Below are 115,343 nucleotides of genomic sequence, written 5' to 3' on the forward strand. Positions count from 1 at the left end.
GCTCCCCGACGACGCGCCGGTCGGGCTCGACGAGATCAGGGAGACCACGCGGCGTGCCCTCGGCCGTGACTTCGGCATGCACGACCCCCGCTGGATGTCCCGCTTCCACAGCGACGAGCGGCAGGCGCCCGCCTACCGGGCCGGCCGCGTCTTCCTCGCCGGTGACGCCGCGCACGTCCACACCCCGGCCGGCGCCCAGGGTATGAACACCGGCCTCCAGGACGCGGCCAATCTGAGCTGGAAGCTGGCCGCCGCCGTCAATGGGCACGCGGCCGACGCGCTCCTCGACACCTACCAGGCCGAACGGCACCCCATCGGCAGGGCGGTGCTGCGCAGCAGCGGCGGCATCGTGCGCGCCGCGATGGCCCGGCGGCCCTGGACGATCGCCCTGCGCACCGCCTTCGCCGCCTTCCTCGGCACCGTCGGCCCGGCCCGCCGCAAGGCGCTCGGCCAGGTCACCGGCATCGGCTACCGCTACCCCGCCCCCCGCGGCTCCCACCGCTTCACCGGCATGCGCGTCCCGGACGTCGACCTGGCCGGAGGCGGTCGCCTCCACGAGGCGATGCGGGGCGGCCGGTTCGTGCTGATCACCCCGGAGCCGTACAAGGCCGGGGCCGGCCGTGAGGACCGGCTGGCCGTGGGGCGCTGGGCGAGCGACCGCCGTACGACCGTGCTGGTGCGGCCCGACGGGTACGCGGCGTGGGCGGCCGACTCGGCGGACGCCCGGGCGATCGAGGCGGCCGTCGCGGCCCACGTGGGGTAGCGCCTCCGCGGGCCGGTACCGGCCTCGGTACCGGCCCGTCAAGTCACCGGCGAACGCGTCGGGCGCCGGTTCAGTCCTGCCGGTCCTCCGTCGTGCGGAGCAACTCCCTGAGCAGCTCCGCCAGCTGTCCGGCCTGATCGGCGCCGAGGCCGGACAGCGCCTCCGTCTGGACGGCGAGTCCGGCACCGACCGCCTCGTCGATCAGCTCCAGGCCCTTGTCGGTGAGTGTGACCTTCAGACCCCGGCGGTCGTGCGGGTCGGGGGAGCGGCGCAGCAGGCCGGCGCGCTCCAGCTTGTCGAGGCGGCCCGTCATGCCTCCCGTCGTGAGCATCAGCGTGGCCGAGAGCTGCCGGGGGGAGAGCGTGTAGGGCTCGCCGGCGCGGCGCAGGGTCGCCAGGACGTCGAACTCCCCGCGGCCGATCCCGAACCGCGCGTACGCCTTCTCCGTCCGTTCGCCCATCGCGCGGGAGAGCCGGTAGATGCGGCCGAAGACCTCCATGGCGGCGGTGTCGAGGTCGGGCCGCACCGTCGCCCACTGGTCGATGATCGCGTCGACGGGGTCCTTGCGCTGCTCGGGGCGTTCGCTCATGGCACGAGTATCCGGTGGCTCCGGGTCGCCCGCAAGAAAGTGGCTTGACGGCAAGTGGCTTAGCGCTAAGCTACTTGGCATTGACCTATCCAGAAGGGTGCGACTCATGCGTCCCCAGACCGCGCACCGCGCCACGCTCACCACGCTCACCGCCCTCGCCCCCGTCTCCTGGGGCACCACCTACGCCGTCACCACGGAGTTCCTCCCGCCCGACCGCCCCCTGTTCACCGGGCTCCTGCGCGCCCTGCCCGCCGGGCTGCTCCTGCTGGCTCTCGCACGCGTGCTGCCGCGCGGCGCCTGGTGGTGGAAGTCGGTGGTGCTGGGCGCGCTGAACATCGGCGCCTTCTTCCCGCTGCTGTTCCTCTCCGCGTACCGGCTGCCCGGCGGCATGGCGGCGGTCGTCGGCTCGGTCGGCCCGCTGTTCGTGGTCGGCCTCTCGGCCCTGCTGCTGGGGCAGCGGCCGTCGACGCGCACGCTGCTCACCGGGATCGCGGCCGCGTTCGGCGTCAGCCTGGTCGTGCTCCAGGCGGCCGGGGCGCTGGACGCGCTGGGCGTGCTGGCGGCCTTCGCCTCCACCGCGTCCATGTCCACCGGCACCGTGCTCACCAAGCGGTGGGGGCGCCCCGAGGGCGTCGGCCCGCTGGCCCTCACCGGCTGGCAGCTGACCGCGGGCGGCCTGCTCATCGCGCCCCTGGCCGTCCTCGTCGAGGGCGCGCCGCCCGCGCTGGACGGCCGGGCGGTCGGCGGCTACCTCTACCTCGCCCTGGCGAACACGGCGGTCGCGTACTGGCTGTGGTTCCGCGGCATCGGCCGCCTCACCGCCACCCAGGTCACCTTCCTCGGCCCGCTCTCCCCGCTGACCGCGGCCGTCGTCGGCTGGGCGGCGCTCGGCCAGGCGCTGACACCGGTGCAACTGGCGGGCATGGCGCTGGCGTTCGGGGCGACGGTGGCGGGGCAGATCGGGCCGCGGCGGAAGCCGTCGGGCCCGGAGGTGGTCAGGGGAACCTCCGGCGGGACGGTCCTCGGGTCTCCTGGAAGGAAGGTCCCGAAGGGCTCGACGGAGGTGACAGGTCAGGGCGTGACGGGTCAGGAAGTGGCAGGTCCGGCGCTGCGGCGGTAGGTCCCGCTCCCGCTCATTCCGCCGCCACGATTCGCTCGACCGCGGCCGCCACCAGCTGTTCCCGCTCGGCCTCCGTGAAGACGTCCGGCAGGGTGAGCTGCTCGACGATCAGCCAGTTCAGGGTCAGGATGAGCAGTTTGACGGCCATGGCGTCGCCGGGGAGGCCGGAGGCCTCGTGGTAGGCGACGTTGGCGTCGACGTCGGCCCGGACCCGTTCGGTGAGCACCTTGCGCAGCTCGGGGCGGCGGGTGGCCTCCAGCCGCAGTTCGAGCAGTGCGAGGTAGCCGGTGCGGAAGGAGGCGACGCGGCCGACGAGTTCGCGCATCAGCTCCACGTAGGTTTCCCGGTCGCGGCCGGCCGCGCGCTGGCGGGCGATGGTGGCCTCGTCGGGCTGGAGCCGCTCGTAGACACGGGCGCCGGCCTGGGTGAGCAGGTCGTCGCGGTTGGCGAAGTAGTTGGACGCGGTGCCGGTGGGTACGGCGGCCTCGGTGTCCACCGCCCGGAACGTCAGACCCCGTGCGCCTTCCCTGGCCAGCACCTCGATCGCCGCGTCGACGAGTGCGGCGCGCCGCTGTTCGTTCCGCCTGACCATTGACACCACTCCATCCGTAGTACTACGTTCAAACCACTTCAAGCAGAGTACTACATGTGGAGTTAACTGATATGCGAAAGCTCGTGTACTACGTCGCTGTCACGCTCGACGGCCGCATCGCCGGGCCGGACGGCGAGTACGACTTCTTCCCCGCCGGTGACGCACGGCAGACCGCCGCCTACAGCGCCTGGGCCAACAGCCTGTACCCCGAGACCGTCCCGACCGCCTACCGCGCCGCCGCCGGCCTCGCCGACGCACCCAACCGGCGCTTCGACACCGTCGTCATGGGCCTCGGCGCCTACCGCCCCGCCCTCGACGGCGGAATCTCCAGTCCGTACGCCCATCTGCGCCAGTACGTGGTCTCCAGCACGCTCAAGCCCGACATCGACCCGGCCGTCACCGTCGTACCGGGGGATCCGTCGGCCCTCGTCCGCGAGCTCAAACGGGAGGAGGGCACCGGCCTGGACGTCTGGCTCTGCGGCGGCGGCAAGCTCGCGGGCACGCTGCTGCCCGAGATCGACGAACTGGTGATCAAGAACTACCCGGTGGTCGCGGGCGCCGGCATCCCGGCCTTCGACGGCGCCTTCGACCCCACGGTCTTCGACGTCGCCGAACGCACCGCCTTCCCCAACGGCGTCACCCTCACCCGCCTCACCCGCCGCTGATCCGGAATCGGCGGGAGGAAATGCGTTCGCTCTCCGGGCGACCGCCCCTACCGGCGGCCCGTCCGGTTCGTCGTCAGCGCCCCGGACGGGCGGGAGATCGATCTTCATCCGCTGGTCTTCGCCGACGACGGTTCGGGGGAGCAGGCATCCCTCGAACCGGAGCGCCCGATCCGCTACCCCGCCTCGTGCTTCGTGACCGGAGCCATCGGGGGAACGCCTGTGCCGTGTCTGTCCGCCGAGCAGCAGGTCCACTTCCACCAGGGTTACCAGCCGACGGATCGCGATCGGCACGACATGGCGCGACTGCGCCGGGTGTTCGGATCGCCACACACTTCTGATCCAGGGCCGGCCCCGGCACGGACGAGGGGCTCCCGGCGCTGCGCCGGGAGCCCCTCATCGCCGTACGGTCGGCTACTGCGCCGCCGCGTCCGCCGCCTGCGCCCGCAGCGCACGCTCCACGCCCGCGCGAGACTCCGACACCAGCCGCCGCAGGGCCGCGTTCGGCTCGGCGGAGGTCAGCCAGGCGTCCGTCCTGTCCAGGGTCTCCCGGGAGACCTGGACCGTCGGGTAGAGGCCGACGGCGATCTGCTGGGCCATCTCGTGGGAGCGGGACTCCCAGATGTCCTTGACCACCTCGAAGTAGCGGTCCGCGTACGGGGCGAGCAGGTCGCGCTGGTCGGTCTGGACGAAGCCGGCGATGACCGCCTCCTGCACGGCGTTCGGCAGCTTGTCGGAGTCGACGACCGACGCCCACGCCTCCGCCTTGGCCTCCGGGGTCGGCCGGGCCGCGCGGGCCGTGGCGGCGTGGCGCTCACCGGCGGCCGTACGGTCACGGTCGTACTCGCCCGCGATCTCCGTCTCGTCGAACCGGCCCACCGCCGCGAGCCGCTCCACGAACGCCCAGCGCAGCTCCGTGTCGACGACCAGGCCCTCGATCGTCTGCGAGCCGTCCAGCAGGGCGTCCAGCAGGTCCAGCTGCTCGGGCGTGCGGGCCGTCGCGGCGAACGCGCGCGCCCACGCCAGCTGGTGGTCGCTGCCCGGCGCCGCCGCCCGCAGGTGCGCCAGCGTCGCGTCGGTCCAGCGGGCCAGCAGCGCCTCGCGGGCCGCCGGGTCGGCGTACAGGTCGACCGCCAGCTTCACCTGGCGGTGCAGCGACTGCACGACGCCGATGTCGGACTCCTTGCCGATGCCGGACAGCACCAGCGAGAGGTAGTCGCGGGCGGGCAGCTCGGCGTCACGGGTCATGTCCCAAGCCGACGCCCAGCACAGGGCGCGGGGGAGGGAGGACTCGAAGTCGCCGAGGTGTTCCGTGACGACGGCCAGGGACTGCTCGTCCAGGCGGACCTTCGCGTAGGACAGGTCGTCGTCGTTGAGCAGGATCACGGCCGGGCGGCGCTTGCCCACCACCTGCGGTACGGGCGTCAGCTCACCGTCGACGTCCAGCTCGATCCGCTCGTCCCGGACCAGCTTGCCGCTGTCCTCGTCGAGTTCGTACAGGCCGACGGCGATCCGGTGCGGGCGCAGCATCGGCTCGCCCTTGGCGCCGGCGGGCAGCGCCGGGGCCTCCTGGCGGATGGCGAAGGAGGTGACGACACCGTCCGCGTCCGTCTCGATCTCCGGGCGCAGGATGTTGATCCCGGCCGCCTGGAGCCACTTCTCCGACCACGTCTTCAGGTCGCGGCCGGAGGTCTCCTCCAGGGCGCCCAGCAGGTCGGACAGGCGCGTGTTGCCGTAGGCGTGGCGCTTGAAGTAGGCCTGCACGCCCCGGAAGAACTCGTCCATGCCGACGTAGGCGACGAGCTGCTTCAGGACGCTGGCGCCCTTGGCGTACGTGATGCCGTCGAAGTTGACCAGGACGTCGTCCAGGTCCCGGATGTCGGCCATGATCGGGTGGGTGGACGGCAGCTGGTCCTGCCGGTAGGCCCAGGTCTTCATGGAGTTGGCGAAGGTGGTCCAGGCGTGCGGCCACCGGCTCCCGGGCGCGTGCGCCTGGCAGGCGATGGAGGTGTACGTGGCGAACGACTCGTTCAGCCACAGGTCGTTCCACCACTCCATGGTCACGAGGTCGCCGAACCACATGTGGGCCAGCTCGTGCAGGATGGTCTCCGCGCGCACCTCGTACGCCGCGTCCGTCACCTTCGACCGGAACACGTACTGGTCGCGGATGGTGACCGCGCCCGCGTTCTCCATCGCGCCCGCGTTGAACTCCGGCACGAACAGCTGGTCGTACTTCTTGAACGGGTACGCGTAGTCGAACTTCTCCTGGAACCACTCGAAGCCCTGCCGGGTCACCTCGAAGATGGCGTCCGAGTCGAGGTACTCGGCGAGCGAGGGACGGCAGTAGATGCCGAGCGGGACGGACTGGCCGTCCTTCTCGTAGACGCTGTGCACCGAGTGGTACGGGCCGACGATGAGCGCCGTGATGTACGTCGAGATGCGCGGCGTCGGCTCGAAGACCCAGACGCTGTCCTGCGGTTCGGGCGTGGGCGAGTTGGAGATGACGGTCCAGCCCTCCGGCGCCCTCACGGTGAACTGGAAGGTCGCCTTGAGGTCCGGCTGCTCGAAGCTCGCGAACACCCGGCGGGCGTCCGGCACCTCGAACTGGGTGTAGAGGTAGGCCTGGTCGTCGACCGGGTCGACGAAGCGGTGCAGGCCCTCACCGGTGTTGGTGTACGCGCAGTCGGCGACCACCCGGAGGATGTTGCGGCCCTCCAGCAGGCCGCGCAGGGCGATCCGGGAGTCCGCGAAGACCTCGGCGGGGTCGAGGGAGTCCCCGTTGAGGGCCACCTCGTGCACGACCGGGGCCACCAGGTCGATGAACGAGTCCGCCCCGTTCTCCGAGACGTCGAAGCGCACCGTGGTCACGGACCGGTAGGTGCCGCCCTCCTGCGCGCCGGAGAGGTCGAGTTCGATCTCGTACGAGTCAACGGCGAGCAGCTTCGCCCGCTGCTGCGCCTCTTCGCGGGTCAGGTTTGTGCCAGGCACGCGGTCATCTCCTCGGTATGGGTGGGTTGCGCCATCTTTCCACGGCAGCTTCGCATCAGGCGACGACCTGGGCGTCGCCTAGGGTTACCCCTCGCCCAGTGAGGGCCCGGGCGAACTCCCACGCCTGGGCGCCGTAACGATCAGCACCCTGCCGGCCGTCGCGGCGGGGCTGGGCACGGTCGTGCCGCTGGTCTCGGCGGTGGTGCTCCGCGTGCGCGGCGGCCTGCCGCTCCCGGCCCTGCCTGCGGCCGTCGTACGGGCCGGGCGGCGGCCCGAGGCTGAGGCAACACGACGTCCGGATCCCGCCGGTCCGCAGGACGCGGGCGAGCAATCCTGATGAGCATGACGACGACGTACGCCGCACAGCCCATCGCCCCGCGCGTCCTGAAGGAACTGCGCACGACGGACGACGCGGGCCGCCCCGCGGTCCCCTTCACCGACACCGAGGGCGGCGCGGCCCTGCGTTGCTGCCTGCGCCGCGGCGAGCCGGGCGAACGCATCACCCTGGTGTCCTACGCCCCACTACGCCGCTGGGCGGCCGACAGGGGCGTCCATCCCGGCGCCTACGACGAACAGGGCCCCGTCTTCATCCACGCCGAGGAGTGCGCGGGCCCGGACGCCGACGCCGCCCTGCCCTTCACCAACGCCCACCGCACGGTCCGCCGCTACTCGGCCGAGGGGCACATCCTCGGCGGCCGGCTGGTCGAGGAGTCTGGCGACTTCGACGAGGCCCTCACGGAAGCGTTCGACGACCCGGCCGTGGCGCTCGTCCACGTCCGGGCCGTCGAGTACGGCTGTTTCCTCTACGAGGTGCGCAGGGGCTAGCCCTTCAGCTCGGCCGCCACCAGTTCCGCGATCTGGACCGCGTTCAGCGCGGCGCCCTTGCGGAGGTTGTCGTTGGAGACGAAGAGGGCCAGGCCGTTGTCCACCGTCTCGTCGCGGCGGATGCGGCCGACGTAGGACGGGTCGTTGCCGGCGGCCTGGAGGGGGGTGGGGATGTCGGAGAGCTCGACGCCCGGGGCGTCCTTCAGCAGCTCCGTCGCGCGCTCCGGGGAGATCGGGCGGGCGAAGCGGGCGTTGATCTGCAGCGAGTGTCCGGAGAAGACCGGGACGCGCACGCAGGTGCCGGAGACCTTCAGCTCGGGGATCTCCAGGATCTTGCGGGACTCGTTGCGGAGCTTCTGCTCCTCGTCGGTCTCGTTCAGACCGTCGTCGACGATGTTGCCCGCGAGCGGCAGCACGTTGAAGGCGATGGGGCGCTTGTAGACGCCCGGCTCGGGGAAGTCGACCGCCGCGCCGTCGTGCGTCAGCTTGTCCGCTTCGGCGACGACCTTCTGCGTCTGGCCGTGCAGCTCGGCGACACCCGCGAGGCCGGAGCCGGAGACCGCCTGGTAGGTGGCCACGACCAGCGCTTCCAGGCCGGCCTCCGCGTGCAGCGGGCGGAGGACCGGCATCGCGGCCATCGTCGTGCAGTTCGGGTTGGCGATGATGCCCTTGGGGCGGTTCGCGATCGCGTGCGGGTTCACCTCGGAGACGACCAGCGGGACCTCCGGGTGCTTGCGCCACGCGGAGGAGTTGTCGATCACGACGGCGCCCTGGGAGGCGACCTTTTCGGCCAGCGCCTTGGACGTGGCACCGCCCGCGGAGAACAGCACGATGTCCAGGCCGGTGTAGTCGGCGGTCGAGGCGTCCTCCACCGTCACGCCGTCCAGCTGCGTGCCCGCCGAGCGGGCCGAGGCGAACAGACGCAGCTCCGTGACCGGGAAGTTCCGTTCCGTGAGGATCCTGCGCATGACCGTGCCCACCTGTCCGGTGGCTCCGACGATTCCGACCCTCACGGTGACTCCCTCTCCTGCGTCTCTTCACGTGCTCGTTGCTTGGCCGAGGCTTTTCCATCATGCGGCCGACCAAGGCCCACCTGTCCACTTCTTTCCCCGGTCTGCCCGGAGAGTGGGACGACGTGCCCCGTTCCATGGTTGCGGACGTCCGGCGCCCGCCCCCGCTGAGCTGGAGAAATTCATCTGCCGGGGGGCATACGCCGCAAGGTCGCCTGCCCCTGTTGCTCCCGGCCACACGGGAGTGTGACGTACGCCTCTGTCCTCCTGTCACGCCCTTCCGGAAAAAAGACCGAACGTTCCGGGCCGTGCCGGCGTCATAGGAGAAACACGGCGAGGGGGGTGGCTTGTGCTGCTGCGCGGGAGGGCCCGGCGGGGCCGGGAGGCGCACGCCGGGACCGGTGACGATCCGCTGGACGCGGCACAGGAGCGCCGGGTGCGGGCGGTGCTCGCGCTCGGCGGAGTGCCGCAGGCGGACCTGCCGGACGGGGTGCAGCAGGTCCGCCTGCGGTTGCTGGAGCGGGCCGCGAGCGGCCAGGAGGCGCCGCGGGACGTCTCGGCGTGGGCGGCGGTCGTCGCCTCGAACCTCGCCATGGACTGGCACCGGGCCAGGCGCCGCCAGGAGCGGCTCGGGGAGCGGCTGGCCGCCCTGCGGCAACTGGAGCATCCCTCCGGCGAGGACACCAGCGTGCTGTCCGTCGCCGTCGCCCAGGGCCTGGACGAGTTGCCCGACGCCCAGCGGCAGGTCGTCGTGCTGCGTTTCTACGCCGACCTGCCGGTCCGCTCCATCGCCGAGCAGCTCGGCGTCCCGGAGGGCACGGTCAAGAGCAGGCTGCACACGGCGGTACGGGCTCTGCGCGCCCGCCTGCACGAGGACGAGGTGGTGTGACGTGACCGCCCGGAACGACGACGACCGGCGCGACGCCGAGTACGACGGCGTGGACGCGCTGATGGCAGCGCTCACCGACGACCCGCTGCCGGAGGGGGCCCGGCAGGACGCCTCCTTCATGGCAGCCCACCGAGCGGCGACCGCGGACGTGGCACTGCTGCGGGAACAGCTGCTGCTGATGGGAGACACCCTGGCGCACGAGACCGCGGCGGACGTGGCCGGACCCGAGGCCGGGCCACGGACTCGTCCGGAAGCGGCGGATCCGGCGGGACGAGCCCCGGCGACCGGGCCGGCGGACGGCCCCCGTGACGCGCACGCCGACGTGCCGGGCGCGGGCGGTGACCCGTCCGTGACGGTGCTGCCCGTGGGGTCCCGGGCGCATGGGGGGCTGTCCGGGCGGCGTAGTCGGCCCCGGGCCCTGCGTGTGGCCCTGCGCGGGCTCGTCGCTGCCGCGGCCGCCGGTGTCGTCGTAGGCATGGGCTGGCTTGTCGTGCAGGGCGATCACGAGTCGGCGGACGACACGGCGGGTAGCTCGGCCGCCGACAGCGCGGCAGGTCCGGCACGGAGCGAGGCCAGCGCCGAGCTCGGTCACGCCCGCTACCTCGCCTGCGCCCGGCTCGTGGCCGAGGGCACCGTCGCCGAGGTCGAACCCGTCCCCGGCACCGGCCAGGACCGCGTCACCCTGGACGTGGACCGCTACTACAAGCCCGCCAAGGGCCAGGACCGGATCGTCTTCCCCATGGACGAGGACGCCGAACCCCAGCCGCGCCCGGGCGACCGCGTGCTCGTCGGGATCACGCGCGGGCAGGCCCAGCCCGACCTGTGGAGCGTCGGGGAGAAGGCGATCGCCCCCGAAAGGGCCTGGATCACCGCCGCCCCGGCCAAGTCGGGGACGCGTCCCTGCGAGTGAGCACCGGGCGGAAACGCCGAGGGCGGGCGCCCGTACGGACGCCCGCCCTCTTGATGCCGTCGAACCGCTACGGCAGGACCTTCTCGATCTTCACACTGCCCACGCCCGCGGCCGTCCCGCGCGCGTTGACCAGCTGGACCTCGCCGAAGAACACACGCCCCTCGGGCGCGGCCGCCGCGGCGGTGACGCTGCCCGAGACCGTCGCCGAGTCGCCCGTGCCGAGCTTCACCGGCGCCGAACCGTCGACGGTGACGCTGCCGAGGGAGGGAGCGAAGAACACGTCCCGGTAGTCGTACTCGGTCGTGCCGGTCGGCACCGAGTAGCCGTCGACCTTGATGGTGTACTTGCCGGCGGCCGGGGAGGGGACGGAGACCGACTCCTCCGAGTCGCCGTCCGCGGAGCTGCCGACCTGCTTGCCGGCGGCGTCGTAGACCGCGAGGTCCAGGTCCGCGGCCGCGTCCGAGACACCGCCGATGGCGACGTCCAGCGACTTCGCGCCCGCGGGCACCTCGACCGTGGTGGTCTGCGTCTCGCCGTTCTTGATCGACGGCCGGGTCGTCTTCGAGGAGCCGAGCGAACCGCCCACCAGCTTGCCGTCGATCGCGGCGAAGCCGTTCGTCACCTTCCAGGAGGCGGCGGCCGGGGCGCCGACCTTCGCCTCGGGCACGGTCACGGTCTCCGGCTCGAAGGCCGCGCCGAGCACGGCGACGTCGAGCTTGTACGGGTTGTCGAGCAGCGGCGACGTACGGCGCGACTCGACCTCGATCTCCCACACGCCGGACTTCGGGTCCGCGTAGGAACGCAGGTCCGGGCGGCAGGTGTTGGCCGGGTTCGCGTAGTTCGGGTAGCAGTTGATCGTCGACGTCGGGTCGGACGGGACGCCGTACGGGTGGATGGAGATGAACCGGGTCTGGCTCTTGTCCTTCAGCCCGCTCATCGCGACCTCGAGCGTCTTCGCGCCCTCGGGCACGGTGACGTAGTAGTGCCGCGAGCTGTTGCGCTGTACCGAACCGGACGCCGAGAACGTGTACTTCAGCGGCGCGGCGACCACGACCGTGTTCAGGACCTGCCGGTCGATGCCCTCGGTCTTCGGGTCGTCGACCTCCAGGATCGCGCTCTTGATGCCCGCGGACTTCGGCGCGGCCTGGACCTTGACGGTGACCGGCTTGTTCAGCGGCAGCTTCACCTCGTCGGAGCCGACGATCCGGAACGTGCCGCCCGCGTTGTTCTCGAAGTGCAGCTCGTGCCGGACCGCCTTGGCGGCGCCGGACGTACGCGTGACGGTGATCTCGTACGTCTTCTTCTTGCCGGCCTTCAGGCCGCCCTCACGGTCGTACAGGCCCGTGCCGTAGCCGGGCGTCTTGAGCTTGTCGTCCATCGCGGTGTCGACCGGCGCCTTCACCGTGTACGCGTGGGAGGTCGCACCGTCGCGGATCGAGTCCCAGGCGTCCTCGATGTTCATCAGGCCCGCGCCCTCCTCGTACGCCTGCACACCCTTGATGTGGTCGGCGGTCGAGGTGAGGGCCGTGCGCAGCGTCGCAGGCGTGAGCTCGATCTTCTTCTGCTCGGCGGCCGACAGCAGCAGCGCGGCGGCGCCGGCGGCCTGCGGGGAGGCCATCGAGGTGCCCTGGAGCATGCCGTAGCCGGCCGGCAGGGAGTAGCCCGCCTCGGCGACCGGCTGGCCCGGCATCCAGGTCTGGATGGTGTTGATCGCCGCGCCCGGGGCGACCAGGGTCGGGGTGAAACCGCCGTCCTCACGCGGGCCGCGCGAGGAGAACGGCATCAGCGCGTACTTCTTCTCCACGACCGAGCCGTAGTTGGCGGCCCAGGTCTGCTTGGAGACGGACGCGCCGACCGAGATGACCTTGTCGGCCAGGGACGGGTCGCCGATGGTGTTGGTGCCGGGGCCGGAGTTGCCCGCGGAGATCACCAGCTGGACGCCGTAGGTGTCGATGAGGCGCGTGTACAGCTCGGCGCGCGCGTTGTTGCCGTCGTTCAGCGCGGGCAGGCCGCCGATCGACATGTTGACGATGTCGACACCGCGCTTGGTGACGAGGTCGATCATGCCCTCGGTGAGGGCGACGTTGGTGCAGCCGCCGGACCAGGTGCAGGCGCGCGAGGAGACCAGCTTGGCGCCCGGGGCGGCGCCGTCCATCTTGCCGCCGAACAGGCCGTTCGCGGCGGTGATGCCCGCGACGTGCGTGCCGTGCTCGGACTCGATGACACCGATGTTGACGAAGTCGGCCTTCGCGCCGGCGCCGTTGTAGACGACGTCCTTGCGGATCTCGACGACGAACGGCTGCCGCTCGGCGATGTCGGTCTTCGGGTCGTCGGTGCCGAAGTACCCGATCTGGAAGCCGTCCTTGTAGGGCTTCATCGCGGTGTCGTCGGCGAAGTCGAAGTTGTTGTTCAGGTCGACGCGGACCGTACCGGCGGCCGGGTCGTACAGCACGCCCCAGGAGTCCGTGGTGTCGCCGTCGCGGTTGGCGTCACCCGCGGCGTCACCGCCGGTGGTGTACGACTCCTTGAAGGTGCTCACCTGGTACGAGCCCGACGGCGCCTTCCAGGTCCTGCCGTCGTGCGTGAACGTGGGGCCCGAGACCGAAGTGTCCATCCGGCGCCAGGTGTTGTCGTTGTCGACGACCGGGTCCGTCGCCGTCACCCAGTCGACGATCTTCCGCTCGCCGGTCGTGGTCTTCTGGAGCGCCGGGTGGCCCAGGTCGACGCCGGAGTCCAGGATGCCGATGGTGATGCCGCGGCCGTCCGCCTTCGGGTGGTCCTCGACGAAGTCGACCGCGCCCGTCTCGAAGGACGGGTTGTACGGGTTCTCCGCCGGGGTCTTCTTCCCCGGTGCCGGGTAGGTCCCCGCGGCGGCCTTGGCGCCCTTGGCGGTGTCCGCGGCCGGCGTCGGGTCGTCCAGCGGGATCTCCTCGCGCAGGTCGATGCCGTGCACGGAGGAGAGCTTGGCGGCGGCGGCGATGGCCGAGTCCGCCCGGGACGTCGGGACGGTGGCGCGGACGTAGCCCAGCTTGTCGTCGGACCGGCCCACCGAGCCGCCCTTGACCGCGTCCAGCTGCCCGGCGACCTGCTCGGTCTGCCCGGGCGCGGTGGCGATCATCATCGTGACGGTCTTGTCGCCGTCCGCCTTCGCCTCGGCGAGCAGGTCCGCGTCGCCCGAACCGAGCTTGTGGTGCGCGGACTTGACCTCGGCGTCGGCCGGGGCGGACGCGCCCGGCTCGTCGGCGGCGAAGGCCAGGGGGACCGGCCCGGCCGCGGAGAGCGCGGCGACGAGACCGGCGGCCACGGCGACGCGCGCCACGCGTCTGCGGGCCGATATCAGGTCACGCTGGGGGGTGTTGGTCATCGGCATCCCTTGTAGGTAAAGGAACGAGCGGGAGCGACCGGGGGCCTGATCGGTCCTGGTCGCGACCGTCCGGAACGCAGGCCCGGACGATCGCACAGCTTTACGCAAGGTGAGGTTCTTTGGGGAGGGTTGACCGAAACGAAATGGATGTATGGGGAAAACCCGCGATGCGTTTTGCGGGCATGAGTCCCGAAGGCGGCGAAATCGGTTAACGTCCCGGAGTGAGACAGAAGTTGAGGGTGGCGGCCTACGCCGTATGCGTCCGTGACGGACAGATCCTGCTCGCCCGTTCCCCCGCCGCCGACGGCACCCCCGAGTGGGTCATGCCCGGCGGCGGCATGGAGCACGGCGAGGACCCCTACGACACCGTGCGCAGGGAGGTCGAGGAGGAGACCGGGTACCGCATCGAGGTCACCGGACTGCTCGGCGTGGACTCCTCCCACCGTGTCTTCCGCGAAGGCATCGGACGGGCCGTCGACCATCACGCCGTCCGCTTCGTCTACGAGGGCCGGATCATCGGCGGCGAACTGCGCAACGAGGTGAACGGCTCCACCGACCTCGCCGCCTGGCAGGACCTGGACGCGGTGCCCGGACTGGTCCGGGTGGGGATGGTCGACATAGCACTGCGCCTGTGGCGGGAGCGGCCGGTCACCGGGCGGCTCGCCGGCGTCATGGAGGACGCCGAATAGGTTCAGTACCCCGGAAGATGAACACCGCGTGACCGACTCCCGGCCGTTCCCGGAGCGGCCGACGACGCGCAGGGTAGTCCAAGATCCACGTACGGTGATCGGCGCTGCGCGTTGCCATCCCGTTTACGCGCAGGTCATTCCCAGTGCCAACGATCCAGTACGAGCGGGATGTTCGCGTGCCGGACATCCCGCGACCACTGCCGACGCGTTCGCACTCGGGGAGAGAAGCGCATGTCGCGCACACGCTCAGTTGCCGGCTCCGGCCAGGGCATCCACCGTCGTTCCGTCCTCGCCGCCACCGGAGCGGTCGCCCTGTCCGCGGGCGTCGGCTACGCCCTGCGGCCCAGCGACAGCCAGGCCGCCACGGGCACCAGGGAAACCACCGAGGCCGTCGCCGCCTCCTCCCGCCGGGCACCGGCCGCGCCGCTGGCCCCCTACACCAAGGGCACGACCGTGGCGTCCGTGTCCACCCCGCGCGGCTCCGGCTACCGGCGTCTGGGCGACGGACCCGGCTGGCGGCGGGTCGTGCGCTCCGAGCTGGCCGCACCCAAGTCCGGCCGCGCCGGGCGCCGTACCGCGCTCGCGGCGTTCGTCCAGCTCACCGACCTGCACATCATCGACGCCCAGCACCCGCTGCGCCTGGAGTACCTGCGCGCCGCCGACGTGCACGCCTGGAGGCCGCACGAGGCGCTGACCGTGCAGGGCGCGATCGCGCTGGTGGAGCGGATCAACGCGCTGCGCGGCGCGCCCGTCACCGGAAGCCCGCTGCACTTCGCCATGACCACCGGCGACAACACGGACAACAACGCCAAGTCCGAGCTGGAGTGGTTCCTGAAGGTCATGAGCGGCGGGCGCATCACCCCCAACACCGGGGACCCGCGCCGGTACGAGGGCGTCCAGAACAGCGGCCTCAAGCAGTACTGGCAGCCGGACGCCGCGGTCCGCGACACCGACAAGCAGGCCGGTTTCCCGCACCTCGACGGCTTCCTCAAGGCCGCCATCCGCGAGGTCCGCAGCCCCGGCCTCAACCTGCCCTGGTACTCCACCGTCGGCAACCACGACACCATGCCGATGGGCTGCTACGCCTCGCACGGCGACTCCTTCCTCACCGAACTCGCCGTCGGCGGCAAGAAGCTGATGAACGTGTCCGCCGCCGAGGCGCAGCGGCTCCAGACCCTCATCAAGAAGGCCCGGGACCCCGAGGGCGTCCGCTACCACGACTTCCTCAAGACCCACGCCCGGGCCACGCGCTCGGTCACCCCGGACGAGAGCCGCGCCCCCTTCACCCCCACCGAGTACATCCGGGCCCACCTGGACCCGGCCTACCGCGGCATCGGCCCGGCCGGCCACGGCTACTCCTCCGCCAACCTCGACACGGGCACCCAGTACTACGCCTTCCGCGTCTCCGACGACGTCATCGGCATCAGCCTGGACACCACCGACGCGGGCGGCCACTACGAGGGCTCTCTCGGCACGGCACAGCTGAAGTGGCTCGACCGGACACTGCGGGAGAACAAGGACTCCTACGCGGTGATCTTCAGCCATCACACCAGCAAGACGATGACGAACACCCGCACCGACCCGGCCCGCCCCCACGAGCGCCGGCACAACGGCCAGGAGGTCCTCGCCCTGCTCGGCGGCCACCGCAACGTGCTCGCCTGGGTGAACGGCCACATCCACAAGAACGTCATCACCCCGCACGCGATGTCCGGCGGCGGCTCCTTCTGGGAGGTCTCCACGGCCTCCCACGTCGACTACCCCCAGCTCGCCCGCATCATCGAGCTGACCGACAACAAGGACGGCACGGTCTCCCTGTTCACCACGCTGGTGGAGTCCTCGGCCCCGCACCGCACGGACTTCTCCGACCTCTCCCAGACCGGCCTCGCGGCCCTCTACCGCGAGCTGTCCCTCAACGCCCCCGGCGCGAGCACGACCCTCGGCGGCGACCCGGAGGACCGCAACACCGAGCTGGTGCTCAAGAAGGGCTGAATCCCGCCCAACCCGCCCGGGCCGGTCAACTCCGGCCCGCCGACTCGCGGTCCCACCCCCTGACACCGCTCGGCATGACGGGGGTACGGGACATGAACAGACGCGCACGCAGGTTCCTGATGGCGGCGACGGCCGTGGCACTGTCGGCGGCCCTGGCGGGCCCCGCGGTCGCGGCCCCGCCCGCAGACGGCCACGACGCCACCCGGCAGGCGATGCGGGCCGCGGTCGCCGACGGGGTCCCGGGCGTGACCGTGAGAGTGCAGCGAGGGCACGGCGCCTGGGCGGCCACGGCCGGAGTGGGCGACCTCAGGACGGGCAAGCCGCGTTCGACACGCGACCACTACCGCGTCGCCAGCATCTCCAAGACGTTCGTCGCCACCGTCGTCCTGCAACTGGAGGCGGAGGGGCGGCTGTCGCTGGACGACACGGTGGACAAGTGGCTGCCGGGCGTGGTCCGGGGCAACGGCCACGACGGCCGCGAGATCACCCTCCGCCAGCTCCTGAACCACACCAGCGGCATCTTCGACTACCTGGGGGACGCCGGTTTCCAGCGGACGTACATGACCGCGGACGGTTTCATGAAGCACCGGTTCGACGAGGCGGAGCCCGAGGAACTGCTCGCCTTCGCCCTGGCGAACGAGCCGTACTTCGCGCCCGGCAGTTCGTTCGAGTACTCCAACACGAACTACCTCCTGGCCGCGCGGGTGATCGAGAAGGCCACGGGCAACGACTACGGCGACGAGATCGACCGGCGCATCATCGCCCCGCTGCACCTGACCTCCACGTCCGTCCCCACCACCCGGGTCACCCTGCCCCGGCCCAGCAGCCGCGCCTACTCCAAGCTGGCCGAGACGGACACGGGCCCGACGTACGACGTCACGGAACTGAACGCGCGTCTGGCCTACGGCTCGGGCCAGATGGTCTCCGGCTCGGCCGATCTGAACCGCTTCTACTCGGCCCTGCTCCGCGGCAGGCTGCTGCCGCCCGAGCAGCTGAAGAAGATGAAGACCACGGTTCCCTCCAGCCGGGAGACCAGCCGCTACGGCCTGGGGCTCGTCGACCGCAAGCTCAGCTGCGGCGTCCACGTCTGGGGCCACGACGGCGGCATCAGCGGCTCCAACTCCGACGCCGTGACGACCGAGGACGGCCGCCACACGCTCGCCGTCAACTTCAACAGCGACTGGTCGGGCAGCACCGAAGCGATCATCGAGGCGGAGTTCTGCGGCACCTAGGACGGCGCCCGGCTGTCCGCTTGGTGAGAGGCCCGCTCATCATGCGAGAAGAACAGCCGGACCCTCCATCCCTCGGCTGCCCGGCTCCGAATCCCCAGCGAGGAAGGGCAGGCGACAGTCGCAGCCGAGAGGGTCCTCCTCATGAAGGGACAGCAACTTCAGGAGGCGGCCAGGGGCGTCATGGAGGGAGCCCGGCCCCGCGAAGCGCCGCCACATCCCGCGGTATCGGCCGCGGCAGAGCGGCTCGCCGCGCTGCTGGCGGAGGTCGCCCATCTGGACGAGGTACCGCTCGACAGCAACTTCTTCGCGACAGCTGATCGACTTCCCGACGGCAGGGGCCGCACACGGCCAGGTGCTTCTCGAAGACCGCTTCCTCACCGGCCGGCGTACAGCTCGGCGAAGGCCTGTTCGTCGCCGTCGGCGGCGCGGACGAGCAACTGATCCAGCCCGGGGTCGTCCGCGGACCCTCCTCGCCGCCCTTGCGTGTCACCCTCCCTCCGGGCTCCGGCTCCTCGGTCCATCGCGCCTCCTCGCCTCAGCTCGACACTGGCCCTCTTCCGCGGCGGCGGGCCTCACGCCGGGCGGGGCGGGGCGGGGCGTTTCCCCTCACCCTTTGTTCGAAGCTGCCGCCGCGACAGATCATGATCGGTCGCCGCCGGAGTGAGAGGAGGGGCCGCCGGCGACTCCGGCGGCCCCTCCTCTCTCCTCCCGGCCCTGCCCGGTCGGTCATTACCGGGGCAGTACCGCGACATACGCGGCCGGATCGCGGTCGGCCGAGGCCATCAGGGCCGTGCGGACCACCGTCGCCTGCTGCTCCGGACTGTCGCGGAGCTTCCTGGGCGTGATGTGGACGACCGTGATGCCGAGGCGCTCCAGGTGCTCGCGTTTGCGGGCGTACTCGGACCACAGGGCGTCGCCGTCCTGCCGGGGCGCCCGCGTGTCCAGCTCCAGCGCCACCGCCTGGTCGGGCCAGTACGCGTCCAGGCCCCCGAGGTAGGGGCCGCCGGGCAGGCGCAGGTCCACGTTCCAGACCGGGTCGGGCAGACCGTACTCGCGCACCATCCGGTACAGGCGGTCCTCCGCGATCACCCGGCCCTCGGCCAGCAGGGAATCCACCGCGTCCACCACGTGCGGACGGCTCAGCAGCCGCGCCTGGTTCAGCTCCCGCACCACCGCCGCCGGTTCGCAGTGGGCGCCGCGTACCGCCTCCGTCATCAGCCGGCGCACGGTGCCGGCGTCCCCGAGGCCGGCCACCGCGTCGGCCAGCGCGCGGGCGACCGGGGCCACCGGCAGGCCCGTGACCTGCTCGGGGGAGGGCAGGGTGGCGCTGCGGACGATGCGCGCACAGCCCGTCGAGCGCAGCCGGCGCAACCGCGGGACCAGGACGTCGATCGCGTCCAGGGACGGCAGCGGGGGAGTGGAGGAGAAGCCGTGCAGCGTCAGGGCGGCCAGGCCGGTGATCATCACGTCCGGGTAGGCGGGGGCGCGCCCCCCGTTCGCGCCGGGCTGGGCGGGGACGCCCGTGCCGCGCTCCCGCGCCGCGTACATCAGCACCGCGTGCAGCCGCTCCTCGCTGGTCGGCGGGCCCGGGTGGAGCAGGACGACGCCCGGGAGCAGCTGCTGCCAGGGTCCGCCCGGGCGGCACTGCTCGTTCGTCTCGGACGTCGTCACGCCGTGCGAGCGGAGCTGCGCGACCGTCATCACGCGGAGCCGGCGGCGGCCGGACAGGTCGTGCAGGGGGCGGGGGGAGAGCGGGGTGTTGTGGGTCATGACCCGCAATTTCCCGTGCTTCGACCGTCCTTGAACCGCTGTTACAGGTCCGTCGACAAATGCGGATAACCCAGCCCTAAAGGACGGGTGTTCGGATGCCGAAAGCCCCTGGTCCGTTCGGGTGCGGACCAGGGGTTACGGCTTGCGGGGCACGTATCTCGTAACGATGGCGGAACGCCCTGATCTCAGGCCAAAGCTACTGGTCGGAGGCCGCGTCGCAGTCCTGCCCCCGCAGTGCCCGCGCCAGGTCGTCCCGGGCCTCCAGCACCAGCCGGCGCAGGGCCGGAGCCGCCTCCCGGTGGGCCTCCAGCCACGCGTCCGTGGCGTCGAGGGTCTCCCGGGACTGCTGGAGCGAGGGGAACATGCCCTGCACCACGTGCATCCCGATCTGGATCGACCGCTCGGCCCACACCCGCTCGATCGCCGCGAAGTACTTCTGCGCGTACGGTGCGAGCAACTCCCGCTGCGAGCCCTGCGAGAAGCCCGCGATGGTCGCCTCGACCATGGCGTTGGACAGCGCGTCCGACTCCACGACCTGCGCCCACGCCTGCGCCTTGACCGCCTCCGACGGCCGGGCGGCCAGACAGCGCACCTGGTGGCGCTTGCCGGACGCCGTGTCGTCCCGGGCCAGCTCCTCGGCCAGCGTCTTCTCGTCCACCACCCCGTGCGCGGCCAGCGGCTCCAGGAACACCCACCGCAGCTCCTGGTCCAGGTCGAGGCCCTCGACCGACCCCGTGCCCGCCAGCAGATCGCCCAGCAGCTCGAAGTCGGCCTCGGCGGTGGCCGTCCGGGCGAAGAAACGCGCCCACGCCAGCTGGTGCTCGCTGCCGGCCTCGGCCGCGTACAGCTCGCGCCGGGCGCCCTCGGCGAGGAGGCGGGCGGTCGTCTCCCGCCGGGCGGGCGCCGCGTAGTGCGTGACCGCCGACTCGGCCCACGCGTGCAGCATCTGCACCACGCCGATCTCGGACTCGCCCCCCGCGAACCGCAGCACCAGGTCCACGAAGTCCCTCGCCGGGAGCAGCGCGTCCCGCGTCATGTTCCACAGCGCCGACCAGCACAGGGCGCGCGCCAGCGGATCGGTCACCGACCCCAGGTGCTCGCGCAGCGTCGCCAGCGAGGTCTCGTCGAAGCGGATCTTGCAGTACGTCAGATCGTCGTCGTTGACCAGGACCAGGTCGGGCGCCTCGGCGCCGGACAGTTCCGTCACGACCGTGCGGGGGCCGCCGACGTCCACCTCGGCGCGCGCGTACCGCTCGACGGCCCCGCCGTCCGTCGCCCGGTACAGGCCCACCGCCACCCGGTGCGGGCGCAGTTCGGGATGCGACTCGGCCGCCTCCTGCACCACCGCCAGCTCCTGGACGCGGCCCTGCGGGTCCAGCAGCAGCTGCGGGGTCAGCGAGTTCACCCCGGCCGTCTGGAGCCAGGACCGCGACCAGGCGCTCATGTCCCGGCCGCTGGTCTCCTCCAGCACCGACAGCAGGTCACCGAGGCGCGTGTTGCCGTACGCGTGCCGCTTGAAGTAGCGCCGGGCGCCCTCCAGGAACGCGTCCTGGCCGACGTACGCCACCAGTTGCTTCAGCACCGACGCGCCCTTGGCGTACGTGATGCCGTCGAAGTTCAGCTTGGCGTCCTGGAGGTCGCGGATGTCCGCCGTGATCGGGTGCGTGGAGGGCAGCTGGTCGGCCCGGTAGGCCCAGGACTTGCGGCGGTTGGCGAAGGTGACCCAGCCGTTGACGAAGCGGGTCGCGCCGACCAGCGAGAACTCGCCCATGAAGTCCGCGAACGACTCCTTCAGCCACAGGTCGTCCCACCACTCCATGGTGACCAGGTCGCCGAACCACATGTGCGCCATCTCGTGCAGGACGACGTTGGCCCGGCCCTCGTAGGAGGCCTGCGTCACCTTGCCCCGGAAGATGAACTCCTCCCGGAACGTCACCAGACCCGGGTTCTCCATCGCGCCCAGGTTGTACTCGGGCACGAACGCCTGGTCGTACTTGCCGAACGGGTACGGATAGTCGAAGTGGTCGTGGAAGAAGTCCAGGCCCTGCTTGGTGACCAGGAAGACGTCCTCGGCGTCGAAGTAGGGCGCCAGACCTTTGCGGCACAGGGCGCCGAGGGGGATCTCCAGCGTCGTGCCGTCGGCGAACGTACGGGAGTAGGAGTCCGTCACGTAGTGGTACGGGCCCGCCACCACACACGTGATGTACGTCGAGATCGGCTTGGTCTCGGCGAACCGCCACCCGCCGTCGGCCTGTTCGCCCACGCCGTTGCTCCACACCGTCCAGCCCTCCGGCGCCCGCACCTCGAAGCGGAACGGGGCCTTGAGGTCGGGCTGCTCGAAGTTCGCGAAGACGCGGCGCGAGTCGGCCGGCTCGTACTGCGTGTACAGGTACACCTCGCCGTCCTCGGGGTCGACGAAGCGGTGCAGGCCCTCGCCCGTGCGGGAGTAGGCGCACTGCGCGTCGACCACCAGCTCGTTGTCGGCGGCCAGGTCCTCCAGCGTGATCCGCGAGCCGTCGAAGATCTCCCCGGGGTCCAGATCGCGGCCGTTGAGTGAGACGGCCGTCACACTCGGGGCGATCAGATCGGCGAAGCTGCTCGCGCCGGGCTCGTTGCAGCGGAACCGGACGGTCGTGACGGACCGGAACGTGCGGGGCCCGTCGGTGTCGTCCGCGCCGACCGCGGACCGCAGGTCGAGGGACACCTCGTACCCGTCGACGCCGATCAGGGCGGCCCGCTCCCGGGCCTCGTCGCGGGACAGATTCTCACCGGGCACGGGCGGAACTCCTCAAGCGTCGTCGGATACGGCTGAACAGCGACGATCCTGCCACGTACCCCTGACCCGAGGCAGCCGGGAATGACGGGGGCGAGCAGTGGCGTTCCCGGAGAAACGGTTTCCTCATGAGGAGAGACATGTCGGACAAGACCCCCGTCGACTTCTGGTTCGACCCGCTGTGCCCCTGGGCGTGGATGACCTCCCGCTGGGTTCTCGAGGTGGAGAAGGTCAGGGACATCCAGGTCCGCTGGCATGTCATGAGCCTCGCCGTGCTCAACGAGGACAAGCTCGACGAGCTGCCCGAGGAGTACCGCGAGCTGCTCGAGACCAAGGCGTGGGGTCCGGTCCGGATCGTCATAGCGGCGCAGCAGGAGCACGGCGCCGAGGTGCTGGGCGACCTCTACACCGCGCTCGGCACCCGCATCCACAACCAGGGCGAGGGTCCCGGCAAGGAGACGGTCGCCGCCGCCCTGAAGGACGTCGGCCTGCCCGAGTCCCTCATGGAGCACTGGGACGGCACCCGGTACGAGCCCGAGCTGCGCGCCTCCCACAAGGAGGGCATCGACAAGGTCGGCCAGGAGGTCGGCACCCCGGTCATCGCCGTGCCCGGCGCGGACGGCGAGCAGATCGCCTTCTTCGGCCCGGTCGTCACCCCGGCCCCCAAGGGCGAGGAGGCCGCCCGCCTGTGGGACGGCACCCTCGCCGTGGCCTCGGTGCCGGGCTTCTACGAGATCAAGCGCACCCGCACCAAGGGCCCGGACTTCTCCAACCTCTAAGCATCACACCGAGGCGTCGGCTCCCGGGTTCTGCAGTTCCTCCGGGAGCCGGCCCCCGCCGGCCTGATGGCCCCAGGGCTGGTACCACCGGCAGCCCGCGGCGGTGCAGCGCCACAGGTCCGTGCGGTGCGTGCCGAGCGCCTTTCTCTCCTCGGGCTTGAGCGGCGTGAACACCTGCGTTCGGCTGCCGCCACAGGTCGGGCAGTGCTTGTCCTTGAAGAACATCAGCCCCTCCTCGCCATCACCGCCAGGTCGGGGAAGTCGGTCACCACCGCGTCGACCCCCCAGCGGTAGTACAGCGCGTACTCGGCGAACGCGTCCCCGAAATCGGTGCTTCCGGTGCCGCGCCGGAATTCCGCCGGCAGGAACTGGTTCTCCGTCCGGAAGGTGTACGGCCCCACGCGCAGCCCCGCCGCGTGGGCGTCCGCGAGGAGTGACGTGCCGACGAGCGACGACTTGTCAGCCGGTTGCGGCGGATCGCGGCCGCCAGCTTCGGCTCCAGGGGCAGGCCGATGGACCGGAAGTACGTCGGGTGCTTGGTCTCCGGGAAGACGGCGATCGTCCGGCCGTGCGCCTTCGACAGCTTCCGCGCCAGGTCCACGACCTCCTGGAAGGTCATGACCTCCTCGCGCCCGTCGAAGACCGTGTTGCGGTTGCGGACCTGCGGCAGCCGCTCCACCGCCCGCAGCGTCTTCAGCTCGGCGAGGGTGAAGTCCTCCGTGAACCATCCGGTCACGGACCGGCCGTCGACCGTCTTCGTCGTGCGGCGGTCCGCGAACTCCGGGCGCCGGGCCACGTCGGTGGTCTGGGAGATCTCGTTCTCGTGCCGGACCACCAGCACGTGGTCCTCAGGGCCTGTTCCGAGTTCCCCGCCTGCGCCCCGACGCCCGGTGCTTCGCGCGGACGACGGGGAACTCGGAACAGGCCCTGGTCGGCACCAGGTCCGGTTCGGTCCAGTCGGCGCCCGTCCGCACGGCGTACGTGTACGAGGTGGCCGTGTGCTCGGGGCGCCAGCCGGCGGCGCCGCGGTGGCCGATGACCAGCGGCCGCCCGCCGGCAGCGGCCGCGTCCGCGGGAGCCGCGAGCGCGGGTACGGTCGCGGCCGCCGGGGTGGCGGCGGCCGCGAGCAGGAGAGATCGGCGTCTCAGGTGCATCCAGTTCCCTTTCGCCATCCGGATGTTCAGCTCCTTGCCCGGGCCCGCGCCCCGGCAAGCCGGACCAAGTGCTCTTCGTACCCGTTCGTGTAGTACGCGGCCCGGCCCCGGTCCGGCTCGACGACCTGCGTCGGCCGCGTCCACACCCGCGCGTCCAGCGGCACCCCGTACCGCTCGGCCGCCGCGAGGACCGCGCCGCGCGCGCCCACCTCGCCCTCGACGACCCGCAGCGGCCGGCCGAGCACATCGGCGAGCAGCCGCATCCAGGCGGGGCTGCGGGTGCCGCCGCCGCAGACGGCCAGATTCCCGTCGAGGCCCGCCGCCTCCAGGCAGTGCCGGGCCGCGTACCCGATGCCCTCGCAGGTGGCGCGGACCAGGTCGCCCCGGGTCGACTCCAGGGAGACACCCGTGAGTTCGGCGCGCAGCCGTGGCTCGACGAAGGGGGCGCGTTCGCCGGAGGGCGCGAAGTACGGCAGCACGCGCACGCCGTTCGCGCCCGGCGGGGTCTCGGCCAGCAGGCCGTCCACCTCGTCGTGCCGCACACCGGTCGTCGACAGCACCCAGTCCAGGGCCGCCGTGCCGACCATCGCGGGCATGGCGCGCAGCCAGTACCCGGGCCGGTCGGTGGAGATGTACAGGCCGGCCGGTTCGCCCGTGAGGTCCAGCTCGGTCGTGGCGACCAGGCTGGCCAGACAGGTCCCGACGATCAGCAGACCGTCCCCCGGGGCCGTCACCCCGGCGCCCAGCGCACACGCCGGCAGATCGTACGGCCCGTTCGCGATCCGGGTGCCCGGCGGCAGGCCCTGACCGCGCGCCTCGGCCGTCGCGACCGGGTCGCTCACCGGGGCGAGCAACCCGCGCCGGTGCGTGAGCCCCAGCAGCTCCACGACCCGGTTGTCGTACGTCCGGGTGCGCGGGTCCAGGAAGGGCATCGAGGCGTCCGACACATCCGTCGCCGGACCCGCCCCCGTCAGCCGCTGGAACACCATGTCCTTGCAGTACAGGGCCGCCTTCGCGGCATCCAGCGCCTTGGGGTCGTTGCTGTCAAGCCAGGCCAGCAGCGGCCCCGGGCAGCCCGGGAACATCGCGCTGCCCGTCCGCCGGAACACCGTCTCGAACGTGCCGTCGGCCAGCCACCGGTCGACCAGTTCGTGCGCCCGCCCGTCCATCCAGGAGGCCGCCGCCCGCACGGGCCGGCCCTCCCCGTCGACCAGCCACACCCCGTCGCCCTGCCCGGTGAGCCCGGCCAGCTCGACCGGCCCCGGTACCCGTTCGGTGAGCTCGTCCAGCACGGCGACGACCGCCCCGTACACCTCCTCCATGTCCTGCTCGACGAACCCGCCGTGCAGTTTCAGGTCGACCGGGCGGGACGACACGGCCAGTTCCCGGCCGGTGTCGTCGAAGGCCGCCGCCTTGACCATGGACGTGCCCACATCGATTCCGACGTACATGCGGCTCTCCTCCGGGTCTCAGGTCAGGCAGTGGGCGAGGGGCTCTCCACGGACCCAGCGGCCCACTTCCCCGGCGGCGATCCGCGCGGCCTTCTCCGCGACGGCGCGCGAAGCGCCGCCCAGATGCGGGGTGAGCACGACACGGTCGCCCAGCCCGAGAAGCCGCGACTGAGCCGGCAGCGGCTCCCGCTCGTACGTGTCGAGCGCCGCCGCCGACACCTGCCCGCCCTCCAGCGCGTCGCACAGCGCGCCCTCGTCCAGCAGCGGGCCCCGGGCCACGTTCACCACCACCGCGCCGGACGGCAGCAGCCCCAGCTCCCGGGCGCCGATCAGACCCCGGGTCTCGGGGGTGAGCCGGGCGTGCAGGGTGATCACCTGGGAGCGGCGCAGCAGTTCGTCCAGCGAGGTCACGCGCAGTCCGTGGATCTCGCCGTGCACATACGGGTCGTACACCATCACCCGCGCCCCGAACGCGCACAACACCCGCGCGACCCGGCTGCCGACGGCCCCGTACCCGACCAGCCCGACGGCCAGGTCCTCCAGCTCCAGACCGCTCCGCTCGTACGTGTAGTACGTCGCGCCCTCCCAACTGCCCTGCCGGGCCAGCGGGTCGTGGGCCTGGGGAATGCGGCGCAGGGCGGCCAGCATCATGCCGACGGTGAACTCGGCGGTGGCGGCGGCGTTGCGGCCCGGCGCGAAGCACACCCGCACGTCACGCCGCTTGGCCGCGTCCAGGTTGACGTTGACCGGCCCGCCCCGGCAGACCACGACCAGCCTCAGATCCGGGCAGGCCGCGAGAACTCGTTCGGTGACCGGCCCCATCTGCGTGACCAGCACCTGTGCCCCGGCCAGCGCCTCGATCATCTCGTCCTCGGCGTCACTGGCCTCCTGCACCTCGGCGACCGGCCCGAACGGCTCCAGCGGCCAGCCGAGCCTCAGTTCCGTCACCTGGGCCAGCTCCACCTCGTGCTCCACCGCCCGCGTGATCAGCGACGGCAGGACGAAGTGGTCACCGGCGGCCACGACACGCACGCTGTTTCCGTCAGTCATCGCAAAGCTTCTCCTGTCTCGGCGTCGAAGACATGGATGTACTGGAGGTCGGCGGCGACCCGGACCCGCTCGTCGTGGGCGAGCCGCACCTCGGGATCGGTGAGGACGACCAGATGCCGTTCGACACCGTCGAGAGCGAGGGTCGCGATGCCCGACTCCAGCAACGGCTCATGGGCGACGACCCGGGCGGGCAGGCCGTCTCCGGCGGTGAGCCGGACGTCCTCCGGGCGGATCCCGACCACCACCTCCCGCCCCGGGTCCACCGGCACGGGCAGCGCGATCCGCACCGAGTCGGAGAGGCGGGCGTAGCCGTCGCGGTCGGCGATGCCGGGCAGCAGCGTGATCGCGGGCTCGCCGACGAAGTCCGCGACGAACACGTTGGCCGGGCTGTCGTAGATCTCGTACGGGGTGCCGAGCTGCTGGATGACGCCGTCCTTCATCACGGCGATCCGGTCGGCGAGGGAGAGGGCCTCCTCCTGGTCGTGGGTGACCAGGATGGTGGTGTGGCCCAGGTCCTTCTGGATGCGCTTGAGTTCGCGGCGGGTGGTGTCACGCTGGGCGGCGTCCAGGTGGGAGAGGGGTTCGTCGAGCAGCAGCACGTCCGGTTCGCGGATCAGGGCCCGGGCCAGGGAGACCCGCTGCTTCTGGCCGCTGGACAGGCCCGCCGGGCGGGCGTCGAGGAGGTCGGTCAGGCCGACCCGTTCGGCGATCTCCTTCACCTTGCGGTCGACGTCCCCACGAGCCTTACGGCCCCGGGCCTTCAGCCCGAACGCCAGGTTCTCCGCCACCGACAGCGGCGGATACAGCGCGTAGTTCTCGAACGCGACCCCGATGTTCCGCTGCTGCGCGGGCCGTTCGACCACCGACGCCCCGCCGACCAGGATGTCCCCGCCGGTCACCGGCTCGAGACCGGCGATCATGCGCAGGGTCGTCGACTTGCCGCAGCCCGATGGGCCCAGCAGTCCGAGCAGCTCCCCGGAACGCAGCGCGAGGTCGAGGCCGCGCACCGCGTCCACGCCCGGACGACCCCGGGCCTGGTAGGTCTTGCGCAGATCACGTAGCTCCAGCTCGGTCATCGCTGCCCTTCGTCGCACAGACCTCGTAACGGACCTTGTGCTCGTCCAGGTCCCGCAGCGCCTCCGCCGACGCCCCGTCGTCCACCAGGAGCAGATCGAAGCGGGACAGCGGGACGACCCGGTGCAGGGCGACCCGGCCGAGCTTGGTGTGGTCGATCAGCAGGACGTTCCGCGCGGCCGCGTCCAGCATCGCCCGCTTCACGGACACGATGTGCTGCTCCTGGTGGTAGGCGTAACCCCCGTGCACCGCCGACGTCGACGCGAAGCACACGTCCACCCGCAGCTGCTCGACCGCCTCCACGCAGGACACCCCCAGGAAGGAGGAGTGCAGCGGGTCGTAGTCGCCGCCGAGCGCCATCAGGTGGATGCCCCGCTGGTCGGCCAGCAGGTTGATCGCCTCCAGGAAGTTGGTGACGACCGTCAGCGGCGTGACCTCGCCCGTGCGCAGGCGCCGGGCTATCTCCAGGGCGGACGTGGAGTCGTCCAGCAGGATCGCCATGCCGGGCTCCACCATCCGCAGCGCGTGCTCGGCGACGGCGGCCTTCTCGGCCCGCATGGTCTTCAGCCGGTACTGCACGTTCGACTCGAAGACCCCCGACGGCTGCGCGGTCACCCCGCCCCGGAACTTCCGTACGATCCCCTGCCGTTCGAGCTCGTCGAGGTCCCGGTGGATGGTCATCAGGCTCACCCCGAACCGCTCGGCGAGCTCCGCCGCCGTCGCCGAGCCGTCGGCCAGCACCTGCTCGGCCATGGCGGCCTGCCGCGCCGCCGGCCCCTGCTGTCCACCACTGCTGCTGCTCATAGCTGTGTCTCTATCCGTCGTCCCGGTCGCTCCGGCCGGTCGGCCTCGAACAGCAGCAGGTTCTCAGGCCGGACGACGAGCCGTACCGGATCGTCCGGACGAAGGCGTGCCGCGTCCGCCCGGGGGGCCACCAGCGACACCCGCTGCTCCCCGGTCCCGAGCCGGACGGTGACCTCGACGGACCGGCCGAGCACCTCGGTGACGTACACGGTCCCGGTGAGCTCGTGCCCCTCGCCGTGCAGGGCGATGTCCCGGGGGCGGATGCCGACGAGGACGTCCGTGCCCGGCGCGGCCTGTGCCCGGACCGGCAGCTCCACACCGCCGTCCGACCGCACGCCGCTCTCCGTCACCACCCCCGGCAGCAGGTTGATCCGGGGCCGCCCGAAGGCCCGCGCGACCTCCGTGTCGTGGGGCCGGTACCAGATCTCCTCCCGGGTGCCCGTCTGCACGATCCGCCCCTGCCGGATGACCCCGATCCGGTCGCCGAGCGCCAGCGCCTCGACGGAGTCGTGGGTGACGTACAGCGTGGTGGTGTGCTGCACGGCCCCGATCGCCTTCAGCTCGGCCCGCATCTGCTGGCGGAGTTTGGCGTCGAGGTGGGAGAGCGGCTCGTCGAGGAGGAAGGCCCGGGCGGGGCGGACCAGCACCCGGCCGAGGGCGACGCGCTGTCGCTGTCCGTTGGACAACTGGCCCACGGGCCGGTCCAGCAGCGCCGAGATGCCCAGCAGTTCGGCGATCGCGCCGATCCGCTGCCGGGCCTCGGCGGCGGGCAGCCGGTGCCGGGGCGAGCGCAGGGGTGAGGCGAGGTTGTCGTAGGCCGAGCGGTGCGGGTAGAGGGCGTAGCTCTCGAAGCACATCGCCACGCCCCGGTCGTACGGCTCGACGCACCGCATGTCCTCGCCGTCGAGCACGACCGTGCCGGAGTCGGGTTGTTCGAGCCCGGCGACGGTCTTGAGTGTCGTGGTCTTGCCCGCGCCGGACGGGCCCAGCAGGCAGAAGAACTCGCCCTCCCGAACGTCCAGTTCCAACCCGTCGAGCGCGAGAGTCTTTCCGTACGCCTTCCGTATCCCGCTCAGCGTGATCATGACTTCACCGCCCCGAACGACAGCCCCCGCACCAGATACCGCTGGATCGTCAGCGCCAGCAGCAGCGGCGGTACGACAGACACCAGCGCGGCGGCGGCCGTCAGGTTGTACTTGGGCCGGTCCCCGCCGAGGAAGGACAGCGCGCCCACGGTCACCGTCTGGGCCTCGTTGGAGGTGAGGATCAGCGGGAAGACGAAGTTGTTCCAGGCGAAGATGAAGGCGAGCAGCGACACGGCCGCGACACCGGGTTTGACCAGGGGCAGGGCGACCTTGAAGAACGCCTGCTTGCGGGTGTAGCCGTCCAGCAGCGCCGCCTGCTCCAGCTCCGGCGTCAGATCGGCGAAGTACGACCGCATGATCCACACGATCAGCGGCAGGGTGACGAGTTGCAGCACCCACACCATGCCGACGTACGTGTCGAACAGCCCGAGCTTCTGGTACAGCACGAACAGCGGGATGATGACGGTCAGTTCGGGCGCGAAGCGGAACGACAGCAGCGTGAACATCAGGTTCTCCGAGCCCTTGAACCGCCACCGAGCCGAGGCGTACGCCGCCGGCAGCCCGACCACCAGCGACAGCACCACCGCGCCGACCGACACCACCAGGCTGTTGACGAAGAACCTCACGAACGGGATGCCCTCGCTGTCACCGAGGACCGTCCGGTAGCCGTCGAGGGTGGGGGAGAAGGAGAAGTAGGTGGAGAAGAGCTGGTCCGCCGGTTTCAGCGACAGGATCACCATCCAGGCGATCGGGAACAGCGCGAAGACGAAGTAGAGGACGAGGGCGGCGTCCGCGAGCCACCCCAGCACACGCTTCTTCACTCAGGTCACCTCCGCGGCCCGCCGCTGGATCTTCCCCAGGTGCTTCACCAGCACCATCGCGGCCAGGTACACCACGGCCCACAGCACGATCGTGTAGCTGATGCCGAAGGAGTAGCGCTGGAAGCGGATCGCCTCCAGGTACGCCCGGATCTGGAGGACGACGGTGGAGTCACCGGGCCCGCCCTCGGTGAGGGCGTAGATGATGTCGAACACCTTCAGCGAGTCCATGAACCGGAAGATCACCGCGACCAGCACGTACGGCCACAGCATCGGCAGGGTCAGCCGGCGGAAGGTGTACCACCACCCCGCGCCGTCCACGGCCGCCGCCTCGAACGGGGAGGTGGGCAGCGACCGCAGACCGGCGAGGGCGAGGATCGCCACGAACGGCGTGTACACCCACACGTCCACGGCGATCGACGACAGGAGGGCACCCGTCGGGGTGTCGGTCCACTGCACCCCGCCCAGACCGAAGGGCCTCAGCAGGTAGTTGACCACTCCCACCGAGGGCTGGAGCATCAGCTTCCAGATGATCGCCGCGATCACCGGGGCGATCATCAGCGGCAGGATCAGGATCTTCTCCAGAACCCGGCCGAGGAGACTCGACCGGTGCAGCAGCAGGGCGACGGCCACCCCGAGCACGGTCTCGGCGAGGGCCGCCCCGACCGCGTACAGCACCGTCACCCAGGCGGAGTTCCAGAAGGCCTCCTGCGTGAAGACCGTCGAATAGTTCTCGAACCGCACCATGTCCGGCTGCGGTTTGCTCGCCGAGAAGTCGAACAGCGTGTAGTACAGGCCGAGCCCGAACGGGTAGAGGATCCCGCAGGTCAGCAGCAGTGCGGGCACGATCAGGACGTACGGGCGCAGGGTGAGCCGCCACCCCATCGGCTAGCCCACCTTGCCGGCGAGGTCGTCCGCCAGCCCGTCGAGGACCGACCGCGCGCCCTTGCCGCCGTAGATCTCCTGGAGGGCCGCGGCCCAGCTGGTGGTCGCGTCGAAGAACTGCGCCTGCGGGGTGAACTGGATCTTCGTCTGGTCGACGACCGTCTCGAAGGTCTCCAGGAAGCCCGGCAGGTGCCGCATCTTGTCCTTGTACGCGGCGTCGTCGGCGACCGACTTGCGCACCGGGTCGATGTGGTTGTGCGTGATCGCGCCCTTGCGCAGGTGCTCCTTGCCGGTGGCCCACTGGAGGAAGAGCCAACTGGCGCTCTTCTTCTCGCTCTTGGCGTTCATGCCGAGCGACCAGATCCACATGTTGGTGGCGAGCGACCCGTCCGGGCCCTTCGGCCCCGGGTGGAAGGCGATCTTCCCGGAGGCCGGGCTCGCGCCCTTCACCGCCTGGAAGTAGGCGGCCGTGTCGGCGTCGAACAGCATCCCGGCCTTCTTCGCACCCAGGTCGCTGGAGCACTGGTACCAGGTGTACGACGTCCAGGACGGCGGCCCGCCCCGTTTGACCATCCGCGCCCAGTCCTCGGTGAACGCGACGGCCTCGCGGCTGTTCATGGCGGGTGTGAGCTTCCCGCCGTCGACCGTGAAGTCCTTCAGCCCGTTGCGTGCGTACATCGTCATGAAGCCGGGGTGGATGGTGGCCCAGCTCCTGGAGCCGCGTACGGCGATCCCGTACATCCCGTCGAAGCCGGCGCCCGGCGCCTTCCGCTTGATGGTCCCGGCGAGTTCGGCCAGCTCGTCGAAGGTCTCGGCCGGCTTCAGCCCCAGTTTCCCGAACACCTCGGTGTTGTAGGCGACGACGTTCGTCTCCCAGCCCCACGGCAGCGCGTACTGCCCGCCCTGGCCGAGCGGCGCGCCCGCCTTCAGCGACCACTGGTCGGCCTGGAGCAGGTTCGGGAAGAAGTCCGCCTGGTCCCACTCGGCGCCCGTCGCCGAGGAGTTGCGCATCCAGGGCCCGAGGTCCTCCAGCCAGCCCGGCGGACCGTACTGCCACACCATGTACGCGCCGAGCATGAAGACGTCGTAGGAGGCACGGCCGCTGGACAGGTCCACCGTGAGCTTGTCGAAGTAGTTGTCCTCCGGGAAGACGTCGTACTCGACCTTGATCCCGGTCTTCGCGGTGAAGGGCTTCAGGTCGGCGATGAGCGCGTCCGTGTACGGGTGCTTGTTGAGCAGCGCCTTGACGGTGGTGCCCTTCTCCCGCTTCCAGTCGAAGGAGCCGGTGACGTCGTCGGCGGCGGACCCGTCGCTCTTGCTGTCGTCCCCGCCGAAGCCGGCGCCGCAGGCCGTGAGCAGCGGGGCCGCGGCAGCCCCGGCGGCGAGTGCGAGGAAGCGCCGCCGGTCGTGCACGTGCGTGTTCATCCGTACCTCCACGTGGGGGCTGGTTAACACGTCGAGTCGACTCGTCAACAGAGGGTGGAACGGCTGAAGTTGGGCGTCAATCCCTCGCGCACGGGAAAATATCGGGGCACAGTGAGAAGTTCACACTTCCGGCTGCGACGTCGTGGGAGGTTCCGGATGGCGGACGAGGATGCTGGCTGGCTGGGGATCGACCTGGGCACACAGAGCGTCCGCGTGCTGCTCGTCACCGCCGACGGCAGGGTCCTCGGCAGCGGCTCGGCCCCGCTGACCGGGCGGCGGGAGGGGATGCGGCACGAGCAGGACCCGGAGCGGTGGTGGTCGGCGCTGTGCACGGCGTCCCGCGCGGCACTCGGCTCCGCGCCAGGCGTACCGGTCGGCGGCCTCGCGGTGTGCGGCACGTCGGGCACGGTCCTGCTGACGGACGGCTCGGGCCGCCCGGTGAGCCCCGCGCTGATGTACGACGACGGCCGCGCGGCGGCGGAGGCCGCGCGGGCCAGGGAGGCGGGGCTCGCGGTCCAGGACACCTGGGCGCTGCCGAAGGCGCTGTGGCTGGTGGGGGAGTACGGCCCCGGCCTCCGGCTCGCCCACCAGCCCGACCTGGTCGTCACCCGCCTCACCGGCGAACCGCCCCCGGCGGACTCCAGCCACGCCCTCAAGACCGGCTACGACCTGCACGCGGAGGCCTGGCCGGAGGCCGCTCTGGCCCAACTCGGCGTACCGGACCGCCTGCTGCCCGGCGTCGTACGCCCGGGCACGCGCCTGGGCGAGGTCCGCGCGGACGCCGCCGACGCCACCGGCATCCCCGCCGGCACGCCCGTGCTCGCCGGGATGACGGACGGCTGCGCGGCCCAGATCGCCTCGGGCGCGCTGCGCCCCGGCTCCTGGAACTCGGTGCTCGGCACCACGCTCGTGCTGAAGGGAGCCGCCCGCGTCCCCGTCCGGGACCCCACCGGCGTCGTCTACAACCACCGCGCCCCCGACGGCACCTGGCTGCCCGGCGGGGCGTCGAGCGTGGGAGCGGGGGCCCTCACCGCGCACTTCCCGGACGCCGACCCCGCCACGATGGACGAGTCGGCGGCGGCGTTCGAGCCGTCCCGCGCGGTCGCGTACCCGCTGGTGTCGCCGGGGGAGCGGTTCCCGTTCCGGGCGCCGGAGGCGGTCCCCCTCGTCCTGGGCGAACCCGAGGGCGACGCCGGCCTGTGGGCCGCGCTGCTCCAGGGCGTCGGCTTCGCGGAACGCCTGTGCCTGGACTATCTGCACCACCTGGGCGCCCCCCTCGACGGTCCGCTCACCTTCACCGGCGGCGGTGCGCGCAGCCCGTACTGGAACCAGCTCCGCGCCGACATCCTCGGCCGCCCGGCCCGCGTCCCGGAACAGACACAACCGGCCCTGGGAATGGCGGCCTTGGCCGCGTACGGGGCGTACGAGGTTCACGGGGCTCCCGGAGCCGGATCCCTCGCCGGCGTCGCCGAGCGCATGGTCCGCGTCCGCACCGTCCTCGAACCCCGCGCCGACCGCACCGCCCGCTTCACCGAGCCGTACGCTCGCCTCGTCGACGCACTGGAGACCCGCGGCTGGCTCCCCGCCCCCGTCGCGGCACACGCCCGAACCCGCCTGCACCTGGACACCGGGAAGTCATGACCATCACGACCACGACCCTCCTCCTGGCCCGGCACGGGCAGACCGTCTGGCACGCCGAGAACCGGTACGCCGGGGTCAGCGACATCGACCTCACCGACACCGGCCGCGCCCAGGCCGAGGCCCTCGGCCGCTGGGCCGCCGCCCACCCCGTCGACGCGATCTGGACGTCGCCGCTCTCCCGGGCCATCGCCACCGCCGAGCCCGCCTGCCGTGCCCTGGGCCTCGTCCCGCGGCGCGAACCCGGCCTCGGCGAATGCGACTTCGGAGTCTTGGAGGGCCGTACGCTCGCCGAGTTCGAGGCCGAGGACCCCGGCCGGGCCGCGGCCTTCCGCGCCGACCCCGTCGCCCACCCCTTCCCCGGCGCCGAGGACCCGACGGCGGCAGCGGCCCGCGGGGCCGGCGCCCTGCGGCGTATCGCCACCGCCCACCCCGGCGGACGCGTCCTCGTGGTCGCCCACAACACCCTGCTGCGCCTGGTGCTGTGCACACTGCTGTCGATCCCGGCCGGGGAGTACCGCAGAGTGTTCCCGCGGTTGCGGAACGCGGCGATCAGCGAACTGCGCATGAACCCTGACGGTTCCGCCGCACTCCTCTCACTCAATGTGCCGTGCGAGGCGGACGTGCCGTAGCACCATGAGCCCATGACGCAGATCGACACCTCGGTGCCGCACTCGGCCCGGATCTGGAACTACTGGCTGGGCGGCAAGGACAACTACCCGGTGGACGAGGCGGCCGGTGACGCCTACACCGCCGTGTTCCCGGGCATCGTCACCATCGCCCGCGGCAGCCGCGCCTTCCTCGGCCGCAGCATCCGCCACCTCGTCCAGGAGGCCGGCGTACGCCAGTTCCTCGACGTCGGCACCGGCCTGCCGACCGTCGACAACACCCACGAGGTGGCCCAGAGTCTCGCCCCCGAGTCGCGGATCGTCTACGTCGACAACGACCCGCTGGTCCTCGCCCACGCCCGCGCCCTGCTCACCTCCACCCCCGAGGGTGCGACGGCGTACGAGCCCATCAGCCTCTTCGAGCCGGAGCGCATCATCGAGGCGGCGGGCAAGACCCTCGACCTCACCCGCCCCACGGCCCTGATCCTCAGCGGCATCCTGGGCCACGTGGCCGACTACGACGAGGCCCGCGACCTCGTCCGCCGCCTCCTGGCCGGCCTGCCCTCCGGCAGCTACCTCTCCCTCAACGAGGGATCGCGCGGTACCGACCCGGCCTACGAGCAGGCCCAGGACTCCTACAACGAGACCGGCGCGGTCCCGTACTACCTGCGTCCGGTCGAGCAGATCGAGGCCTTCTTCGAGGGACTGGAGCTGGTGGAACCGGGCGTGGTCTCGGTACCGCTGTGGCATCCCGAGCCGGGCGCTCCCACCGAGCCGATCGGCCAGCACGGCGGCCTGGGCCGCAAGCCGTAGCGCGGAAAGCCCCCGTGAGTCACGTCCTCACGGGGGCTTCCTTCATTCCGCCTGCCGTTCGTGAAGGGTGAGAAGACGATCACGAGGCAGGACGACTCGGCAGCGCGTGGCGGTCAGGGCGTCAGCAGCAGCACGTCCGCCCGCGACTTGGCGGCCTCGTAACGCCGGGCGACGTCCTGCCAGTTGACGACCTGCCACATCGCCTCGATGAAGTCGACCTTCTGGTTCCGGTACTGGAGGTAGAAGGCGTGCTCCCAGGCGTCGAAGACGAGGATCGGGGTCGAGCCCTGGCCGACGTTGCCCTGGTGGTCGTAGACCTGCTCGACGATCAGCCGCCCGCTCAGCGGCTCGTACGCCAGCACGCCCCAGCCCGAACCCTGGGTCGTGGCCGACGCCTTGGACAACTGGGCCTTGAAGCCCGCGAACGACCCGAACGACTCGGCGATCGCGTCCGCGAGCTCACCCACGCCGTCGGCGGCCAGCGGCTCACCACCACCGTCCTTCGGGCCGGTCATGTTCTGCCAGTAGATGCTGTGCAGGATGTGCCCGGACAGGTGGAAGGCCAGGTTCTTCTCCAGCCCGTTGACCGCCCCCCACGTCTCCTTGTCCCGCGCCTCCGCAAGCTGCTCCAGCGTGTCGTTGGCGCCTTTCACATAGGCCGCGTGGTGCTTGTCGTGGTGCAGCTCGATGATCTCGGGGCTGATCACGGGGGCGAGCGCGGAGTAGTCGTACGGGAGCTCGGGCAGCGTGTAGACGGGCATGGGCGGGATCCCTTCCGGACCTCTTATTGCAATACTCTTGCAACTGCACGCTAACAGCAAGAGGGTGCAAGTGGGTGCTCAGGACACACAAAAAGACCCCCACGTGTGTCGCAGGGGCCTTTCTGTGCCGGAATTCCTACTGCCTGGCGCGCGCCTTCTGCCACGCGAACCCGACGGCCGCCAGGGCCAGCGTCATCCCGCCCGTCGAGTAGAGCTGGACCCGTGTGTCGGGCTGGCGGGCCATCAGCACGAAGACGGCGGCCATGCCGGCCAGCGCGATCCACGTCAGCCACGGGAACAACCACATCCGCACGACCAGCTTCTCCGGCGTCTCCCGCTCCAGGCGTCGGCGCAGGCGCAGTTGCGAGACGGCGATGAAGATCCAGACGACCAGAATCACCGCGCCGATCATGTTCAGCAGCCAGGAGAAGACGTCGTTCGGCCGCCAGTAGCTCAGCAGCACGCACAGGAACCCGAAGACGGAGGAGGCGAGCACGGCGATCCGCGGGACCCCGCCCGAGACCCGGCCCAGCGCCTTCGGGCCCTGGCCGCGCTCCACCAGCGAGTACGCGATGCGCGAGGCGCCGTAGATGTTGGCGTTCATGGCGGACAGCAGCGCCACCAGGACGACCACGTTCATCAGCTGCCCGGCACCCGGGATGCCGAGTTCGTCGAGGGCGGCGACGTACGGGCCCTTCTCGACGACCTCCTTCGAGTCCCACGGCACCAGCGTGACGATGACCGCCATCGAACCGACGTAGAACAGCGCGATGCGCCACATCGCCGTACGGACCGCGCTCGCCACGCCCTTGACGGGGTTCTCCGACTCGGCCGCCGCGATGGTGACCGTCTCCAGCCCGCCGTAGGCGAAGACCGAGGCGAGCAGGCCGATGACCAGGCCCTCACCGCCGTTGGGGAGGAAGTCGGTGAGGTGCGAGGCGCCGGGGGAGTCCGTGCCGGGCAGGATCCCGAGGATCGCCAGGACGCCGAGCGCAAGGAACAGCGTGATCGCGCCGACCTTCAGGGCCGCGAACCAGAACTCGAACTCACCGAAGTTCTTCACGGCCGCGAGGTTCGTGCCGCAGAAGACCACCATGAACAGCGCGACCCACGCCCACTCCGGCGTGCCCGGCAGCCAGCCGCTGACGATCTTCGCGGCACCGATGCCCTCCAGACCGACGGCCGTGCACAGCAGCACCCAGAACGCCCAGCCGGCGGTGAATCCGGCCCAGGGGCCGATCGCCCGCTCCGCGTGCGCCGAGAAAGAACCCGACGACGGATACGCGGCCGACATCTCGCCGAGCATCCGCATCACCAGCATCACGAGGAGACCGGAGAGGGCGTAGGCGACGACGATCGACGGGCCGGCGGCGGCGATACCCGCGCCGGAGCCGACGAAGAGACCGGCGCCGATCACCCCGCCGAGGGCGATCATCGACAGGTGGCGCTGCTTCAGGCCATGGGAGAGGGAGACGTCGTCCGTGCTGGGCGGCGTCCCGGTGGTGGTGCTGGGCATGGGCGCGGCTCGTCCAATGCGTGAGAGGCGGGAGCGGGCAAAAACGCCCCCAGTCTGGGCGGTCCCTCCGGCCCGCGGGGAGGGCGGTCCAGTATGCGGACGCATGGAACGCGTGCTGTGAGTGACCGTAAACGGAGGGTTGACATGCGCCCGGAGGGTGTTTTGGTGAAACCCTACAGTCGCCTTCCCGCCCGCCAGGTGACCGAACCCTCGCCACCTCCGTGACCGGCATCACTCCGCACCCCGTGTGCCCCCGCCCTTTGTCCGAAGTCAACCAACCGCGCGATCTCCCCTTTGTCGAGCGCTGACGGTGAACCGGGCGAGTGCGCTGGGATAGCGTCACCGTGTCCCGAACGGCCCTCACTCCCGCGGAGTCCCCATGAGCACCGCTGCCGCCACACCCGCCCGCACCGGGCAGGTCCTCGCCGACCTGCTGCCTGCCTCCCGTGTCCGGGACGCGGCCCTCGTGCTCGGCGGAGCCGCGCTCACTGGCCTCGCCGCGCAGATCGCCCTGCCCGTGCCCGGTTCCCCGGTGCCGGTGACCGGCCAGACCTTCGCCGCGCTGCTCGTCGGCACGGCCCTCGGCGCCGGCCGCGGTTTCCTCTCGCTGGCGCTGTACGCCGTGGCGGGCCTCGCCGGTATGCCGTGGTTCGCGCAGGGCACCTCCGGAGTCGCCCCCTCCTTCGGCTACATCCTCGGCATGATCCTCGCCTCCACGGTGGTGGGCGCCCTGGCCCGCCGCGGCGCCGACCGCTCGATGCTGCGCATGGCGGGCACGATGCTGCTGGGCGAGGCGATCATCTACGCCGTCGGCGTTCCCTACCTGGCCCTCGCCACCGGCATGTCCGCGGCCGCCGCGATCGCGGCCGGCCTCACGCCGTTCCTGATCGGCGACGCGCTGAAGGCGGCGCTGGCGATGGGGGCGCTGCCGACGGCATGGAAGTTCGCCGACAAGCGCTGAAGCAGCGGTACTCGACGAGAGGCTCGCCGGGGGAGGTTTCCCTCAGCCCGGCGAGCCTCTCGTGTGTTGCGGTGCCGTGCGGCCGGTTCAGACCTCCTGCCGTGCCGGCCGCCGCTGCGACCACCACATCCCGGCCACGCCCGCCGCGAGCAGCGACGCACCGGCCGCGCCCAGCGGCAGCAGATCACGCGCCGGGCCGGTCTTCGGCAGCTCCTTGCCGCCCGGGGAATCCGGCTTGCCGGGGGAGACCGGCTCGTTGTCGGTGCCGAGCAGCAGCGGCGTCGCCGGTGCGTCCGGCGACGGATTGGTCGTGCCGAAGGGCACCGGGCCCTGCTGCCAGAACGTCTTCTTCCCGTCGCCGGTCTGGACGGGCAGACAGATCTTCCCGGTCTTGCCCAGGTCGTACGTCGCGTCGACGGCGTACGACTTCGACTTACCGGCCGCGAGATTGTCGATGGGGCAGCTGAAACCGCTGTTCGAACCCTCCGGAAGATTGTTCTCGGCTATCGGGGAACAGCCCTGGACGTTCTTGACGGTGAGCCCGTCGAAACCGACGACCAAAAGCCGGATCTTCCCGCTGTCCTTGTTTCCCTCGTTCTTCACTGTGGCGGTGAGCGCTGTCTTTTCGGAGCTGTTGTCGACCGAGATCTTCTCGGGCAGCAGCGTCGTCAGCTTCACCCCCGCCGGTGCCTCGTCGACGACCTTTCCTCCCTTGCTGCTTGCGGGCCCTTCGTCTTCCGCGCCGGCCGTTCCGGAAAGGATCACCACCGCCGAGAAAGATGCCGCTACCAGCGATCCCGTGACCGCCGCCGTGCGACGAGAACTCATGTTCGCCCCCCTTGCGTCCCCCTGGGACTGCCTCCGGACTGCCCTCGGACTGTCCCGGACTGCGCCTGAATTCGCAGTACTCAAAGAGCTACCACAAGATTTCCCGGCACTATCCTGATGAGGCACGAAGTGTGACCGTTGTGTTTCACTGGAGTCGGTCGCGGCGTCGCGGAGGGGGTGCAGCGGATTGCCGGGGAATGCGAACATCGGCGGTGTTCCAGGGGTATTGGTGACGGGGCGCTATCGGCTGGTCGAAAGTATCGGTCAGGGGGGAATGGGGCGGGTGTGGCGAGCCGCCGACGAAATACTCGACCGGCAGGTCGCCGTCAAGGAAATGCGCATCGACGGCCTCGACGCGGAGGACAGCGGGACGCGCCGCGAACGCACCCTGCGCGAGGCCAGGGCCACGGCCCGGATCGACCACCCCAACGTCGTGCGGGTGTACGACGTGGTCGACGAAGGCGAACGCCTGTGGATCGTCATGGAGTTGGTCGCGGGCCGCTCCCTCGAACGGATCCTCGCCGAGGAGGGCCCCCTGGGGCCGTGCGATACGGCCCGGATCGGGCTCGGCCTGGTCGCGGCGCTACGGCAGGTCCACGCACGGGGAGTACTGCACCGGGACATCAAGCCGGGCAACGTGCTCGTGGAGAACGGGAGCGGCCCGGCCGGCCCGGGACGCGAACGACGCGTGGTCCTCACGGACTTCGGTATCGCCGCGATCCAGGACGCCAAGGCGCTCACCATGGTCGGCATGCTGGTCGGCTCGCCCGACTACATGGCCCCCGAGCGCATATCCGGCCGCCCGCAGGGCCCGCCGTCCGACGTCTGGTCCCTCGGCGCGACCCTCTGCGCGGCCCTGGGCGGCCGTTCCCCCTTCGCTCGCGACACCACGCTGGCGACCTTGCACGCGGTCCTGTACGAGGAGCCCGAACTCCCCGCCGGGTGCGGCCCGTTGCGCGGCATCCTGACGTCCCTGCTGGAAAAGGACCCGTCGGCCCGTCCGGGGCTCGAGGAACTGGAAGCGGCCTTGGAGCCGGTCGCGTTCCCGCCGCCGACGCCTACGGTGCCGGTGGGGGCGGGCCGGGAGCGACGGGAGTGCGCGACGAACTTCCCGGAGCCGGTGTCGGATTCGCCGCCCGCGCGGGAACCAGTGGCGGTTCCGGGCTGCCGGCCCGAACACGTACCTGACCTGGACCCCGAGCGGGACGGACAACCGGCCCCGGAACCGGAACGGGAGCCGCGGACATCGGCCCCCATGCCACCACCCCGGCCACCCACGCCGCCACCCACTCCGAAGGACCCTCGCCAACCCGCCCCCACCCCCGCCCCGCAGACGGCACCACCGAACACGGCCGGTTCGCCGACCCCCGCCGTCAGCAGCACCACCGCCACTCCCGCCACCACCACGACCACCCAGGGCCCGAGCCGCGTCTCCCTCACCCGAGCGCAGGCGGCGACGGAGTGCCGCCCCCACCCCGCCCCGGCCCCCACCACGATGCCGCCGGGCGAACTCCCCGGCCCCGCCACACCGGCCGCCGCCCGCCCCCGCTCCGGCCACCGCCGCACCACGCTCGCCGCCGCGGCGGCCACGGTCGCGACGGTCGGCGCCGTCGTGGGGATCGTGCTGGCGACGACATCCGGCTCACCGGGCGACGACGACCCCCGCGCGGGCTCCTCGGCCTCCGCACCACTCACCACAGCCCCCGCCACGGACTCCGCCACCGAACCCACCCCGGACTCCACACCCTCAGCCACGGTCGGAGGCACATCCAGGCCGCAGAGCCTGCCGCCGGGCGCGCACCGGGAGGCCGGTGGATTCGCCTGGGCGACACCCGAGGACTGGCGGCGGGACGTGAAGACGGGCGCGGAAGTGCACTACACCTCCCCGGACGGCACACAGGAACTCGTCGGCAAGTCGTCCCTGGCCCGCGGCGACCTGCTGGAGACCTGGCAGACCTCGGAGCGCAACGCCCAGCAGGGGAAGGACTACCGCAAGATCCGCCTGGAGGAGACGACGTACCGCGGCCACCCGGCGGTGATCTGGGAGTACACGTTCACGTTGCGGGGCGTCCACTGGCACGCCCGCCTGCTCGGCTTCAACGTGGACGGCAAGTCGTACCAGATCAACACCTGGTACGACTCCGGCATCGAACCGGAAGCCCTCCGCACGTACGAGAAGGTCAAGGACAGCTTCACGGTGCTGTAGGGGGCAACGCAAAGGCCTGCGGTGCGTGTTCCGGCGGAACACGCACCGCAGGCCCCGGTTCACCGCGAAGGGCGAGCGCCGGAGGGGTCAGCCGGCCGAGACCTCGTCCCGGCTGTCGTCCTGGGGCTGCGTCTGCGCCTGGGCGGCGTCAGCGGCGGCGGCCCGCTGCCCCCCGCGCACCTTCTCCTTCACGAAGGCGACGACGAGGACGAGCGCGGCGACGAGCAGCGACAGCACGATGGTCTGGCGCCCGTCGTGCTCGGTGTCGGTGAGCATGTAACCGAGGATGAACACGATCAGCGCGGCCGTCGCCCAGGTCAGGTACGGGTACAGCCACATCTTCACGACGAGCTTCTCGGGCGCCTCGGCCTGGATGATCTTCCGCATCCGCAGCTGGGAGAAGCAGATCACCAGCCACACGAACAGGGCGACCGCGCCACTGGAGTTCACCAGGAAGAGGAAGACGGAGTCCGGGAACTTGTAGTTGAAGAAGACGGCGACGAATCCGAACGCCACGGAAGCGAGGATCGCCGTCCGCGGCACGCCGTTGCCGGTCGTGCGGGCGAAGGACTTCGGGGCGTCGCCGCGGCGGCCGAGCGAGAAGGCCATGCGGGAGGCGGTGTAGAGGCCGGAGTTGAGGCAGGACAGCACCGAGGTCAGCACGATGAAGTTCATGATCTGACCGGCGTGCGGAATGCCGAGGGAGTCGAGCGCGGCGACGTAGGAGCCGTCGTCGGTGATGGACTTGCTGTCCCACGGCAGCAGGGACACCACGACGAAGATCGAGCCGAGGTAGAAGACGGCGACTCGCCAGATGATGCTGTTGGTGGCCTTGGTGACGGCCTGCTGCGGGTTCTCGGACTCACCGGCGGCCAGGGTGGCGATCTCGCTGCCCATGAAGGAGAAGACGACGAGCAGCACACCGGTGAGGATCGCCCCGGGACCGTGGGGCAGGAAGCCCCCGTGCTCGGTGAGGTTGCTCAGCCCGGCCTGTTCGCTGTCGACACCGGGCAGCACCCCGAACACGGCGAGCCCGCCGATGACGATGAACGCGGCGATCGCGACCACCTTGATCCCGGCGAACCAGAACTCGAACTCGCCGTACGACCCGACGGAGACGAGGTTCGTGGCGGTGAGCACCACCATCACGATCAGGGCCCAGGCCCACTGCGGCACGGCCGGTATCCACCCCTCCAGGATCACGGCCCCGGCGGTCGCCTCGACCGCCAGCACGACCACCCAGAAGAACCAGTACAGCCAGCCGATGGAGAAACCGGCCCAGGGGCCGAGCGCCCGGTCGGCGTGCGCGGAGAAGGAACCCGAGGTCGGGTTGGCGGCCGACATCTCACCGAGCATCCGCATCACCAGCACGACGAGCGTGCCGACGAGGGCGTACGACAGCAGGATGCCGGGCCCCGCGGTGGCGATACCCGAGCTGGACCCGACGAACAGGCCCGCCCCGATGACACCGCCGATGGCGATCATCGACAGATGCCGGTTCTTGAGCCCTGCCTGGAGCCCGGGTTCGCCGCCGGGTTCTCCGGGGCCGCCGGGTTCGTTTCCTGTCGTCTTGAGAGTCGGCTGCGAGGTCATGGAACGGTTTTCCTTTGCGCCGGGGAGCTGTTTTCCGTACGTCCGCCTGAGCCGTACGAACGGGTGTGTCGCGGCAAGACGGTGTACAGGGGCTCATACGAGCGTGGTGCAGCGGTGTACGAGCGGGTCCAGTGAATCGGAGGCGAACGACATGGAGAACCTTTGAATCCAGATTGTTACTTGAGGTTTTCCTGAGCTTCTATAACGCGGCTCACATTCGCCTCACGTTTTCGTGAGCGCCACCCCGCGCGCCTGCCCCGAAACACCCGTGTCACACTCGTCCCATGCGCGTGTACCTCGGCTCGGACCATGCGGGCTACGAACTCAAGAACCACCTCGTCGAGTGGCTGAAGGCGGCGGGTCACGACCCCGTCGACTGCGGCCCGCACATCTACGACGCCCAGGACGACTACCCGCCCTTCTGTCTCCGCGCCGCGGAGCGGACGGCCGCGGACCCCGAGGCCCTCGGCATCGTCATCGGCGGCTCCGGCAACGGCGAGCAGATCGCCGCGAACAAGGTCAAGGGCGTCCGTGCGGCCCTCGCCTGGAGCGAGGAGACGGCGGCACTCGGCCGCCAGCACAACAACGCCAACGTCGTCGCCGTGGGCGCGCGCATGCACTCGCAGGACGAGGCGACGGCGTTCGTCGAGACGTTCCTCGGCACGCCGTTCTCCGGTGACGAACGTCACATCCGTCGAATCGACATGCTCGAGACGTACGAATCGACAGGCGACCTCCCGCCCATCCCGCCCCACCACCCCCAGCAGTAAGCCCCGGCCGGTCCCGAGGCGTACGCCTGAACGACCGGCGCAGGCGCTCGCGCCCCGAGCGGGCGAAAGCCCCCGCCCCGAGGCGCGAGGCCGCCGGCCTCCACCCACCGCCGCCTCGCCCCCGAGCCCGGCGCACAGCTCCATGTCCGAAGCCGACGTGGTGCTCGGCGTTCGGGCCTCATGGGGGTGTCGCAGCCCAACGGGGGCGGTGTCGAGTGGGGCCCGGGGCGGAGCCATGAGGTCTTTCGACCTCGGCCTCCTGAGTAACCGCGGGCGGGTGGGCAAAGGCGACGATCACAGGAGAAACGCGTGCCGGAAGGCCACACCATCCACCGGCTGGCCCTCGACTACGCCAGGGCCTTCCTCGGCACGACCCCCCGGGTGACCAGTCCCCAGGGCAAGTTCTCCGACGCCGCCTCCCTCCTCACCGGCTCGGAACTCACCCACACGGAAGCCCACGGCAAACACCTCTTCCTCGGCTTCCGCGCCACCGACTGGATCCACATCCACCTCGGCCTCTTCGGCAAGGTCACCTTCGGCCCCGCCCCCGTACCCCCGCCCACCGACACCGTCCGCCTCCGCCTCGCGAACGGCACCACCTACGTGGACCTCCGCGGCCCCACCACCTGCGCCCTCATCACACCCCCGGAGAAGCAGGCGATACACGACCGCCTCGGCCCCGACCCCCTCCGCGACGACGCCGACCCGGACACCGCGTACCGCCGCGTCTCCCGCAGCCGTACGACCATCGCCGCCCTGCTCATGGACCAGAAGGTCATCGCCGGTGTGGGAAACGTCTACCGCGCGGAGGTCCTCTTCCGGCACCGCATCGACCCGTACCGCCCCGGCAAGGACATCACCCCCGCCGAGTGGCACGCGATCTGGACCGACCTGGTCGAGCTCATGCGCGAGGGCGTCCGCAACAACCGCATCGACACGGTCCGCCCGGAACACACCCCGGAGGCGATGGGCCGCCCGCCCCGCGTGGACGACCACGGCGGCGAGGTGTACGTCTACCGCAGGGCCAACCAGCCCTGCCACATCTGCGGCGGCGAGATCCGCACCGCCGATCTCGCCGCCCGCAACCTCTTCTGGTGCCCGACCTGCCAACGCCCCTGAGAATCAGCCCCGCCCTCAGAAACCGTGCGGCAGCCACGGAGCCGCCACACCGGCCCCGAATCCCAACGAGGCCTCCGCCAGCGCCCCCCGCCGCAATTCCCGCACACGCCCCGCCGCCCCCAACGCCCCGAGGCTCACCCCGCCGAGATACGCCGCCCCCAACTCCCGTACGGACAAGGCGACATCCGCCGTGTCCGTCGTACGCGCGCAGGACGCCCCCTTCGCATCCCCGCTGAGCCGCCAACGCCCGGTGTTCCAGGGACAGAACGCGTCCTCCACCTCGAACACCACATCCACCGGCGCCTGATACGTCCGCGCCTCCAGCGCGGCCCCGACATCCACCAGCCGTACGTGCAGCGAATCCCGCAACCGCGGCTGACACCGCCGTATGTCGGACACCAGGTGCTGCCACGCGTCGTCGACCGGCCGCCCCCGCATCACCAGCGTCGACGTCAGGTCGATGCCGAACAGGAACCGCAGCATCGCCGCGTCCGCCGCGGGGTCCAGCGCGGCCGAGTTCTCCACGATCACGCTGCCGTTGGGCCCGGCGGGCTCCCAGCCCGGCTTGACGCGGTACCGCGTGTACCCGACCGTCTCACCGTCCCGCTCGGCGAGGACGCACTGAAGCGGCGACGCCCCGCCCCGGTCGCTCTCCGGATCGAGCACCCCGAGCCGCTCCCAGCCGGGCTGCCGCGCCAGCATCCCCGGCCGCGACGGCACCAGCCGCGCGTACACCGCCTCGCACTCATCGACGACCTCGGCGGGAACGGCGTATCGCAGACGCACCTCGTCCGTACCCGCGGGCAGCGACGGCAGCCGCACCCGGCTCGTGTCGATCTCGGCGTTCAAGTGGAAGGTGGCGATGCCGTATCCGAACCGGCCGTAGATCGCCGGTTCGGAGGCCGTGAGCACGGCCAGCGACTCACCCCAGGCGCGGACGTCGTCCAACTGCCGCCGCATCATCGACGTCAGGACACCCCGCCGGCGATGCGTGGCGGCCACGCTCACCATCGTGACGCCCGCGGCCGGCACCGAGGCCCCGCCGGGCACGGTGAGCCGGAAGCGGAACGCCCCGGCCGTCCCCACACAGGCGTCCCCGTCCCAGACACCGAGTGAACGGTCGAACTGGGTCAGCGAGTTCCACAACTCCCGCTCCTCGACGGACTCCGGAACCCCGCCGAAGCCGCGGATGAGGGTGTCGTACCACTGGTCCCAGTCGTCCTGGCGAAGTACCCGCGGGGTCGCCGCGGAGCCGGCCGTGTCAATCGTCATGGACCATGCCTAGCAGGGCGATGCGGGACGAGCGAGGGAATTTCGCCGGGGTGGCGCAGGGCGGCGCGCGGTGAAGTTCACTGTGAAGTCGGCCCTCGGACGGGGGACAAGTAGGACCTCCCGTGCCAAGTGGCCGCTCCGATGGATAGGGTCCCGAACTAATGGCAGCAGGACGAGAGCGGCGCGCGGAAGCCGAGACGTTCACGGCCCGGTTGAAGAAGCAGTGGCACCGGGCCCGCGTCGGCGTGCGCCGGGCCGCCGTGGACTACTTCCGCGGCGACGGCTCGGACTGGATCGCCCTGGCCGGTCTGCTCATGACCGTCCCGCTGATCACGGCGGCGACGCTGGCGAACTCCGTGTGGTTCTCGCCGGCCGCGCTGGTCCTGCCGGTCGTCGTGGGCGGCCTGCTGCTGCGCCCGGCGAGCCTGCTCGGCCTGTATGCGGCGGCCGCCACGGCACTGATCGTGGAGTCGGTGCGGCTCGGCCCCTACACGGAGGGCCCGTCCCGGGTCACTCCGGGCGTGGTGCTGGTGGTCGCGGCCTGTGGTTTCTTCGGGCTGCTGCTGGCCCAGTTCCGCAGCCGCGTCGGCGTGCCCTGGCGGCGCGGCGGCACCATGCTGTTCGACCTGCGTGAACGCATCCGGGTGCAGAGCAAGCTGCCCGGCCTGCCCGACGGCTGGCACCGCGAGATGGCGCTGCGCCCGGCGGGCGGCCAGTCCTTCTCGGGCGACTTCGTGGTGGCCGCGCGCACCAACGGCGGCCGTACGCTCGAGGTCGTCCTCACCGACGTCTCCGGCAAGGGCATGGACGCGGGCTCCAGGGCGCTGCTCCTGTCCGGCGCGTTCGGCGGCCTGCTCGGCTCCCTCCCGCCGCACGCCTTCCTCCCTGCCGCCAACGGCTACCTGCTCCGCCAGGACTGGGACGAGGGCTTCGCGACCTCCATCCACCTGGTCCTCGACCTGGACTCCGGTGACTACGAGCTCTACTCCGCCGGCCACCCGCCGGGCCTCCAGCTCAGCGCGGGCAGCGGCCGCTGGGAGGAGAAGACGGCGGAAGGCCCGCTCCTCGGTGTGTACGACGGCGCCCAGTTCGACCCGGTGAAGGGCTCGCTCCGCCCGGGTGACGTGCTGATGCTGTTCACGGACGGCCTGGTGGAGACCTCCGACCGCGACATCGTCGAGGGCATCGACCGCCTCACCGGCGAGGCCGACCGTTACGTCGCGGGAGGCTTCCACGGCGCCGCCTGGCACCTCATCGAGGCGGTGGCCAAGGACGTCAACGACGACCGGGCCCTGCTGCTGATCTGCCGGGAGGGCCCGACGGCGGCCGCCGCCCGCTGAGGCGCCGTTCTCCTCAGATGCGGGCTGGGGCCAGGTGCGGTCTGGGACCAGGCGCGCACGGGGCCAGGTGCACACTGGAGCCGTGACCGAGACACCCCGCACCCCGCTGACCCTGGCCCAGGTCGAGGCCACCGCCCGCTCCGCGCACGCCGGCCAGACCGACAAGGTCGGACGGCCCTACGCCGAGCATCTCCAGGCGGTCGCGGAGGGCGTACGGACACGGGGCGGTGACGAGGAACAGATCGCGGCGGCCTGGCTGCACGACGCCGTCGAGGACGACGCGCTCTCGCCCGAGTGGCTGCGCGAGGCAGCGCTGAGCAGCCGTACCAAGGACATCGTCCTGGCGGTCACCAAGCGGGCCGGGGAACCGCCCGAGGCGTACGCCGCGCGCATCCTCGCCACGCCCGGCGCGCTGCTGGTGAAGGAGTCGGACCTGGCGCACAACGCGGACCCGGCACGCCTCGCGGTCCTGGACGAGGACACCCGCAAACGACTGACCGAGAAGTACACGCGGATGCGCGCACTTCTCGGTCTCGTCGGATGAACTCCGGTACGGGGCGTCAGGCGCTGACCTTCTCGCGCTCCCGCTCGCGTTCGCGCTCGGTCCGCTCGGCGCTCTGGCGCTCACGGGCGAGCTCGGCCGCGTCCCGCTTGAAGGCCCACTCCATCTTCGGCTCCATCGCGAACCGGAAGACACGCTGCACCGGCTTGGTGCACAGCACCGTCACGACGGCGGCCGCGGCGACGGTCACGGCGATCTCGCCGAGCGGCTGGTGCATCCACGTCGGCTCGAACCAGCCCTGGTAGTCGCCGGCCTTCACCAGGAAGCCGTGCAGCAGGTAGCCGTAGAGCGTGCCGGCGCCGAGCGCGGTGAACCACATGTGGCGGCGCGGCACCCAGGCGAAGAAGCAGGCGGTCAGCACCAGGGAGCAGCCGAACATCGCCAGCACCATGACCGGGCCGGTCCACCACGGCGCGCCCAGCTCCTGCGCGGAGTCCCGGTGGTAGAACCACGCGGTGTTCATGCGCGGCACGGCCCACCAGCTGAAGGCCAGCGCGGCGGCGAACACGGGCACCGAGGCGATCCGCACGGAACGGCGGCGCACCATGTGGAAGTGCTCGGGCTTCATCACCAGGCCCAGCACGAAGAACGGCAGGAACTGCAGGACCCGCTGGAGGTCCAGGTCGTCACCGATCTCCGGGGAGACGGACGCGACCATCGCGAGGCCGAGCGCGAGCGGCAGCGGCCAGCGCGCCATCTTCCAGATGGGGGTGGTCATCCGCCAGATGAACAGCGCGCACAGGAACCAGGTCAGGTACCAGGGGTCGAGAAGGCTGATCTCCTGGTGCGGGTCGTTGTCGATCCACCGCTTGAAGAGGGGGTAGGCCGTCTCGAAGAGGATGTACGGCACGGCGACGCCGGTGATCAGGCGCTTGAGCCGGTCGGGCCGCATGTCGAAACTGCGCGAGAAGTAGCCGGAGATGATGATGAACGCCGGCATGTGGAAGGCGTAGACGACCTGGTACGCGGCCTCGAGTATCCGGCTGTCGCCCTTGAGCGGTTCCCAGGCGTGGCCCATGGCCACCAGCACGATCGCGAGGTACTTGGCGTTGTCGAAGAACGCGTCGCGCTGCTTGCCGCTCTGCTTCTTCTGCGGGCTCTGCGGCGAGCGCGGGCTCGGCACTCCGTCGGCCGACGACTGTGCCGGGGGAAGTGGCGCCCTGCGGTCGCCGTTCGGTCGCAGCGAGTTCGTCACAGACCCTCCCACCAAGAGCTCGGGGAGACGATCCGGGACCTCGCTGCGCTTGCGGGGGACGAGGCAGCGTGGAACATCTGAGGCACCCTAGCGTTCCCTGCGGCTATTCGTAAAACGCCGGATGTGAATCCTGGCTATTCGCTGTGGGTACCCCCGGATTTCGGGTAGTTGACGTCACTGTCGGAGTGATGACCAACACATCGGCCGATGACGGACTGTGCTCATCACGCCCGCCCTGCTTGTCGTGATACATCCGGACTAAGCGAGGCATAAGACCAGCAGGCGACTCCGGTGGAATGTCCGCTTCCGCACCCCTTCGAAGCCTGCCCGCAGGGTTGTTGAGGGGCTTGCGGGGAAATTCGAATTAGCTGCGAACGCGTTGTGTGGGCATGGAAACGATTCGGTTGAATTCCCTGTGCGGGTGGCGCATCGAATTGCCGTACGAGTCCCTGCCGTTCGGCCCCGGGCCCCAGGCGGCGCACACCGGTTCGGACACGAGTGAGGTGGTCGATGCGTCACGGGCCGCATAGCCCGGCCGCGTTGGTGGCACGATGGTTCTGGCGGGGTGCGCGTGGTCGCGTCCCGGGCCGGGAGAGCGGACCGACCGAGGGTGTGATCAGTTGTGGCCATTTCACTGTCTGTGGTGCTGCTGTTGGCGATCATCCTTGTGGTGTTGCTGAGAGGCGGCTCCATCAAGGCAGGCCCAGCGATCGTGGCGGTCCTCTTCGGCTTCTTCCTCGCCTCGACCGGCATGGCCGACGACATCCAGCGGTTCCTCAACTCGATAGCGGAGACCATCAACTCCATCAGCTTCTGACCGGGTCGGTACCGCGGAACCGAGGGCCTGCGGATACGCTCCTCCCCGACGACGAGGCAGTGCGTGACGGGGGGAACGTACGGGGATGGCGCTGCGCGACTCCGACCCGGCCGAGGTGGGTGGCTACCGCATCGAGGACCGCCTCGGCTCCGGCGGCATGGGTGTGGTCTACCTGGCCCGCTCGGCCTCCGGCCGGTCCCTCGCGATCAAGGTCGTGCACGGCCAGTACGCCGACGACGACGAGTTCCGCGCCCGTTTCCGCCGCGAGGTGGCCGCCGCCCGCCAGGTCAGCGGGGCCTTCACGGCCCCGGTCGTGGACGCGGACGCCGACGCGGCCCGCCCCTGGATGGCCACGCTCTACATACCGGGCGCGGACCTCGGCACCCACGTCCGCGAACACGGCCCGCTCCCGCTGCCCCGCCTGCGCGAACTCGCCGCCGGGCTCGCCGAGGCACTGCGCGACATACACCGCGCCAAAGTCGTCCACCGCGACCTGAAGCCGGCCAACGTGATGCTCGCCGACGACGGCCCGCGCGTCATCGACTTCGGCATCTCACGCGCCGCCGAGTTCGCCGCCGCCGACGTCCTCACCCAGACCGGCCGCGTCATGGGCACGCCGCCCTTCATGTCCCCGGAACAGTTCGCGTCCCCCCAGGACGTCGGCCCGGCCGCCGACATCTTCTCCCTCGGCTCGGTCCTCACCTACGCGGCCACCCGCCGGGGCCCGTTCGACAGCCCCAGCCCGTACGAGACGGCTCTGCGGGTCGTCGAGGGCGAGCCGGACCTCACCGGCGTACCGGACGAGCTCCTTCCCTTCATCCGCTCCTGCCTGGAGAAGCACCACAAGTCCCGCCCCACCGCGGACGACCTGTTCACCCTGCTCCGTGGAGGCGCGACCCCCGGCACCACCCCACCACGTCCGGTACGGCCCTGGCCGGGCACCCGCCCCACCGAGCCCGCGGTCGCGGCATGGCCGGAGGCGCCCACCACCGACCGGGGCGAAGCCCCGCTCCACCTGCCCGCGGAGCCGGACACCGAGCGGGAGGAGGACCGCCGCCACCGGCCCGGCAAGACGCCGACGGAGCAGCGCGGCCCGGCCCGCGATCCGGCCGGGACACCGGCACCGGAGGCCGGACGCACCCGCAGGCGTCGCAGGCACGGGCTGCTGCTGATCACGGCCGCCGCGGCAGTCGCACTCGCCGCGCTCGTCACCACCACCCTCACCCTGACCCGCGACCGGGACCGCGACCGCGCGCCCTCGCCCGTCGCCGAGCCGGCCGACCTCCCCGCGGGCTGGAAGCCCTGGGCGACCGCGGCGAAGGCAGCGCCGGGCAGCGACCGCATCCTGGGAGGCGCCGACACCTCCCTCAGGGGCTGTGCCGCCGTCGGCACCTCCCTGGTGTGCGCCGGCGCCGACCTCATGGCGACCCGCTTCGCTCTCGCCGACGGCCGCAACACGTGGTCCCGGCCCGTCGACCCCACCCTCGACGCCGGCTCCGGCAACGAGGGCGCGCTCATCGGGACCGGCGACGGCCGCGTCTACGGCTACGAGGCCGACGACCAGAACTCCGCGAACGGCATCCGGACCACTTACACGGTGAACGCCTTGGCCGCCGACACCGGCAAGGTGCTCTGGAGGACTGACACCGGCGCAGGCGAGACGGCGACCGTCCCCGACAGCGCGCAGGGCGCGGCCACCGCCGTCCCCGAGGGTGTGGTCACTTTCTACGGGGCTCAGGGCGACCAGTACGCCCTGCTCGACGCCGAGACCGGCGACGTCCGCTGGAGGCAGCCGAAGCCGGACTTCCTGGACTGTGAGCTGCTCTCGGCGGCCCGCCGTGCCTACCTCGTCTGCGCGACCGCGCAGGAGGAGGGGAAAACCGGCCGCAGCACCGTCTCCCAGATCGACCCGGCCACGGGAAAGGCCCGCTGGACCGTCGAGGTCGACGGCTCCGCGCAGGTGCTCGGCCAGCACGACGGACGCCTGGTGCTCGCGGACACCCTCGACACGAACCGCGGGCTGACGCTGATCGACGTCTCCTCCCACGTGCTCACCGTGCGGCGACTCGCGCAGCCCCGGCCCGAGGACGCCGCCGCGTACCTGGTGCGCGGCACCGTCTACTTCACGCGGGCGAGCGGAGGCGTCCGCGCGGTCTCCCCGCGAACCGGCCGGACGCTGTGGGAATCGAACTCCTCCGTGGAGCAGCAGGGGCCCCCGGCCGCCTCCGCCACCCATGTGTACCTGGCGTCTCCCAGCGGCCGCCTCGCCGCTCTGAACGCGAGTACCGGCAAGATCGAGGGTACCCGCTCCGGCCGCGACGACAGCGGTCGCGCCAGCAGCATGTTCGTCACCGAGGGCGCCCCGCTCGTCCTCGTCGGCGACGCCCTGTACGTCCCCTACGGCATCCGCTCCGTCTACACGGTGAACGTCCGCGACCTCTGAATCCCGGAAACGACTTCGGGCCCGGTTCCGAAGAACCGGGCCCGAGGCCTACAGAGCGGGCGACGGGAATCGAACCCGCGTAGCTAGTTTGGAAGACTAGGGCTCTACCATTGAGCTACGCCCGCACAGCGCGCGCCGCAGGTCGGGTGACCGCGGCACTGAAGGCATCGTAGCGGGTCGGGCCCGTCCGTCGCACACCGCATTCCCGCCGTGGCCGACGCGGCACGGGCTCTGTGGAAATGCGTCGGCCGCACCGCCTGGCGGCATGTACCCTACGTGTCGCAGCAGACGGGGTGTGGCGCAGCTTGGTAGCGCGTCCGCTTTGGGAGCGGAAGGCCGTGGGTTCAAATCCCGCCACCCCGACCAGCCGGCCGATCACCTCGCGTGATCGTCTCCTGATCATTCGCGTGATCGCCTTTTGGGCGGTGTAGTCGCTGCCGTTACTATGCAAGCTGCACGCCCGTGTGTCTCATCGTCTGAAGTCCTCCGGGCGGCGAAATCCGCCGGGCCGCTCTGGCGCCGGCAGAACCCAAGAAGTCAGCCACAAGGAGACCGAACCGTGAAGAGCGCCGTGGAGACCCTGAACCCGACTCGGGTTCGGCTCACTGTCGAGGTGCCCTTCGAGGAGCTCAAGGACAGCCTCGACGCGGCGTACAAGAAGATCAACCAGCAGGTCACGGTGAAGGGCTTCCGCAAGGGCAAGGTCCCGGCCCGGGTCATCGACCAGCGGTTCGGCCGCGGTGCGGTGCTGGAGGAGGCCGTCAACGACGCGCTGCCGAAGTTCTACACCGACGCGGTCAACGAGGCCGAGCTGAGCCCCCTGGGCCAGCCGGAGGTCGACATCACGGAGCTGAAGGACGGCGAGACGCTGAACTTCACCGCCGAGGTCGACATCCGCCCCGCGATCGAGATCCCGGACTACTCCGGCATCGAGGTCGAGGTCGACGCCGTCGAGGTCACCGAAGAGGACGTCGACAAGGCGGTCGAGGAGCTCCGTGAGCGCTTCGCCTCCACCGCGCCGGTCGAGCGTGCCGCCGAGGACGGCGACGTCGTGACGATCGACCTGGAGGCCAAGGTCGAGGGCGAGGTCCTCGAGGACGGCGTCGCGAGCGGCGTCTCCTACACCATCGGCTCCGGCGAGCTGCTGGACGGCATCGACGACGCCGTGACGGGCCTGGAGGCCGGTGGCGAGGCCACCTTCACCTCCGAGCTCAAGGGCGGCTCGGCGGCCGGCAAGGAGGCCGAGGTCACCGTCAAGGTCACCCAGGTCGCCAAGCGCGAACTGCCCGAGCTGGACGACGAGTTCGCGCAGCTCGCCTCCGAGTTCGACACCATCGAGGAGCTGCGCGCCGACAGCCGCAAGCGCCTGGAGAACATGAAGCAGTACGACCAGGCCACGCAGGCCCAGGAGCGCGTCCTGGAGAAGCTGCTCGAGCTGGTCGAGGTCCCCGTCCCCGAGAAGCTGCTCGAGGACGAGGTCAACACGCGCAAGCACAACCTCGAGCACCACCAGCTCGGCCAGATGGGTCTGGACCTCGCGAAGTACCTGGAGATCCAGGGCAAGAGCGAGGAGGAGTTCGAGACCGAGACCCGCGAGGCCGCGGTCAAGGGCATCAAGACCCAGTTCGTCCTCGACGAGCTCGTCAAGCAGGAGAAGCTCAACGTCAACCAGGAGGAGCTCACCGAGCACCTCATGCGGCGTGCGGCCTCCTCCGGCATGTCCCCCGACCAGTTCGCCCAGGCGGTCGTCGAGGGCGGCCAGGTTCCGCTCCTGGTCGGCGAGGTCGCCCGCGGCAAGGCCCTGGCCGTCGTGGTCGAGAAGGCCACGGTCAAGGACACCAACGGCGAGATCATCGACCTCGACGACGAAGAGGACGAGGCCACCACCGAGGCCTCCGCCGAGGAGACCCCGGCCGAGACCGAGGCCCCGGCCGAGACCGCCGAGGAGAAGACCGAGGGCTGAGCCCCCGGGCACCTCACAACGCCGCAAGGACGGGCCCCGAGACACACAGTGCTTCTCGGGGCCCGTCGCGTTACCGGCCCCCGGCCGCTACGCCCCCGGCGAACACTCCCATCTCCGGGATTCCCCGAAGGGACCCGCGCGTTAGGGTCCATGAGTACCAGGGCAGTGGAGTCTCCGATACGGCTCCCGCCCCGCAGGGAACACGTGAAGACGGCCCGGCGCCGTCGTAAGACGAGCAGGTGGATACGTGACGAATCTGATGCCTTCAGCCGCCGGCGAGCCTTCCATCGGTGGTGGCCTCGGCGACCAGGTCTACAACCGGCTGCTCAACGAGCGGATCATCTTCCTCGGCCAGCCGGTCGACGACGACATCGCGAACAAGATCACCGCACAGCTGCTGCTCCTTGCCGCCGATCCGGACAAGGACATCTACCTGTACATCAACAGCCCCGGCGGTTCGATCACGGCCGGCATGGCGATCTACGACACCATGCAGTTCATCAAGAACGACGTGGTGACCATCGCCATGGGCCTCGCGGCCTCGATGGGACAGTTCCTGCTCAGCGCGGGCACGCCCGGCAAGCGCTTCGCGCTGCCGAACGCCGAGATCCTCATCCACCAGCCCTCCGCCGGCCTGGCGGGCTCCGCCTCCGACATCAAGATCCACGCCGAGCGGCTGCTGCACACCAAGAAGCGCATGGCCGAGCTCACCGCCCAGCACACCGGCCAGTCGGTCGAGCAGATCACCCGGGACTCGGACCGCGACCGCTGGTTCGACGCCTTCGAGGCCAAGGAGTACGGCCTCATCGACGACGTGATCCCCACGGCCGCCGGCATGCCGGGCGGCGGCGGCACCGGGGCCTGAGAGGTCCCCACGGGGCCTGTGGAGCCCCGTGAGGCCCACGGAGCCCTCCCGGGCCCCCGCGACCCCAGACAGCCCCAGCCGACCGCCTCAGCCCTTTTCAGGAGACACCGTGAACCAGTTCCCCGGCAGCGGGATCTACGACCGTATGCACGCCGTGCAGGACATGCGCGCCGCTCAGGGCGAGTACACCGGCCCGCAGGCCGAGTCCCGCTACATCATCCCGCGCTTCGTCGAGCGCACCTCCCAGGGCATTCGCGAGTACGACCCGTACGCGAAGCTCTTCGAGGAGCGCGTGATCTTCCTCGGCGTCCAGATCGACGACGCCTCCGCCAACGACGTCATGGCGCAGCTGCTGTGCCTGGAGTCGATGGACCCCGACCGTGACATCTCGGTCTACATCAACAGCCCCGGCGGTTCCTTCACGGCGCTCACCGCGATCTACGACACGATGCAGTACGTGAAGCCGGACATCCAGACGGTCTGCATGGGCCAGGCGGCCTCCGCCGCCGCCGTCCTGCTGGCCGCAGGCACCCCGGGCAAGCGCATGGCCCTGCCGAACGCGCGCGTGCTGATCCACCAGCCGTACAGCGAGACCGGCCGCGGTCAGGTGTCCGACCTGGAGATCGCCGCCAACGAGATCCTCCGGATGCGTACGCAGCTGGAGGAGATGCTGGCCAAGCACTCGACCCAGACGATCGACAAGATCCGCGAGGACATCGAGCGCGACAAGATCCTCACGGCCGAGGACGCGCTGAGCTACGGCCTGATCGATCAGGTCATCTCCACCCGGAAGATGGACAACTCGAGCCTGCGCTGAGGCGAGAGGCTGTATCGTCTGCCGCCCCTTGGCATGGTTTGGGACGGTCCACGTCAAAGAGAACCGCGCCAAGGGGGGCACGAACGAGGGGCCCGGCAAGGTACCGTCGGACATAAGGCAGCACCAGGAGTCCGCTGGACGTCGGCGTCCAGGAGTCTCCCAGGCGAAGGGGAAGCACACCGTGGCACGCATCGGTGACGGCGGCGATCTGCTCAAGTGCTCGTTCTGCGGCAAGAGCCAGAAGCAGGTCAAGAAGCTCATCGCAGGGCCCGGTGTGTACATCTGCGACGAGTGCATCGACCTCTGCAACGAGATCATCGAGGAAGAGCTGGCGGAGACCAGCGAGGTCCGCTGGGAGGAGCTCCCGAAGCCCCGCGAGATCTACGAGTTCCTCGAGGGGTACGTGGTCGGCCAGGAGGCCGCCAAGAAGGCGCTCTCCGTCGCGGTGTACAACCACTACAAGCGCGTCCAGGCCGGCGAGAACGGCGGGGGGAGCAGCCGTGACGACGCCATCGAGCTGGCGAAGTCCAACATCCTCCTCCTCGGCCCCACGGGCTCCGGCAAGACGCTCCTCGCGCAGACCCTGGCGCGCATGCTGAACGTCCCCTTCGCGATCGCGGACGCGACGGCCCTGACGGAGGCCGGCTACGTCGGCGAGGACGTCGAGAACATCCTCCTCAAGCTGATCCAGGCCGCCGACTACGACGTCAAGAAGGCCGAGACCGGGATCATCTACATCGATGAGATCGACAAGGTCGCGAGGAAGAGTGAAAACCCCTCGATCACGCGCGACGTGAGCGGGGAGGGCGTACAGCAGGCCCTGCTGAAGATCCTGGAGGGCACCACGGCCTCCGTCCCGCCGCAGGGCGGCCGCAAGCACCCGCACCAGGAGTTCATCCAGATCGACACGACGAACGTGCTGTTCATCGTGGGCGGTGCCTTCGCGGGCCTGGAGAAGATCATCGAGTCCCGGGCCGGCGCCAAGGGCATCGGCTTCGGCGCGCAGATCCGCTCCAAGCGCGAGATGGAGTCCAAGGACCAGTTCCAGGAGGTCATGCCGGAGGACCTGGTCAAGTTCGGCATGATCCCCGAGTTCATCGGCCGCCTCCCGGTCATCACCTCGGTCCACAACCTCGACCGCGAGGCCCTGCTCCAGATCCTCGTCGAGCCGCGCAACGCGCTCGTCAAGCAGTACCAGCGGCTCTTCGAACTCGACGGCGTCGAGCTGGACTTCGAGCGCGAGGCCCTCGAAGCCATCGCCGACCAGGCCATCCTCCGCCAGACCGGCGCGCGAGGCCTGCGCGCCATCATGGAGGAAGTCCTCCAGGGCGTGATGTACGAGGTCCCGTCCCGCAAGGACGTGGCCCGGGTCGTCATCACGGCGGACGTCGTCCAGTCGAACGTGAACCCGACGCTGATTCCGCGGGATGCGCGGGGGCGGGGGCCGGGAGAGCAGAAGACGGCGTGACACACACGTAAAGGGAAGGGCCCCGGTCATCGACCGGGGCCCTTCCGTTTGTCCGTTGAGCGTCGTCAGACCTTGACGCGGATCTCAGGGCGGAGCTTGGTGGCGATGTCGATCGCGACGTCCTTGGAGACACTGCCGCTGTACTCACCGGGCGACACCATGGTGACCGTGCTGTAGTCGGCCCATGCGCAGAACCAGTCGGTCTTCTCCTTCTTGGTCGACGGGTTCTGCCCCTTGGCCGCCTGGCACTTCATGACCGCGCCGTCGAGGTCGGCCTCCTCGGGCTCGCCGATCAGCTCGGTCTTGCTGCCGCTGCTGCCGGAGGAGCCCTTCTGGGACGACTTCTTGAAGTTGGCGAAGAACGTGTCCAGTGCCGCCTCGGGGTCGGACACCTCGCCGTAGACGCCGACGAACGTGACACCCTTGGCCGTTGCCAGCTGAGCGGCGGCGGACGGGTCGCGGGGGTCGTACTTGCTCATGTCCATCGTGGTGTAGGAGCCCAGCACCGACTTGCCGTTCTTGACGCCGCTCTTCTCCAGCTCCTTGGTGGAGTCGTCGCCGACGGACGCCCCGTCCTTGGTGATGCGGTTGTACTCGCCGAGCACCTTCGCCGGCGTCGCCAGCTTGTGCGGGCCGTCGTCCTCCACGGATCCCGCGCCACCACCCCCGCCGATCACGAAGTACGCGCCCACACCGATCGCCGCGACCACGGCGACCGCGCCGATGATGATGCCCGTCTTCTTCTTGCCGCCGCCCGCCGCCGGGGGCTGGGGCATGCCGTACGGGGCCTGGCCGTAGGGCGGCTGCTGGCCGTACGGGGGCTGCTGGCCGTACGGTCCGGGCTGCTGGGGCGGGACGCCCTGCGGGGGCTGCTGCGGGTAGCCGTAGCCGGCCTGGGGCGGAGGGGCCTGCTGGGGGTAGCCGTAGCCGGGCTGGGGAGCCTGCGGCGGCTGGCCGTACGGACCGGGCTGGCCGTACGGTCCGGGCTGCTGAGGCTGCCCGCCGTACGGGCCCGGCTGGTTGTAGCTCATGTTCTGGGTTCCCCTCCAGATGCCTATGTGTTCGAGACATCCTGGCGCAGACCCGCCGTGTGCATGGCATCGGGGCCCTCAACCGTTACGAAGCAAACGCGTTTCGGGACGGGGTAGTGACACCTCTAAACTGACCCCCGTGACCGAGAACGCTCAGCAGCAGCCACCAGCGCCCAGCACCGACCTGCCGACCCAGTACGCGCCGGCCGACGTAGAGGGGCCGCTGTACGAGCGCTGGGTAGAGCGGGGTTACTTCGAGGCGGACGAGAAGAGCGACAAGCCGCCGTACACGATCGTCATTCCGCCGCCGAACGTCACGGGCAGCCTGCACCTCGGGCACGCCTTCGAGCACACGCTCATCGACGCCCTGACCCGCCGTAAGCGCATGCAGGGTTACGAGACGCTGTGGCAGCCCGGCATGGACCACGCCGGTATCGCCACGCAGAACGTCGTCGAGCGGGAGCTCGCGAAGGAGAACAAGTCCCGGCACGACCTGGGCCGCGAGGCCTTCGTCGAGCGGGTCTGGCAGTGGAAGGGCGAGTCCGGCGGCCAGATCAGCGGCCAGATGCGGCGCCTCGGTGACGGCGTCGCCTGGTCGCGTGAGCGCTTCACCATGGACGAGGGCCTCTCCCAGGCCGTCCAGACCATCTTCAAGCGGCTCTACGACGACGAGCTGATCTACCGCGCCGAGCGCATCATCAACTGGTGTCCGCGCTGCCTGACCGCCATTTCGGACATCGAGGTGGAGTACCAGGACGACGACGGCGAGCTCGTCTCCATGAAGTACGGCGACGGGGACGACACCATCGTCGTCGCCACCACGCGCGCCGAGACGATGCTCGGTGACACGGCCGTCGCCGTTCACCCCGAGGACGAGCGGTACAAGCACCTGATCGGCAAGCTGGTCAAGCTGCCGCTGACCGACCGCTCCATCCCGGTCGTCGCCGACGAGCACGTCGACCCCGAGTTCGGCACGGGTGCCGTCAAGGTCACCCCGGCCCACGACCCGAACGACTTCGAGATCGGGCAGCGCCACGACCTCCCGGCCCTGACGGTCATGGACGAGCACGCCGTGATCACCGCCCACGGCCCGTTCCAGGGTCTGGACCGGCTGGAAGCGCGGTCGGCGATCGTCGCGGCCCTGCGCGCCGAAGGGCGGATCGTCGCCGAGAAGAGGCCGTACGTCCACTCGGTCGGCCACTGCTCGCGCTGCAAGACGACGATCGAGCCCCGGCTCTCCATGCAGTGGTGGGTCAAGGTCGGCCCGCTGGCGAAGGCCGCCGGCGACGCCGTCCGCGACGGGCGCGTCAAGATCCACCCGCAGGAGATGGAGAAGCGCTACTTCGACTGGGTCGACAACCTCCACGACTGGTGCATCTCGCGGCAGTTGTGGTGGGGCCACCGCATCCCGGTCTGGTACGGCCCGAATGGCGAGGTCGTCTGCGTCGGCCCCGACGAGGAGCCGCCGAGCGGCGAGGGCTGGCGTCAGGACACCGACGTCCTCGACACCTGGTTCTCCTCCGGCCTGTGGCCGTTCTCCACGCTCGGCTGGCCCGAACAGACCGAGTCGCTCGCGAAGTTCTACCCGAACTCCGTCCTGGTCACCGGCTACGACATCCTCTTCTTCTGGGTCGCCCGGATGATGATGTTCGGCCTGTACGCGATGGACGGCACTCCGCCGTTCCACACCATCGCCCTGCACGGCATGGTCCGCGACCAGTTCGGCAAGAAGATGTCGAAGTCCTTCGGCAACGCGGTCAACCCGCTGGACTGGATGGACAAGTACGGCAGCGACGCCCTGCGCTTCACCCTCGCCCGTGGCGCGAACCCGGGTGTCGACGTCCCGATCGGCGAGGACTGGGTCCAGGGCTCGCGCAACTTCGCCAACAAGATCTGGAACGCGACGCGCTTCGCGCTGATGAACGGCGCGACGGTGGACGGCCCGCTGCCGGGCCCGTCGGAGATGTCCTCGACGGACCGCTGGATCCTCTCCCGCCTGAACACGGTCGTCGCGGAAGTCGACGCGTTCTACGACGACTACCAGTTCGCGAAGCTGTCCGACTCCCTGTTCCACTTCGCGTGGGACGAGGTCTTCGACTGGTACGTCGAGCTGTCCAAGACGACGTTCCAGGCGGGCGGCGAGGCGGCCGAGGTCAGCAAGCGCGTCCTCGGCGAGGTCCTCGACGTCACCCTGAAGCTGCTGCACCCGGTGGTCCCCTTCGTCACCGAGACCCTGTGGACCACCCTCACCGGCGGCGAGTCGGTCGTCATCGCCGACTGGCCGAAGGACAGCGGCTTCCGGGACGCCGGCGCCGAGCGCGAGATCGAGAGCCTCCAGTCGGTCATCACCGAGGTCCGCCGCTTCCGCGCCGACCAGGGGCTCCAGCCCGGTCAGCGGGTCCCGGCCCGGCTGGCCCTGGACGGCACGCCGTTCGCGGCGCACGAGTCCGCCATCCGCCAGCTGCTCCGGCTCCAGCCGGAGGGCGACGCCTTCACGGCCACGGCGACCCTGCCGGTCGCCGGCGCGGAGGTCGCCCTCGACCTCTCCGGCACGATCGACGTGGCGGCGGAGCGCAAGCGCCTCGCGAAGGACCTCGCGGCGGCGGAGAAGGAGAAGTCCCAGGCGAACGCCAAGCTCGGGAACGAGGCGTTCCTGGCGAAGGCCCCCGACCACGTCGTGGACAAGATCCGCACCCGCCTGGCCAAGGCGGAGGAGGACATCGCCCGGATCCAGGCGCAGCTGGAGAGGCTGCCGCAGGCGTAAAGGTTCGTACGGTCGTCACGGCCCCGGCGCTTGTCAGCGTCGGGGCCGTGACGTGGTCAGGGGCGCGGGGCTGTATCAATGTGCGGCTCCGCCGCGTGGGCGCGACCAGCCCTCATGGACGTACCCGCCCACGGCGAACAATGTCAGTCCGTCTCCGTAGACTGGGCTCCGTGAGCGAGCTCCCCCCAGACCACAACGCCGACGACCAGCCCGACCCCCTCAACACCTTCGACGAGATCATCGCGGAGGAGACCACCCGCGACCCCGACCTCGCCGTCATCGAAGCCGGCAGCCGAACCCTGCGCACCCAGGGCGGCCCGCCCGACGCCGACATCCCGACCCGGCCCGCCGACCCCGAGGTCGACAAGGCCTTGCGCGAGGTCGAGGCGGAGCTCGCCACCCGCTGGGGCGAGACCAAGCTGGAGCCCTCCGTCAGCCGTATCGCCGCGCTGATGGACGTGCTGGGAGAGCCGCAGCGGTCGTACCCGTCGATCCACATCACGGGCACGAACGGCAAGACCTCCACGGCCCGCATGATCGAGGCCCTGCTCGGCGCCTTCGAGCTGCGGACCGGCCGCTACACCTCACCGCACGTGCAGTCGATCACCGAGCGCATCAGCCTGGACGGCGCCCCCATCTCGCCCGAGCGGTTCATCGAGACGTACCAGGACATCAAGCCGTACATCGAGATGATCGACGGCCAGCAGGAGTACCGGCTGTCCTTCTTCGAGGTCCTCACCGGCATGGCGTACGCGGCGTTCGCCGACGCGCCCGCCGACGTCGCCGTCGTCGAGGTCGGCATGGGCGGCTCCTGGGACGCCACGAACGTGATCGACGGTGACGTCGCCGTCGTCACGCCCATAGACCTCGACCACACCGACCGGCTCGGCACGACGCACGCGGAGATCGCGGCGGAGAAGGCCGGCATCGTCAAGCAGGGTGCGACCGTCATCCTGGCGCAGCAGCCGGTCGACGCGGCGCAGGTGCTGCTGAAGAAGGCCGTCGAGGTGGACGCGACCGTGGCCCGGGAGGGCCTGGAGTTCGGTGTCGTCGATCGGCAGGTGGCCGTCGGCGGGCAGCTGGTGACGCTGCGCGGGCTCGGCGGCGAGTACCCGGAGATGTACCTGCCGTTGCACGGCGCGCACCAGGCGCACAACGCGGCCGTCGCACTGGCCGCCGTGGAGGCGTTCTTCGGCGTCGGCGCGCAGCGGCCCGATCCGCTGGATCTGGACACGGTCCGCAAGGCGTTCGCGGCCGTCGCCTCGCCGGGGCGGCTGGAGGTCGTGCGGCGTTCCCCGACCGTCGTGCTCGACGCCGCCCACAACCCGGCGGGCGCCCGGGCGGCGGCCGAGGCGATCGGTGAGGCCTTCCAGTTCAGCCGCCTCATCGGTGTCGTCGGCGCGAGCGGCGACAAGAACGTGCGGGGGCTGCTGGAGGCCTTCGAGCCGGTGTTCGCCGAGATCGTGGTCACGCAGAACTCCAGCCACCGCGCGATGGACGCCGACGAGCTGGCGGGCATCGCCGTCGAGGTGTTCGGCGAGGAGCGCGTCCAGGTCGAGCCGCGGCTGCCCGACGCGCTGGAGGCCGCGATCACGCTGGCCGAGGAGGAGGGCGAGTTCGCGGGCGGCGGTGTGCTCGTCACCGGTTCCGTCATCACCGTCGGCGAGGCCCGACTGCTCCTGGGGAGGGGCTGAGATCCCGTGCGTACGCTCTGTTCGTCGACCCTGATCGGCGAGTTCTTCATCATCGGCTTCGCCGGTCTGGTCGCCATGAAGGACCCCGGCCTGTCCATGACGACCGTGTGGACGGTCAGCGGTGTCGCGATGTTCCTGTGCCTGGTGCTGTGCGGCCTGGTGACGCGCCCGGGCGGGGTCGCGCTCGGCTGGGCGTTGCAGATCGCGCTCATCGCGTCGGGTTTCGCCGTGCCGATGATGTTCTTCCTGGGCGTGGTCTTCGCGGCCCTGTGGTGGGCGTCCGTGCACTACGGGCGGAAGGTGGACGAGGCGAAGGCGAGATTCGCCGACCGGTCCGGCTCCTCCACACCTGACGCTGCGTAACAGGCGTCCCGACACGCCGGGTAATCTCGTCCCACCGCACAACTTTGATGCATAAGGAGCCCGTCGTGAGCCAGCGCACCCTCGTCCTCCTCAAGCCCGACGCCGTCCGTCGTGGCCTGACCGGCGAGATCATCAGCCGCATCGAGCGCAAGGCGGGCTGGACGATCACCGCGCTGGAGCTGCGCACCCTGGACCAGGACACGCTGGAGCAGCACTACGGCGAGCACAAGGGCAAGCCGTTCTACGAGCCGCTGGTGGAGTTCATGGCCTCCGGCCCGGTCGTGGCGATGATCGTCGAGGGCGAGCGGGTCATCGAGGGGCTGCGCGCGCTCGCCGGCCCGACCGACCCGATCGCCGCGGCCCCCGGCTCCATCCGCGGCGACTACGGCGTCATCGTCCGGGAGAACCTGATCCACGCCTCCGACTCGGAGGAGTCCGCCGAGCGGGAAGTGAAGATCTTCTTCCCGGGTCGCGCCTAAGACGAAACGGTGAGAGGAAGTCTGGGAGCCACGGCTCCCGGACTTTTCTGGCATATGCGTGGCGATCGAGGGAACGATGGTCCCCGAACGCCCGTCTCCACAAGCGAACCCGTGCGGCATCTGCTGACAATGGCGGAGACCCTCCCGCAGTGTTCGCGAAGGCGCGTCTACGATGGAAGCCTTCACGTCACAGCACCCACCTTTGCCTACCTGAAAAGCCCTCAAAAGCCAGTGGGAAGGCCAGACGAATCCTGATGGGGAACTCAATGTCGTTCATCGGCCGTGACATGGCTGTCGACCTCGGGACCGCCAACACGCTGGTGTACGTCAGGGGTCGCGGGATCGTACTCAACGAGCCGTCCGTCGTCGCGATCAACACCAACACCGGTGGCATCCTCGCGGTCGGTGCCGAAGCGAAGAAGATGATCGGGCGCACGCCCGGCAACATCGTTGCCGTTCGTCCGCTGAAGGACGGTGTGATCGCCGACTTCGAGATCACCGAGCGGATGCTCCGCTACTTCATCCTGAAGATCCACAAGCGGCGGTATCTGGCTCGTCCGCGGGTCGTCGTCTGTGTGCCCTCGGGCATCACGGGCGTCGAGCGCCGCGCCGTCATCGAGGCGTCGTCCCAGGCCGGCGCCCGCCAGGTGCACATCATCGAGGAGCCCATGGCCGCGGCCATCGGCTCCGGCCTGCCGGTCCACGAGGCCACGGGCAACATGGTGGTCGACATCGGCGGCGGCACCACGGAGGTCGCGGTCATCTCCCTCGGCGGCATCGTCACCGCCCAGTCCATCCGTGTCGCGGGCGACGAACTGGACAACGCGATCATCCAGCACATCAAGAAGGAGTACTCCCTCCTGCTGGGTGAGCGCACGGCCGAGCAGATCAAGATCACGATCGGTTCGGCGTACGACCTGGACACCGACGAGCACACCGAAATCCGAGGCCGGGACCTGGTCTCCGGGCTGCCGAAGACCGTCGTCATCTCCGCTGCGGAAGTCCGCAAGGCGATCGAGGAGCCGGTCAACGCGATCGTCGACGCCGTCAAGACGACCCTCGACAAGTGTCCGCCGGAGCTGTCCGGCGACATCATGGACCGAGGAATCGTTCTGACCGGCGGCGGAGCGCTGCTCAGGGGCCTGGACGAGCGGCTGCGCCGGGAGACCGGCATGCCGATCCATATCGCCGAGGACCCCCTGGACAGCGTGGCGCTCGGTTCCGGAAAGTGCGTCGAGGAGTTCGAGGCGCTCCAGCAGGTGCTGGACGCCCAGCCGCGCAGATGACGTAACTCTTCGATTCCGCCGTACGGGACGATCTCCTCTCGTACGGCGGATCGTTGATATAGATGCATAAGCTCCCACAATGCAGCCCCTCGGGTTTCCCTGGGGCTTCCCGAATTCCTATGAGGAAGGGCACGGCCGCCGCACGTGAGGGACACACGAGAGAGCCGGCTGCTCCTGGTGCTGCTGATCGCCATCGCGTTCGCGTTGATCACGGTGGACATTCGCGGTGGGGAGGATTCCCCGGTCGACGGTGCCCGGCAGGGCGCGGCGACGGTCTTCGGCCCGATCGAGAGCGGTGTGTCGGCCGCGGTCGACCCGGTCGGCAACGCGGTCTCCGCCATCCGGGACTCCGGTGAGCGGCACGACCGGCTCGCCGCGCTGGAAGAGGAGAACGCGGCCCTGAAGGCGCGGCTCGGCAGCGACGACCGTAGCCGCAGCCGCCTCAAGCAGCTCGACAAGATGCTGAAGATCTCCGGCCGGGGCCAGTACGGCATCAAGGGCGCCGAGGTCATCGCCATCGGGGCCGCGCAGGGCTTCTCCTGGACCATCACCATCGACGTCGGCGCCAACGACGGCATCAAACGCGACATGACCGTCCTGAACGGGGACGGGCTCGTCGGCCGGGTCACCACCGTCGGACCCAACACCGCCACGGTCCTGCTCGCCAGCGACCCCGACTTCACGGTCGGCACCCGGATGGAGGCCGGCGACGAACTCGGCTTCGCCTCCGGGCAGGGCGACCGACCGCTGCGCGTGGAACTCCTCAACGGCAAGGCGGAGGTGAAGAAGGGCGACCGCCTGGTCACCTTCGGCTCGCAGGCCGACCGGCCGTTCGTGCCCGGGGTGCCCGTCGGTGTGGTCTCCCGCGTCGACCCGTCCGGCGGCGGTCTGACCCGCACGCTCTACGTCACTCCGTACGCCGCCTTCAGCAAGCTCGACATCGTCGGTGTCGTCGTCGAGGCCCCGAAGAAGGACCCGCGCGACACGGTGCTCCCGCCCAAGCCGAAGCCGACCCCCAGGCCGACGGTGACGGTGACCGTGACGCCGTCCGCCGAGGCCCCCGTGGACGGCCAGAACCAGCAAGAGCAGTAGGAGCTGTCACCTCATGCGCGTCAACCGGATCCTGCTCTCCTCCGCCCTGGTCGTCGTCGCCCTGGTCATCCAGGTGAGCGTCCTCGCCCGCCTCCATCTGCCGGGCGCCGTGCCCGACCTGATGCTCCTCACCGTCCTCGGCCTCGCCCTGGTCTACGGCCATGTGGGCGGCGCCCTCGTCGGTTTCGGCGCGGGCCTGCTCGCCGACCTGGCCCCGCCCGCCGACCACGCCGCCGGGCGCTACGCGCTCGTGCTGTGCGTCATCGGTTATCTCGCGGGCCTGGTGAAGCCGGAGACGGGCCAGCTGAAGTCCGCGACCGGCCCGATGGCCGTGGTGGTCGCCGCCGCCGTGGGCTCCACCCTGCTGTACGCCGGGGTCGGTGCCCTCGTCGGGGACACCGCCGCCCGCCATGTGGGCCTGGGCAGCCTGCTGTTCACGGCCGTCCTGTACGACCTGCTGCTCGCCCCGTTCGTGGTGCCGGGGGTGATGGCGCTGGCCAGACGCGCCGAGAACGATCCGCTCGCCGAGACCGGCTCCGGCGCCAAGGCCACGGACATCTCCTCCGGCTGGCTCTCCGGCGGCACCGGTCTGAAGATCGGCAGCCAGCGGAACGGGCTGCGGGTGAAGGCGGCCCGGGCACGGATGGCGCGGGCGGGGCGCATCAAGGGGGTCAAGCGGCTGTGACCGCAGGAAAGTTCACCCGAACGCGCCGGTCCGGTAGGAACGCCGGCTCCTGGGCCCGTCGTTCCTCACTCGAATCCGCACACGCGTGCCCGGAGACACCTTCGTACCCGCACATCCGTACGCGCACCGAGAGGGGGAGGCGGCCGCAGTGACCAACATTCCCGAGACCGGCCGGAACCCACGGGTCCAGATCCGGCTCGTCGTCATCCAGGTCCTCGTCCTGTCCCTCCTGCTCACCCTCGGCGGACGCCTGTGGTACCTCCAGATCCGTGAGGGCGCGGCGTACGCCAAGGAGGCGTCGGGGAACCACGTCCAGCAGGTCGTCCAGCCGGCCGTCCGCGGCTCCATCCTGGACGCGCGCGGCGTGGCCCTCGCCGACAACGAGACGCGACTGGTCGTCTCCGCCTCCCGCACCGACCTGCTGAAGATGCCGGACGACGGCAAGGACGTCCTGACCAAGCTCGCCGGGGTCCTGGGCATGAAGCCCAAGGAGGTCCTGGAGAAGGTCCGGCTGTGCGACGCCGAGACGCCCCAGCCCTGCTGGAACGGCTCGCCCTACCAGCCCATCCCCATCACCGACGAGGCCACCCCCAAGCAGGCCCTCCAGATCCGCGAGCGCGCCGAGGACTTCCCCGGCATCACCGCCGAGCCCGAGGCCGTGCGCCGCTACCCCAGCCCGGGCAAGTCCAACACCGCACAGGTCCTCGGCTACCTCTCGCCGGTCACCGACGAGGAGATCAAGAAGGCGCAGAACACCAACTCGCCGTATCTGCGCTCCGACCAGGTCGGCCGCTCCGGCCTGGAGCGCCAGTACGACAAGCAGCTGCGCGGCAAGGCCGGCGTCACGCGCTACGAGGTGGACAACCTCGGCCGCGTCATCGGCCAGGCCGAAGCCGACCCCGCCCACCCCGGCGACAACCTCGTCACCAGCATCGACTCCCGCGTCCAGCGGATCGCCGAGTACGAGCTGAACGAGGCCATGAAGCAGGCCCGCAAGGAGCACGACCGCAACACGGGCACGAACTACAAGGCCGACTCCGGCGCCGTCGTGGTCATGGAGGCCAAGACCGGCCGAGTCGTCGCCATGGCCTCCAATCCGACGTACGACCCGAACGCCTGGGTGGGCGGCATCTCCGCCAAGGACTACACGCGGCTCACCGGCAAGAGCTCCAACTACCCGCTGCTCAACCGCGCGATCCAGGGCCAGTCGGCGCCCGGCTCCATCTTCAAGGTGATCCCGACGGCCGCCGCGGTCAACGCGGGCTACTCCTTCAGCGGCCCCTACCAGTGCTCCAGCTCGTACTCGATCGGCGGGCAGGTCTTCAAGAACTTCGAGTCCAAGGGATACGGCCCGATCAGCCTCGGCCGCGCCCTGGAGGTCTCCTGCGACACGGTCTTCTACCGGCTCTCCCACGAGGAGTGGAAGAGGGACGGCGGCACCAAGCCGAAGAAGAACGCCAACGACTGGTTCTACAAGACCGCCCGCCAGTTCGGCCTCGGCAAGGAGACCGGCATCGACCTGCCCAACGAGGTCACCGGCCGCGTCCCCGACCGGAAGTGGAAGCTGGACTACTGGAAGGCCAACAAGGACGCCTGGTGCCGCACCGGCAAGCGCAACGGCAGCTACGCCGAGAAGATCGCCTACGAGAACTGCCTCGAAGGCAACCGCATGCGCGCCGGTGACTCCGTCAACTACTCCATCGGCCAGGGCGACACGCTCGTCACGCCGATCCAGATGGCCACGATCTACGGAGCCATCTCCAACGGCGGCACGATGTACGCCCCCTCGGTCGGCAAGGCCGTCATCAGCGCGGACGGCAAGACGGTCACACCGATCAAGCCCCAGGCGCACGGCAAGCTGCCGATGACGCAGAAGACGCGCAACGAGATGGACGAAGCCCTCGCGGGAGTCGCCACCCGCGGTACGGCCGCCTGGCGGTTCGGCGGCTGGCCGCAGGACAAGATCCCGATGCACGCCAAGACGGGTACGGCGGAGGTCTACGGCAAGCAGACGACCTCCTGGTTCGCCACGTACACCAAGGACTACACGGTCGTCATGACGATCTCCCAGGGTGGCACGGGCTCCGGAGCCTCCGGCCCCGCCGTCCGCAACATCTACAACGCGCTGTACGGCGTCTCCCCGGACGGCGACGTCGACCCGAAGAAGGCGCTGCTGCCCACCCCGCAGAAGACCCTGCCGAAGGTCAAGACGGACGGCACCATCGCCTCCCCGAAGGTCCCCAAGGACCCGGCCAAGGACCAGCAGGCGAACAAGAAGGACCCGAACGCCCCGGCCGACCCGCTCCAGCCGGCGACGGCGGCCCCGCCGACGCCGGAGAACCGTGACACCCGAAGGCGCCGGCGCCGGCGGGCGAGCCGGAGGATGCCGACATGACCGGCGGTGTGAACAGCTTCCAGGTCTCCGGCTATGGCCCCGAGCGCTCCGGGTGGACCAGGCTGCTGGCCCGCGACTCGGTGGCGCGGCGCCTCGACTGGCCGATCCTGCTGTCGGCGACGGCCCTGTCGCTGCTCGGCACGCTCCTGGTGTACTCGGCGACCCGTAACCGCACGGAGCTCAACCAGGGCGACCCGTACTACTTCCTCGTCCGGCACCTGCTGAACACCGGCATCGGCCTCGCCCTGATGGCCGGCACGATCTGGCTCGGCCACCGCGGCCTGCGCACGGCCGTGCCGGTCCTGTACGGCTTCTCGGTCCTGCTGATCCTGCTGGTGCTCACCCCGCTCGGCTCCACGATCAACGGCGCCCACTCGTGGATCAAGCTCCCCGGCGGCTTCTCCCTCCAGCCCTCGGAGTTCGTGAAGGTCACGATCATCCTGGGCATGGCGATGCTGCTGGCGGCCAGAGTCGACGCGGGCGACAGGCAGTACCCCGACCACCGCACGGTCATGCAGGCGCTGGGTCTGGCCGCCGTGCCCATGGTGATCGTGATGCTCATGCCCGACCTCGGGTCGGTCATGGTGATGGTCATCATCGTGCTCGGCGTGCTGCTCGCCTCCGGCGCCACCAACCGGTGGGTGTTCGGGCTGCTCGGCGCGGGCGCCCTCGGCGCGGTCACCGTCTGGCAGATCGGGGTGCTCGACGACTACCAGATCGCCCGCTTCGCCGCCTTCGCCAACCCCGAGCTCGACCCGGCCGGCGTCGGCTACAACACCAACCAGGCGCGCATCGCCATCGGCTCCGGCGGTCTGACCGGCTCCGGCCTCTTCCACGGCTCGCAGACCACCGGCCAGTTCGTGCCCGAGCAGCAGACGGACTTCGTCTTCACCGTGGCCGGGGAGGAACTGGGCTTCCTCGGCGGCGGACTGATCATCCTGCTGCTCGGCATCGTCCTGTGGCGGGCCTGCCGTATCGCCCGGGAGACCAGCGACCTGTACGGCACGATCGTCGCCGCCGGCATCGTCGCCTGGTTCGCCTTCCAGACGTTCGAGAACATCGGCATGACGCTCGGCATCATGCCGGTCACCGGACTGCCGCTGCCGTTCGTGTCGTACGGCGGCTCGTCGATGTTCGCCGTGTGGATAGCGGTCGGTCTGTTGCAGTCCATCCGGGTCCAGCGCCCGATGTCTGCGTGAACACCGGCGGGGCGGCCCCCTGCCGCCCCGCCGGTGTGCCCACTAGATTCGGTCCATGGCGGACACCAAGCGTGAGATCGAGCGGAAATACGAGTCCGAGGACAGCGGACTCCCCGACCTGACCGGTGTCGCCGGGGTCGCGGCCGTACTCGACAAGGGCGTCACCCACCTCGACGCCACCTACTACGACACCGCCGACGAACGCCTCGCCGCGTCGTCCGTCACCCTGCGCCGCCGCACCGGCGGCTCGGACGCGGGCTGGCATCTGAAGTTCCCCGTCGCCCCCGGCGTTCGCGACGAGATCCAGGCCCCGCTCTCCGAGACCCTCCCCGGCGACCTCGCCGGGCTCGTCCGCTCCCGCGTCCGCCACGGCGAACTGCTGCCCGTCGTCCGGCTGCGCTCCGAGCGCGACGTACGCCACCTCGTCGACGCCGACGGCCGGCTGCTCGCCGAGGTCAGCGTCGACGCCGTACGGGCCGACCGGCTCACGGCCGGCGGTGGCGAAGCACAGTGGACGGAGATCGAGGTGGAGCTCGCCGACGGGGGAGACCCGGCCTTCCTCGACAAGGTGGAGAAGCGGCTGCGCAAGGCGGGCATACGGCCGTCGGCCTCGGCGTCGAAGCTGGCGCGCGCCCTGGCGGAGACGGCACCGTACAAGCAGACGGCACCGTACGAAGAGCGGGCGTCCGCCTCCGCCGGGCAACCGGAGACCGCCGGAGACCACGTCCTGGCGTACGTGCGCGCCCAGCGGGACGCCATCGTCGAGCTCGACCCGGCCGTGCGGCGGGACGCCGAGGACTCCGTGCACAGCATGCGCGTGGCCACCCGCCGGCTGCGCAGCACCTTCAAGTCCTACGGCGAGATCCTCGACCGGACCGTCACCGACCCCGTCGGCGACGAGCTGAAATGGCTGGCAGGTGAGCTCGGGCTGGACCGGGACCGCGAGGTGCTGACCGAGCGGCTCACGGCGGCCCTCGACGAGGTGCCGGCCACCCTGGTCCGCGGCCCGGTCGCACAGCGGCTGCACACCTGGGCGAGAACCGAGCACGGCGGGGCCCGGGGCCGGCTCATCGGCGTCCTGGACTCCCGCCGCTACCTCGCCCTGCTCGACACCCTGGACGCGCTGATCGCCGACCCGCCGCTGCGGAAGGCGGCCGGCAAGAAGTCCCGCAAGCCGATCGCCAAGGCCGTGAAGAAGGACTTCCGCAAGGTCGCCGGGCTGGTCGAGCGGGCCGTGGAACTGGAACCCGGCACCGACCGCGACGTCGCGATCCACGAGGCCCGCAAGAAGACCAAGCGCGCCCGCTACGCCGCGGAGGCCGCCCGACCGGCCCTCGGCAAGCCCGCCAAGGACCTGGTCAAGTCCATGAAGGCGCTCCAGAACCTGCTCGGCGAGCACCAGGACAGCGTGATGGCCCGGCAGGCGCTGCGCGAGCTGTCGGCGGTCGCCCACGCGGCCGGGGAGAGTGCCTTCACCTACGGCCTGCTCCATGAGCGCGAGGAGCAGCGGGCGGTGCGCGTGGAGACCGAGCTGCCCGGATTCTGGGACGCGATCAAGGACGGGGCGGCGGGCCTCTGATCGTCCGCCGATCTTCCGCGCGTACGAAGGTGCGTCCGGGTCGCGTTAGTCTGGATGGTCACCCTGTCCGTTCAGTCCAGCTCACGAAGGTGCGCGACATGTCTGCCGAAGTCGCTGCGTCGGTGTTCCCGCAGCTCGAAGCTCTGCTCCCGCACGTGCAGAAGCCGATCCAGTACGTCGGCGGAGAACTCAACTCCACGGTCAAGGACTGGGACTCCTGTGACGTCCGCTGGGCGCTCATGTACCCGGACGCCTACGAGGTCGGCCTGCCCAACCAGGGCGTCCAGATCCTCTACGAGGTGCTCAACGAGCAGCAGGGCGTCCTCGCCGAGCGCACCTACAGCGTGTGGCCGGACCTCGAGGAGCTGATGCGGGAGCACGGCGTCCCGCAGTTCACGGTGGACAGCCACCGGCCCGTGAAGGCCTTCGACGTGCTGGGCCTGTCCTTCTCCACGGAGCTGGGCTACACCAACATGCTGGCGGCGCTGGACCTCTCCGGGATCCCCCTGGAGGCCAAGGACCGCGGCCTGGACGACCCGATCGTCATGGCCGGCGGCCACGCCGCGTTCAACCCCGAGCCGATCGCGGACTTCATCGACTGCGCGGTGATCGGCGACGGCGAGCAGGCCGTGCTCGAGGTCACCGCGATCATCCGCGCCTGGAAGGCGGAGGGCCGCCCCGGCGGCCGCGAGGAACTGCTGTTCCGCCTGGCCAAGACGGGCGGGGTGTACGTGCCCGGCTTCTACGACGTCGAGTACCTGCCGGACGGCCGTATCGCCCGAGTCGTACCGAAGCGCAGCGGTGTCCCGTGGCGGGTCTCCAAGCACACGGTGATGGACCTCGACGAGTGGCCGTACCCCAAGCAGCCCCTGGTGCCGCTCGCGGAGACGGTCCACGAGCGCATGTCGGTGGAGATCTTCCGCGGCTGCACCCGCGGCTGCCGCTTCTGCCAGGCCGGCATGATCACCCGACCGGTCCGCGAGCGCTCCATCACGGGCATCGGCGACATGGTCGAGCAGGGCCTGAAGGCGACGGGCTTCGAGGAGGTTGGCCTGCTGTCGCTCTCCTCGGCGGACCACTCGGAGATCGGCGACATCGCCAAGGGCCTCGCGGACCGCTACGAGGACGACAAGGTCGGTCTCTCCCTCCCGTCCACCCGCGTGGACGCCTTCAACATCGACCTGGCGAACGAACTCACGCGCAACGGCCGCCGCTCCGGCCTCACCTTCGCCCCTGAGGGCGGCTCGGAACGCATCCGCAAGGTCATCAACAAGATGGTCTCGGAAGAGGACTTGATCCGCACGGTCGCCACCGCCTACGGCAACGGCTGGCGCCAGGTGAAGCTGTACTTCATGTGCGGCCTGCCCACGGAGACCGACGACGACGTCCTCCAGATCGCCGACATGGCGACGAAGGTCATCGCCAAGGGCCGCGAGGTCTCCAAGTCCAACGACATCCGCTGCACGGTCTCGATCGGCGGCTTCGTCCCCAAGCCCCACACCCCCTTCCAGTGGGCCCCGCAGCTGTCGGCGGAGGAGACGGACGCCCGCCTGGAGAAGCTGCGGAACAAGATCCGCGGCGACAAGAAGTACGGCCGCTCCATCGGCTTCCGCTACCACGACGGCAAGCCCGGCATCGTCGAGGGCCTGCTGTCCCGCGGCGACCGCCGGATCGGCGCCGTCATCCGCGCGGTCTACGACGACGGCGGCCGCTTCGACGGCTGGCGCGAGCACTTCTCGTACGACCGCTGGATGCGGTGCGCCGAGAAGGCGCTGGTCCCCTTCGGCGTCGACGTCGACTGGTACACGACCCGTGAGCGCACGTACGAGGAGGTCCTCCCCTGGGACCACCTGGACTCCGGCCTCGACAAGGACTGGCTCTGGGAGGACTGGCAGGACGCCCTCGACGAGACGGAGGTCGAGGACTGCCGCTGGACGCCGTGCTTCGACTGCGGGGTCTGCCCGCAGATGGACACCCAGATCCAGATCGGCCCGACGGGCAAGAAGCTCCTGCCCCTGTCGGTCAAGAATGCGGCGTCGGCGCCGAGCGGTCACGCGCACTGACGGTCGTCCGACGCGGCACCGGAACCGTTTCGCCGCACTGGGAGCCCCCTTCCGACTCGGGAGGGGGCTCTTTCCCTTCTCACAGGCCGGGCCGACAGGTGAGAGGCGGGCCGTTCGGGGGACCCGCTGGGCAGGCGGGGTCGGTGGCGTTCCCCTGGGGGGCCGGCCCGGCTCAGGTTCCCCCGGTTCAGCCATGTGCTGGGGGAGCCGTACGCCATGGGGGAGTCGTGTACGTCGAGGGCCGGTGCCCCATTGCCTTACATATTGATTTTCGATAGATTTCCATCGTAGCTCGATTGAAGGAGTGGCGATGGGGAAGCTGGCCGTGGCGGCGTTGCGTGTGGTGCTCGTGGTGCTGCTCGCCGGGTCGCTGTTCGTGCAGGGGGTGATGGTCCCGCTGCTGGCCATCGACATGAACGGGCTCAAGCCCGAGTACGCGTACCTGCGCATGCCGATCCTCGTGATCCTGGTCCTGGGTGTCGTGACCGCCCAGGTCGTCCTGGTCTGTGTGTGGCGGCTGGTGACGATGGTGCGCCGCGGGACGGTGTTCTCCATCGCCGCATTCCGGTACGTGCACATCGTGATCGGTGCCTTCGTGGCCGCGGCCTGCCTGGTGTTCGCGCTCGGGGTCGTCCTCGCGCCGGGCGAGGCCGTCGCTCCGGGGGTGGTGCTGCTGCTGGGCGGGGTCGGCGTGGCGGTGCTGGGTGTCGCGCTGGTCGTGCTCGTCCTGCGGATGCTGCTCGCGCAGGCCGTCGCACGGGACATCGAAGCGGCCCGGATGCAGGCCGAGCTGGAAGAGGTCATCTGATGCCGATCGCCGTCGACATCGACGTGATGCTGGCCAAGCGGAAGATGTCCGTAGGTGAACTCGCGGAACGCGTCGGCATCACCCCCGCCAACCTGGCGGTCCTCAAGAACGGCCGCGCCAAGGCGGTCCGCTTCTCGACCCTCGCCGCCCTCTGCGAGGTCCTCGAGTGCCAGCCGGGAGATCTGCTGCGCTGGGAGGCGGACGGGGCCGCCGACCGGACAATGCACTGATGGAGAACATCAGCATCCGCCCGGCCCGAACCGGCGAACTGGCGGCCGTGGCGGCACTTCGCTGGGAGTGGCTCGTCGAGAACGGCGGCGAGGCCTCCGGCGAACGCGAGGAATTCTTACGGCACTTCGTCGACTGGGCCCGGGACAATGCGGGTTCGCATCGCTGCATGGTGGTGGTGCGTGACGACGGCGTCGTCATCGGCATGGCCTGGCTGGCGGTGGTGCAGCGGGTGCCCACGCCGCGGGCGCCGCGGCGGGCCTCCGGCGACCTCCAGTGTGTGTACGTCGTGCCGGAGGCGCGCGACGGCGGGCTGGGCGGGCGGCTCATCCGGGCGGTTCTGGACGATGCCCGGGAGCTCGGGCTGGAGCGGGTGACCGTGCACTCGAGCCGGCGGGCGATCCCCGCGTACGCGCGGTGCGGTTTCCAGGAGTCCCCCCGGCTGCTGCACGCTCGGACCGCGGACGCGTGAACCGTATGATCATGACGTCAGGTGGAGGATCTGCGGAAGAACGGGGCGGGGCTGTGCGGTGCTGGAGCCGGACGGGGCGCTGAGGCGTCTACGACGATATGGATCTGGAGAAGTCGGCCCGAGAGGGCTCCGAGACGCGAGTCGATCTGCGCAGACGGGTGCCCGAACCGTCCGCGCCGCCGGTGCGTGAGGCGGCGCCCGAGGGGTGTCTCGCCGTCGCGATCCGGATTCCCGTGCGGATCGTCGTGCTCGTGCTGGTCGTCCCCGTGCGGATGGTGTGGGACGCGCTCGTCGTGTCCGGGCGGTTCCTGAACGACGTGCTGTTCCGGCCGCTGGGCCGGGCGCTGCTGTGGCTCGGGCGGGCGGTGTTCGTCTGGCCGTTCGTCGGGCTGTGGCGGTATGTAGTCGTGCCGCTGGCCAAGGCGCTCGGGTGGCTCGGGAACGTGCTCCTGGTGGTGCCTGTGGTCTGGTTCTACAGGTACGTGCTGACGCCGGTGGGACACGCGATCGCGTGGGTCGTCACAGGGGTCGCCAGGGGCGTCGGCGCCGCGCTCGGCTGGGTGTACGCGTACCTGCTCACGCCGGTCGGGCGGGCCGTCATGTGGGTGCTGAAGGGGCTCGGAGCCGTGCTCGCCGCGGTCGGGGCCGGCGTGTACGCCGTCGTGGCGTGGCTCGCCCGGTATCTGGTCGTCGTACCCGCCGTGTGGCTGTACACGTGGGTGCTCGCGCCCGTCGGGCGGGCGATCGTCTGGTGCGGCAAGGGGCTCGTGTGGCTGGTGAGCACGATCGTCACCGGCATCGGGACGGCCCTCTACTGGATCGCCCGGATCCTGCTCGTCCTGCCCGTGCTCGCCGTCTGGCGCTGGGTGCTCGCGCCGGTCGGACGCGTCCTCGCCGTCATCGGACGCGAGGTCCGGGACGCCCTCGGGCACGCCTGGCGCGTCGCCGGGTACGTCTCGCTCGCCGTCGGGCGGTTCCTCGCGACGCTCTTCCGGTGGATCTTCGTCGAGCCGGTGCGCTGGGTGTACCGGAGCGTGCTGACGCCCGTCGGGCACGTCGTGCGGGACGCCGTCCTGCGGCCCGTCGCCGAGGCCGCCCGCAGTGCGGGACGGGCCACGCGGCAGGCGCTGGCCTCCGCCCGGGAGTCCGTACGCCAGGCGCGCGCCGACTTCCGGCGGATGCTCTTCGGCGAGCCGGCGCAGCCGCAGCCGGCCGACCTCGGGGAACCTTCGGGCCGCGAGGCACGTACTCTTGGTAGAAGTACGACCGCTCTCACGAAGGACTGAACGACACTGGGCAAGCGACAGCCCGAAGGCCCGCCGCCCGCACCCGCGGTGCAGCGCATCCGACTGCGCTACACCAAGCGCGGCCGCCTCCGGTTCACCAGCCACCGTGACTTCCAGCGCGCCTTCGAGCGTGCGTTGCGCCGTGCCGAGGTGCCGATGGCCTACTCGGCGGGCTTCACACCGCACCCGAAGGTGTCGTACGCCAATGCCGCACCCACCGGCACGGGCAGTGAGGCGGAGTACCTGGAGATCGCGCTCACCGCGCCCCGCGACCCGGAGCGGCTCAGGGCCCTCCTCGACGAGTCGATGCCCACCGGGCTGGACATCGTCGAGGCGGTCGAGGCCCGTACCTCGGGCCTCGCCGACCGGCTGACGGCTTCCGTGTGGGAGCTGCGACTGGACGGCGTGTCGCAGGAGGACGCCCGCCGAGCGGTGGACGCCTTCAACGCGGCCGAGACCGTCGAGGTCCAGCGCCTCATGAAGAACGGCGTCCGTACCTTCGACGCCCGCTCCGCCGTCGTGGGCCTGGAGATCCGCGACCACGCAGAAACGCAGAGTTCCCAGGCTGATAGGCCGACCGACCAGCCCTGTGCGATACTGCGGCTGGTTGTTCGGCACGTGACGCCTGCCGTACGACCCGACGACGTCCTGTCCGGTCTCCGCGCCGTGGCCGACCTGGCGCCGCCGGTCCCCGCAGCGGTGACCAGGCTGGCGCAGGGGCTGTTCGATGAAGAGACCGGCACGGTGACCGACCCGCTCGCGCCCGACCGCGAGGCAGCGGAGGCCCACTCAACGGCCGAACCGACTGCCGCCGCGACGGCGTCGGCGTAAGGAAGGTTCCGCGTAGGGACGGACGTCGTAGCGCCGCCCTCGGACTCGGGAGCCACCTGGGTCGGGCAGCGTACCGACCAGAAGACTTTCGCCAGGCCGTACGCATTCGGCGTACGGAACCGGCGAGACAGGACACAGAGAGCTCCCGTGCGGCGCCCGCGCCCCGGACGGCGGCGACGCGCACAGCGCGAGCCGCGGACGTCACCGGCACAGCCGGACCAGGCGCGGCGCCCGGGAGCCTGACGGGAGAAAAGCCCGCATGCTCGGACCGACCGAACCCACAGAGTCCGCCACGGACTCCGAACAGAACACTCCCAGCGACACCCTGCCGCCCCGTCGGCGGCGCCGTGCCGCGTCCCGGCCGGCGGGTCCGCCCGTCGGCACCTCCTCCGACGCTCCTGTGGAGACCGTCGCGCCGGCCATACCGGCCGCAGAGCCCGAGGACCTCGCGGCGGAAGCCGTAGAGGACGGCGAGGTCGAGGAGACCGCCGCCGAGGAGACGGCCGTGGCGGCGCAGGACACTTCCGAGGCGGCACAGAGCGCCGAGGAGGCCGCGCCCGCCGCTCCCAAGCGGCGCCGTGTGGTCCGCCGTGCCGCCGCGCCCGCCGGGGCTCCGGCGTCCGCCGAGGCCGCCGAGACCGTTGTGCCGGTGACCGCCGCCGCTCCGGCCGACTCCGAGGCATCGGAGCAGGCCGAGTCCTCCGCCCCCGCCGAAGTGTCCGAGGACGCCGCTCCGCGCCGGACCCGGCGTCGTGCGACGCGCACGGCGACGTCCCCTGCCGAGACCCAGGCGGAGACGGCGTCGGCCGCCGTCGCACAGGCCGAGCCGAGTGCCCCTGAGGCCGCCGTGGCCGCTGAAGGCGACACCGCGGAGGCCGCCGAAGAGGCTGCTCCGCGCCGGACCCGGCGTCGTGCGACGCGCACGGTGACGTCCCCTGCCGAGACCCAGGCGGAGACGGCGTCGGCCGCCGTCGCACAGGCCGAGCCGAGTGCCCCTGAGGCCGCCGTGGCCGCTGACGGCGTCACCGCGGAGGCCGCCGAAGAGGCTGCTCCGCGCCGGACCCGGCGCCGTGTCACACGACGCGTGACCGCGCCCACCGCGGCGCCTGCCGCCGCGGACGCGGCCGAAGAAACCGCCGACGCGGGCCGGTCCGGCTCCGTCGCCACCGCCGACGCGCCCGCCGAGGCCGTCGCCGCCGTGTCTGGTGGGCCCGCCGAGGCCCCCGCCGGCTCGCCCGCCGAGGAGGCGAAGGCACCTGTGACCGATTCCCCTGCCGCTGAGTCCGACGGAACCCCCGAGACCGCCGCCCAGGCTGCCGAGCCCGAGGAGGACGCCGCTCCGCGACGCCGCCGCCGGGCCGTCCGCCGGGCCGCCAGTGGTTTCGCCGAGCCCGCGCAGTCCTCGCGGAGCGCCCGGTCCTCGAAGTCCGCGCAGGCCGCCGCCGGTGACGACGAGACGTCGGCGCGGCCCGCGCGGCCCGCTGTCGCCGTGTTCCAGGCACCCGTGTTCACCGAGCCCCAGTTCCAGACGCCGGAGCGGGCCGCAGCCGCAGCCGCCGCAGAGGCGGCTGGGTCCGAGGAGCCCGAGGAGACGGAGGAGACCGCGTCGCCGGAGGTGCGCGAGGAGCAGTCCGGCGGGTCGCGCCGCCGGCGCCGTCGCCGGGGTGCCGCGGACGAGCCCGAGGCCCAGACCGCCGAGGCCCCCGCTGCCGAGAGCGCCGCCGCCGTCGACGACGAGTCGGAGGAGCCCGAGGAGTCCGCCGAGGGCGAGGACCAGGACGACTCCGAGGGGGCCGGCTCGCGCCGTCGCCGTCGCCGGGGCGGCCGCCGCCGTCGGCGCGGTGAGTTGGCCGAGAGCGACGCCGAGGGCGGCGAGGGCGCGGACGCCGAGTCCGAGCAGACCACCGCGCAGGACGCCGAGGACAGCGCGGAGCAGGCCGAGGAGGACCAGGACGAGTCCGACGAGGCCGCCGACCGTGACGAGTCGGGCGGCGGCTCCAGCAGCAGCCGCCGGCGCCGGCGCCGCCGTCGCCGTGCCGGTGACACCGCGGCCGACGCCGCCGAGCCCTCGGAAGGCGACCCGGAGCGCACGGTCGTCAAGGTCCGCGAGCCCCGCCCCAAGGCCGAACCGTCCGACGAGGTGCAGTCCATCAAGGGCTCGACCCGTCTGGAGGCCAAGAAGCAGCGCCGCCGGGAAGGCCGCGAGCAGGGCCGCCGGCGCGTCCCGATCATCACCGAGGCCGAGTTCCTGGCCCGGCGCGAGGCCGTCGACCGCGTGATGGTCGTCCGCCAGCACGGCGACCGTACGCAGATCGGTGTCCTGGAGGACGGCGTGCTCGTCGAGCACTACGTCAACAAGGAGCAGTCGACCTCGTACGTGGGCAACGTCTACCTCGGCAAGGTGCAGAACGTGCTGCCGTCGATGGAGGCCGCCTTCATCGACATCGGCAAGGGCCGCAACGCCGTCCTGTACGCCGGTGAGGTCAACTTCGAGGCGCTCGGCATGGCCAACGGGCCGCGGCGCATCGAGTCCGCCCTGAAGTCCGGGCAGTCCGTGCTCGTCCAGGTGACCAAGGACCCCATCGGGCACAAGGGTGCCCGTCTGACCAGCCAGGTCTCCCTCCCCGGGCGCTACCTCGTGTACGTGCCCGAGGGCTCCATGACCGGCATCAGCCGCAAGCTGCCCGACACCGAGCGGGCGCGGCTGAAGACGATCCTCAAGAAGATCGTCCCCGAGGACGCGGGCGTCATCGTGCGCACCGCCGCCGAGGGCGCGAGCGAGGACGAGCTGCGCCGGGACGTCGAGCGGCTCCAGGGGCAGTGGGAGGACATCCAGAAGAAGGCCAAGAACGGCGGCAACGCGCCGACGCTGCTGTACGGCGAGCCGGACATGACCGTCCGGGTCGTGCGCGACATCTTCAACGAGGACTTCTCCAAGGTCGTCGTCAGCGGCGACGAGGCGTGGTCGACCATCCACGGGTACGTCTCGCACGTCGCGCCGGACCTCGCCGAGCGGCTCCAGAGGTGGACCTCCGAGGTCGACGTCTTCGCCACGTACCGGATCGACGAGCAGCTCGCCAAGGCGCTGGACCGCAAGGTGTGGCTGCCCAGCGGCGGTTCGCTGGTGATCGACCGGACCGAGGCGATGGTCGTCGTCGACGTCAACACCGGCAAGTTCACCGGCCAGGGCGGCAACCTCGAGGAGACCGTCACCAGGAACAACCTGGAGGCGGCCGAGGAGATCGTGCGCCAGCTGCGGCTGCGCGACCTCGGCGGCATCATCGTCATCGACTTCATCGACATGGTGCTGGAGTCGAACCGGGACCTGGTGCTGCGGCGCCTGCTCGAATGCCTGGGCCGGGACCGTACGAAGCACCAGGTGGCCGAGGTGACCTCGCTGGGCCTCGTGCAGATGACCCGCAAGCGGGTCGGGCAGGGGCTCCTGGAGTCCTTCTCCGAGACCTGCGTCCACTGCAACGGACGCGGTGTCATCGTGCACATGGAGCAGCCGACCTCCGCCGGGGGCGGCGGCAAGCGCAAGAAGCGTGCGCGTGCCGGTGCCGGCGAGCCGCACGTGCACGAGGCGGCCGTCGAGACCGCCGAGGAGGAGGCGGAGACCGAGGCCGAGGTCGGTGCCGAGATCGCCGAGCCGGTCGCGCTGCCCGAGCCGGTCTTCGAGCCCGACGAGGAGCTGTACAGCAGCGCCGCCGAGGCGGAGGCCGCGGCCACCCGAGGGCGGACGCGACGCCGGGCGAGCCGGCGGGCGTCGGCTCCGGCGGGTGCGCCGCGCGGTGAGACGGCGGAGCCCAAGGCCCGGCAGGACCGGAAGGCCGAGGAGGCCGAGGCCGAGGTGCCGACGGCTCAGGACGTGACCGTCGCCGAGGAGGCCGCCCGTCCGGTGCAGCCGGAGCCGGCCGCCGAGGCGCACGCCGAGCCGATGGCCGTCGAGGACCCGGTCGTCGAGGCCCCGGCCGCCGAGGAGGCCGCGCCCAGGGGCCGTGGCCGTCGGCGGGCGACGCGCAAGGTGTCCGCGCCGGCCGGTTCTCCGGCGGGGGCGGAGGCGACCGTGGTGACGGTTTCCGAGACCGCGCCCGCCGCGTCCGAGGCCGCTGAGGCGCCCGAGCAGGCCGAACAGCCCGCGGCGACTGCCGAGGCGGCCGTCGAGGCGCCCGCCGAGAGCGCCGCCCCGGCCCGTCCGCGGCGCCGTGCCGTGCGCAAGCCCACCGTGTCCACCGCGTCCGAGGAGGCGGCCGTCGTGGTCGTCCCGTCGGCCGCGTCCGAGGAGGCCTCTGAGGCCCCCGAGGCGGCCGAGGCCGCCGTGGCTGAGAACACCGCCACGGAGGACAACGCCGCGGAGGAGGCCGCCGAGGAGTCGGCCCCGGCCAAGAAGACGGCCCGCAAGACGGCCAAGAAGGCCACGGCGAAGAAGGCCGCCACGAAGAAGACCGCGGCGAAGAAGACCGCGGCCAAGAAGACGACGGCGAAGAAGGCGGCGGCGAAGACCACCAAGACCGCCGCCAAGAAGACCACGTCGAAGAAGACCGTCGCGGCGGAGCAGCCCCGCTCCTCCGTCTCGGCCTCCACCGACGAGGACTGACCGGCATCGACGCCCGCCGGGGCGTGCGCGAACCTGCGTACGCCCCGGCGGACGCGACCGGCGTGACCGGTCGCACAGGCGGCGGACCCGGCTCGGTTTGACCCCTTCGGCCGCAGCCCCGTAACCTTGACCGTCGGCGTGTCGAATGACGCGTCACATCCCCGTAAACCTCATCCTCCGGGCGCCGGGCGCCCAGGAGAGGCCGCTCTTTGTGTCGGGCGGCTGGCCTGCGGGGGTGCCGTTTCCCCGAGCGAGAGAGTGAGTCCGCGTGTACGCCATCGTGCGCAGCGGTGGTCGCCAGCACAAGGTTGCTGTCGGCGACATCGTTGAGGTTGACAAGATTTCCACTGCCAAGGTTGGCGACACGGTCGAGCTCTCGACCCTGCTCGTTGTCGACGGCGACGCCGTGACCAGCGACCCGTGGGTCCTGGCCGGCATCAAGGTCCAGGCCGAGGTCGTGGACCACCACAAGGGCCAGAAGATCGACATTCTGCGCTACAAGAACAAGACCGGTTACCGCCGTCGTCAGGGCCACCGCCAGCAGTACACGGCGATCAAGGTCACTGAGATCCCCGCGGCTGCGAAGTAAGGGACTGAGGAGAGATGGCACACAAGAAGGGCGCATCGTCCACCCGTAACGGTCGTGACTCCAACGCTCAGCGCCTCGGCGTGAAGCGCTTCGGCGGTCAGGTCGTCAACGCGGGTGAGATCCTGGTCCGTCAGCGCGGCACCCACTTCCACCCCGGCGCCGGTGTCGGCCGTGGCGGCGACGACACGCTGTTCGCCCTCCAGGCCGGTTCGGTGCAGTTCGGCACCCACCGTGGCCGCAAGGTCGTGAACATCGTTCCGGTCGCCTGACCGGAAGCTTTCGCGAGGCGGACCTCACTTCCCTCACGGGAAGCGGGTCCGCCTTTCGCGTGTTACGCAGAGAACAACCCCGTACAACCCGTACGCAACGGCCGTACATCAATGGAGGCACCCACCATGACCACCTTCGTGGACCGCGTCGAGCTGCATGTCGCCGCGGGTAACGGAGGTCACGGCTGTGCCTCCGTCCACCGTGAGAAGTTCAAGCCGCTGGGCGGACCCGACGGCGGCAACGGCGGGCGCGGCGGGGACGTGATCCTCACCGTCGACCAGTCCGTGACCACGCTCCTCGACTACCACCACTCCCCGCACCGCAAGGCCACCAACGGCAAGCCCGGCGAGGGCGGCAACCGCTCCGGCAAGGACGGGCAGGACCTCGTCCTGCCGGTGCCGGACGGCACGGTGGTGCTCGACAAGGCGGGCAACGTCGTCGCCGACCTGATCGGGCACGGCACGTCGTACGTCGCCGCGCAGGGCGGCCGGGGCGGGCTCGGCAACGCGGCGCTGGCGTCCGCGCGGCGCAAGGCGCCCGGGTTCGCGCTGCTCGGCGAGCCGGGAGACCTGCGGGAAGTCGTCCTGGAGCTGAAGACGGTCGCCGACGTGGCGCTCGTCGGGTATCCGAGCGCCGGCAAGTCGTCGCTGATCTCGGTGCTGAGCGCCGCCAAGCCGAAGATCGCCGACTACCCGTTCACCACACTCGTGCCGAACCTCGGTGTCGTCACGGCCGGCTCGACGGTGTACACGATCGCCGACGTGCCCGGACTGATCCCGGGAGCCAGCCAGGGCAAGGGCCTGGGCCTGGAGTTCCTGCGGCACGTGGAGCGGTGCAGTGTGCTCGTGCACGTCCTGGACACCGCCACGCTGGAGTCGGACCGCGACCCGGCCTCCGACCTCGACCTCATCGAGGAGGAGCTGCGGCAGTACGGCGGGCTGGACAACCGTCCGCGGATCGTCGTCCTGAACAAGGTCGACGTACCGGACGGCAAGGAGCTGGCCGAACTGGTGCGGCCCGACCTGGAGGCGCGCGGGTACCGCGTGTTCGAGGTGTCGGCCGTGGCGCACATGGGGCTGAAGGAACTGTCGTTCGCGCTCGGGGATCTCGTGGGGCAGGCGCGGGCGGCGAAGCCGAAGGAAGAGGCCACGCGGATCGTGATCCGGCCCAAGGCCGTGGACGACACCGGCTTCACGGTGACGCGCGAGGAGGACGGGCTGTTCCGGGTGCGCGGCGAGAAGCCCGAGCGCTGGGTGCGGCAGACCGACTTCGCCAACGACGAGGCGGTCGGCTACCTCGCGGACCGGCTGAACCGGCTCGGGGTCGAAGAGGAACTGATGAAGGCGGGCGCCCGCAGCGGCGACGGCGTCGCCATCGGCCCCGAGGAGAACGCGGTCGTCTTCGACTGGGAGCCGTCCGTGATGGCCGGGGCCGAGATGCTCGGCCGGCGCGGTGAGGACCACCGGTTGGAGGAGGCGCGACCGGCCGCACAGCGCCGCAGGGACCGGCAGGCCGAGCGGGACGACGTGCAGCGGGAGTTCGACGACTTCGAGCCGTTCTGAGCGTCCCGAGTTAACGGGAAGCAAATTCGCAACGGACTTCAAGGCAACCAAGTCGTTCTTCGGTGAGTCGTACTGGGCAGCGCGGATGAGGATCTTGTTCCTCTCCGTGCCGCAACTGCCCAGCAGATCACCGGAGTTCACGTGCCCCAGTCCATGAGCAAGCGCAGGATCGGCCGAGGAGCAGCAGTGGCGGCGGCCGTCGCGGTCGTCGCGGCCGTCACCGCCCCGGTGGCCGCACAGGCCGCCGACGCCGCCCCCACGACCCCGGCCGGCGCGGCGAAGCTCCACGACGACTTCAACGGCGACGGCTACGCCGACCTCGCCGTGGCCGCCCCGACCGCGACCGTCGGCGGCAAGAAGGGCGCCGGATACGTCGCCGTGGTCTACGGCACGAAGAACGGGCTGGACACGACGAAGAGGCAGGTGTTCAGCCAGAGCACGGCCGGCGTGCCCGGCAGCCCCGAGACGGACGACGCGTTCGGCAGCGCGCTCACCACCGCCGACCTCGACCGCGACGGGTACGCGGACCTGGTGGTCGGCGTGGGGAGCGAGGACACGGCCGACGGCGGGGAGGAGTCCGGGCTGGTCGAGGTCCTGTGGGGCGGTGCGAAGGGCCTGTCCGGCGGGGCCGTCCTGGCCACCGGGAAGGCCTACGACGGGCTCGGCCGCCAGGGGCGCCTGACCGTCGGGGACATCAACGGCGACGGTGCCGAGGATCTGGTGACCGTGCAGAACCAGCTCAACCTGCGCGTGCTGAAAGGCCCGTTCACCCGGGACGGCTCCACGGCCCACGGCGAGCAGCTCCTGACGGACGAGTTCGACAGCCGTTACCTCGACCTGGCCACCGGCGACGTCAACGGCGACGGTGTCACGGACGTGGCCGGTACGCAGATCGACGGCGACGAGTTCGACGCCCGCCGGGTCGTGTACTGGCTGGGCACCGAGCAGGGACTCACGCCGTACATCACCGTGCAGGGCGCCGACGGCTACCGGCTCAAGGGCGGCGAGAACCTCGACATCGGGGACATCGACCGGGACGGCTACGACGACATCGTGGTCGGCCGGGCCGTCACCGGGTACGACAGCGACCTCGACACCCCCGCGGCCAAGGGCGGCCGGGTCACCTGGATCCCGGGCGGCCCGGACGGGCCCGACGGTGTGAAGGCCAAGCACCTCAACCAGGACAGCCCCGGCGTGCCCGGCAGCGCCGAGGCGGGCGACGGCTTCGGCACCGACGTACGGATCGCCGACGTCAACGGCGACGGATTCCCGGACGTGGCGACCGGACTGCCCGGTGAGAACCTGGGCACCGTGGCCGACGCGGGAGCCGTCGTCGTGCTGCCCGGCACCGAGCGCGGGCTCACCGGCACCGGCGCCCAAGTAGTGACACAGGACACGCCCAACGTGCCGGGCACGGCCGAGAAGAACGACGCCTTCGGCAGGGCCGTCCACCTCGCCGACGCCAACCACGACGGCCTGGCCGACCTGGCCGCGGGCGCGCCCGGGGAGAACGGCAACGCCGGGTCCGTGTGGTACTTCAGGTCCGCCCCGGCGACCGTCGTGAGCCCCAACGCCACCACGACCTTCGGCAACACACTCCTCGGCACCACCGCCACGCAGGCCCGGCTCGGCACCGGCTTCGCCGACTGATCACCTGTCAGACCCGCCCCGGCAACGGCTTGTTCCAGCGCTGGCGGCGGGTCTCCTTTTGGCTGCTTAGTTGTCATGTACGTGAACCCCGGCGTTCAGCGGGCGGACCGCCCGCGAGCGTGAAGCTTCCCAGTGTCCAAGTGGCCAGCGAGGTAAGGGAGTCAGTCGATGACCGGAGCAGTATCCCCCGACCGACGCCGATTTCTGACCGGCGGTGCCGCGGTCCTCGGTGCCGCGGCCTCCGCCCAGCTGTGGCTTCCGGCCACCGCCCACGGGGCCGAGACACCGCTGCCCGACGGCGTGTTCAGCCTCGGCGTCGCCTCAGGAGACCCGCTGCCGGACGGCATCGTGCTGTGGACCCGGCTCGCCCCGGACCCGCTGAACGGCGGCGGTATGCCCGACCGGGTGGTGCCGGTGGAATGGCAGCTCGCCGAGGACTCCCGGTTCAGAAAGCTCGTCCGCCGGGGCACCGCCCAGGCCCGGCCCGAGTACGGGCACAGCGTTCACGTGGACGTACGCGGGCTGCGCCCGGACCGTACGTACTGGTACCGCTTCCGCACCAGCGGACAGCTCTCGCCCGCCGGCCGCACCCGTACCGCGCCCCACCCCTACAGCTCCGGTGGCTCCCTGCGCATGACACTGGCCTCCTGCCAGAACTGGCAGCACGGCTATTTCACGCCGTACGCCGACATGCTGGACCAGGACCCGGACGTCGTGGTGTTCGTCGGCGACTACATCTACGAGTCCACGCCCTCGGCGACGGCGCTGCGGCGGCACGAGGGGACCGGCGAGCCGTTCAGCCTCGTCCAGTACCGCAACCGGTACGCGCAGTACCGCACCGACCCGGACCTCGCGGCGATGCACGGACACGCGCCGTTCGTGGTGAGCTTCGACGACCACGAGGTGGACAACGACTTCGCCGGGGAGATCCCGCAGGACCCGGACAAGCAGCCGCACGACGCGTTCGTGGCCCGGCTGACCGCGGCCTACCAGGCGTTCTACGAGCACATGCCGGTCCGGGCGACCGCCGTCCCCAACGGCCCGCACATCCGGATGTACCGCCGTCTGGAGTTCGGCCGCCTGGCCCGGCTCAACGTGCTGGACACCCGCCAGTACCGCAGCGACCAGGCCACCAGCCAGGCCGGTGCCCAGGACCCGTCCCTGACCATGCTCGGCGCGCGGCAGAAGCAGTGGCTGCTGAACGGGCTCCAGGGCTCGCCGGCCCGCTGGAACCTGATCGCCTCGCAGATCATGATGGCCGAGACGGACCTCCAAGTCGGCGAGGGCAAGCTCTGGTTCTACGACGCCTGGGACGGCTACCAGGCCGAACGCAACCGGTTCCTCCAGGAGTTCAAGAAGGTCCGCAACCCCGTCGTGCTCTCCGGCGACCGGCACCTGACGATGATCAGCGACCTCAAGACGGACTACGCCGACCCGGACTCCGCGGTCGTCGGCGCCGAGTTCGTCGGCACCTCCATCTCCAGCAACGGCGACCAGGACCAGGCGGCCTTCCGCAGGGAGTGGGACCCGCGGCGCCCGGACAACCCGCACTGGAAGCTGCTCGACGCCCACCGCGGCTACCACCTCTTCGACGTCCGCCGCGACGGCATCGACGCGCAGGTGAGGGTGGTCGACACCGTACGGCAGCCGTCGGCGACGCCGAGCACGCTGGCCAAGCTGCGGGTCGAAGCGGGCCGGCCGGGCGTCGAGGTGGTCTGACCCGGCCCCTGAACGCTCGCGTGAGCCCGGTACTCCTCGGAGTGCCGGGCCCTTCGTCGTACGAGACGGGGGAGCCGTGTGAGAAGTCCCCCCCGGCCCGTCGCGTATTGCTCTCGCCGAGACCGAAATGCTGCGGAATCTTGACCAGGAATTCCGCGGCAATGAACGCCCGGGCGAGCCGTATTCGCGCCCGGGCCTATGAAGAACGCGTGCAGTCCCTCGCCCCGGGACGTGAAGATCCGCGCACCACGCCAGCGGAGCCCGCGGCGGCGAGCGGCGGAGCCGGTACGCAGGACACCGTCAAAGCGCGTACCGTGCACCGGACATCGTCCAAGGAACTCGTGAAGGTCCTCGGTCACCGCCGTCCCGAGCGGCTCCGACGTCGCTGAGCGTCTGTGGAGTTACTCACAGCGCATTTCCCCGGGGCCCGCGCAGCCGTCTCACCAATCACCAGGAGTGGGAGGTGAATGACAGGTTGCGCGCACATATGCGGCAGAGGTCGCTCACCTTGCACTGCGGTAACCACAAGTGGGACCATTTCGAAGTTCCCTGTCGCCCCAAGGTAGGTCACCTGTGTCCCAGCACATAGCCAAGCCCCGTACCACCGCAGTGATCCTGGCCGGTGGTACCGGTCAGCGCGTGGGTCTGTCGATCCCCAAGCAGCTGCTGAAGATCGCCGGCAAGGCAGTCATCGAGCACACGCTGACCACTTTCGAGAACGCCGACTCGATCGACGACATCATCGTGCTGATGGCGCCGGGCTATGTGCCCGACATCGAGAAGATTGTCGCGAAGGCCGGATTCAAGAAGGTCTCGAAGATCATCGAGGGCGGCGCCACGCGGAACGAGACCACCGAGCGCGCCATCTCGGCCCTGGGTGAGGGCCTGGCCGAGGGCGAGGACGCCAACGTCCTCTTCCACGACGCCGTGCGCCCCCTGCTGTCGCAGCGCGTCATCGACGACTGCGTCACCGCGCTGGAGCGCTACCAGGCCGTCGACGTGGCCATCCCCTCCGCCGACACCATCATCGTCACGCGCACGCACGGCGAGGACGGCGAGTTCATCACCGAGATCCCGGACCGCTCCCGGCTGCGCCGCGGCCAGACGCCGCAGGCCTTCAAGCTGTCCACGATCAAGCGGGCCTACGAGGTCGCCGCCGGCGACCCCAACTTCCAGGCGACCGACGACTGCTCCGTCGTGCTCAAGTACCTGCCGGACGTGCCGATCCACGTCGTCGCGGGTGACGAGTACAACATGAAGGTCACCCAGCCCGTCGACGTCTTCATCGCCGACAAGCTCTTCCAGCTGGCCTCCACGGCCGCGCCCGAGCAGGTCTCCGAGGAGGCGTACCGGGAGCTGCTGACCGGCAAGACGGTCGTCGTCTTCGGCGGCTCGTACGGCATCGGCAAGGACATCGCCGAGCTCGCCGAGTCCTACGGCGCCTCGGTCTACGCGCTGGGCCGCTCCACCACCGGTACCCACGTGGAGAACCCGGAGGAGGTCGACGACGCCCTGTCCAAGGCCTACGCCGAGACCGGCCGCATCGACTACGTGGTGAACACCGCGGGCGTGCTGCGCATCGGCAAGCTCGCCGAGACCGACAACGCCACCATCGAGGAGGCGCTGAAGGTCAACTACCTGGCCCCGGTGCAGATCGCCCGTTCGTCGTACAAGTACCTGTCCGAGACCAAGGGCCAGCTGCTGCTCTACACCTCCAGCAGCTACACCCGCGGCCGCGCCGAGTACAGCCTCTACTCCTCGACCAAGGCCGCCATGGTGAACCTCACCCAGGCCCTGTCCGACGAGTGGGCCGGCGACGGCGTCCGCGTCAACTGCATCAACCCCGAGCGCACCGCCACCCCGATGCGCACCAAGGCCTTCGGCCAGGAGCCGACAGGCTCGCTGCTGTCCTCCGAGGCCGTGGCGCGCACCTCGCTGGACGTACTGCTGTCCGAGCTGACCGGCCACGTCATCGACGTCCGTCAGCAGGACCCGACCGCCGGTGCGGCCCGTGCGTCCGGCTTCGAGCAGGCGCTGGCCTCGGTGCTGGACCGGCAGGACGGCGTGTAATAATTGGCGCCAAATAGACTTCAGTAATTCAGGCCTCTGCGCCCTCCTGTTAACGGTGTTCGTCAACAGGAGTGTTCGCAGGGGCCTGAATCCATACAGTCCCGCGAATATTCACAGACCAGCCGCATTCTCGAACCAAGACCGGCACACCCCTCCCAAGAGCAGGTTTCTCCGTGATATCCACCGCTATTCGCGTCGCCCGGGTGGGCAGCGCGGCCGAGCTGGCCGCGGCGGTCCTCATGGTGGCGGGCTTCCCCGCCCTCATGCTGGCCGCGCTCGTCCCGAGCGTCCCCGCCTTCGCGGCAGCGGCCGCCGTGACGTACCTGGCGGACCACTATCTGCACCGCAAGGGCAGCTACCTGATCAACCGCCTCGGCAAGGTCCGGGCCGGCCTGTCGATCCGCTTCCTGATCCGGCAGCTGCTCCTGGTCCTGCTGCTGGCCCGGCTGTCCCTCGCGGACAACCTGATCTACTACGGGGCGATCGCCTGCTTCATCGCCTTCTACGGTCTCCAGGCCCCGCACGGCGCGCTGGTCCAGCTGATCCGCAACCGCCGCCGCATGCCGGTCGCCACCCGCAACGTGGACCTGAAGTCCCGCATCCGCATCCCGGACGCCCCGCCGCGCAAGCTGCTGCACCGCTCCGCCGAGAAGATGCTGCACCTCGACCTCTTCGCGGTCGTCGGCATCCTGCTCGCCGCGCAAGTGAAGTCGTCCCTGATCGGGTTCATCGGCATCGGCGTCACGGTGGCCGTCGCCACCCTGTACGTCCTGGCGCTCATGCCGTACGTGCGCGGCAAGAAGATCCCGCCGAACGCCGAGAGGGTGCTGGCCGCCGTCGACGACTGGCTGGGCGAGTACAAGCCGGAGACGGTCCTGTACTTCTCCGGTTCGAAGGACTCCGCGTACCAGGTGAACATGTGGCTGGACACCATGGAGAACCTGGACTCCAAGCCGCTGATCATCCTGCGTGAGCGGGCCATCCTGAACAACCTGGCCCCGACCACGGTCCCCGTCATCTGCGTGCCCGGAGGGGTGCACCTGATGAACATGGACCTGTCCACGGTGCGGGTCGCGCTCTACGCGGCGAACGTCGGCAAGAACATCCACATGCTGCGCGTGCCCACCATCAAGCACGTCTTCATCGGTCACGGCGACAGCGACAAGCTCGCCAGCGTCAACCCGTTCAGCAAGGTCTACGACGAGGTGTGGACGGCCGGCCGCGCGGGCCGCGACCGCTACGCCATCGCCGACGTCGGTGTCCGCGACGACGACATCGTCGAGGTCGGCCGCCCGCAGCTCGCCCCGATCCAGACCTGGCAGGGCGTCCCCGAGGGACGCATCCCCACGGTCCTGTACGCCCCCACCTGGGAGGGCTGGGACGACAACCCCGGCAACACCTCGATCCTGCTGGCCGGCGAGAACATCGTGCGCAGGCTGATCACGGCCGACCCGCCGGTCCGCGTCCTGTACAAGCCGCACCCGTTCACCGGCACGCGCAGCAAGGAGGCCAAGGCCGCGCACCAGCGCATCACCGCCCTGGTCCAGAAGGCCGCCGCCGAGCGCGCCGCCGACTCGCGTTTCGCCACCGACAGTGCCGCCCAGGCGCAGGCCAAGACCGAGCTGGCCCGGATCGAGGCCCGGATCGCCCAGCTGGCCGGCACCGGCGACAAGGGCCGCGACGAGGCCGAGGCCACCCGTGACGGGCAGGTCGACGTCGCCCGGCACGAGGAGGTCGCCCGGCTGCGCGCCGAGTGGAACGACGCCTACTGGCGTTCCTTCCCCACCTGGGAGCACCGCGTCATCACCGGCTCCGAACCGCGGCTGTACGACTGCTTCAACGTCTCGGACGCGATGGTCTCGGACATCTCCAGCGTGGTCTCCGACTTCATCGCCAGCGGCAAGCCGTACGCGGTCACCGACTCCGCGGAGCTGGGCGCCGAGGAGTTCAAGCGGAACAACACGGCGGTGCGCGCCGCGGTGATCCTGTCCAACAGCGCGGCCGAGCTGGGCGAGCTGCTGGGCGCGGTGCGCGACCCGGCCGCCGATCCGCTGGCCGAGGACCGCAAGGAGCTCAAGCAGTACCTGCTGGGCCCGGACGAGCCGGCCTCCATCGACCAGTTCAACACCGCCGTCGCGAACCTCGCGATCAAGGCCGAGACCCGCAACGTCGGCCAGGAGTCACGGATCGCGGCCACCACCGCCGACGCGGAGAAACTGGCGAACGCCGTGCCCGGGCAGCGGGTGTCCTCCGCCGGTGACACGGACGGCGTCGGCACGGGCTGAACCGCCGCCGCCTGCTTCAGAGTTCGGCCCCCGAGGAGCGTTCCTCGGGGGCCGAACTCTTTCTCGTTCCCCCGCCTGCCGGTTCGCGATGTGACGTGACTCACTGATACGGGTGATCGAGGCAACCGCTTGCCTCGATCACCCGTCTACCAGGTAGCGAATGAGGAGATACGGGGGGAATATCCCATTGACTAGGGGGAAACGTGACCGTGGCGCAGCCTGATGTGAGTGTGATCATCGGTGCGTACGAAGCGATGCCGTACCTGATCGAGTGCCTCTCGTCCGTCGAGGCACAGACCATCGATCCGGAGCGCATCGAGGTCATCGCGGTGGACGACGGATCGACGGACGGCACGGGGGAGTACCTGGAGGAGTTCGCCGAGCGCGCTCCCATGCACGTCCTGGTGATCCGGCAGGAGAACTCCGGCGGCCCCAGCGGCCCGCGCAACGTCGGTCTGGGCAAGGCGACCGGGCGTTACGTCTTCTTCCTCGACGCCGACGACCGGCTGGGCCCCGAGGCCCTGGAACGGATGGTCGGCATGGCCGACCGGGCCGGCACGGACGTCGTCCTCGGCAAGGTCGAGGGCGTCAACCGCTCGGCGCCGAAATCCATGTGGGGCAAGACGGTAGAGCGCACGGACGTCTACTCGTCCAACATCAAGTTCACGCTCAGCGCGCAGAAGCTGTTCCGCCGCGAGCTGCTCGACCGGCACGGCATGCGGTTCGACGAGTCGCTGTTCACCGGCGAGGACGCGCTGTTCACGATGGAGGCGTACCTGCGGGCGGACGGCGTCTCCGTGGTCGCCGACCACACCTGCTACTACCTGGTCGGCCGTGACGACGGCAAGCATGTGACCAAGAGCGGCAGTTACACGCTGCGCTTCGATTCCGCGCGGGCGCTGATGAACCTGATCGCCGAGCTCGTCCCCGCGGGCGGCCGGCGTGACCAGCTGATGGTCCGGCCCTTCCTCGTCACGCTGCTGCCGCAGTTCGGGCCCAAGTACCTGACGGACAGCGAGGAGATACGCCGGCACAAGTTCGAACTGGCCAAGCCGCTGACGGACGCGTACTGGACCGAGGGCGTCGCCCAGCGCCTCAAGGTCCACGAGCGGCTGCGGCTGCACCTGGTCGCCGAGCAGCGTCCCGAACTGCTGCTGGACGTCGTGAAGTTCGTGAAGGCCAAGAAGCAGGCGGCGGCCCTCCTGGAGAAGAAGGGCCGCCGCGTCTACCTGGCCTATCCGCACTTCCGCGACCGCGCCGCGGGCATCCCCGACTCGGTGTACCTCGCCGAGCCGCGCGAGGCCCGCGCCTTCCCGGGCTACCGCGAGGGCGGCGTCGACACGTTCGTACGCCGGGCCGTGCGCAAGGCGCGGCGGGTGCTGACGTCGCGTGAGGTGCGGCAGGCGGCCTGAACACGGGCGCGGGGCCGGTGGGTCGATCGCCCACGGCCCCGCGCCTGGTTCGCCGGTCGGTTCGTCGTGCCGTCCGCTGGTTCGCCTGGTTCGTCGTGCTGAGCGCTAGTGCGGTGCGGCCGTCGGCAGGCTCGCCCCGTCGCTCACCGGCTCCGTGCGCTGGCCGGGCAGTTCCGCCCTCAGGCGCTCCGCCACTCGTGCCCGGTGGGCCCGGGCCTCCTCGCACAGGGCCCGCACGGCCGCGTTGAAGCGCTCCTGCGACGGCGGATCGGCCGGGCCCAGCAGGCGCAGCTTCAACGCGGCGCGTGCCTGGGCCAGGTCGTCCTTCTCCGGGTGCCGGACCGTCTCCAGCAGGTCCGGCACCCCGGCCGCGTCCGGCGTCAGCACGGTCGCCGCCGCCACCGTCGGGAACGCCGTACGGAAGGCCTCCTCGGGCAGCCCGCTGGTGTTGGCCACCGCGTACGGCTTCTCGCTCGTCAGGAAGTCGCTGATCACGCTCGACACGTCACTGATCAGCAGGTCGGCCACGTTGAAGCAGGAGTACAGCGCGGGCCGGGCGTCCGTGATGACCTGGTGCTCACCCTCCGGCAGCGAGGCCCAGTACGCCTCCTCCCAGGCCGCCGTCACCCGTGCCACCGCCTCCGCCCGGCCCGGCTCCGGCGCCGACTGCACCCGCATCCGCTCCAGCGTGTCGGCCCCCGCCCGGAAGGCGGTCGTCGTGAGCCGGTCCAGCTCCTCGGTGAGCCGGTCCAGTTCGGCACCGCCCGCGGGACGACGCGCCCCCGTCCGCTCCCGGTTGGCCGCCCGGATCAGCTCCCGGATGCGCAGGTCGGCCGCGCCCGCGCGCGGGTCCACCGACCCCGTCAGCGGATGCGGCTTGTACAGCAGCCGCACGCCCGGGTCCGCGAGCAGCGCCCGCACCAGGTTCTCCCCGGCCGCGATCACCGACGTGTTGCCGGGGTTGCCGTCCCAGCCCTCCCAGGTCGGCGCGTACAGCACGGTCGTGAAGTGCCCGTCAGCCTCTCCGCCGCGGGGGCCCGTCGGCGGACCGGCGTACGGCCGTACGGCGTCCAGCTGCGGACGGCCCGTCTCCACCACGTCCTTGTCCTCGACGCCCACCTCGGCCAGCGCGTACCGCTCGCGCGCGGCGGGACCGGCCACCCAGACCTCGTCGTACGCCTTCGCGTACGGGTTGCAGGAGGACAGCTTGTCGCTCTCGCCGTGGTTGACGAAGGTGTGCCTGATCGTGGGGATGCGCAGCACCTGGGAGGTCTTGCCGGAGTTCGAGGGGTGGATGAGGGCCTGGAGCGTGGAGTGCTCGAGACGCATCAGCGTCGACACCTTCGGCAGGCACACGATCGGGATGTCCGTCGCCGCGATCTTCTGCACCATGAACCGCTCGCGCAGCACGATGACCGGCTTCCCGTCGGTCTTGGCGAGCGGCTCCAGCCACATGTTCGCCTGGTAGGCCGAGGAGGCACCGCCGGAGAAGTACAGGCCCACGGTCGGCCGGTACTCCGCCAGCCACGCGTCGAACCAGTCGAGCACCTCCTGCTCGCCGGCCGGGCGGCGACCCGGCAGCAGCCGGAAGAGCAGCGCGCCGAGGCCGGTCAGCGCGAGCGCGAGGGAGAGCGCGATGCCCGCGGCCGCGTACACCGGCTCGTCGCCCGGCGCGGCGGCCAGCAGCCCCGCCGTCGCCGGCAGGCCGAACACCAGCAGACGGTGGCCGGGGCGGCGCAGCAGCACGGACGGGGCCTTGGACAGCCGCAGCGCCGACGCGTCGATGTTCCGGGTCACCACCGGCAGGGTGCGGGTCCGGCGCACCAGCACCGAGACCGCCTGGATCGCGCAGTGCAGCACGTAGAAGGCGAGCAGCCCGGCCACGAGCGGGGCGTACACGGTCTCCCGGTCCTGCTCGCCGAGCCGCAGCAGGCCCACCACCAGCAGCAGGTCCCGCAGGACGTGCCGCACGGTGATGTCCGCGTGCGACTTGGCGAACAGTGACAGCACCCCCCGCTGCCACCGGTACAGGACCCCCTCGGTGGCGAGGGAGACGGTGGTCGCGGCGAGCAGCAGCGGTACGTGGGGCAGCAGCGCCGCGACCGCCTGAGCGGCGAACGCGGCGGCCAGGACGATGGTGACCAGCCCCTTCAGCAGGGCCGGTGGGCGGGGGAGAGGTAGGGGCACTGCGGTCACTCCAGGAGCGTCGGGTCGGCGCAGGTCGGCCGCCCGGGTTAACGCGCGGCGACCTCCTGACGACACGCGCGTGTCGTCAGGGCGTAGAGGGCGGCTGCCGCCCCGTGGTGTCGTGGGACCGTAGCGGAAGATCGCATTCCTGTCGTGTGGTGGGACCGAAGAAGGGTGACTGCCGCCCCCCAGTGACGCGGGCGGCACCGTCCGTAGCGTGGACCGGCGCCGCACCCCGCCCGGCCGTCCCGTAGATTTCCTGGTGAGCGACCGAATCGACGCGAGGGGACGGACGGCGACGTGGCAGGGGCAAGGCAGGCCGTGGGCGAGGCCCACAGGATCGTCGTCAAGGTCGGGTCCTCCTCGCTGACGACCGCGTCGGGAGGCCTGGACGCCGACCGCGTGGACGCGCTCGTCGACGTGCTCGCCAAGGTCCGCAGCGGCGGGGAACGCGAGATCGTCCTGGTCTCCTCCGGCGCCATCGCCGCCGGCCTCGCCCCGCTTGGCCTGAGCCGCCGCCCCAAGGACCTCGCCCGGCAGCAGGCCGCCGCCAGCGTCGGCCAGGGCCTGCTGGTCGCCCGCTACACCGCCTCCTTCGCCCGCTACGGCGTCCGCGTCGGCCAGGTGCTCCTGACCTCCGACGACATGAGCCGCCGCGCCCACCACCGCAACGCCTCGCGCACCCTCGACAAGCTCCTCGCGATGGGCGCCCTCCCGGTCGTCAACGAGAACGACACCGTCGCCACGGACGAGATCCGGTTCGGCGACAACGACCGCCTCGCGGCCCTGGTCGCCCACCTCGTCCACGCCGACCTGCTGGTCCTGCTGTCCGACGTGGACGGCGTCTACGACGGCGACCCCGGCAAGCCCGGCACCTCCCGCATCGCCGAGGTGCGCGACCCGTCCGAACTCGCGGGCGTCGAGATCGGCAGCGCGGGCAAGGCCGGCGTCGGCACCGGCGGCATGGTCACCAAGGTGGAGGCCGCCCGGATCGCGGCCGCCGCCGGCGTGCCCGTCGTGCTCACCAGCGCCGTCCACGCGGCCGACGCCCTGTCCGGCCAGGACACCGGCACCTACTTCCACCCCACCGGCAAGCGCTCCGCCGACCGGCTGCTGTGGCTCCAGCACGCCTCCACCCCGCAGGGTGCCCTCACCCTGGACGACGGCGCCGTCGAGGCCGTCGTGGAACGCCGCAAGTCGCTGCTGCCCGCAGGGATCGCCGCCGTCGAGGGCGAGTTCAGCGCCGGTGACCCGGTCGAGCTGCGGGACGCCACGGGACGGGCCGTGGCCCGGGGGCTGGTCAGCTTCGACGCCAAGGAGATCCCCCGGCTGATCGGCCGCTCGACCCGCGAACTGGCTCGCGAACTCGGCCCCGCGTACGAGCGCGAGGTCGTACACAGGGACGACCTGGTGATCCTGCACCCGTAATGTGTCGAAACGTCCGCTCTCGGTGGTGGACGTTCCGCAAAATCGCCCCGCGATCTCCTGCGGCCTGCTCAACTTTGTCTCGGGGACATATTCCACAGCAGCGCCACTGTGCAAAGGAGGCCGTCGTGAGACGAGTGCGCCCTGGGGCCACGGCGTCCCGTGGTGGTGTCGGCTCCCGCGCGGCCGGTGAGGAGCGGGCCCTGACGAGCGTGGCGGCCGGGGACCGGTTCGAGGGCGAGGAACCCGCGGACACGCCGCGCCTGTGGCACGTCACCCTCAGCGTCTCCGGCAAGGAGGCCCCGCTCCCCGAGGTCCGGCGCGCCCTGGAACAGCTCGCCCACGACCATCCCTTCCTCCTGACCAGCCGGTACGCGGTCGACCACGCGGAGATCCGCTACTGGGAGGAGGCTCGCGACCTGCACGACGCGGCCGCCGTCGCCCTGCGCCTGTGGGGCGAGCACCGGCAGACCGCGGGGCTGCCGCCCTGGGAGATCGTCGGCCTGGAGGTCATCGACCGCGCGACCTACCACCAGCGCATCGCCGAGGGGTACGGACCGCCGCCCGCGTCGCCCGTCGGAGTCCATCCGTTCTGACCCGGTCCGGCGGCCGTCTCGGGGAGTGTCTCGCGCTGTGGAACGCGCGGTGAACGCTCCCGCCCGGCACACTACGCTTCCCTTATGACCACGCTTTCGCCGTACGACTCCATGTCCCCGGTCACCGAGGCCGCCTACCGCGCCAAGGCCGCCGCCGCGAGCCTCGCGCCGCTGCCGAGGGCCGACAAGGACGACGCGCTGCTCGCCATCGCCGACGCGCTGGAGGTCCGTACGAGCGAGATCGTCGAGGCCAACGCCAAGGACGTCGCCAAGGCCCGCGAGGCCGGCATCAGCGAGGGCATGATCGACCGGCTCACGCTCACCCCCGAGCGGGTCCGCGCCATCGCCTCGGACGTCCGCGACGTCGCCGCGCTGCCCGACCCGGTCGGCGAGGTCGTACGCGGCTCCACGCTGCCCAACGGCATCGACCTGCGCCAGGTCCGCGTGCCGCTCGGCGTCGTCGGGATCATCTACGAGGGCCGGCCGAACGTCACCGTCGACGCCGCCGCCCTCTGCCTGAAGTCCGGCAACGCCGTCCTGCTGCGCGGCTCCTCCTCGGCCTACCAGTCGAACAGCGCCCTCGTGCGCGTCCTGCGCGACGCCGTGGGCGGTGCCGGGCTGCCCGCCGACGCCATCCAGCTCGTGCCCGGCGAGAGCCGCGACAGCGTGCGCGAGCTGATGCGCGCCCGCGGCCTGGTCGACGTCCTCATCCCGCGCGGCGGCGCCTCGCTGATCAACACGGTCGTCCAGGAGTCGGTCGTCCCGGTCATCGAGACCGGCACCGGCAACTGCCACGTCTACGTCGACGCGCAGGCCGACCTGGACATGGCCGTCGAAATCCTGATCAACTCCAAGGCCCAGCGCGTCGGCGTCTGCAACGCCGCCGAGACCCTGCTGGTCCACCAGGACATCGCCGCCGAGTTCCTGCCCCGGGCCCTGGACGCCCTCGCCGGCGCCGGGGTCACCGTGCACGCCGACGAGCGCGTCCTGGCCTACGCCAAGGACTCCAAGGCCACGGTCGTCGAGGCGACGGCCGAGGACTGGGAGACGGAGTACCTGTCGTACGACATCGCCGCGGCCGTGGTGGACTCGCTGGACAAGGCCGTCGAGCACATCCGCCTGTGGACCTCCGGCCACACCGAGGCCATCGTCACGACGTCCCAGCAGGCCGCCCGCCGCTTCACCCAGTTGGTCGACTCGACCACGGTCGCCGTCAACGCCTCCACCCGCTTCACCGACGGCGGCCAGTTCGGCTTCGGCGCGGAGATCGGCATCTCCACACAGAAGCTGCACGCCCGCGGCCCGATGGGGCTGCCCGAGCTGACCAGCACGAAGTACATCGTCACCGGTGACGGGCACGTGCGGCGCTGACCACCTGCCGCGTGGGTGTGGGACGCGGCGCATGCGAGTGCGGCGGGGGCGGACCGGCCGGGCGCGCGCCGTGCGGCACCCCGTGAACGCCGTCTCAACCGGCGGATGAATTTCCATACCGTCTGCCCAAAATGACCCCCCAGGTCTACTCTGGAACCGTGCCGGAGGACGTGGGGGGCACGCCGTTTCCTGACGGCCGGGAGCCCGACGACGACCACGACCGCGGGGTGTCGGACGAAGAGTTCGCCTCCGTGGTCTTCGACGAGGCCTTCGTACGCGCGGCCGTGGTGCACGAGCCGACCGCCGTGGAGCGCCTCCTGGCCGCCGCCAAGGCGAGAGCCGAGGCGGAGGCGCGCCGCGCGCACTCCAGAGGCGAGCGGTACGACGACGGGTACGGTCCGGACGGGCGCGGCGATTTCGGCCATGATCCCGAGCTGGACGACCTGGACGACCCCGATGTCCTCGAGGACCACTACGGCGGCTCCGGGCCGTACTCCAAACAGGTCCGCTGGCACCGCCCCGTCGCCTGGGTGCTCGCCCTCGTGATGGGCATCGGCATGGTCGCGCTGGCCTTCACGGCGGTATACCGGGGCGCGTCCTCCAACCGCCAGGACCCCGTCCCGGCGCCCACCTCGACCGGGCTGGAACAGGGCAGCGGGGCGGCTCCCTCCGCCTCCGCGGACTACTCCCGGCCGGCCGTCTCGGTGCTCCCGCGCAACCCCTGACCGGAACCCGCCCATATGGGTGAGGACCTGTCAGAACTTGTGGTGCGGCAGGGCGTTTACCCGAGCTTCCGGAGACCTACCCTGAAGATATGGGCGGGCCAGGAGACCCACCTGAGGGGACACCCGAGGGCGCTCCCGGAGGTGGAGAGGACGAGTACCGATCCGTCGTCTTCGACGAATCGTTCGTCCGCGCTGCCCGCCTTCAGGAGTACTCCGCCCAGGAGCGGATCAGCGACCACGCGCCCGCCGTGCGCCGCGTCGCTCCCCTGCGCCGGGGCCTGTCCCGGCAGGCACTGGTCCTGGTCCTGCTGATCGCCGTCGCCTTCGGCACCGCGATCTACATGGGTGTACGGCACCCGTACCAGACCCCCGCCGCCCAGGAGACCGCCGAACCCCTGCGGATGACCGTCATCCCGCTCGCCCCCGAGGGCAAGGTGCCCGGCACGGCCGACACGGCGTACCTGTACGAGCGCAGCCCCGCCGCCCAGTTCAAGACCGGCGCGGAGGGCGTGCCGCTGCCCGCCTCGCGGCGCACCGCACACTTCTCGGACAGCCAGGTCGTGTCCGCCCTGACCACCGCCAAGGACTACATCGTCCGCTCCGCCCTCGACCCGGACGTGCTCACGGGCCGTGAGGTCCGCGCCGTCCGTGTCCTGCTGGCCCCCGACCAGCTGGACCAGTTCGACCAGAGCTTCGCCCGCCCCACCGCGGACGGACGCCACGCGCCCACCGGCTGGCTCGTCCGCTTCGACCCCTCCCGCGCCGAGCTGGCCGACCGCAGGGTGCGGGTCCAGGGCACGCTCCAGGCCGCCGAGGCCGACTCGTCCACGCTCGAGGTCACCGCCGACCACACGTTCGTGTACGCACTGCGGCCCGCCGGGGCCGGCGACAAGGCCGAGGCGTCCCTGTTCACCGTCCGGCGCGAGCTGCACTTCCGCTTCGACCGCGACGAGCTGCGCCTGCACCAGGCCCAGCTCGTCGTCTCCTACGTCCAGGCCGGCCCGCTCTCCTGCGCCGAGGACTCCACGAACCACCTGCGCCCCCTCCTGGCCGGCCAGACGGCCAAGGAAGGCGGCCCCGCCGGCACGGACCCCTACGCCACGGGCAGTGCCACGGCCCTGTGCGGCTCCCTGGCGACGAGCGCGCAGCCGAGGGTGTGACGGCGGGCTTCCGGGCTTCCGGGGCGCTCCAGCCGGCGCTGGGCGCTGTGGCCCTCCCGGAGCGTGCTCCTGCGGGCGCCTCAGCTGTCGTCGCGCGGCGGCCGGTCGTCTCCCGGGGAGTCCGACGTGCCCGGCGCCTCGGGCCCCTGGGGCGGCTTCTGACCCGGGCTCGTGAAGCCGCCGAAGCCGCGGCGGACGCGGTCGCCCAGGTCGCCGGCGCCGCCGGCGAGGTCGGTGACCAGCTTCATCAGCGGGTCCTTGGAGTTCTTCACATGGGTCGAGTAGTGGTTCGCCGAGTCCCGCCAGGAGTCCCGGACCGAGGTGTCCTTGTCCTCGTCGCGCCGCGGGTAGTGGCCGTCCATGATCCGCTGGTAGTCCCGCGACTCGGCCCACTTCTTCAGCTCGGCCGCCCGCACGGTGGTGAAGGGGTGGGAGCGCGGCAGCACGTTCATGATCTTCAGCACCGAGTCGCGCAGGTCGCCCCCGGCCTCGTACTCCTCGGCCTGGGCGAGGAACGCGTCCACGTTCATCTCGTGCAGGTGGTTGCCGCCCGCGATCTTCATCAGACCCCGCATGGACGCCTGGAGATCCTGCCCGACCAGCAGCCCCGCCCGGTCCGCTGACAGCTCCGACTTGCGGAACCACTCGCGCAGGCCGGTGACGATCGCCATGATCGCGAGGTTGCCCAGGGGGATCCAGGCGACCCGGACGGCCAGGCTGGTCAGGAACAGCAGGATGGTCCGGTAGACCGAGTGCCCGGACAGCGCGTGCCCCACCTCGTGGCCGACGACCGCCCGCATCTCCTCCTCGTCGAGCAGTTCGACGAGCCCCGTCGTGACGACGATGATCGGCTCGTCCAGGCCGATGCACATCGCGTTCGGCTGCGGGTCCTGGTTCACGTACATCGGCGGGACCTTCTCCAGGTCCAGGATGTAGCAGGCGTCCCGCAGCATCACGTTCAGATGTGAGAACTGCTGGTCGGACACCCGCACCGAGTCGGACAGGAACAGCAGCCGCAGGCTGCGCTCGGGCAGCAGGCCGCTGAGCGCCTTGAACACCGTGTCGAAACCGCTCAGCTTGCGCAGCGCCACCAGGGCCGAGCGGTCGGCCGGGTGCTCGTACGTACGCGAGGAGATTCCGGGGAAGCGCCTGCGCTGCCTGCTCGGCACGTGCTCGTGCCCGTTGTGCTCGTGGCCGTCGGACATGTCTTCCCCCATGTGCGTCTGTGTGACCTTTACGGCCCCTTGTGCGGCCTTTTGCTTCCCCGAGGCAGAGCCCAGCCTAGGCGGAGTTACGGTGGTCGGGCAGTACAGCGAAGGAGACCGCCGCCATGGAGCACCACCCCGCAGCCGCCTGGCTCGCAGAGGCCGCGAGCGCCGCCGAGCGGCAAGGAGGGCCGGGGATGCTGCGGTACGTACTGATCGTGATGATCCTGGGCTGTGTGCTGACCGCGTGGTTCCTGCTGCGTGGCTACAGACGGAAGGACGACTGAGGCACCGGGAAGGTTCCCCGCGAGAGGCCCCGGGACCGGGCAGGGCGGGAGCGGGCACCGCCTCCGTGTCACGAACAGGCGGAGTCGGCGTGATCGCGGTCGGGGCGCCCGCTTACGATGAGCCGACGTCTTTAACCCGCCCACATGCGATAGGTCCTGCCGAAGATGAGCTTCCACAGCACCGCTGCCCAGTTGGTCACCCTCGCCGCCGAGGGCGAGGAGCACGGCGGAAACCACGAGAGCCTCAGCCCCTACCTCACGGGTGGCGCCGCTCTCTTCATCCTGCTGCTGATGCTGTGGGTCACCACCCGCTTCAACCGCGACCGCTGAGCCCGGCGGGGCGCCTCGCGCGGGGCGTCCAGGGGAACCCGGGGGCGGCCGGAGCCCTCAGGCGGGGCCGGTAGGGTCTGCACGCATGGGAGAGCAGGACATGCCTACCGGTCCGGCGAACGAGACGCCGCACGACCCGGCACAGGACACGGCGAGCGGCACCGAGCGACACTCGGAGCCCCGTCGTGCCGTCACGGCGCACCGCCAGATCGACGGCCCCGGAAACGACCGGCCCCGGCTGGGCAAGCGCCGCCTCGGCGTCATGGGCGGCACCTTCGACCCGATCCACCACGGGCACCTCGTGGCGGCCAGTGAGGTCGCCGCGGCGTTCCGCCTCGACGAGGTGGTCTTCGTCCCGACCGGCCAGCCGTGGCAGAAGTCCCACCGCAAGGTCTCCCCGGCCGAGGACCGCTACCTGATGACCGTCATCGCGACCGCCGAGAACCCGCAGTTCTCGGTGAGCCGCATCGACATCGACCGCGGCGGCCCCACCTACACCGTGGACACCCTGCGCGACCTGCGCGCGCTCAACCCCGAGACGGACCTGTTCTTCATCACGGGCGCCGACGCGCTGTCCCAGATCCTCACCTGGCGGGACAGCGAGGAACTGATCTCCCTCGCGCACTTCATCGGGGTCACCCGGCCGGGCCACCACCTGAACGACCCAGGACTTCCGGAGGGCGGCGTCTCCCTCGTCGAGGTCCCCGCCCTCGCCATCTCCTCCACGGACTGCCGTGCGAGGGTCGCCAAGGGCGATCCCATCTGGTATCTGGTGCCGGACGGAGTCGTGCGCTACATCGACAAGCGCGAGCTGTACCGCGGCGAGTGAGCCGAGAGGGGCACCGGTGAACGACCGATACGACCCGGGGTACGGGGACGACCAGTACGAGCTCGTCGGCTACGACGAGTACGGCCGGCCTGTCTACCGCCAGGTCCCGGCACAGCAGACCCAGCAGCAGACGTACGACCCGTACGCCCAGCAGCAACAGCAGGGCTACGGCTACGACCCGTACGCCACGACCGGGCAGCAGCCTCCGACCGGTTACGACTACGGCACCGGCCAGCAGCAGCCCGCCTACGGCTCCTACGACCCCTACGCCTCCGGGCAGCAGCACGGCACCGCGCCCCACGACCCCTATGGCCAGGCCGTGGCCGGCGCCGGTACGGCCCAGCAGCCCCGCGTCGCCGAGCAGACCGCCCACATCCCGCAGCAGGCGGGCCCGGCCGACGACGAGGACGTCCGGGGCGGCCCCCAGCGGGATTACCACACCGAGCAGTTCGCCTTCGTCGAGGATCCCGACGACAACTCCGAAGACGTCATCGACTGGCTGAAGTTCACCGAGAACCGCACCGAGCGCCGCGAGGAGGCCCGGCGCCGTGCCCGCAGCCGGATCGTCGCCGTGGTCGTCGTCCTCGCGCTCGCAGCGGTCGGCGGCGTCGGTTACCTCTGGTACGCGGGGAAGCTGCCCGGCCTGTCCTCCGACGACTCCGCGACGGGCACCGCGACGGCCGCGGGCGCCCAGAAGCGCGACGTGATCGTCGTCCACCTGCACGACACGAAGGGCGGCGGCACCGCCACGGCCCTCCTCGTCGACAACACCACCACCAAGCGGGGCACCACCGTCCTGCTGCCCAACTCCCTCGCCCTGACCAGCGACGACGGCACCACGACGACGCTCGCCAAGTCGGTCGAGGACGACGGCTCCGACGGCACCCGCGACGCGCTCGACACCGTCCTCGGCACCGACATCCAGGGCACCTGGCGCCTGGACACCCCCTACCTCCAGAACCTCGTCGACCTCGTCGGCAACATCGACGTCGACACCGACACGGACGTCCCCGACCCCGGTGCCAAGAAGAAGGGCGCGGCCCCCCTGGTCAACCAGGGCAAGGCCCAGACCCTCAGCGGCAAGATGGCCGTCGCCTACGCCACCTACCGCGCCCCCGGCGAGGCCCAGAACGCCCAGCTGGAGCGCTTCGGGCAGGTCCTGCAAGGCGTCCTGCGCAAGATGTCCTCCGACCCGCAGGCCGCGACGACCACGATCCAGACCCTGGCGCAGATCCTGGACCCGTCCCTGACCGACAAGGACCTCGGCACCTTCCTCGCCGGGCTGTCCGACCTCGCCAAGGGCGGCGACTACCGGACGGACCTGCTGCCCGTCCAGACGGACGGCACGCTCAGCGCCCAGGCCAGTGAGGGCGTGGTCAAGAACGTCCTCGGCGGCACCGCCAAGAGCCCCGACAAGGACGCCGCCGTCAGCGTCTCCGTCCAGAACGCCAGCGGTGTGAAGGACAACACGGAGAAGGCCCGCGTCGTGCTCCTCAACGGCGGCTTCACCTTCCTGGAGGGCGGCACGCCCGGCTCCGCCCAGGCCACGTCCAAGGTCACCTACGCCGACGCCGCCGACAAGGCCGACGCGGCCGAGGTCGCCAAGACCCTGGGCCTGCCCCCGGGCTCCGTCACCAAGGGCAAGATCTCCGCGAGCGCCGACGTCGCCGTCGTCCTAGGCCAGGACTACGAGCCGTCGTCCGACTAGCCGGCAGGAGTACGCCCCCCACCCGGTCCACGTAATCGCGTGGGGGGCGCGCGGCGGTCCGTGAGACCCTTGGTGGCAAGTGACCGCCGACGGAAAGCCTTGTAGTGACCGTGACCGACCGCTCTCACGAGCTGATCAACACCGCCGCCCAGGCGGCCGCCGACAAGCTGGCACACGACATCGTCGCCTACGACGTCAGTGACGTGCTGTCCATCACGGACGCCTTCCTGCTGGCCTCCGCTCCCAACGACCGTCAGGTCAAGTCGATCGTCGACGAGATCGAGGAGCGCCTCAGCAAGGAGCTCGGCGCCAAGCCGGTGCGCCGCGAGGGCGACCGCGAGGCCCGCTGGGTACTGCTCGACTACGTCGACATCGTCGTGCACGTCCAGCACAGCGAGGAGCGCGTCTTCTACGCCCTGGAGCGGCTGTGGAAGGACTGCCCCGAGCTGGAGCTGCCCGAGGACGCCAAGGCCACCCGCGGCAAGGCCGAGGAGCACGCCAAGCTGCGAGCGGCCGAGGAGGCGGCGGAGCTGGAAGGTGACTGGCGGTGACCTCCTTCAGTGAGGCGTCCGGCGGCAAGGGCCGGGGCCGCCGCATCATCCTCTGGCGGCACGGCCAGACCGCGTGGAACGTGGAGCGCCGCTTCCAGGGCACCACGGACGTCGAGCTCACCGAGACCGGCGTCGCCCAGGCCCGCCGTGCCGCCCGGCTGCTCGTCGGCCTGAAGCCGGCCGCGATCGTCGCCTCCGACCTGAAGCGCGCCGCGAACACGGCCGCCGAGCTCGCCGCGCTCACCGGCCTCGACGTGACCCACGACGAGGCGCTGCGCGAGACCTACGCGGGTGTCTGGCAGGGCCTGACGCACGACGAGATCATCGCCCGGCACGGCGAGGAGTACGACGCGTGGAAGCGCGGCGAGCCGGTGCGCCGCGGTGGCGGCGAACTGGAGACCGAGGTCGCCGACCGCGCCGCGCCCGTGGTGCTGCGGCACGCCGAGAAGCTCCCCGAGGACGGCACGCTCGTCGTGGTCAGTCACGGCGGCACCATCCGCACCACCATCGGCCGCCTCCTCGCCCTGGACCCCCACAACTGGGAGAGCCTCGGCGGACTCTCCAACTGCTGCTGGTCCGTCCTGGGCGAAGGCGCCCGCGGCTGGCGCCTGCTGGAGCACAACGCCGGCACGCTGCCGGAACCGGTGCTCGGCGACGACGACTGACCCGGATTTCACTTTCCGGCAGGTCGCAGGCTAAAGTTCTTCTTGTTCGCCCGGCCCGCCGGGAAGGAACAAGAGGGGCTATAGCTCAGTTGGTAGAGCGCCTGCATGGCATGCAGGAGGTCAGGAGTTCAATTCTCCTTAGCTCCACGTCAAGATCCCGTTCCCGTCCAGGGGGCGGGATTTTTCGTGCCCCGGGTTGAGTCACTCGGGCCTGCTGAGGCGTATACCTCTACGGCCGCGACGCCTGCCGTGTCCGGACTGGTACTGAGGCGTCGCTGACCGTATTGCTCCGGCCGTGGCAGAATCAAACGGCCGGAAGGGGGCGCGGCCCGACGGGAGGAGTAGCGATGCCTGCGAGCATCCAGGAGGTCGACCACCTCCTCGGAGCAGCATTGACAGAGGATATGTCGACCCGCCTCAGCTGCCCTTCCTGCGGATCCGCGCACGTGGCCCAGATGCTCGGCGACAACGGCGGGATCTCCTACGTGTGCACGGCCTGCGGCCACAGCTGGAGCTGAGCGATGGGTGCACACAGGCGGAAATGCGACTGGTGTGGCAGCGGGACTCCGATCGTCCGCGACATGGAGCCGATCAATCCCGACTACCAGTACTGGTGCGAGGAGTGCGCACGGGCGCTGATCATAAAGGGCGACCCGATCGAGACGTACCGCGAGCTGGAGGGCGAGCCGATCTACGGCCGGCTTCTGGAGGAGCACTGCACGCTCAAGCGGTTCTATTCGTTCGTCACGGCGTAGAGCCCGCAGGGTCGGTGTAAAACCGACATAGCGGGCATCCCCGTACGAGGCGAAATCGATTTGGTGTTGAGCCCGCCGGACCAGTAAAGTTGGCGTCGCCGCCGGGGAAACCCGGAGGGACGCAGCAAGGGGCTATAGCTCAGTTGGTAGAGCGCCTGCATGGCATGCAGGAGGTCAGGAGTTCAATTCTCCTTAGCTCCACAGCAGATGAGAAGGCGGGCCATCCGATCGGATGGCCCGCCTTCTTCGTGCGCGGTGTCCGTGTGTGCGCGTACGGCGGGCTCCCCTGGGGGAAGCCCGCCGTACGCGTGCTCAGCGGCCGAGAGCGCGGCGGCCGCGGCCCTGGGACAGGACGGGGAGGTTGCGGGACGGCGCGCCGCCCTGGGCGCGCGTGTCCTCCTCGATGCGCAGGGCCAGCGCCGGGCAGCGGCGCACCGCGCGTAGAGCCTTGTCCTCGGCGTACCGCGGCACCTTCGCCTGCGCCACGGTCGGGAAGCCGTCGGCGCCGAGCTGGAACACCTCGGGGAGGATGTCCGCGCACAGGCCGTGGCCCCGGCACAGCGTCCAGTCGACGAAGATCTTCTGGCGGCTGGGGCCGTTCTCCTCGGACTCGCCGCCGCCCGGGATGCCCGTGGGGGCCCTGCCGCCCTCGAAGAGCGGCAGAACGCCCTCCACGGGCCGTCCGCAGCCGTTTCCGAGGACATGGGCGGCCAGGTCGTCCGTGAACGCCTTGATGGTCGACTCGATGAACATCGCGGAGCCGTCGGGGTGCGAGCACGCGCCGCGACGCTTCACGTTCTTGGCGACCTGCTTGAGGGCTTCCAGGGCGGCCGGTCCGCCGCCGTTGAGGATGTCCTCCAGACCGCGCGCGGCGGCCGGCAGGCCGAGGTAGCAGGGGCCGCACTGGCCCGCGCTTTCCTCCGCCAGCCATTGGGCGACACGCAGTGACTCGCCCAGGGGGCAGGTCTCCTGAGTGATCGGCAGGATCGCGCCGGCGCCGAGCGCGCCGCCCACCGCGTCCAGGGAGTTGCGGGAGACGATCGCCTCGTTGACCGTCGCCGCGTCGATCCACTTGCCGTGGTAGCCGCCGGTGAGCACGCCCTGCGGCACCGGCGGGGCGCCGGCGAGCTGGAGGACGTAGCGCAGCGGCACGCCCGTCGGGACCTCGATCACCATGGGGCGGGCGACCGCTCCGGAGACCGTGAGCATGACGGTGCCCGGCTCGTCGTACAGGCCGGTGTTGCCGTAGCGCTCCGGGCCGATGCGGGCCGCGATGGCCAGTTGGGCGAAGGTCTCGGCGTTGGACAGCAGCGTGGGCGCGCCACCGACGCCGTTCTGCGAGGCGCTGACCTTGCGGCCAGGCGGGATGGCCGGGCCGCCGTCGATGGAGCGGATCAGCGACGCGGCGGCGCCGGTGACCATCCGGACCGGATTGCGCTGTACGCGTGCGCGGAGTGCCGACCTGCGGCCGTTGCTGAGGCCGCGTTCGGCCAGCGCGGCCTCCATGGAGCGCTGTGTGGACTCACGGGTGACCCCCACCACGAGCGTGCGGGCACCCAGAGCCTCCGCGCACAGCAGTGCGCCGTCCAGGATCAGATGGGGAGCGCGGTTGATCAGCACCGTGTCCTTGCGGCAGGCCGGCTCGTCCTCGCTTCCGTTCACGACGACGACCGGCCGGACGCCGCGTTTGATCGCGGCCTCGGCGACCGAGCGCAGCTTCTTGTGGAAGGGGAAGCCCGCGCCGCCGCGGCCCTTCAGGTTGATGCGTTCGGCGAGTTGCGCGAGCTGCTCGCCGCCCATCGGCTCGAGCGGCCCGTGCACCTTCAGGTGCATGGGCAGATCGAGCCGATCGACAAGGTCGAAGCCGGACGTGAGCTGGGGAAGGCCGACCACGCGGACTTCGGGTACGTCAGGCAAAGCCTCGTTCACTTAAAGCCTCCGGAAGGCGTGTTCCAAGGTTCGCCCGATCCCGGTGCGTCGAAGTCGTAGGACGCACCGGGCAGTGTTTCAGTGGCGGGACCGCTGTTGTACGTGTCGTTCGGGTAGTACGTGTCGTAGACGGCGTTCGTCTCACCCGTGTCGTACACGTCACTCGATCCGTAGCCGGAGGCGCCTGGATTGTCATAGGCCGGAATGCTTTGACCGGTGTCCTGTGAGGGGTCGTAGGGCGGGATGTTGAATCCCGTGTCCTGGAGCGGGTCGTAGGCCGACGGCGGGGCCTCGCCGACCGGCGGCGGGGACGGGATCGGCCAGTTGCCCGAGGTGCTGGAGGGGCCGTCCACGGTCGGGATGGTCTGGGTGGGCTGCATGTCCAGCGGCAGTTCCGTGCGGTCGGTCGGCCCCGGCGCGAACGCCTGCTGGCCCAGGGGCGGGCCGGAGACGGCACGGTAGGCCGCGGCGAAGCCGTTCGCGGACTCCTGGGGCGCCGGGCGCTCCGCCTTCTCGTACCGCGGGCCCGGCGAGGAGGCCATCGCCCCCACGGGCATGCCCCGGCCCTCGTAGCCGGGCAGCGCCGAGCCGGTGCCCGCCCGGGCCCGGCTCTCCTCCAGGTCCCTGCGGCCCAGGCCCTCCCCGGGCCCGATGAGCTGGGCGAACTTGTCGGCGACCTTGCGCTTGACCGGGCGCGGAGCGGCGCGCAGGGCGAGGGCTCCGGCCACGCCGACCAGGGACAGGCAGTACAGGATGACGAAGATCGGCTTGGCTTGGCGACCCGCGTAGAGGCCGTGGACCAGCGCGGCGCACCAGGCCGGGTAGGCCAGCATGTGCATGGCCCGCCAGCGGGCCGCGACGGGCGCCGGGGACGCGAAGCGGTTGCGCAGCACGCCCGTGATGCCCACGAAGATCATGAGCATGCCCGCCAGGGTGCCCAGGCCGATCAGGAAGGACCTGCCCGCTACCAGCTCTTCGTCGGTGAACAGCAGTCCGAAGGGGATCACCGCGGCGATCCACGAGGTGTGGGACAGCGCCAGCTTCACTCCGATGTGCACCAGCAGGAAGGCGATCGAGGCGACGGCCGTGGTCCGGTGCACGGCCTGCGCCAGGATGCGCCTGCGGGCGTCGAGGAGGACCCGGTCCTGGGCGACCAGGCCCCAGATCACCGAGCAGGTCAGGCACACCAGGGACAACACGCCCGCGCCGAAGTTGAGGAACTCGGCGAAGGAGTCGTCTGCCGTGGAGTCGTTGGGGTTCACGACCGGCCTCCCCGCATCCCGGCGACCGGGTGGAGAGAGGGGGTACTGCGATGAGGGTTCATGGGGGCAACTCCGAGCGGTTCGGGAAAGCGGTCCCTCTGCCGCACTCTAAACGGAGCCATACCGATGGGTATCAGGTTTGAGTTATTGCGTTGTTATCAAAGGACAATCTGGTTGTTGTGATGTCCCTTAGTGACTGTTACGCGAAGTAACCTTTGACCCCGGTTCAGCTATTCGGGCACCGAGACGGCCCCTCGGAAGCGCGTCGCGACGCGCTGGGGGCCTGCGGTACCCTAACGCCATGCGTGCCGTACGCCTTCTGCTTAGCGGGCCGCGCTGATCAATCCCGGCCACCGGACGAGTCGAGTGGCCGGAATCGGCGCGGCGTCCCCTCCTGTGCGAGGGGATTTTTCGTTTCTCGAACGACACAGCCGCAGGCAGAGACGATCGATGGAGCTTTGAGGATCATGAGCGAGACGAACCCCGCTGCCGCCTCCGAGGTGGCAGCGCCGCACCGCTACACGGCCGCCATGGCAGCCGAGATCGAGGCACGCTGGCAGGACTTCTGGGACGCGGACGGCACCTACGGGGCGCCCAACCCGAAGGGTGACCTGGCGGGCGACCGGTTGATCGTCGCCAAGCCCAAGAAGTTCGTCATGGACATGTTCCCGTACCCGTCGGGTGCGGGCCTGCACGTGGGACACCCGCTGGGCTACATCGCCACGGACGTGTACGCGCGCTTCCAGCGCATGACCGGCCACAACGTCCTGCACACCCTGGGCTTCGACGCCTTCGGCCTGCCCGCCGAGCAGTACGCCGTGCAGACCGGCACGCACCCGCGCGCGTCCACCGAAGCCAACATGGAGAACATGAAGTCCCAGCTGCGCCGGCTGGGCCTGGGCCACGACAACCGCCGGTCGTTCGCCACGATCGACCCGGAGTACTACAAGTGGACCCAGTGGATCTTCCTGCAGATCTTCAACTCCTGGTACGACCACCAGGCCGGGAAGGCCCGCCCGATCTCCGAACTGATCGGCCAGTTCGAGTCGGGTGAGCGGCCCGTACCGGGCCACACGCGCGCGTGGAGCGAGCTGAGCGCCGCCGAGCAGGCCGACGCCCTGGGCGAGTTCCGGCTGGCGTACGCCTCCGACGCGCCGGTCAACTGGTGCCCCGGGCTGGGCACCGTGCTGGCCAACGAGGAGGTCACCGCCGACGGCCGCTCCGAGCGCGGCAACTTCCCGGTCTTCAAGGCCAAGCTGCGCCAGTGGAACATGCGCATCACGGCCTACGCCGACCGGCTGCTGGAGGACCTGGAGGAGCTGGACTGGCCCGAGGCCATCAAGCTCCAGCAGCGCAACTGGATCGGCCGCTCCGAGGGCGCCCGCGTCGACTTCCCCATCGACGGCGAGCGCATCACCGTCTTCACCACCCGCCCGGACACCCTGTTCGGCGCGACCTACATGGTGCTGGCGCCCGAGCACCCGCTGGTCGAGAAGTTCACCCCGGCCGCCTGGCCGGAGGGCACCCACGAGGTGTGGACCGGCGGCCACGCGACGCCCGGGGAGGCCGTCGCCGCCTACCGCGCGCAGGCCGCGTCCAAGTCCGACGTGGAGCGGCAGGCCGAGGCCAAGGACAAGACCGGCGTCTTCATCGGCGCCTACGCGACCAACCCGGTCAACGGCGAGCGGATCCCGGTCTTCATCGCCGACTACGTGCTGATGGGCTACGGCACCGGCGCGATCATGGCGGTTCCGGCACACGACACGCGTGACTTCGAGTTCGCGCGCGCCTTCGAGCTGCCGATCAACTGCGTCGTCGAGCCGACCGACGGCCGCGGCACGGACACCTCGACGTGGGACGCGGCCTTCGTGTCGTACGACGCGAAGATCGTCAACTCCACGGGGGAGGGCGTCTCCCTGGACGGCCTGGGTGTCGTCGACGCCAAGGCGCGCATCACCGAGTGGCTGGAGCGGTCCGGCACCGGCGAGGGCACCGTCAACTTCCGGCTGCGCGACTGGCTGTTCAGCCGCCAGCGCTACTGGGGCGAGCCCTTCCCGATCGTCTACGACGAGGACGGCATCGCCCACGCGCTGCCCGAGTCGATGCTGCCCCTGGAGCTGCCCGAGGTCGAGGACTACTCGCCGCGCACGTTCGACCCGGACGACGCCGACACCCAGCCCGAGACCCCGCTGTCCCGCAACGAGGACTGGGTCAGCGTCACGCTGGACCTGGGTGACGGCCGTGGTCCGCGCAGGTTCCGCCGCGAGACCAACACCATGCCCAACTGGGCCGGTTCCTGCTGGTACGAGCTGCGCTACCTGGACCCGCACAACAGCGAGAAGCTGGTCGACCCGGAGATCGAGCAGTACTGGATGGGCCCGCGCGAGGGACAGCCGCACGGCGGTGTCGACCTGTACGTCGGCGGCGCCGAGCACGCCGTGCTGCACCTGCTGTACGCGCGCTTCTGGTCCAAGGTGCTGTACGACCTGGGGCACGTCTCCTCCGCGGAGCCGTTCCACAAGCTGTTCAACCAGGGCATGATCCAGGCCTACGTCTACCGCGACAGCCGTGGCATCGCGGTGCCGGCCGCCGAGGTGGAGGAGCGCGACGGCGCGTACTACTACCAGGGCGAGAAGGTCTCCCGGCTGCTGGGCAAGATGGGCAAGTCCCTGAAGAACGCGGTCACTCCGGACGAGATCTGCGACGAGTACGGCGCCGACACACTGCGTCTGTACGAGATGGCGATGGGCCCGCTGGACGTCTCCCGGCCCTGGGACACACGCGCGGTGGTGGGCCAGTTCCGGCTGCTCCAGCGGCTGTGGCGCAACATCGTCGACGAGGCGACCGGCGAGGTCACCGTCGTCGGCGCCGAGCCGGACGACGAGACGCTGCGCGCCCTGCACAAGGCGATCGACGGCGTGCGCGGGGACCTGGAGGGCATGCGGTTCAACACCGCCATCGCCAAGGTCACCGAGCTGAACAACCACCTGACCAAGGCGGGCGGCGCGGTGCCGCGCTCCGTGGCCGAGCCGCTGGTGCTGATGGTCGCGCCGCTGGCCCCGCACATCGCCGAGGAGCTGTGGCGCAAGCTGGGGCACGAGGACTCCGTGGTGCACCAGGACTTCCCGGTGGCCGACCCGGCGTACGTGGTCGACGAGACCGTGACCTGCGTCGTGCAGATCAAGGGCAAGGTCAAGGCGCGGCTGGAGGTCTCGCCGTCGATCTCCGAGGACGAGCTGGAGAAGGCCGCGCTGGCCGACGAGAAGGTCGTCGCCGCGCTGGGCGGGGCCGGGATCCGGAAGGTGATCGTGCGGGCGCCTAAGCTGGTGAACATCGTTCCGGCGTAGCCGCCAGGCACCGTTGGACCGCTCTCGGGGTGGTCCCCTACGGGCAGGTTCGGGGTTCTTCTGGAACTCGGAGCCTGCCTGTTGCGTTTACCGTTGAAGAGCGGCGTGGATGTGCCGAGACGCCCTGAGGAGGAGCCGGTGGAAGCAGTGATCGCAGTATTCGCCCTGCTCTTCGTGCTCTTTCTCGGGCTCGGTGTGTACGCCACGGTGAAGGTGGTCGGCGCCGCCAAGCGCGGCGTGGACCGCGGGATCACGCAGGCCCGCCGAACGGTCGAGGACCACACCCTGCGGGCGAAGTCCTTCGCCCAGCCGGGCGCCGCGGGCGAACTCGCCCAACTGCGGCTGAAGCTGCGCACC

The 115,343-nt window shown here is 70.8% G+C and carries 92 protein-coding genes, 4 tRNA genes and 2 pseudogenes (2 of these 98 running past the window's edge); 68 read left to right on the top strand and 30 right to left on the bottom strand.

Features of this window, described 5'->3' with window-relative positions; translation table 11 throughout:
* Positions 1-763: the 3' portion of an FAD-dependent monooxygenase gene (locus QC385_RS31025; RefSeq protein WP_279544683.1), read on the top strand. Its footprint begins 680 nt before the window's first position; only the last 763 of its 1,443 coding nucleotides appear in the window; its start codon lies beyond the left edge, outside the window; it ends in the stop codon at positions 761-763.
* A gap of 70 nt (positions 764-833) precedes the next feature.
* Here QC385_RS31025 and QC385_RS31030 read toward each other — a convergent pair whose 3' ends face one another.
* A complete protein-coding gene (locus QC385_RS31030) occupies positions 834-1,352 on the bottom strand; it encodes a MarR family winged helix-turn-helix transcriptional regulator (protein ID WP_279544684.1) in 519 nt (172 codons plus the stop codon).
* 106 nt (positions 1,353-1,458) lie between these two features.
* Here QC385_RS31030 and QC385_RS31035 point away from each other — a divergent pair, with 106 nt between their 5' ends.
* The gene (locus QC385_RS31035; protein ID WP_279544685.1) at positions 1,459-2,472 is read left to right on the top strand and encodes an EamA family transporter; all 1,014 of its coding nucleotides are present in this window, start codon (positions 1,459-1,461) and stop codon (positions 2,470-2,472) included.
* Between the two features lie 13 nt (positions 2,473-2,485).
* Here QC385_RS31035 and QC385_RS31040 read toward each other — a convergent pair whose 3' ends face one another.
* Positions 2,486-3,064 carry a TetR/AcrR family transcriptional regulator gene (locus QC385_RS31040; protein WP_279544686.1) on the bottom strand — a complete coding sequence of 193 codons (579 nt, stop codon included), beginning with the start codon at positions 3,062-3,064 and terminating at the stop codon, positions 2,486-2,488.
* Between the two features lie 71 nt (positions 3,065-3,135).
* Between QC385_RS31040 and QC385_RS31045 the strand changes: the two genes are divergently transcribed.
* Together QC385_RS31045 and QC385_RS31050 are read left to right on the top strand one after the other, a co-directional pair.
* Positions 3,136-3,729: a dihydrofolate reductase family protein gene (locus tag QC385_RS31045; RefSeq protein WP_279544687.1), complete on the top strand. Its 594-nt coding sequence runs from the start codon at positions 3,136-3,138 to the stop codon at positions 3,727-3,729.
* 54 nt (positions 3,730-3,783) lie between these two features.
* Positions 3,784-4,067 (top strand): annotated as a pseudogene (locus tag QC385_RS31050) (nucleotidyltransferase domain-containing protein); the annotation flags it as partial.
* Positions 4,068-4,140: 73 nt separating this feature from the next.
* Here the strand turns inward: QC385_RS31050 and pepN (QC385_RS31055) are convergent.
* Complete coding sequence (pepN, locus tag QC385_RS31055; RefSeq protein WP_279544688.1) at positions 4,141-6,714, bottom strand: aminopeptidase N; 2,574 nt, start codon at positions 6,712-6,714, stop codon at positions 4,141-4,143.
* 342 nt (positions 6,715-7,056) lie between these two features.
* Here pepN (QC385_RS31055) and QC385_RS31060 point away from each other — a divergent pair, with 342 nt between their 5' ends.
* Entirely contained in the window at positions 7,057-7,539 is a 483-nt protein-coding gene (locus QC385_RS31060; RefSeq protein ID WP_279544689.1) for a DUF1203 domain-containing protein, read from the top strand.
* Here QC385_RS31060 and QC385_RS31065 read toward each other — a convergent pair.
* Positions 7,536-8,552, bottom strand: a complete 1,017-nt coding sequence (locus tag QC385_RS31065; protein WP_279544690.1) for an aspartate-semialdehyde dehydrogenase — start codon at positions 8,550-8,552, stop codon at positions 7,536-7,538. The genes QC385_RS31060 and QC385_RS31065 overlap by 4 nt on opposite strands.
* Positions 8,553-8,901: 349 nt before the next feature.
* Between QC385_RS31065 and QC385_RS31070 the strand changes: the two genes are divergently transcribed.
* Together QC385_RS31070 and QC385_RS31075 are read left to right on the top strand one after the other, a co-directional pair.
* Positions 8,902-9,438, top strand: coding sequence for an RNA polymerase sigma factor (locus tag QC385_RS31070; RefSeq protein ID WP_279544776.1), 537 nt, complete (start codon positions 8,902-8,904; stop codon positions 9,436-9,438).
* A 1-nt stretch (position 9,439) separates the two neighbouring features.
* Positions 9,440-10,348, top strand: coding sequence for a hypothetical protein (locus tag QC385_RS31075; RefSeq protein ID WP_279544691.1), 909 nt, complete (start codon positions 9,440-9,442; stop codon positions 10,346-10,348).
* Positions 10,349-10,415: 67 nt separating this feature from the next.
* On the opposite strand, the gene QC385_RS31080 is transcribed toward QC385_RS31075, so the two are convergent.
* Entirely contained in the window at positions 10,416-13,712 is a 3,297-nt protein-coding gene (locus QC385_RS31080) for a S8 family serine peptidase (RefSeq protein ID WP_279544692.1), read from the bottom strand.
* Positions 13,713-13,933: 221 nt separating this feature from the next.
* Between QC385_RS31080 and QC385_RS31085 the strand changes: the two genes are divergently transcribed.
* The 3 genes from QC385_RS31085 (at position 13,934) to QC385_RS31095 (ending at position 17,622) form a co-directional block, all read left to right on the top strand.
* Entirely contained in the window at positions 13,934-14,401 is a 468-nt protein-coding gene (locus QC385_RS31085) for an NUDIX hydrolase (protein ID WP_279544693.1), read from the top strand.
* Between the two features lie 231 nt (positions 14,402-14,632).
* Entirely contained in the window at positions 14,633-16,390 is a 1,758-nt protein-coding gene (locus tag QC385_RS31090) for a TIGR03767 family metallophosphoesterase (protein WP_279544694.1), read from the top strand.
* Between the two features lie 92 nt (positions 16,391-16,482).
* Complete coding sequence (locus QC385_RS31095) at positions 16,483-17,622, top strand: serine hydrolase domain-containing protein (RefSeq protein ID WP_279544695.1); 1,140 nt, start codon at positions 16,483-16,485, stop codon at positions 17,620-17,622.
* A 374-nt stretch (positions 17,623-17,996) separates the two neighbouring features.
* On the opposite strand, the gene QC385_RS31100 is transcribed toward QC385_RS31095, so the two are convergent.
* The 3 genes from QC385_RS31100 to pepN (QC385_RS31110) form a co-directional block, all read right to left on the bottom strand.
* Entirely contained in the window at positions 17,997-18,143 is a 147-nt protein-coding gene (locus tag QC385_RS31100; protein ID WP_279544696.1) for a hypothetical protein, read from the bottom strand.
* A 208-nt stretch (positions 18,144-18,351) separates the two neighbouring features.
* Positions 18,352-19,392, bottom strand: coding sequence for a hypothetical protein (locus tag QC385_RS31105; RefSeq protein WP_279544697.1), 1,041 nt, complete (start codon positions 19,390-19,392; stop codon positions 18,352-18,354).
* A gap of 196 nt (positions 19,393-19,588) precedes the next feature.
* Positions 19,589-22,168, bottom strand: coding sequence for an aminopeptidase N (pepN, locus tag QC385_RS31110; RefSeq protein WP_279544698.1), 2,580 nt, complete (start codon positions 22,166-22,168; stop codon positions 19,589-19,591).
* Positions 22,169-22,305: 137 nt separating this feature from the next.
* Between pepN (QC385_RS31110) and QC385_RS31115 the strand changes: the two genes are divergently transcribed.
* A complete protein-coding gene (locus QC385_RS31115) occupies positions 22,306-22,944 on the top strand; it encodes a mycothiol-dependent nitroreductase Rv2466c family protein (RefSeq protein WP_279544699.1) in 639 nt (212 codons plus the stop codon).
* 3 nt (positions 22,945-22,947) lie between these two features.
* Here QC385_RS31115 and QC385_RS31120 read toward each other — a convergent pair whose 3' ends face one another.
* From QC385_RS31120 to QC385_RS31165, 10 genes and pseudogenes are all read right to left on the bottom strand, one after another.
* Positions 22,948-23,169, bottom strand: coding sequence for a hypothetical protein (locus tag QC385_RS31120; RefSeq protein WP_279544700.1), 222 nt, complete (start codon positions 23,167-23,169; stop codon positions 22,948-22,950).
* A pseudogene (locus tag QC385_RS31125) lies at positions 23,169-24,098 on the bottom strand (glycerophosphodiester phosphodiesterase family protein). The gene QC385_RS31120 and the pseudogene QC385_RS31125 overlap by 1 nt, the downstream one beginning before the upstream one ends.
* Before the next feature lie 26 nt (positions 24,099-24,124).
* On the bottom strand, positions 24,125-25,549 hold the full coding sequence (locus QC385_RS31130; RefSeq protein WP_279544701.1) for a carbohydrate kinase: 1,425 nt from the start codon (positions 25,547-25,549) through the stop codon (positions 24,125-24,127).
* Positions 25,550-25,567: 18 nt separating this feature from the next.
* Entirely contained in the window at positions 25,568-26,599 is a 1,032-nt protein-coding gene (locus tag QC385_RS31135) for a 2-hydroxyacid dehydrogenase (RefSeq protein ID WP_279544702.1), read from the bottom strand.
* On the bottom strand, positions 26,596-27,675 hold the full coding sequence (locus QC385_RS31140) for an ABC transporter ATP-binding protein (RefSeq protein ID WP_279544703.1): 1,080 nt from the start codon (positions 27,673-27,675) through the stop codon (positions 26,596-26,598). Before QC385_RS31140 ends, QC385_RS31135 begins: the two co-directional genes overlap by 4 nt.
* Positions 27,653-28,477 carry a DeoR/GlpR family DNA-binding transcription regulator gene (locus tag QC385_RS31145; protein ID WP_279544704.1) on the bottom strand — a complete coding sequence of 275 codons (825 nt, stop codon included), beginning with the start codon at positions 28,475-28,477 and terminating at the stop codon, positions 27,653-27,655. The genes QC385_RS31140 and QC385_RS31145 overlap by 23 nt, the downstream gene beginning before the upstream one ends.
* Positions 28,474-29,562 carry an ABC transporter ATP-binding protein gene (locus QC385_RS31150; RefSeq protein WP_279544705.1) on the bottom strand — a complete coding sequence of 363 codons (1,089 nt, stop codon included), beginning with the start codon at positions 29,560-29,562 and terminating at the stop codon, positions 28,474-28,476. The genes QC385_RS31145 and QC385_RS31150 overlap by 4 nt, the downstream gene beginning before the upstream one ends.
* Complete coding sequence (locus tag QC385_RS31155) at positions 29,559-30,383, bottom strand: carbohydrate ABC transporter permease (protein ID WP_279544706.1); 825 nt, start codon at positions 30,381-30,383, stop codon at positions 29,559-29,561. The genes QC385_RS31150 and QC385_RS31155 overlap by 4 nt, the downstream gene beginning before the upstream one ends.
* Positions 30,384-31,265 carry a carbohydrate ABC transporter permease gene (locus QC385_RS31160; protein ID WP_279544707.1) on the bottom strand — a complete coding sequence of 294 codons (882 nt, stop codon included), beginning with the start codon at positions 31,263-31,265 and terminating at the stop codon, positions 30,384-30,386.
* 3 nt (positions 31,266-31,268) lie between these two features.
* On the bottom strand, positions 31,269-32,690 hold the full coding sequence (locus tag QC385_RS31165; RefSeq protein ID WP_279544708.1) for an ABC transporter substrate-binding protein: 1,422 nt from the start codon (positions 32,688-32,690) through the stop codon (positions 31,269-31,271).
* Between the two features lie 156 nt (positions 32,691-32,846).
* On the opposite strand from QC385_RS31165, the gene QC385_RS31170 reads away from it, so the two are divergent.
* The 3 genes from QC385_RS31170 to QC385_RS31180 are packed head-to-tail and all read left to right on the top strand — an operon-like array spanning position 32,847 to position 35,749.
* Entirely contained in the window at positions 32,847-34,331 is a 1,485-nt protein-coding gene (locus tag QC385_RS31170) for an FGGY-family carbohydrate kinase (protein WP_279544709.1), read from the top strand.
* Positions 34,328-34,960, top strand: coding sequence for a histidine phosphatase family protein (locus QC385_RS31175; RefSeq protein WP_279544710.1), 633 nt, complete (start codon positions 34,328-34,330; stop codon positions 34,958-34,960). The genes QC385_RS31170 and QC385_RS31175 overlap by 4 nt, the downstream gene beginning before the upstream one ends.
* Positions 34,961-34,972: 12 nt before the next feature.
* Positions 34,973-35,749: an SAM-dependent methyltransferase gene (locus tag QC385_RS31180; RefSeq protein WP_279544711.1), complete on the top strand. Its 777-nt coding sequence runs from the start codon at positions 34,973-34,975 to the stop codon at positions 35,747-35,749.
* A 113-nt stretch (positions 35,750-35,862) separates the two neighbouring features.
* Here QC385_RS31180 and QC385_RS31185 read toward each other — a convergent pair whose 3' ends face one another.
* Positions 35,863-36,510 (bottom strand): superoxide dismutase, encoded by a 648-nt coding sequence (locus tag QC385_RS31185; protein WP_279544712.1) that lies wholly within the window; start codon positions 36,508-36,510, stop codon positions 35,863-35,865.
* A gap of 136 nt (positions 36,511-36,646) precedes the next feature.
* A complete protein-coding gene (locus QC385_RS31190; protein ID WP_279544713.1) occupies positions 36,647-38,026 on the bottom strand; it encodes an amino acid permease in 1,380 nt (459 codons plus the stop codon).
* A gap of 379 nt (positions 38,027-38,405) precedes the next feature.
* Between QC385_RS31190 and QC385_RS31195 the strand changes: the two genes are divergently transcribed.
* The gene (locus QC385_RS31195; protein ID WP_150480853.1) at positions 38,406-38,987 is read left to right on the top strand and encodes a biotin transporter BioY; all 582 of its coding nucleotides are present in this window, start codon (positions 38,406-38,408) and stop codon (positions 38,985-38,987) included.
* Between the two features lie 87 nt (positions 38,988-39,074).
* On the opposite strand, the gene QC385_RS31200 is transcribed toward QC385_RS31195, so the two are convergent.
* On the bottom strand, positions 39,075-39,815 hold the full coding sequence (locus QC385_RS31200; RefSeq protein WP_279544714.1) for a hypothetical protein: 741 nt from the start codon (positions 39,813-39,815) through the stop codon (positions 39,075-39,077).
* Positions 39,816-40,089: 274 nt separating this feature from the next.
* Here QC385_RS31200 and QC385_RS31205 point away from each other — a divergent pair, with 274 nt between their 5' ends.
* The gene (locus tag QC385_RS31205; RefSeq protein ID WP_443033044.1) at positions 40,090-42,021 is read left to right on the top strand and encodes a protein kinase domain-containing protein; all 1,932 of its coding nucleotides are present in this window, start codon (positions 40,090-40,092) and stop codon (positions 42,019-42,021) included.
* Positions 42,022-42,108: 87 nt separating this feature from the next.
* Here the strand turns inward: QC385_RS31205 and QC385_RS31210 are convergent, their stop codons facing one another.
* On the bottom strand, positions 42,109-43,614 hold the full coding sequence (locus QC385_RS31210) for an amino acid permease (protein WP_279544715.1): 1,506 nt from the start codon (positions 43,612-43,614) through the stop codon (positions 42,109-42,111).
* 284 nt (positions 43,615-43,898) lie between these two features.
* On the opposite strand from QC385_RS31210, the gene QC385_RS31215 reads away from it, so the two are divergent.
* Positions 43,899-44,384, top strand: coding sequence for a ribose-5-phosphate isomerase (locus QC385_RS31215; RefSeq protein ID WP_279544716.1), 486 nt, complete (start codon positions 43,899-43,901; stop codon positions 44,382-44,384).
* Positions 44,385-44,693: 309 nt separating this feature from the next.
* Complete coding sequence (locus QC385_RS31220) at positions 44,694-45,503, top strand: Fpg/Nei family DNA glycosylase (RefSeq protein ID WP_279544717.1); 810 nt, start codon at positions 44,694-44,696, stop codon at positions 45,501-45,503.
* A gap of 15 nt (positions 45,504-45,518) precedes the next feature.
* On the opposite strand, the gene QC385_RS31225 is transcribed toward QC385_RS31220, so the two are convergent.
* Positions 45,519-46,775, bottom strand: coding sequence for a GNAT family N-acetyltransferase (locus QC385_RS31225; RefSeq protein WP_279544718.1), 1,257 nt, complete (start codon positions 46,773-46,775; stop codon positions 45,519-45,521).
* A 161-nt stretch (positions 46,776-46,936) separates the two neighbouring features.
* Between QC385_RS31225 and QC385_RS31230 the strand changes: the two genes are divergently transcribed.
* Both QC385_RS31230 and QC385_RS31235 read left to right on the top strand, forming a co-directional pair.
* Complete coding sequence (locus QC385_RS31230) at positions 46,937-48,115, top strand: PP2C family protein-serine/threonine phosphatase (RefSeq protein WP_279544719.1); 1,179 nt, start codon at positions 46,937-46,939, stop codon at positions 48,113-48,115.
* 82 nt (positions 48,116-48,197) lie between these two features.
* Entirely contained in the window at positions 48,198-48,659 is a 462-nt protein-coding gene (locus QC385_RS31235; RefSeq protein ID WP_279544720.1) for an HD domain-containing protein, read from the top strand.
* 16 nt (positions 48,660-48,675) lie between these two features.
* Here the strand turns inward: QC385_RS31235 and QC385_RS31240 are convergent, their stop codons facing one another.
* The gene (locus tag QC385_RS31240; RefSeq protein WP_401469876.1) at positions 48,676-49,800 is read right to left on the bottom strand and encodes an acyltransferase family protein; all 1,125 of its coding nucleotides are present in this window, start codon (positions 49,798-49,800) and stop codon (positions 48,676-48,678) included.
* A 694-nt stretch (positions 49,801-50,494) separates the two neighbouring features.
* Here QC385_RS31240 and QC385_RS31245 point away from each other — a divergent pair.
* Positions 50,495-50,689: a hypothetical protein gene (locus tag QC385_RS31245; protein ID WP_003990237.1), complete on the top strand. Its 195-nt coding sequence runs from the start codon at positions 50,495-50,497 to the stop codon at positions 50,687-50,689.
* A gap of 85 nt (positions 50,690-50,774) precedes the next feature.
* Positions 50,775-53,132 (top strand): protein kinase domain-containing protein, encoded by a 2,358-nt coding sequence (locus tag QC385_RS31250; protein ID WP_279544722.1) that lies wholly within the window; start codon positions 50,775-50,777, stop codon positions 53,130-53,132.
* A gap of 54 nt (positions 53,133-53,186) precedes the next feature.
* Here QC385_RS31250 and QC385_RS31255 read toward each other — a convergent pair.
* Positions 53,187-53,257, bottom strand: a tRNA-Gly gene (locus QC385_RS31255).
* Positions 53,258-53,421: 164 nt separating this feature from the next.
* On the opposite strand from QC385_RS31255, the gene QC385_RS31260 reads away from it, so the two are divergent.
* The 5 genes from QC385_RS31260 to clpX all read left to right on the top strand — a co-directional run bounded on the left by QC385_RS31260 (position 53,422) and on the right by clpX (position 58,245).
* Positions 53,422-53,498 (top strand) — tRNA-Pro (locus QC385_RS31260).
* Positions 53,499-53,691: 193 nt separating this feature from the next.
* Positions 53,692-55,095 (top strand): trigger factor, encoded by a 1,404-nt coding sequence (gene tig / locus QC385_RS31265; protein ID WP_279544723.1) that lies wholly within the window; start codon positions 53,692-53,694, stop codon positions 55,093-55,095.
* Between the two features lie 259 nt (positions 55,096-55,354).
* Entirely contained in the window at positions 55,355-55,960 is a 606-nt protein-coding gene (locus QC385_RS31270) for an ATP-dependent Clp protease proteolytic subunit (protein ID WP_086603934.1), read from the top strand.
* A 109-nt stretch (positions 55,961-56,069) separates the two neighbouring features.
* Positions 56,070-56,777, top strand: a complete 708-nt coding sequence (locus QC385_RS31275; protein WP_150480842.1) for an ATP-dependent Clp protease proteolytic subunit — start codon at positions 56,070-56,072, stop codon at positions 56,775-56,777.
* A 181-nt stretch (positions 56,778-56,958) separates the two neighbouring features.
* Complete coding sequence (clpX, locus tag QC385_RS31280) at positions 56,959-58,245, top strand: ATP-dependent Clp protease ATP-binding subunit ClpX (protein WP_279544724.1); 1,287 nt, start codon at positions 56,959-56,961, stop codon at positions 58,243-58,245.
* Between the two features lie 65 nt (positions 58,246-58,310).
* Here clpX and QC385_RS31285 read toward each other — a convergent pair whose 3' ends face one another.
* Positions 58,311-59,276 (bottom strand): hypothetical protein, encoded by a 966-nt coding sequence (locus tag QC385_RS31285; RefSeq protein WP_279544725.1) that lies wholly within the window; start codon positions 59,274-59,276, stop codon positions 58,311-58,313.
* A gap of 139 nt (positions 59,277-59,415) precedes the next feature.
* Here QC385_RS31285 and QC385_RS31290 point away from each other — a divergent pair, with 139 nt between their 5' ends.
* The 25 genes from QC385_RS31290 to QC385_RS31410 all read left to right on the top strand — a co-directional run bounded on the left by QC385_RS31290 (position 59,416) and on the right by QC385_RS31410 (position 94,654).
* A complete protein-coding gene (locus QC385_RS31290; RefSeq protein ID WP_279544726.1) occupies positions 59,416-62,040 on the top strand; it encodes a valine--tRNA ligase in 2,625 nt (874 codons plus the stop codon).
* Between the two features lie 170 nt (positions 62,041-62,210).
* On the top strand, positions 62,211-63,734 hold the full coding sequence (gene folC / locus QC385_RS31295) for a bifunctional tetrahydrofolate synthase/dihydrofolate synthase (RefSeq protein WP_279544727.1): 1,524 nt from the start codon (positions 62,211-62,213) through the stop codon (positions 63,732-63,734).
* Positions 63,735-63,740: 6 nt separating this feature from the next.
* Positions 63,741-64,097 carry a DUF4233 domain-containing protein gene (locus QC385_RS31300; RefSeq protein ID WP_279544728.1) on the top strand — a complete coding sequence of 119 codons (357 nt, stop codon included), beginning with the start codon at positions 63,741-63,743 and terminating at the stop codon, positions 64,095-64,097.
* Between the two features lie 65 nt (positions 64,098-64,162).
* Positions 64,163-64,576 carry a nucleoside-diphosphate kinase gene (gene ndk, locus QC385_RS31305; RefSeq protein WP_020271915.1) on the top strand — a complete coding sequence of 138 codons (414 nt, stop codon included), beginning with the start codon at positions 64,163-64,165 and terminating at the stop codon, positions 64,574-64,576.
* 266 nt (positions 64,577-64,842) lie between these two features.
* The gene (locus QC385_RS31310; protein WP_006133575.1) at positions 64,843-65,862 is read left to right on the top strand and encodes a rod shape-determining protein; all 1,020 of its coding nucleotides are present in this window, start codon (positions 64,843-64,845) and stop codon (positions 65,860-65,862) included.
* A gap of 144 nt (positions 65,863-66,006) precedes the next feature.
* Positions 66,007-66,954, top strand: coding sequence for a rod shape-determining protein MreC (mreC, locus tag QC385_RS31315; protein ID WP_279544729.1), 948 nt, complete (start codon positions 66,007-66,009; stop codon positions 66,952-66,954).
* Positions 66,955-66,967: 13 nt separating this feature from the next.
* Positions 66,968-67,639: a rod shape-determining protein MreD gene (gene mreD, locus QC385_RS31320; protein WP_279544730.1), complete on the top strand. Its 672-nt coding sequence runs from the start codon at positions 66,968-66,970 to the stop codon at positions 67,637-67,639.
* 148 nt (positions 67,640-67,787) lie between these two features.
* Positions 67,788-70,034: a penicillin-binding protein 2 gene (gene mrdA / locus QC385_RS31325; protein ID WP_279544731.1), complete on the top strand. Its 2,247-nt coding sequence runs from the start codon at positions 67,788-67,790 to the stop codon at positions 70,032-70,034.
* On the top strand, positions 70,031-71,233 hold the full coding sequence (rodA, locus tag QC385_RS31330; RefSeq protein ID WP_279544732.1) for a rod shape-determining protein RodA: 1,203 nt from the start codon (positions 70,031-70,033) through the stop codon (positions 71,231-71,233). Before mrdA ends, rodA begins: the two co-directional genes overlap by 4 nt.
* A 55-nt stretch (positions 71,234-71,288) precedes the next feature.
* The gene (locus QC385_RS31335) at positions 71,289-72,812 is read left to right on the top strand and encodes a CYTH and CHAD domain-containing protein (protein ID WP_279544733.1); all 1,524 of its coding nucleotides are present in this window, start codon (positions 71,289-71,291) and stop codon (positions 72,810-72,812) included.
* A 98-nt stretch (positions 72,813-72,910) separates the two neighbouring features.
* Positions 72,911-74,875, top strand: a complete 1,965-nt coding sequence (locus QC385_RS31340) for a TIGR03960 family B12-binding radical SAM protein (protein WP_279544734.1) — start codon at positions 72,911-72,913, stop codon at positions 74,873-74,875.
* A 310-nt stretch (positions 74,876-75,185) separates the two neighbouring features.
* Entirely contained in the window at positions 75,186-75,683 is a 498-nt protein-coding gene (locus QC385_RS31345; protein WP_279544735.1) for a DUF2975 domain-containing protein, read from the top strand.
* Positions 75,683-75,913 carry a helix-turn-helix domain-containing protein gene (locus QC385_RS31350; protein ID WP_020275770.1) on the top strand — a complete coding sequence of 77 codons (231 nt, stop codon included), beginning with the start codon at positions 75,683-75,685 and terminating at the stop codon, positions 75,911-75,913. Before QC385_RS31345 ends, QC385_RS31350 begins: the two co-directional genes overlap by 1 nt.
* Positions 75,913-76,383, top strand: coding sequence for a GNAT family N-acetyltransferase (locus QC385_RS31355; RefSeq protein WP_279544736.1), 471 nt, complete (start codon positions 75,913-75,915; stop codon positions 76,381-76,383). The genes QC385_RS31350 and QC385_RS31355 overlap by 1 nt, the downstream gene beginning before the upstream one ends.
* A 98-nt stretch (positions 76,384-76,481) precedes the next feature.
* A complete protein-coding gene (locus tag QC385_RS31360) occupies positions 76,482-77,669 on the top strand; it encodes a hypothetical protein (RefSeq protein WP_279544737.1) in 1,188 nt (395 codons plus the stop codon).
* A gap of 48 nt (positions 77,670-77,717) precedes the next feature.
* On the top strand, positions 77,718-78,500 hold the full coding sequence (locus tag QC385_RS31365; RefSeq protein WP_279544738.1) for a TIGR03936 family radical SAM-associated protein: 783 nt from the start codon (positions 77,718-77,720) through the stop codon (positions 78,498-78,500).
* Positions 78,501-78,759: 259 nt separating this feature from the next.
* Positions 78,760-83,097, top strand: a complete 4,338-nt coding sequence (locus QC385_RS31370; protein ID WP_279544739.1) for an Rne/Rng family ribonuclease — start codon at positions 78,760-78,762, stop codon at positions 83,095-83,097.
* A 268-nt stretch (positions 83,098-83,365) separates the two neighbouring features.
* Positions 83,366-83,686, top strand: a complete 321-nt coding sequence (rplU, locus tag QC385_RS31375) for a 50S ribosomal protein L21 (RefSeq protein WP_004931419.1) — start codon at positions 83,366-83,368, stop codon at positions 83,684-83,686.
* Between the two features lie 14 nt (positions 83,687-83,700).
* Positions 83,701-83,955 (top strand): 50S ribosomal protein L27, encoded by a 255-nt coding sequence (gene rpmA, locus QC385_RS31380; protein WP_010041940.1) that lies wholly within the window; start codon positions 83,701-83,703, stop codon positions 83,953-83,955.
* 126 nt (positions 83,956-84,081) lie between these two features.
* Positions 84,082-85,518, top strand: coding sequence for a GTPase ObgE (gene obgE, locus QC385_RS31385; protein ID WP_279544740.1), 1,437 nt, complete (start codon positions 84,082-84,084; stop codon positions 85,516-85,518).
* Positions 85,519-85,671: 153 nt separating this feature from the next.
* Positions 85,672-87,168, top strand: a complete 1,497-nt coding sequence (locus QC385_RS31390) for an FG-GAP-like repeat-containing protein (protein ID WP_279544741.1) — start codon at positions 85,672-85,674, stop codon at positions 87,166-87,168.
* A gap of 168 nt (positions 87,169-87,336) precedes the next feature.
* Positions 87,337-88,887, top strand: coding sequence for an alkaline phosphatase D family protein (locus QC385_RS31395; protein ID WP_279544742.1), 1,551 nt, complete (start codon positions 87,337-87,339; stop codon positions 88,885-88,887).
* Between the two features lie 573 nt (positions 88,888-89,460).
* Complete coding sequence (locus QC385_RS31400) at positions 89,461-90,957, top strand: bifunctional cytidylyltransferase/SDR family oxidoreductase (protein ID WP_059417764.1); 1,497 nt, start codon at positions 89,461-89,463, stop codon at positions 90,955-90,957.
* Between the two features lie 203 nt (positions 90,958-91,160).
* Positions 91,161-93,242: a hypothetical protein gene (locus QC385_RS31405; RefSeq protein ID WP_279544778.1), complete on the top strand. Its 2,082-nt coding sequence runs from the start codon at positions 91,161-91,163 to the stop codon at positions 93,240-93,242.
* Between the two features lie 203 nt (positions 93,243-93,445).
* Complete coding sequence (locus QC385_RS31410; protein WP_279544743.1) at positions 93,446-94,654, top strand: glycosyltransferase family 2 protein; 1,209 nt, start codon at positions 93,446-93,448, stop codon at positions 94,652-94,654.
* Positions 94,655-94,759: 105 nt separating this feature from the next.
* Here QC385_RS31410 and QC385_RS31415 read toward each other — a convergent pair whose 3' ends face one another.
* Positions 94,760-96,841, bottom strand: a complete 2,082-nt coding sequence (locus tag QC385_RS31415) for a hypothetical protein (RefSeq protein ID WP_279544779.1) — start codon at positions 96,839-96,841, stop codon at positions 94,760-94,762.
* Between the two features lie 321 nt (positions 96,842-97,162).
* Here QC385_RS31415 and proB point away from each other — a divergent pair, with 321 nt between their 5' ends.
* The 5 genes from proB to QC385_RS31440 all read left to right on the top strand — a co-directional run bounded on the left by proB (position 97,163) and on the right by QC385_RS31440 (position 102,118).
* Positions 97,163-98,269 (top strand): glutamate 5-kinase, encoded by a 1,107-nt coding sequence (gene proB, locus QC385_RS31420; RefSeq protein ID WP_279544780.1) that lies wholly within the window; start codon positions 97,163-97,165, stop codon positions 98,267-98,269.
* Between the two features lie 134 nt (positions 98,270-98,403).
* A complete protein-coding gene (locus QC385_RS31425) occupies positions 98,404-98,862 on the top strand; it encodes a hypothetical protein (protein ID WP_279544781.1) in 459 nt (152 codons plus the stop codon).
* Positions 98,863-98,946: 84 nt separating this feature from the next.
* Positions 98,947-100,233: a glutamate-5-semialdehyde dehydrogenase gene (locus tag QC385_RS31430; RefSeq protein ID WP_150480822.1), complete on the top strand. Its 1,287-nt coding sequence runs from the start codon at positions 98,947-98,949 to the stop codon at positions 100,231-100,233.
* 158 nt (positions 100,234-100,391) lie between these two features.
* Positions 100,392-100,958, top strand: a complete 567-nt coding sequence (locus QC385_RS31435; protein WP_443033041.1) for an SCO2584 family spore wall biosynthesis protein — start codon at positions 100,392-100,394, stop codon at positions 100,956-100,958.
* A gap of 89 nt (positions 100,959-101,047) precedes the next feature.
* Positions 101,048-102,118, top strand: coding sequence for an SCO2583 family membrane protein (locus tag QC385_RS31440; RefSeq protein ID WP_279544745.1), 1,071 nt, complete (start codon positions 101,048-101,050; stop codon positions 102,116-102,118).
* 80 nt (positions 102,119-102,198) lie between these two features.
* Here QC385_RS31440 and QC385_RS31445 read toward each other — a convergent pair whose 3' ends face one another.
* Positions 102,199-103,323 carry a M48 family metallopeptidase gene (locus tag QC385_RS31445; protein ID WP_279544782.1) on the bottom strand — a complete coding sequence of 375 codons (1,125 nt, stop codon included), beginning with the start codon at positions 103,321-103,323 and terminating at the stop codon, positions 102,199-102,201.
* A gap of 125 nt (positions 103,324-103,448) precedes the next feature.
* Here QC385_RS31445 and QC385_RS31450 point away from each other — a divergent pair, with 125 nt between their 5' ends.
* The 9 genes from QC385_RS31450 (at position 103,449) to QC385_RS31490 (ending at position 108,649) form a co-directional block, all read left to right on the top strand.
* Positions 103,449-103,610: a hypothetical protein gene (locus QC385_RS31450; RefSeq protein WP_279544746.1), complete on the top strand. Its 162-nt coding sequence runs from the start codon at positions 103,449-103,451 to the stop codon at positions 103,608-103,610.
* A 165-nt stretch (positions 103,611-103,775) separates the two neighbouring features.
* Entirely contained in the window at positions 103,776-103,940 is a 165-nt protein-coding gene (locus QC385_RS31455) for a hypothetical protein (RefSeq protein ID WP_086602241.1), read from the top strand.
* An 85-nt stretch (positions 103,941-104,025) separates the two neighbouring features.
* Entirely contained in the window at positions 104,026-104,769 is a 744-nt protein-coding gene (gene nadD, locus QC385_RS31460) for a nicotinate-nucleotide adenylyltransferase (RefSeq protein ID WP_086843918.1), read from the top strand.
* Positions 104,770-104,785: 16 nt separating this feature from the next.
* Positions 104,786-106,477, top strand: coding sequence for an LCP family protein (locus QC385_RS31465; protein WP_279544747.1), 1,692 nt, complete (start codon positions 104,786-104,788; stop codon positions 106,475-106,477).
* 104 nt (positions 106,478-106,581) lie between these two features.
* A complete protein-coding gene (gene rsfS, locus QC385_RS31470; protein ID WP_086843922.1) occupies positions 106,582-107,028 on the top strand; it encodes a ribosome silencing factor in 447 nt (148 codons plus the stop codon).
* Positions 107,019-107,693: a histidine phosphatase family protein gene (locus QC385_RS31475; RefSeq protein WP_279544783.1), complete on the top strand. Its 675-nt coding sequence runs from the start codon at positions 107,019-107,021 to the stop codon at positions 107,691-107,693. Before rsfS ends, QC385_RS31475 begins: the two co-directional genes overlap by 10 nt.
* Before the next feature lie 74 nt (positions 107,694-107,767).
* Positions 107,768-107,840: transfer RNA gene (locus tag QC385_RS31480), tRNA-Ala, on the top strand.
* Between the two features lie 374 nt (positions 107,841-108,214).
* Positions 108,215-108,448: a hypothetical protein gene (locus QC385_RS31485; RefSeq protein ID WP_006136074.1), complete on the top strand. Its 234-nt coding sequence runs from the start codon at positions 108,215-108,217 to the stop codon at positions 108,446-108,448.
* A gap of 128 nt (positions 108,449-108,576) precedes the next feature.
* A tRNA-Ala gene (locus QC385_RS31490) sits at positions 108,577-108,649 on the top strand.
* Positions 108,650-108,760: 111 nt separating this feature from the next.
* Here the strand turns inward: QC385_RS31490 and QC385_RS31495 are convergent.
* Both QC385_RS31495 and QC385_RS31500 read right to left on the bottom strand, forming a co-directional pair.
* Positions 108,761-110,377 carry an NADH-quinone oxidoreductase subunit NuoF family protein gene (locus QC385_RS31495; protein ID WP_167537343.1) on the bottom strand — a complete coding sequence of 539 codons (1,617 nt, stop codon included), beginning with the start codon at positions 110,375-110,377 and terminating at the stop codon, positions 108,761-108,763.
* Positions 110,374-111,639, bottom strand: a complete 1,266-nt coding sequence (locus tag QC385_RS31500; protein WP_279544748.1) for a cytochrome b/b6 domain-containing protein — start codon at positions 111,637-111,639, stop codon at positions 110,374-110,376. Before QC385_RS31500 ends, QC385_RS31495 begins: the two co-directional genes overlap by 4 nt.
* A 467-nt stretch (positions 111,640-112,106) precedes the next feature.
* Between QC385_RS31500 and leuS the strand changes: the two genes are divergently transcribed.
* Entirely contained in the window at positions 112,107-114,986 is a 2,880-nt protein-coding gene (gene leuS / locus QC385_RS31505) for a leucine--tRNA ligase (RefSeq protein WP_279544749.1), read from the top strand.
* A 138-nt stretch (positions 114,987-115,124) separates the two neighbouring features.
* On the top strand, positions 115,125-115,343 hold the start of the coding sequence (locus tag QC385_RS31510) for a hypothetical protein (RefSeq protein WP_279544750.1). 543 nt of this gene lie beyond the right edge of the window; only the first 219 of its 762 coding nucleotides appear in the window; the start codon lies at positions 115,125-115,127; its stop codon lies off the right edge, out of view.

The organism is Streptomyces sp. DH10 (assembly GCF_029813805.1).
GTDB lineage: Bacteria > Actinomycetota > Actinomycetes > Streptomycetales > Streptomycetaceae > Streptomyces > Streptomyces coeruleofuscus.

Bases quoted from the DNA above. Each gene is read 5' to 3' on its own strand.
- QC385_RS31030 (WP_279544684.1), bottom strand. From the start codon at position 1,352: ATGAGCGAACGCCCCGAGCAGCGCAAGGACCCCGTCGACGCGATCATC.
- QC385_RS31035 (WP_279544685.1), top strand. From the start codon at position 1,459: ATGCGTCCCCAGACCGCGCACCGCGCCACGCTCACCACGCTCACCGCC.
- QC385_RS31040 (WP_279544686.1), bottom strand. From the start codon at position 3,064: ATGGTCAGGCGGAACGAACAGCGGCGCGCCGCACTCGTCGACGCGGCG.
- QC385_RS31045 (WP_279544687.1), top strand. From the start codon at position 3,136: ATGCGAAAGCTCGTGTACTACGTCGCTGTCACGCTCGACGGCCGCATC.
- QC385_RS31060 (WP_279544689.1), top strand. From the start codon at position 7,057: ATGACGACGACGTACGCCGCACAGCCCATCGCCCCGCGCGTCCTGAAG.
- QC385_RS31080 (WP_279544692.1), bottom strand. From the start codon at position 13,712: ATGACCAACACCCCCCAGCGTGACCTGATATCGGCCCGCAGACGCGTG.
- QC385_RS31090 (WP_279544694.1), top strand. From the start codon at position 14,633: ATGTCGCGCACACGCTCAGTTGCCGGCTCCGGCCAGGGCATCCACCGT.
- QC385_RS31095 (WP_279544695.1), top strand. From the start codon at position 16,483: ATGAACAGACGCGCACGCAGGTTCCTGATGGCGGCGACGGCCGTGGCA.
- QC385_RS31100 (WP_279544696.1), bottom strand. From the start codon at position 18,143: ATGGACCGAGGAGCCGGAGCCCGGAGGGAGGGTGACACGCAAGGGCGG.
- QC385_RS31105 (WP_279544697.1), bottom strand. From the start codon at position 19,392: ATGACCCACAACACCCCGCTCTCCCCCCGCCCCCTGCACGACCTGTCC.
- QC385_RS31115 (WP_279544699.1), top strand. From the start codon at position 22,306: ATGTCGGACAAGACCCCCGTCGACTTCTGGTTCGACCCGCTGTGCCCC.
- QC385_RS31120 (WP_279544700.1), bottom strand. From the start codon at position 23,169: ATGTTCTTCAAGGACAAGCACTGCCCGACCTGTGGCGGCAGCCGAACG.
- QC385_RS31130 (WP_279544701.1), bottom strand. From the start codon at position 25,549: ATGTACGTCGGAATCGATGTGGGCACGTCCATGGTCAAGGCGGCGGCC.
- QC385_RS31135 (WP_279544702.1), bottom strand. From the start codon at position 26,599: ATGACTGACGGAAACAGCGTGCGTGTCGTGGCCGCCGGTGACCACTTC.
- QC385_RS31140 (WP_279544703.1), bottom strand. From the start codon at position 27,675: ATGACCGAGCTGGAGCTACGTGATCTGCGCAAGACCTACCAGGCCCGG.
- QC385_RS31145 (WP_279544704.1), bottom strand. From the start codon at position 28,477: ATGAGCAGCAGCAGTGGTGGACAGCAGGGGCCGGCGGCGCGGCAGGCC.
- QC385_RS31150 (WP_279544705.1), bottom strand. From the start codon at position 29,562: ATGATCACGCTGAGCGGGATACGGAAGGCGTACGGAAAGACTCTCGCG.
- QC385_RS31160 (WP_279544707.1), bottom strand. From the start codon at position 31,265: ATGGGGTGGCGGCTCACCCTGCGCCCGTACGTCCTGATCGTGCCCGCA.
- QC385_RS31165 (WP_279544708.1), bottom strand. From the start codon at position 32,690: ATGAACACGCACGTGCACGACCGGCGGCGCTTCCTCGCACTCGCCGCC.
- QC385_RS31170 (WP_279544709.1), top strand. From the start codon at position 32,847: ATGGCGGACGAGGATGCTGGCTGGCTGGGGATCGACCTGGGCACACAG.
- QC385_RS31175 (WP_279544710.1), top strand. From the start codon at position 34,328: ATGACCATCACGACCACGACCCTCCTCCTGGCCCGGCACGGGCAGACC.
- QC385_RS31180 (WP_279544711.1), top strand. From the start codon at position 34,973: ATGACGCAGATCGACACCTCGGTGCCGCACTCGGCCCGGATCTGGAAC.
- QC385_RS31185 (WP_279544712.1), bottom strand. From the start codon at position 36,510: ATGCCCGTCTACACGCTGCCCGAGCTCCCGTACGACTACTCCGCGCTC.
- QC385_RS31190 (WP_279544713.1), bottom strand. From the start codon at position 38,026: ATGCCCAGCACCACCACCGGGACGCCGCCCAGCACGGACGACGTCTCC.
- QC385_RS31195 (WP_150480853.1), top strand. From the start codon at position 38,406: ATGAGCACCGCTGCCGCCACACCCGCCCGCACCGGGCAGGTCCTCGCC.
- QC385_RS31200 (WP_279544714.1), bottom strand. From the start codon at position 39,815: ATGAGTTCTCGTCGCACGGCGGCGGTCACGGGATCGCTGGTAGCGGCA.
- QC385_RS31205 (WP_443033044.1), top strand. From the start codon at position 40,090: ATGGGGCGGGTGTGGCGAGCCGCCGACGAAATACTCGACCGGCAGGTC.
- QC385_RS31210 (WP_279544715.1), bottom strand. From the start codon at position 43,614: ATGACCTCGCAGCCGACTCTCAAGACGACAGGAAACGAACCCGGCGGC.
- QC385_RS31215 (WP_279544716.1), top strand. From the start codon at position 43,899: ATGCGCGTGTACCTCGGCTCGGACCATGCGGGCTACGAACTCAAGAAC.
- QC385_RS31225 (WP_279544718.1), bottom strand. From the start codon at position 46,775: ATGACGATTGACACGGCCGGCTCCGCGGCGACCCCGCGGGTACTTCGC.
- QC385_RS31230 (WP_279544719.1), top strand. From the start codon at position 46,937: ATGGCAGCAGGACGAGAGCGGCGCGCGGAAGCCGAGACGTTCACGGCC.
- QC385_RS31250 (WP_279544722.1), top strand. From the start codon at position 50,775: ATGGCGCTGCGCGACTCCGACCCGGCCGAGGTGGGTGGCTACCGCATC.
- QC385_RS31270 (WP_086603934.1), top strand. From the start codon at position 55,355: ATGCCTTCAGCCGCCGGCGAGCCTTCCATCGGTGGTGGCCTCGGCGAC.
- QC385_RS31285 (WP_279544725.1), bottom strand. From the start codon at position 59,276: ATGAGCTACAACCAGCCGGGCCCGTACGGCGGGCAGCCTCAGCAGCCC.
- QC385_RS31310 (WP_006133575.1), top strand. From the start codon at position 64,843: ATGTCGTTCATCGGCCGTGACATGGCTGTCGACCTCGGGACCGCCAAC.
- mreD (WP_279544730.1), top strand. From the start codon at position 66,968: ATGCGCGTCAACCGGATCCTGCTCTCCTCCGCCCTGGTCGTCGTCGCC.
- rodA (WP_279544732.1), top strand. From the start codon at position 70,031: ATGACCGGCGGTGTGAACAGCTTCCAGGTCTCCGGCTATGGCCCCGAG.
- QC385_RS31335 (WP_279544733.1), top strand. From the start codon at position 71,289: ATGGCGGACACCAAGCGTGAGATCGAGCGGAAATACGAGTCCGAGGAC.
- QC385_RS31340 (WP_279544734.1), top strand. From the start codon at position 72,911: ATGTCTGCCGAAGTCGCTGCGTCGGTGTTCCCGCAGCTCGAAGCTCTG.
- QC385_RS31345 (WP_279544735.1), top strand. From the start codon at position 75,186: ATGGGGAAGCTGGCCGTGGCGGCGTTGCGTGTGGTGCTCGTGGTGCTG.
- QC385_RS31350 (WP_020275770.1), top strand. From the start codon at position 75,683: ATGCCGATCGCCGTCGACATCGACGTGATGCTGGCCAAGCGGAAGATG.
- QC385_RS31355 (WP_279544736.1), top strand. From the start codon at position 75,913: ATGGAGAACATCAGCATCCGCCCGGCCCGAACCGGCGAACTGGCGGCC.
- QC385_RS31360 (WP_279544737.1), top strand. From the start codon at position 76,482: ATGGATCTGGAGAAGTCGGCCCGAGAGGGCTCCGAGACGCGAGTCGAT.
- QC385_RS31370 (WP_279544739.1), top strand. From the start codon at position 78,760: ATGCTCGGACCGACCGAACCCACAGAGTCCGCCACGGACTCCGAACAG.
- rpmA (WP_010041940.1), top strand. From the start codon at position 83,701: ATGGCACACAAGAAGGGCGCATCGTCCACCCGTAACGGTCGTGACTCC.
- obgE (WP_279544740.1), top strand. From the start codon at position 84,082: ATGACCACCTTCGTGGACCGCGTCGAGCTGCATGTCGCCGCGGGTAAC.
- QC385_RS31390 (WP_279544741.1), top strand. From the start codon at position 85,672: ATGAGCAAGCGCAGGATCGGCCGAGGAGCAGCAGTGGCGGCGGCCGTC.
- QC385_RS31395 (WP_279544742.1), top strand. From the start codon at position 87,337: ATGACCGGAGCAGTATCCCCCGACCGACGCCGATTTCTGACCGGCGGT.
- QC385_RS31430 (WP_150480822.1), top strand. From the start codon at position 98,947: ATGACCACGCTTTCGCCGTACGACTCCATGTCCCCGGTCACCGAGGCC.
- QC385_RS31440 (WP_279544745.1), top strand. From the start codon at position 101,048: ATGGGCGGGCCAGGAGACCCACCTGAGGGGACACCCGAGGGCGCTCCC.
- QC385_RS31445 (WP_279544782.1), bottom strand. From the start codon at position 103,323: ATGTCCGACGGCCACGAGCACAACGGGCACGAGCACGTGCCGAGCAGG.
- QC385_RS31450 (WP_279544746.1), top strand. From the start codon at position 103,449: ATGGAGCACCACCCCGCAGCCGCCTGGCTCGCAGAGGCCGCGAGCGCC.
- QC385_RS31455 (WP_086602241.1), top strand. From the start codon at position 103,776: ATGAGCTTCCACAGCACCGCTGCCCAGTTGGTCACCCTCGCCGCCGAG.
- nadD (WP_086843918.1), top strand. From the start codon at position 104,026: ATGGGAGAGCAGGACATGCCTACCGGTCCGGCGAACGAGACGCCGCAC.
- QC385_RS31485 (WP_006136074.1), top strand. From the start codon at position 108,215: ATGGGTGCACACAGGCGGAAATGCGACTGGTGTGGCAGCGGGACTCCG.
- leuS (WP_279544749.1), top strand. From the start codon at position 112,107: ATGAGCGAGACGAACCCCGCTGCCGCCTCCGAGGTGGCAGCGCCGCAC.